The following is a 112,896-nucleotide window of genomic DNA, read 5'->3' on the forward strand; positions in this document are numbered from 1 at the left end:
GGGCGGATGTTCATGTACGACGCGTTGTAGACCGCCAGCCATGGACAACTCCACCAATTCCACCGCATGTACGTACTGTTCTCTGTCCTAGTCGGCGCCAAGTACGAGGAAAAGGCACCGCTGCCAGCACCAGAACTCTACGAAGCGCTCGCCGCGTTGGACCAAGAACCCCACTTCACGGAGTACGCCCGCTCCCGCCTGCCGCTCCCAGGCACAGGTCCTCCGCCTGCCTGAAGGTGTCCCACCTCCTGCACGTCATCCGCGTGACGCTCACAGAGGGAGACAAGCCGCTGGCCATGGAGGAACTCCACCTCCCCGGCGACGACCTGGAGTTGTCCGTCAGGCTGCAACCGAGCCTCGGTTGGCTCAGACTTTCTCTACGTTGCTGGGCAGGTGCGGCAAGGAGCCGACATCCGTTACTGACATCAACGTCAGCGGACGACTGCAGACAGTGACGCGCGAGTACGACTGTCGTCACTGGCGGTGACCTCGCTCACCTGCACCTTCGCCACCGTTATGAGAGTGGGCCGATGTCACACCCTGTGGGTCCGGGACGCGGCCGAAGCGAAGGGTGCGGGCTGGATTGTTGGCTCCAACCCTGATAAATCACTTTGTCATGGCCATGAGTGCGATCGAACTGCACAGCATAAACCGTTGGGAGGCGTCCTTCCTGCGCGAGGAGGTGGGCGGCTACTTCACCCACGGCATCGAGTGCACGCCGGGCGCGACGGTACTCGACGTGGGCGCCAACATCGGGGTGTTCTCGGCCGCCGTCTACGAACGGCTGGACGGGGACGTGCGGATCTACGCCTTCGAGCCGATGCCGCCACTCCACGCGACACTCGAACGCAATGCTCGCGAGTTCTTCAACGGACGTCTGACCGCGCTCCCTTACGGCCTGGCCTCCCGTGACGACGAGCTCGATTTCAGCTACGTTCCGGCCGCCACGATCTTCTCGTCCTCCTCGCGGGATCAGGGGAACATCGAGGATGAACGGCGCCGGGTCACCGCCAGCGTTGTCGAAATGATCCGCCAGGGCGGCCTGGGACCGGTCCTGCGCCGCGTACCCGCCCCCGTCCTCACTCTTCTCATCAGCCGCAAGCTGCGGGTGCTGCGGCGTCTTGAGACGCACCGGGTGAAGGTCAGGCCCCTCTCATCGGTGCTCGACGAGCAGGGCATCGACCACATCGACCTGCTCAAGGTCGATGTGGAGGGCGCCGAACTCGAGGTACTCAGAGGCATCGAGGAACGGCATTGGCCGCTGGTCCGCCAGGCCGTCGTCGAGGTGGAGGGCTGGCAGCAGAACCGCGACACGGTCTGCGAGGTCCTCCTCACACACGGCTTCACAGTCAGCGCCGAGCAGGACTCGGTGCAGCGGGCCGGCGACATCGGCATGGTGTTCGCGGTCAGGCCCTGACCACGCGCAACACCCGGCAGTGGTGCCGGCTCACAGCATGATGTGCGTTCCCGACTGACGCATGTCCTGCTCCGCACCACGGATGACGCGATCAAGGTGACCATCCACGAGTTCCCCGACATCGCCGTCAGCCTCGACCACCCGGACTCCGACGGCACCGTGATCTGGCAGTCGACCTCTCCACGTCCGGCGTTCGCTCACGCTGTTTGGAATGCCGCCGGCACTGTGCTCGGGCAGCATGGCGAGGCTGGCTATCGCGCCAAGTGGGCGATGCATCCGTACCCCTCCGGACTGGTCCAGGACCTCCGCAGGCTGCACATCCGGGACGACGTCTGCGACCTACCCCACGACCTGCCACGCCCGTAGGCACGACATGCGGAAGGCCCCTCCTCCCTGTGGAGGCCGCACGGCCGAGCCGTTTCCCGAGGAGATTCTCAGGCCGGCTGGAGGGTGCGGTGGCTGCCGTTGAGGATGGTCTGTTCGGCTGAGGTCGCCGAGCGGCGCCATTGCGGGGCCGTCGCGGCGTACGTGGTGACGTCGTGCCAGCGGCCCTGGGTGTGGAACAACTCGCGGAGCGTTGCCTCGGGTTGGAGGCCCGCGGCGAGCATGACGTCGTGCATGCGGGTGTGGTCGGCTCGGTGGCCGGCCCAGATGCGGTGCAGGCCGAGTGGGCCGAAGCCGTAGGCCATCAGCAGGCGTCCGGCCTCGGGGCCGTGGCCGCGCACGGGTGCGTCGGGCAGCAGGACCAGGCCGGTGAGCATGGCGTTGCTGCCGTAGTCCTCGACCAGGAGCCCCATGGTGCCGACCATGACGTCTTCGTCGGGCGCGCAGATGGCGAGGGTGTGCCGACGACGGGGGTGGCTGTGGGGCTGCGCGAGACACTGCGCGAAGGCGTCCTGTGCCTGGCGGGGGTCCATACGGTCGATACCGAGATAGCGGGTCAGAACGCGGTGGGTGTAGATGCGTTCGAAGGGCGCGAGGTCGGTGACGCGCAGTTCGCGCAGCCACAGGTGATCACCGTGCAGTTCGGGGATGTGTGTCATGACGAGGTTCCGACCGGAGTGGCGTGGTCGGCGGCGATGACGGCTTCGAGGTCCACGTAGTAGCGGCCCGAGGGCACCGGAGCGCCCAGCAGGACGCGTCGGGCGGTGTCGGTGACCAGGGCTCCGCCGAGCATGACGCCGCTGGCCAGTTGCGGCCAGCTCGACAAGGTCCGGCCGATCCGGCCGAGGGCGTCGGTCATCGCCGGGCTGAGACGGCTCGGGTCCACGATCCGCAGCAGGACGTCGAGTGCCCCGGCGCGGTCGAGACCGCGGACGTCGTGGGCGGTGAGCCCGTCGGCCCGGCCGTGGAAGAGGGGACGGTCGGGCTCCTCGTCGAAGCGTTCCACGTCCAGCAGGCCACGGTCGTTGGCGTCCATCAGGACCGGGATGCGCCGGGCGCGGGCGCACTCCCGGGCGGCGACCTTCGCCCACAGGGTGTCGCACTCCTCGATGAGCAGGTCCAGCCCGGAACCGGAACCGGAACCGGAGCCGGGGCCCGAGTCAGGGCCCGTGCCGAAGAAGTCCTCGATGGTCTCCTCCGTCACGCCCCGGCGGTGGATCTCGATGTCGAGATAGGGGTCGATCTCGTACATCTGGCGTGCGCACAGGACCGTCTTCTCCACGCCGAGGTCGTGGACACCGGCGCGCAACCGGTTCAGGTTCGACAGGCTCAGTCGGTCGAGGTCCGCCAGGCGGAACGATCCTCCTACGCCCTCCATGGCACAGGTGAGCGCCGCACTGTTGCCGACGGACAGACCGAGCACACCGATACGGCGGCCGAGCAGCGCCTGCTGTTGTGTACGCGTGATCTTGTCCCGGTTGCGGTCGGTGCGGACCAGGCGGAACTCCTCGGCCGGCAGTACGTGGACCAGCCGTCCCGACCACGGATACCAGACCCAGGTGCCAAAGCGCCGACGGGGAACTCCCGCGCACGCATCGGTGACGGCCGCTGCCAGGCCCCGCGCGTCCAGCACCGCTCCCGGCGACAGACAGCGGACCAGTTCCTCCAGCTGATCGTCGATGCGGTCATGGACTTCTCGTACGGCACCCGACTCCAGCAGCGCCGTCACCGCCGCCTCTCCCTCCGCGTCGGAGGAGTTGAACAGGACGGGCCGGAACGTGTCCTGCCCGCCCTGGACCTGCTCTGGGTACAACCGTGTGTGCTCGTATGCGGTGGTATCCGAAAGAATCACGAGGCGGGAAGCTACCAGCCGAACGATCTTGGAAAGCCCTTGTCACACGGGAGCGCGCATTCGAATTCATGCGCGACCTCTTCGCGCCCTCTCACCACTTCCGCACCCACGCACGCCCCGCCATCAGGACGATTGCCCCCGTCTCGGTTTCCGTCTCGGTTTCCGTCTCGTTCAGCCCCGTCCACGGGTGTACGGGCGAGACCTGACCCATCGACACAGTCGGAAGCGTGCGCCTGCCCGGACCCTCGCGAGAGGGTGCGCGGCCGGCGCTGGCAGGTCACTGCTTGGCCATCGACGAAGCCCGGCCGTCGGTTGGGTCCCGGACGAGTCTCCGGGCCGCCCCCGGACAGGCCAGGGATGCAACCATTCCCTGCGGAGCTGGAACCCCCGGAAGCCGGCCGCGCGTTGAAGACCATAGCCGCGGGCACTGACACGGGCTCCGGGTGGACCCACTCGACGCGGTCGCGATTGCCGTACAGGTCCCGTAGTGCTCGACACGGTCGTCGCGGGTTCATCCGGCCGTCTGGCCGGCTCTCGGGCGGGATCTCCACTCGCGGCGCAGGACGAAGGCCCTCAGGACCGCGACGGCGAGGAACGCGAGGCCGAACGCGGCCCTTGGCCACTCTCCGACCATGAAGAACCAGTAGAGGGCGAGGCCGGCGAAGAAGAGGCAGACGGAGATGACGAGAGGTTCGCGGGTCCAGAACGGCAGGACTCGGAGAATCAAGTTGATCAACATCGGGTCAGTCGAGCAGGAGCACGTGTGTTGGTGCAATGCCTGCGCCGATCGTGCTGCCAGATCGTTCGGCACTCGACACCTGGCACTCGGCCTTCAGCCCTCGGCACTCCACACCCCGCCCTCGGCCCTCAGCCTTCAGCTCTCGGCCGTCAACCCTCAAGCTCCCCCGCCAGCCCCGTGAGCGCGTCCCGCAACCCCGCCCTCGACGTGATGTTCAGCTTGGGGTAGGCGTTTCGCAGGTGGGCCGCGACCGTCCTCGGGGACAGGAAAAGCTGGGCCGCTATCTGTTTGTTCGTCAGGCCCGTCGCCGCCAGTTGGGCTGTGTGCCATTCCTGGGGGGTCAGGGGGGAAGGGCGGGTTTCCGTCGGGTCGGTCGGGCGGGTTTGCAGGCCCGTTGCTCGGAGTTCGTTCGCCGCTCGGGTGGTCCAGGGGGTCGCGCCCAGGCGTTCGAAGGTGGCCAGGGCGGCCGTGAGGTGGGGGCGGGCCGCGACGCTCGCTCGGGCCCGGCGGAGGCGTTCGCCGTAGGCGAGGTGGATGCGGGCGAGGTCGAAGGGCCAGCACTCGGCGTTGTGGGTGGCGAGGGCGCGTTCGAAGAGGTCTCGGTCGACGGAGTGTTGGTCGGCTATGGCCGCCGCGCCGTCCGTGATCATCGCCAGGCGTGGGGAGATCGCGGGGATGTCGAGGGCGCGGACCGCTTCCAAGTGGGCGGCGGCTTCCGCGTGGTGGCCGCTGTGCGCCGCGGCCTCGACGAAGTCCCAGAGGAGCCACAGGTCGTGGGGGGAGGTCAGGCGGCCGGCCTCGGTGACCGACGCCAAGTGGTGGTACGCGACGTCGAAGTCCGTGTTGCCCAGGGCCGACAGGGCCTTGATGTGGGCGGAGTAGGTGCGCAGGGTGCCCAGGCCGCGCGGGTTTCCCCACGAGACGAGGGTGTCGGCGACCGTGCGCGCGGTCTTGTCGTCGCCTCGGGCGGCGGCCAGCAGGCCCTGCATGAAGCGGCCCGGCCACGCCTGGAGGCGGTAGTTGTACGTCGTGCACCAGCCCAGGCCCTCGTTGGCGAGGTCGTGGACGTCGTCCCACTGGCCGGTGGCGTAGGCGTCGTTGGCCAGGAGGAAGAGGGCCTCGATCGCCAGGGTGACGGCTCCGCCGCCGCGGCCGTCGTCGACGACGCGCCGGAGTGAACTGCGGCTGCCCGGCAGGCGGTCGACGTAGGCGCCGGCGGCGGCCGTACGGACGATGCAGGTGGGGTCCGTTTCGCGGTGGAGGCCGGCGATCAGTTCGTCGAGGCGGGGCAGCACGGGCAGCGCAGTGTGGGCCGGGTCGCCGAAAGTGGCGCGCAGGATGGGGAGTTGGGGGTCCGGAGTGTTCGGGTGGAGGCGGGTCAGCGCGGTGTCGAGGGAGTGCCATACGTCCGGTCGGCCGCTGAAGAAGCAGACCCTGAGCAGGGTGTGCAGTGCCTCGCGGAGCATGGCGTCGTCGTCGCCCTGGGGCAGGACGGCGTGGTTGTCGATCGCGTTGACCAGGAGCCGCTGGGCGGTGTCCACGTCGCCTTCGCCGTTGAGGAGTTGGCTGGCCGCGGCGACGGCGGCCGGGAGGGACGTGGTGGCCCGGGAGTCCGCGCCGGTGGCGTTGTCGAGGAGGTCGCGCACGTTGCGCAGATCGCCGGTGACGTTGGCGCCCAGGCAGGCCGCTTCGGCCAGCCGTCGCCCCTTGCCCGCCCCGGTGGCGCTCAACTCCGAGGCGCGCAGCAGGGCGTTGATGGCTCCGACGGCGTCACCGCGGCGCAGGGTGCCGTAGGCGAGTTCGTGCAGGAGGACGGCCACCTGCTCGTCCGGACCGACCGCCGCGTCGGCCAGGTGCAGGGCCCGGCGTTCGGAACCGGCCGGGAACTCCTCGGCGAGCACCTGATGGGCCCATCGGCGCTCGGCGCTGGTCGACAGTTCCATGACGGCGGACCGGGTGAGCGGGTGACGGAAGACCAACTGGCCTGTCTGTACGTCGACTTGTACGAGGCCGGTCCGTTCGGCGGGGCACAGTCCGGGCTGGGCGTCGGGGGTCGCCATCGCGCGCCGCAGGGTGCGCAGGTCACCCGAGCCGTCCAGGACCGCCAGCAGGAGCAGTTTGCGGGTGCCGGCCGGGAGGGCGCTGACGCCTTCGCAGTAGATCCGCTTGAGCCGCTCCGTCAGGGGGAGGACGGCCGGCAGTGTGCGCCGCTCGGTCTGCTGCGGTCGGTTGCGTGCTGAGCAGTTCGAGCAGGGCCAGCGGGTTGCCGCAGGCCTCCGCGACCAGGCGCCGGCGGACTCGGGGGGCCAGGGCGGGGAATCGTTCCGCCACCAACGCGGTCGCCGCGCTGCCGTCCAGGGGCTGGATCTCGTGCGTGGCCATTCCGGTGCCGCTCAGGAGGGACTCGTCGCCGGACCGGGACGCGGCCAGCAGGGCGATGGATCCGGCGCGCACGTAACGGGAGACGATCCCCAGCACCATCGCGCTGGGCCGGTCCAGCCAGGCAGCGTCGTCGATGATCAGAGCCAACGGCCTTGCCCTGGTGGCGGTTTGGGAGAGTACGGCGTGTACGGCACTGGCGATGGCGATGAACTCGACCGGCTGCCCCTCGGACAGTCCGAGCACGGCCTGGAGGGTCGCCGCCTGCCGGGAGGGCAGGGCCGCGATCTCCTCGGACAGCGGCTGCAGCATCTGGTGCAGCCCCGCGAAGCTGACGGTCCGGTCGAACTGCGAGCCGGTGACCCGCAGCACCCGGAAGCCGGCCTCGGCCGCCCGCTGCGCCGCCACGTCGAGCAGCGCGGTCTTGCCCACCCCGGCCGCTCCGGTCAGCATCAGCGCGGCGCCCCGGTCGACGGCAGCGGTGAGCAGGGAGTGGACGATCCGCAGCTCCGTCGAGCGGCCCACGAGGCGGAAGGCACCCTGCGCGTCCGCCGGAGAGGGCGCGCCCGTCACCGTATCGCTGCCGGTCCGAAGGTCCGGCGGTGAGAGGAACAGCCACTTGTCCTGTCCGGCCAAGCGGGAAATCGTGCGGCTCATCCTGCACTCCCCCTGTGTTCTGGGTAGGGCGCCACCATGTGATGCGCTGCCGTGGGTGGACAGCCGAACGGGGCGGCTCGCCCCGGGCTTCACCTGCTGATCGTCAACGGGACGCCGCCGGGTTCCGGCTGTCCGCGACCGGTGCTCCGGTCTCCGTCGTCCGGCGTGTGGTCACACCGTCAGTCTGGGGTGGCGGTGTGCTCGGCGGCTTCTGTCAGACGACCTGACTTGCCCTCTCAGGCCGTCATCGGGCCGGAAGAACTGCCCGTTCAGGCGACGACGTCCCGCAGTTGGAAGCGTGAGGTGACGCCGAGCTTGGGGAACGCCCGGTTGAGGTGGAATCCCACAGTCCGCGGCGAGAGGAACAGCCGGGCCGCGATCTCCTTGTTCGACAGCCCCTGCGCGGCGAGTTGGACGATGGCCAGTTGCTGCGGGGTGAGTTCCATGGTCGCGTCGGGGCGCCGCCCCTCGGCGGTGTCGACGCCGGTGGCCCGCAACTCCGCCGCCGTGCGGGTGGTCCAGGGCACCGCACCGAGCCCCTGGAAGAGTTCCAGCGCCTCGCCCAACGGCGCCCGGGCGTCGGCCGGTCGCTGCCGGCGCCGTAGCCACTCCCCCAAGTCGGCCAGCGCTAGGGCGCGTTCGAAGGGCCACTGGTCGCCGTCGGGGTTGGCGGCCGCCTCGCGGAGCAGCTCTTCGGTGCGCGTGGCGTCGTCGGCGAGCAGACCCTGGGCTCGGCACAGGATGAGACGCAGCCGCAGCGAGATCTTGGCGGGCAGGTGCCGCATCGCCGTGTCGAGCGTGACCCGCGCCTCCTCGGACCGGCCGGTGCGTACGGCGCCGGCCGCGAGGTCGCCGAGGCCGTGGAAGGAGCTGTGGAAGTGCACGGGGCTGCCGTCGTGGTGGAAGTACCGGCTGAGGTGGAAGTACGCGGCCTCGTGATCGCCTTCCGCCAGTGCGGCCAGCGCGCTCGCCTGGCGGGCGCGCACGTCGAAGGTGCGGGTGCCGCGCAGGTCGTAGTCGCGGACGGCGTCGGCGAGCGTCTGCTTGGCCCGCTCGCTGTCCCCGCGCACGGCGGCGAGCGCGCTGGCGAGGATGTGGTTGCTGACGGTGGCGAGCTCCATCCCGCCGACGGCGGACGCCGCCCGGTCGGACTCGCTCAGGCTGGCGAGGGCGGCGGGCCAGCGGCCGACCTCGAAGAGGGCGAGCGCGTGCGCCGAGGCCACGGTGGCGTTCGCGCCGGCGGTGGAGGCCTGGCGGTAGATCTCCAGCATGGTGCCGAGCAGGTGTACGGCCATCTCGGTCTCGTCCAGCGCCCACGCGGCGGCGCCGAGCGCGGCCCAGGCCATGAGCGACTGATCCTCGCCGGCCAGGGTCTTGTGCCAGGGGTGCAGAAGTGCGTCGAGTCCGCTGAAGGCGAGCCCGGCCTCCTCGGGTCGGCCGAGCACCCAACGGGCCTGCCCGCCCTGGTCCTTGACCTTCTTGGCCCCGGCCTCCAGGAGCGAGGTCTTGCCGATGCCGGGCTCGCCCACGAGCAGCAGCGTGCGCTCGATCGCCCCGCCCTCGGGCCCCAGGCGTCGATCGAGGTCTCCCCGTGCAGCCGGTCGAAGAGGCCGTCGATGGCGTTCAGTGACTGCTCCCGGCCGAACAGCCCCGGCGGAATCGATGTCATCGGGCCCTCCCGCACCTCGCTGCTGGAGCGGCCAACCCTAGCCCGCTTCCTATAGGAAACGACTGTGTTCGGATGATCATCGACATGACGAAGGAGTGACATCGAGCGACATCTGCGCCGGGATCAACGGGCGGCGGCGGAGGCCCAGTTGGAAGAGGCGCGTCAGGCCGATCGCTTGCGGGGCGTCGCCTTCTTCGCAGCGCTCTTCGCCGCCGTCGTGCTCTTGACCGCCGTCGTGGTCTTGGCCGCTGTCGCCCTCTTCGCCGACGTGGTCTTCTTCGCCGCCGCCTTCTTCGTCCCCTGTGCCGACTTCGCCGTCGACTTCTTGGCGGACGCCGTCGTCTTCTTCGCGGCCGTCTTCTTCGTCGCCGTGGACGTCGACTTCTTGCCGGTCGTCCGCTTCGGCGCCGTACGCGCCGACTTGCGCTGCGGAAGCCGCCGGACCTCGGCCTCTTCCGGCGCCGCCTCCTCCCCGGCCGTCGCCCCCTCGCCCCGGGACTCCTGCGCCGCCCGCACGCTCTTCTCCAGGGCCGCCATCAGGTCCAACACCTTGCCGCCGGACGCCGGTTGTGGGGCGTCGGGGATCGACTCGCCCGCCGCCTTGGCCGCGATGACCTCCTCCAGCGCCTCGCGGTACTCGTCGTGGAGGTCGGAGAGCTCGACCTCGCCGAGCGTGTCCATCAGGGCGTCGGCCAGGTCGAGTTCCTTGGGGTTGACGGTGACGTCGACGTCCGGGGCGACTCCCGAAGGGGCGCGGACCTCGTCCGGCCAGAGCAGGCCGTGCATGGCGATCGCCTCGTCCACGACCCGCAGCATGCCCAGGCGTTCCCGGCCGCGCAGGGCGTACTTGGCGATCGCGACCTTGTTGCTGCGCTTCAGTGCCTCGCGCAGCAGGGTGTACGGCTTCGCCGCGGGGGCGCCGCCCGCCGCGAGGTAGTACGCCGCGTCCATCTGGAGCGGGTCGATCCGGTCGGCCGGGACGAAGGCCACGATCTCGATCGTCCTGGCCGTGGGCAGCGGGAGGTGGGACAGGTCGTCGTCCGTGATCGGGATGATCGAGCCGTCCGCGTCCTCGTACCCCTTGCCGATCTCGGCGGAGGTCACCTCGCGGTCCTCCAGATCGCAGAACTTGCGGTACCGGATGCGGCCGCCGTCCTCGGTGTGGATCTGGCGGAAGGAGATCGAGTGGCTCTCGGTGGCGTTCACCAGCTTGATCGGGATGCTGACCAGGCCGAACGAGATGGCGCCGTTCCATATGGATCTCACGTGCAGCACCCTTTCGGTCGGTTTTACTCCGGTACCAGGCTAATTGCATGAGATTCTCATCGTATGACGCCCATCACAGAGGTGGAGGGGAGACGGCTCGCGCTCAGCAATCTGGAGAAGGTGCTGTATCCGGCGACCGGCTTCACCAAGGGCGAGGTGCTGCACTACTACGCCACCACCGCCGCCGCGCTCCTCCCCCATCTGCGGGACCGGCCCGTCTCCTTCCTGCGGTATCCCGACGGGCCGGACGGGCAGGTGTTCTTCACCAAGAACGTTCCGCCGGGTACGCCCGAGTGGGTCACCACCGCCGAGGTGCCGCGGTCGGAGGGGCCGGCGCGGATGGTTCTCGTACAGGATCTGGCGAGCCTGATGTGGGCCGCCAATCTCGTCACCGAGTTCCACACGCCCCAGTGGGTGATCGGCGCCCCCGGGGAGGCCGACCGGATCGTCTTCGATCTCGATCCGGGGGCGCCCGCCACGATCGTCGACTGCTGCGAGGTCGCGCTGTGGCTGCGCGAGCGGCTCGCGGCGGACGGCATCGACGCCCACGCCAAGACCTCGGGCGCGAAGGGGCTGCACCTGCTGGCCGCGCTGCGTCCGGTCCCGTCCGAGCAGGTCAGCGAGTACGCCAAACAGCTCGCCGTCGAGGCCGAGCGGGCCCTGCCCCGGCTCGTCGTGCACCGGATGACGCGGAGCCTGCGGCCGGGAAAGGTGTTCGTCGACTGGAGCCAGAACGCGGCCCGCAAGACGACCGCCACCCCCTACACCCTGCGCGCCCGCCCCGAGCCCACCGTCTCCACGCCGGTGACGTGGGCCGAGGTCGAGGAGTGCGGGGCGCCGGACCGGCTGGCCTTCCGGGCCGCGGACATCGCCCCGCGCCTTGAGGAGTACGGCGACCTGCTCGCCCCGCTCACCGAACCGGGCAGCGCCGGTTCACTGCCGTGAGCCGAACGGGATCAGGGCGCCCCGACCTCGTACCCGTGCCCCTCGCGCCCGTAGCCCTTCACACCCGCGCCCACGTCCCCCGGTCCCGTGCCATCGCGTGCAGTGCCTCCACGTCCGCCGGTTTGAGTACTCCGCCGAGGCGGGAGAGGCCCGAGAGGTCGGTGTCCTGGAGGATGCGGACCTCTCGGAGCGGCGCGGTGACCGAGAGGTCGGCGGGGCCGGCGAGGGCCAGTACCGGATGGACCTCGGCCGTGAGCGCGTACGAGGCGCGGGCGGCGTCGGCCCGGACGCGGCGCAGCAGCGGCTGGGGTTCGCGGCGGCCCAGCGCGACCATCGGGTCGGCGACCGTCACCCGCTGCTTGCGCGCGTACAGCGTGTGCACGGCGAACAGGCCGCCCGGCCCGATCACCAGGTGGTGAACGCGGTCACCGCCCGGCAGCGGCACCGAGTGCAGGGCGTGCCAGCCCGCGCCGTCCAGCTGGTCCAGGGCCTCGCCGACCGCCTGTTCCGCGGTGAGGGCCCGGCGCCTCGGGTCCGCGCGGAGCCGGTGGGAGGACGCCGGTTCCCGGTCCAGGTCGACCAGCAGCGCCTCGCCTGGACGGTTGGGCGCCAGGTCGTCGTCCGGATGGAGGGAGAGCCGGGCCAGCTCGGCCGGGGTCGGGACGGGTGGCGGGCCCACCGTCACCGGGCCGGTGAGGAAGGGCCCCAGGGCTTCCAGGACGTCCTCTCTCTCGTCCTCGCTGAGCAGATTGACCCTGGCCGCCTCACGGTCGTACCAGGCGATGTTCCTGCCGTCCGTGAGACAGACGTAGAGCCGCTCCTGGCCATGCCGCCAGGCGGGTACGACGCGTAGTCCGGTCATGCACCATCACCCCTTGACCATGGGAACAGGCGGGGTGCTCCCCGGGCAAGAACCCGGTTACCTTTGAGACCAGTTGGGCGCGGAGTTGGGGAGGCGTTGTTGCGTACCCGCAGGAAGCAACCCGACGTACCGGCTCCGGACACTCCGTGGAGCGAGATCGTGCCTGGTCTGTGGATGGGCGGGCACGAATTCAGGGGTCACTCCGGACAACTCGAATTCGCTGTGGCGCGGGACGAGTTCGACCTCGTCCAGACTCTGCTCAGGCTGCCGGGACACGGTCCGGATCCCGGCGTCGAGCATCATGTGTGGCCGATACCGGACGGGCCGCTGGACGGGACGCAGCTCGCGGGCGTCATCCGGCTCGCGCGGGCCGCGAGCGACGCGATGGACGAGGGCCGAAAGGTCCTCGTCCGCTGTTACAGCGGCTACAACCGCTCGGGTCTTGTCGTCGCGCAGACGCTCGTCCAGCGGGGCGGCTCCGCCGACGAGGCGATACGGCTGATCAGGACCCGGCGTTCGCCCTGGGCCCTGCACAACGAGCTGTTCGTGGACTATCTGCGGACGGGGCTGTCGACGGCACGGTTGCTGGAGGAACTGACGGAGTAGCGGGGCGGGCAATCGTTTCGTGAGGGGTGCCGCCGGGGCTCGTCTCCGGGCGAATTCTCCGGATGAATAGGGTGTACTGGGTCATCGGTCACCCTCGCACCCAGGAGCACCGTGCCCCGCACCAGCCCCGCGCGCACCCGTCCCGCGCGCACCGCCCTCGCCGTCACCCTGTTGACGGCGACCGCGGTGGTCACGGCGGCCTGCGGTGACACGGGCGGGCTGCGCGGGGCCGGCGCGACGCCGACCGCGACCAGTCCGGCCAAGCTCTGGCCCCGTCTGTCCCCGGCCACCAGCCCCGCCTGGAACTACGACGACGGCGAGTCCGAGCTCGTCCGGGGCATCACCGCGCCGCGCGACGACATCCGCAAGGTCGACCCGATCGCCGTCGTACGCGAGGAGATCCGCCGGCACCCGGACGACTACACGAGCACGAAGGCGCCGTACGCCGGGACGAACCGCCGGCTGGCCGACTGCGCCGAGGGGGCCGGGCACGGGAGCTGTCCCGTTCTCAAGCCGTACTACCGCGACCTGACCGGTGACGGGCGGGACGACCTCACGCTGGGTTTCCGGCTGCTGCCCGGCAATCAGACGGCCGTGCGCGTCTACACCTTCGAGTCGGGCCGGCTGGTCCAGGTCATGTCCAACGACGACGCGGTGAGCGGGGTCGAACTGGCCGGGCGGTCCGTGATCATCCACTCGCCGTCCGACATCGCGGACTACGAGTACCGCTTCCAGTGGACCTGGGACCCGGACCAGCGCGTGATGCTGCTGACCCATGACGAGATGCTCCGCACGGGGGACGGGAAGCACGACCGGCACGTGTCGCCATCCCCCTCGGCATCACGCTCTCCCTCGGCATCACCCTCTCCCTCGACATCACGCTCGGCCTCGGCATCCGCTTCGGTGGGCGCCGGATGAGGTTCGCGCTTCCGCACTGGGCCGGCACCCTCGCGGTCAAGGCCGCCGTCTTCATCACCGTGATGTGCTGCGCGCTCGCCGCGCTGCTCGGCGTCCTCGTGCATGTCTCGGTGACCGACCAGATCGTCGGCCAGGCCCGGGACCTGGCGCTGTCCCGGCTGGGCGATGCCACGGAGTCGTTCGAGGCGGGGGACACGCTGATGCCGGGGGCCGGGGTCGATCCGCCGGGCCTGCCCGCCCGGTTGCGGACGCTGGCGGCGGACGGTGAGCGCGGCACGATGGTCGCCGACCACCGCGGGCGCCCCACGATGTGGGCGGCCGGGCCGGTCAACGGCGGGCGGGCGCTGGCCGTGCGGGTCGACTACGCGCAGGGCCGGCGCACCATCGTCGGGCTCGACCGGGCGATCGTGTGGTCGTCGGCGCTGGCGATCGGGGCGACGTTGCTGGTCGGCGCGTTCGCGGTGACCCGGGTGACGCGGCGGCTGCACGCGACGGCGCAGGTGGCGCGGCGGATCAGTGCGGGTGATCTGGACGCGCGCGTGGACGACTCACGGACCAAGGATCCGACGCGGCCGCAGGACGAGGTGGCCGCGGTGGCCGCTGCGCTCGACTCGATGGCGGCCTCGTTGCAGGGGAAGTTGTTGAGCGAGCAGCGGTTCACGGCGGATGTGGCGCATGAGTTGCGTACTCCGCTGACCGGGTTGCATGCGGCGGCCGAACTGTTGCCGCCGGGGCGGCCGACGGAGTTGGTGCTGGATCGGGTGGCCGCGTTGCGGACGCTGACCGAGGACCTGTTGGAGATCTCGCGGCTGGACACCGGGCGGGAGCTGCTGGAGGTGGACACCGAGGAGTTGGGGGCGTTGGCCGAGCGGGTGGTGCGGGCGTCGGGGACCGATACCGAGGTTGTCGTCGAGCGGGACGCGCGCGTGGAGACGGATCGGCGGCGGCTTGAGCGGGTGCTGGGGAATCTGGTCGCCAACGCGCATCGGCATGGGCGTGCGCCGGTGTCTCTGACGGTTGACGGGGGTGTGGTGGTCGTGCGGGATCACGGGGACGGGTTTCCGGAGTATCTGCTGGTGCACGGGCCACAGCGGTTCCGTACGGAAGGGGGTGCTCGGGGGCATGGGTTGGGGTTGACCATCGCTGTGGGGCAGGCGGAGGTGTTGGGGGCGCGGCTTGAGTTTGCGAACGCGGTCGATGGTGGGGCGGTTGCGACGTTGACGCTCCTCTAGGGGGCGCAGAAAGAGCTCGGGGCCTCAGGTTGTTCGTTGGCCGCGGCTCTGTGGGGCTTGTCGCGCAGTTCCCCGCGCCCCTGACGGGGCGTTGCGGTGGACGGCATTCCTGATTGGCCCAGCGTGGCGGGCGCCCTCGCCACCCTCCTCCTAATGTGGCGATTAGTCCGCTTCACCCCTCTCCACCCCCGTTCATGGAGGTCCCCCATGTCGCTGCGCTCCCTCTCCACCCGTCTCTCCATAGCCGCTGCCGCCGGTGCGCTTCTCGCGTCCGTCGCCGCCACTCCCGCGCTGGCCGACGACGACTGGGACGGCGGCGACGACCCGGGGGTCAGCCGTCATGACGACGGGTGGGACGACCACGGGGACTGGAACGACCACCAGAACAACCCCCGGCTGTACCGAGGTGTCGTGACGGCGAGTGAGCTGCTGCTGCGCAGCGCGCCGAACCGGGGCGGGCAGGTGATCCGGGTGGCCTACCGGGGGCAGCACGTCTCGATCTTCTGCAAGACCCAGGGCCAGAACATCCAGGGCAACCGGAACTGGTACCTCCTCACGGACGGCACCTGGGCCTGGGGCTCCGCGCGGTACATCAAGACGCTCGGACCCTCGCCACGCTGGTGCTGACGCCCTGAGATCACAAGACGCACTATTTGGGTAGGTTCCGGACATGACGAAGGCCGGAATCACCGTGGTGGAGGCGGATGCTCCCGCTCCCGCGGTACGCCTGCCCCGACGCCGTGGCATCGAACTCGCCCTCATCGTCCTGGCCGTACTGCTCTCGGTGTACGGCTACTGCGCTGTCGGCCTCGCCAAGCACGGCACCGTCCCGCCCGGCGCCGCCGGTTACGGCGCCGGGCTCGGCGCGCTCGCGCTGCTCGCCCATCTCGCGGTGCGGGTGCGCGCCCCGTACGCCGATCCGCTGCTGCTGCCGATCGGTGTGCTGCTCAACGGCGTCGGCCTGGTCCTGATCTACCGGCTCGACCTGGAAACTCCGGGCGATCGCGCGGCCCCCACCCAACTCGTCTGGTCCACCCTGGGCGTGACCCTGTTCACCGTCGTCGTGCTGGCCCTGCGCGACCACCGGGTGCTCCAGCGGTACGCGTACGTGTGCGTGGTCGGCGCGCTCGTCCTGCTGCTCCTGCCGATCTTCTTCCCGGCGGTCAACGGCGCCCGCATCTGGATCCGGATCGCCGGATTCTCCATCCAGCCGGGCGAGTTCGCGAAGGTGCTGCTGGCGATCTTCTTCGCCGCGTACCTGGCCGCCAACCGCAACGCCCTCGCCTACGCCGGCCGTCGCGTGGGGTGGCTCCAACTGCCCACGGGGCGCGTGCTCGGCCCGATCGTCGCCGTCTGGCTGCTGAGCGTCGGCGTCCTGGTCCTTGAGCGCGACCTCGGCACCTCGCTGCTGTTCTTCGGCCTGTTCGTCGTCCTCCTCTACGTCGCCACCGGCCGCACCGGCTGGATCGCGGTCGGCCTGCTGCTGGCCTCGCTCGGGGCGGTGGCCGTCGGCTGGCTGGAACCGCACGTGCACAGCAGGGTCGAGGACTGGCTGCACCCGTTCGCGTCGATCGAGGCGGGGCAGGGGCCGAACCAACTCGCGCAGTCGCTCTTCGCGTTCGCGGCCGGCGGGGTCCTCGGCACCGGCCTGGGCCTCGGCCACTCCACCCTCATCGGCTTCGCCGCCAAGTCGGACTTCATCCTGGCGACTGCGGGCGAGGAGCTGGGCCTGGCCGGACTGTCCGCGCTCTTCATCCTGTACGGCCTGCTGGTGGAGCGCGGCTACCGGGCGGGACTCGCCCTGCGCGACCCCTTCGGCCGACTCCTCGCCGTCGGCCTGGCCTCGATCGTCGCGCTCCAGGTGTTCGTGATCGCGGGCGGGGTGACCGGGCTGATCCCCCTCACCGGCATGGCGATGCCCTTCCTCGCCCAGGGCGGCTCCTCGGTGGTCACCAACTGGGCGATCGTGGCGCTGCTGATCCGCATCAGCGATTCGGCGCGCGGCCAGTACGACAGGGAGGTCCGCCCGTGACGCGGTACATCCGGCGCGCGGCGGTCTTCTGCGCCCTGCTGCTCGTGGCGCTCCTGGTCAACGCCACCCGCATCCAGGTCTTCCAGGCCCAGTCCTACGACGACAATCCGGCCAACCGCCGCTCCAGCGTCGCCCGTTGGGGCCAGCCGCGCGGGAACATCCTGGTCGGCGGCGGCAAGGTCACCGGCTCCCGGGACACCGGCGAGCAGCTCCGCTACGAACGGACGTACGCCGACGGGCCGTTGTACGCGCCCGTCACCGGCTTCGCCTCGCAGGTGTATGGGACCGCGTTCCTGGAGCACTCCGAGGACGGGGTGCTGTCCGGCACCGACCCGATGCTCACGCCGTTCCCGCTGTGGAACGACCTCACGCGCGCGCAGAGCCGGGGCGGGAACGTCGTCACGACCCTCGACAAGGCCGCGCAGCAGGCGGCGTACACCGGACTCGGCTCGCGCAAGGGGGCGGTGGCGGCCGTGGAACCGTCGACCGGGAGGATCCTGGCGCTGGTATCGACGCCCTCCTACGACCCGGCCGTGCTGTCGGGCAACGCCTCGGCGACGGAGCGGTCCTGGGCGCGGCTGAACGGCGATCCGGACAAGCCGATGCTCAACCGGGCGATCCGGCAGACGTATCCGCCGGGGTCGACCTTCAAGGTGGTGACCGCGGCGGCCGCGTTGGACGCCGGAGTGATCACGGATGTCGATGCGCCGACCGACTCCCCCGCCCCCTACACCCTCCCCGGCACCACCACCTCCCTCACCAACGAGTCCGAGGGGTGCGAGGACGTCTCGCTGCGGACCGCCTTCGAGTGGTCGTGCAACACGGTGTTCGCGAAGCTGGGCGCGGACGTGGGGGTGACGGACATGGCGGCCACGGCGAAGGGCTTCGGCTTCAACGACACGGGACTGCGCATCCCGTTCTCGGTCGCGCCGAGCACCTTCGACACCTCCGTCGACAAGGCGCAGCTCGCGCTGTCGTCGATCGGGCAGTACAACACGCGGGCCACGCCCTTGCAGATGGCGATGGTCGCGGGGGCGGTGGCCAACGGCGGGCAGGTGCGGACGCCGTATCTGGTGGAGCGGACGACGACGGACGACGGGGACACGGTGTCGTCGGCGGGTTCGCGCCCGGTGCGACAGGCCATGCACCCGGCGACCGCGGTCCGGATGAAGGAGCTGATGGAGGACGTCGTCACAGAGGGCACCGGCACGAACGCCGCCATCCCCGGCGCCACCGTCGGCGGCAAGACCGGCACGGCCCAGCACGGCCTCGGCAACTCCGGTACGCCGTACGCATGGTTCGTCTCCTGGGCGCAGGGCGAGCGGGACATCGAGCCGAAGGTCGCGGTGGCCGTGGTGGTGGAGGACGCGTCGGCGGTCCGCGGGGACATCACCGGGGGCGGGGTGGCGGCGCCGATCGCGCGGGCGGTGATGCAGTCGGTGCTCGCTCCGTGAGATATGGGGTACCGGGGCGGTCCGTCCCTACCTAACGTTCGGTACATGACGTCATCGACGGCAGCAGCCGCGTACCAACTCGCCCAGGTCAACATCGGCCGTCTCAAGGCCCCCTTGGATTCAGCCCAGTTGAAGGACTTCGTCGACAGTCTCGACCCCGTGAACGCCGACGCGGACAGCGCCGACGGCTTCGTCTGGCGCCTGAAGAGCGACTCGGGCAACGCGACCGACGTGCCCGCCTTCGGGGACGAGTGGCTGATCATCAACATGTCGGTGTGGCGGGACGTCGACTCCCTGACCGCGTACATGTACGAGGGCCGCCACCGCGCGATGCTGGCCCGCCGCCGGGAGTGGTTCGAGATGGTGCGGGAGGCCATGGTGACCCTGTGGTGGGTGCCGGCCGGGCGCCGTCCCACGGTCGCGGAGGCGGAGGAGCGCCTGCTGCACCTGCGCGCCAACGGGCCCACGCCGTACGCCTTCACGCTGCGCGCGCCGTTTCCCGCCACAAGTCATGCGCAGGGGATTGACGAGCTTGCTGACAAGCAGTCTCATAAGACACGGAGGATGTGACCCCGGGTAACAAGGTGGGAGAACCATGACGACCCAGACGGAAGCCGCCGCGCTCGACGGCCTGCGTGACGCGCTCGGGCTGCTCAAGGACCGGGAGCAGGTGGCCGAGCGGCTGCTCGACTCCTCCGCCAAGCACTCCTTCGACCCCGACAAGGAGCTCGACTGGGACGCGCCCTTCGAGGACGGCAAGTGGTTCTGGCCGCCGGAGCTGGTGTCGCTGTACGACACGCCCCTGTGGAAGCGGATGGGCGAGGAGCAGCGCATCCTGCTCTCGCAGCACGAGGCCGCCGCGCTCGCCTCGCTCGGCATCTGGTTCGAGCTGATCCTGATGCAGCTGCTGGTGCGGCACGTCTACGACAAGGCGGCCACGAGCGCGCACGTGCGGTACGCGCTGACCGAGATCGAGGACGAGTGCCGGCACTCCAAGATGTTCGCGCGGCTGATCTCGCGGGGCGGCACGCCCTGGTACCCGGTGTCCCGCGTGCACCAGAACATGGGGCGGCTGTTCAAGACCATCTCCACCACGCCGAGTTCCTTCACGGCCACGCTCCTCGGCGAGGAGGTCCTCGACTGGATGCAGCGGCTGACCTTCCCGGACGAGCGGGTGCAGACCCTGGTCCGGGGCGTCACCCGCATCCACGTCGTGGAGGAGGCACGGCACGTCCGGTACGCCCGTGAGGAACTGCGGCGCCAGATGGTGACGGCCCCGAGGTGGTCCCAGGAGTACACCCGGGTCACCTCCGGCGAGTTCGCGCGCATCTTCTCGGTGGCCTTCGTCAACCCCGAGGTCTACACGAACGTCGGCCTGGACAGGCGCGAGGCCCTGGCCCAGGTGAAGGCGAGCGGCCACCGCCGGGAGGTCATGCAGACGGGCGCGAAGCGGCTGACGGACTTCCTGGACGACATCGGGGTGCTGCGGGGTGCCGGCCGGCGGCTGTGGAAGGCGTCCGGATTGCTGGCGTAGGAGGGCGTAGGAGGTGGCCAGGGGTGCGGTTACGCTGCGAGTCATGACCCCCTCGGCCGCTACCCCCGCCTACCGTCGCCTCAGTGTCGAGGAGCGTCGCAGTCAGCTCCTCGACGCCGCGCTGACCCTCTTCGCGCACCGCGTCCCCGAGGACGTGTCCCTCGACGACGTGGCGGAAGCGGCCGGAGTCTCCCGTCCCCTGGTCTACCGGTACTTCCCTGGCGGCAAACAGCAGCTGTACGAGGCCGCCCTCAGGACCGCCGCCGACGAACTCCGGCAGTGCTTCGACGAGCCCCGCGACGGCGCCTTGCTGCCCCGCCTGGCCCGTGCCCTGGACCGCTATCTCGCCTTCGTCGACCAGCACGACGCCGGTTTCAGCGCGCTGCTCCAGGGCGGCAGCGTGGTCGAGACGTCCCGCACGACCGCCATCGTGGACGGCGTACGCCGGGCCGCCGCCGAGCACATCCTCAGCCATCTGGGCGTCGCGGATCCCGGCCTGCGGCTGCGGATGACCGTACGGATGTGGATCACCGCGGTCGAGGCGGCCTCCCTGATCTGGCTGGACGAGGGCAAGCAGCCGCCGGTGGAGGAGTTGCGGGACTGGCTGGTGGAACAGTTCGCGGCCGTCCTGTCGGTGACCGCGAACCGGGACCCGCAGACCGCGGCCCTGGTCGAGGCGCTGGCCGGGGATGTCTGACACTGGTGCCGTGAAGAGCGAACACACCCCCTTCGAAGGCGGCCCGATGGACGGCCGGGTGCTGCCGGTCCTGGTGGGCGCCACCGGGCACCCGCCGAAGACGTACCGCATCCCGGTCCCGGACGCGGCCGGCGGTCCGCCCACGGTGCACGTCTACCGCCGCGTGCCGCGCGGCTTCAGCAAGCGGCTCGGTCTGCAGAAGGGCTGGAAGTACGAGTACGACCCCGAGGGCAGGCCGACCGACAAGCTCAAGTGGCCCTGGTCCAAGCCGGACGTCAGGCCCGACGCCACGCCGGGCGGCAAGCCGGACGACACCGACGGGTGACGAGGTTGGGCCAAGCCGCCCACATCCGGCGCGCGCGGCCCGCGTCGACGTCTGAAGCTCACGGTGCGGGGCAGAGGGGCTGCCCGCACCGGAGGTGATGACGTGTCAGGAAGGCTTCTGCGTCTGGCGTGTACGGCGGCGGTGGCGGCCGGCACCGTCCTGGCGCCGCTGCCCGCGGCGGCCGTGCCCGAGCCGGACGCCGGCGAGCGGCCCGTCTCCCAGCTGCTGACGGACCTTCAGAAGCTGTACCGGGAGGCCGAACAGGCCACCGAGACGTACAACGCCACCGAGGAGAAGCTGCGGAAGCAGCACGCGGAGGCCGACCGCCTCGACCGCGAACTCGCCCGCACCCGCCTCTCGCTGCACGACAGCCGGCGCGCGGCCGGCCGCCTGGCCCGGCAGCAGTACCAGAACAGCACCGACATCTCCCCGTACGTCCGCCTGCTGCTGGCCCGCAACCCCCAACAGGCCCTCGACGAGGGCCATGTCATCGGGCAGGTCTCCCGGGAACGCGCCGAGACCCTCGGCCGCCTCACCGGCACCGAGAAGAAGGCCGACGGACTGGCCCGCAAGGCCCGCAAGGCCCTCGACGACCGGCTCTCCCTCGCCGTACGCCAGAAGAAGGACCGGGACGACGTACAGCGGCGCCTCAAGGACGTCCAGGAACTCCTCGTCTCCCTCTCCCCCGAACAGCTCGCCGAAATGGCCGAGTTGGAGGAGAAGGACGTCGACAAGGCGCAGCGGAAACTCATGACGTCCGGCGCGTTGAGCGACGAACGCGAGCCGTCACGCGAGGGCGACCGGGCCGTGCGGTACGCCGTGCAGCAGATCGGCAAGCCGTACGAGTGGGGCGCGGAGGGCCCCAAGACGTACGACTGCTCGGGCCTGACCTCCCAGGCCTGGGGCCACGCGGGCGCCCCGATCCCCCGGACGAGCCAGGAGCAGTGGGCGCAATTGCCGAGGATCCCCCTGACCGAACTCCGCCCGGGCGACCTGGTGATCTACTTCCCCGAGGCCACCCACGTGGCGATGTACCTGGGCGAGGGCCTGATGATCCAGGCCCCGAGAACGGGCGAGAAGATCAAGGTCTCCCCGGTGGCGTCTTTCCCGATCCTGGGAGCCGTACGTCCGGACGGGGTTCAGGCCGCGCCGGTGACGGAGGCGAGGTAGGCCCCCGTCTTCTCCGGCTCATAGAAGAAGTTCTCGAAGTCGGCCGGGTCGTTGAACCCGTTGGCGAACCGATCGGCGACCGGCTGCAACTGCCCAGCCGCTCCGATGAGGTTGAGGATGTGCTCGGGCGGCGGCGCCAGCATCGCGTTCGTCCACTTGGTGACGTGCTGCGCGGTCTCCCAGTAGCGCTCGAACGTGGCCCGCATCCACGCCTCGTCGAATTCCTTCTCACCCTGATCGAGGATCGACGCGAGATACGAAGCCGCGCACTTGGACGCGGAGTTGGAGCCCTGACCGGTGATCGGGTCGTTCGCCACGACGACGTCGGCGACGCCGAGCACCAGGCCGCCGCCGGGGAGCCGGCCCACGGGGTTGCGGACCGTCGGCGCGTAGCGACCCGCCAACGTGCCACCGGCATCCGTGAGTTCGACCTTCGTGGCCCGCGCGTACTCCCACGGCGTGAACTTCTCCATGAGTTCCAGGGTCAGGGAGAGGTGCTCGGCCGGGTCCTTGACGCCGTTGAAGACGTCGAGCGGGCCGCCGGGTATGCCCTCCCAGAAGAGGATGTCCGCGCGGCCGGAGGTGGTGAGCGTCGGCATGACGAACAACTCGCCGACGCCCGGGACCAGGTTGCAGCGGACCGCGTCGTGGTCGGGGTGCTCGGGACGCGGGCCGAGCCCGTGGACGTAGGAGACGGCCAGGGCCCGCTGCGGCTCGCTGTACGGCGAACGGGACGCGTCCCGGCCGAACATGGAGACCAGCTCGCCCTTGCCCGCCGACACCATCACCAGGTCGTACGTACGGGAGAAGTAGTCGAGGTCGGAGACCGCCGCACCGTGGATGACCAGTTGGCCGCCGCGCTGGGCGAACGTCTCCATCCAGCCGGCCATCTTCACGCGCTGGTCGACCGACTGCGCGTACCCGTCGAGCTTGCCCACCCAGTCGATGACCCGCTGGGTCGGACCGGGGTCGTGCGAGCCGGGGGCCGCGACCGAGACGCCGAGTCCTTCGATCTTCGGGGCCTGGGACTCCCAGAAGTTCAGCTGGAGATCGCGCTCGTGCTGCAGTGCCGTATGGAACATGCACTGCGTCGACATGACCCGGCCGGAGCGGATCTCGTCCGCCGTCCGGTTCGACATCAGGGTGACCTCGTACCCGTGCGACTGCAGTCCGAGGGCGAGTTGGAGGCCGGACTGGCCGGCTCCCACGACGAGTATCTTCCGCATGCGGGTGGTGTCTCCTAAAGGGCGGTCACTCGGGGGTGACGTCCAGTGCGTGGCCGACGAGGGACAGGAGGGTCTCGATCGCCGAGATCCGCCGGCGCGCATCCATGATCATTACAGGTATGTGCGCGGGGATCGTCAACGCCTCCCGCACGTCCTCGGGTTCGAACCGCTCGCTGCCGTCGAAGTGGTTGACCGCGACGACGTACGGCAGCCCGCAGCTCTCGAAGTAGTCCAGCGCGGGGAAGCAGTCCTTCAGGCGCCGGGTGTCGGCCAGCACGACCGCGCCGATCGCGCCGCGCACCAGGTCGTCCCACATGAACCAGAACCGCTGCTGGCCCGGCGTGCCGAACAGGTAGAGCACCAGGTCGTCGTCGAGCGTGAGGCGGCCGAAGTCCATGGCCACGGTGGTGGTCGACTTGCGGGGCGTGTCGGTGAGATCGTCGGTCTCCTCGCTCGCCTCGGTCATCAGCGCCTCGGTCTGCAGGGGCGTGATCTCCGAGACGGCGGTGACCAGCGTCGTCTTGCCGACGCCGAAGCCGCCCGCCACCACGATCTTCGTGGCCACGGGAGCACGGGTGCGGTCGGTCTGCCAGGACCGCGGGTGCTCCTCCTCATCGGGGAGCGGGGTGACGCCGAAGGAGGCGGCGGCGTCAGAGACGACGGAGTCCACTCAGCACCCTTTCCAGCAGAGCGCGGTCGGGACGGCCCGTACCGTGACCGGTACCGGTGCCGTACACACGGATCTTTCCCTGGTCCGCGAGATCGCTGAGCAGCACGCGGACCACACCGAGCGGCATCTTCAGCAGCGCGGCGATCTCGGCCACCGTGCGCATCCGGCGGCACAGTTCGACGATGGCCCGCATCTCCGGCATGACCCGGGTGTTGAGGGAGCCGTTCGTCAACTCCTTGCGCTCCTCGGACGCTTCGAGCGCCGCGACGAACGTCTCCACGAGGAGCACGTGACCGAAACGGGTACGGCCGCCGGTGAGCGAGTAGGGGCGAACGCGGGCGGGTTTGCGGTCGCCGCCGCGCACCGGAAGCCTGTTGGGCGTACTGCTCATCGGGCGCTCCCCGTCGACTCGGCTTCGAGGGATTTCCGTAGCTCGCTGCGGAGTTCGGGGGTCAGCGCGTGGCCGGCCCGGCCGACGAAGAGCGCCATGTGGTACGCCACGACGCTCATGTCGCAGTCCGCGGAACCGTGTACGCCGAGCAGCGAGCCGTCGCTGATCGACATCACGAAGAGACTGCCCTCGTCCATCGCGACCATCGTGTGCTTCACCGGGCCGGAGTCCATCAGCCGCGCGGCGCCGATGGTGAGGCTGCCGATGCCGGAGACGATGGTGGCGAGGTCGGCGGAGGAGCCGCGGGGGCCCTTGCGCTTGGTCTCTAGGGCCTCCCTGGCCTCCGCGTTCCTCCCCGGATCGGAGGAGAGGAGCAGCAGGCCGTCGGAGGAGACCACCGCGACCGACTGGATGCCGGGGACCTCTTCGACCAGGTTGGTCAGTAGCCAGTGCAGGTTGCGGGCTTCACTGCTCAGTCCGAAGGTACTGGGCGCGGTCAACTGCTTGCCTCCTCGACTGTGCCCCCCGTGGCTTCTTCGGATGTGGGTGATCCTGAGGCCGGTTGCTGGGTCTGGCCTGTCTGTTCGGCGATCTCCGCCTGTACGTCCCGGTGGCCGGCCTGGGCGCCCTGGCGGAAGCCGCCGAGTCTCCTGCGGAGGGCTTCCGCGTCGACGCCGGTGTTTCGCTGGCGCGGGGTCTGGGTGGGAACGGTGATTTTGGGGGTGCGCTTCGGTAGGCCCTTGGCTGTGACGGGGTCTTCGTCGTCCGGGCCGGGGCCGTCGGGTGTGCGGGTGTGGTCCGCCTCGGCTTCGCCTTCGGCGGGATTGTTCCCACCCGCACCACCCGTGCGGCTTTCGTTGTCGGGTGCGGGTGGCCCCTGTGGGGCGGATTCGCCGTCGGCGGCCGACGGGTAGGCGGGGGCCGCGCCGGACGAAGGGTGCGCGGGAGCCGCGGCGGACAATGAGTTCGCGGGGGCCCCGGCGGACGACGGACTCGCGAGAGCCGCGGCGGACGACGGACTCGCGGGGGCCGCGGCGGCCGACGGGCTCGCGGGGGCCGCGGCGGCCGACGGGTCCGTGGGGGCCGCGGCGGCCGACGGGTCCGTGGGGGCCGCGGCGGCCGACGGGTCCGTGGGGGCCGCGGCAGTCGACGGGCTCGCGGGGGCCGCGGGGGATTCCGGTGTCGGTGTCGGGACCAGGAGTTCCATCGTCATTTCCGAGGGGCTCTCGGCCCTCGGCCCCGGCTCCGTCGTCGGTTGCGGCTCCGTGTCCGTCTCCGCGTGCTCCATCGCCTTCTCCGCCAGTGCGACCAAGAGGTCGCCCGGCTTGGGGCGGGCGTGGAGGACGTTGGAGTTGGCCTCGGCGTCGGCGCCCGGGAGGGAGAAGGTGTGGGTGCCGCCCGGGACCGGGGACGAGGAGGAAGAGGCGGTCGCGGGGACCGCCGCCGTGGGCGCCGAGGCCAGGAGCGGGCTCGGAACCACCACCACCGCCGCCACACCGCCCTGCTTCTGCTCGCGCAGTTGGACTCGGGTGCCGTGGCGGTGGGCCAGGCGGGCCACTACGTAGAGGCCCAAGCCCAGGCCGTCCTCGCCCTCCTGGTCGTACGGGGAGCCCGGGTCGAACTCGGCCAGGCGGGTGTTGAGGCGGGTCATGCGGTCGGCGGCCATGCCGATGCCCTCGTCCTGGACGGAGAGCATGACCTCGCCGCTCTCCAGGAGCCAGCCGGAGACCTCGACGGGGCGGTCGGGCGGGGAGAACGAGGTGGCGTTCTCCATCAGTTCGGCCAGCAGGTGGGAGAGGTCGTCCGCGGCGAAGCCGGCCACGTGCGCGTGCGGCGGCAGGGCGGCGATGCGGACGCGCTCGTAGCGCTCGATCTCGCTGACCGCGGCGCGTACGACGTCCACGAGCGGGACCGGGACCGCGCTCTGCTGGACGTGTTCGGTGCCGGCGAGGACCAGGAGGTTCTCGCTGTGGCGGCGCATGACCGTGGCGAAGTGGTCCAGCTTGAAGAGGGTGGAGAGGCGGTCGGGATCCTGCTCGCGCTCCTCCAGGCTCTCGATCACGGTGAGTTGACGTTCCACCAGGCCGAGGGTGCGCAGCGCGAGGTTGACGAAGGTGCCGCCGATGCTGGCCCGCAGGCGCTCCAACTGGGCGGCGGAGTCGGCGACTTCGGTGCGCAGCTCCTCGCGGGCGTCGGCCATCCGCTGGCGCTGGCCGACCAGGTGCTTGCGGTCGGACTCCAGGGTGGTGACGCGCTCGTGGTGGGCGACGGCGTGCGCGTGCAGGGCGTTGACGGAGCGGACGACCTGGGCGAACTCGTCGTTGCGGCCGGTGAAGGTGACCGGTTCCTCGGCCGCCGGGTTCTCCGCCTGGGCGAGGCGGGCCGAGCCGCGGCGGAGCACCGAGAGCGGGCGGGTGAGGGTGCGGGCCATGGCGGTGGCGATGCCGATGGTGAGCAGGACCAGTGCGCCGAGGGCGGCGATCCGGATCTCCAGCGCGGTGACGTCGTCGTCGCGCAGCTGGGCGAGTTCCTTGCTGCGGCGCTCGTAGAGGGCGGACTCGGCGCCGCGCATCAGGTCGACGCGGGCGGAGAGCGCGGCGTCGGTCTTCTTCACGCTCGTGGAGAGTTCGGCGTCGGTGAGCGTGGGCTGGTCGGTGAGGGAGGCGAGGTACTTCTCGGCGGAGTTGACCTCGGCGCCGGTGACCGTGGAGTCGTAGGACTCGCGGGCGGTCTTGGGCGCGGTGTCGCGGAAGTCGGCGAGGGCCGAGTCGGAGCGCAGCCGGGCCTGTTGGGCGGCGGCGGACAGGGCGTCGCGCGTCTTGGCGTCGGCGGCCGAGGAGGTGGTGGTCGTGGTCGGCAGGCCGGTGACGGGGCTGATGACGCTCTGCGTGCTGCGCGGCACGTTCAGCGCGGCGAGCAGGAGTCCGCGGGCGGCGGCGGCCTGCTGGACGGCGGAGTCCAGCTCGGCGAGGGCGTACCCGCCGGAGCTCGCGCGGGTCGGCATCCGCTCGGCCAACTCCTCGGCCAGCCGGTGCAGTTCGGTGATCGCGGCGGAGTAGGCGTTGTGCGCCTCCAGGGCGCTGCTCTGCCCGGTGAGCGCGGCGCGGCGCAGGGTCGCGATGCCGTCGAGGTCGCTGCGGAGGTCGGCGGGCAGGTCGGTGTCGGCGCGCAGGTCCTCGACCTGGCGGTCGACGCGGCTGCCGCTGTCCTCGGAGGGGGCCTTGGACTTGGGCCGCCCGGCGGCGACGTACGAGGTCACCTCGTCGCGCTCGTCGGCGAGCGAGTGGGCCAGCGCGAGCGCGTCCTGGGTCTGCTCGGCGAACGTCACCAGGTCCTGGGAGTCGCTCAGTTGCCCGGAGGCGGCGACGACGGAGGGCGCTCCGGCCCCGGCGACGGCGGCGGCCACGACAGCCACGGCGACGATCAGCCGGTTGCGTACGTGGGTGGGGCGGCCGTTGCCGGTGACGGCCTGGGGCGCGTGTTCCGTGCTCCCTGTGGAGGCCGCCTGCTTGCCTGTGCGACGAGGCCGCGTCTTCTGCACCGGTGCTCGCATTCCTGACTCGTGATACCCAAGGGCCGGGTGACGTCCCGTCACTTCCCGCCGACTGTGCGTACACCCTCCCCCATGCTCCCGGCATAGCGAGCGCAGGGGGTGCCCCCACCGGTCCCCGACCCTCCCAGTGCCGGTGGGCGGTGGCCGCGCATCACCGGACCCGCCACCCGAAGGAGTGAACATCGGAGGGGAGTTGGCGGGCAAGTTCCTCCGGCACCTCGGACGGCCGCCTCCGGCGGGCCGGTTGGACGTCTGCGGCGGGCGGTGGCACTATGTGCCGCCACGCGTTCCGGGAGCCTCGGATTCCACCTCAAATCTGGCGCCTGACCTGCGCGGGTGTGTCAACTCGGCCCCCTGTGCCAGCCTTTGGTGAAGCCTGTGAAGACGTCGTGCAGACTGGCCGGATGCGTACGGAACTTGTATCGGAACCCGGCGATCAGGCCCGCCCCAACGAGGACTTCGCGAGCGTCACGCTGCCCGCTTCCGGCCAGGGCGGCGCACTCGTCGTCCTGGACGGGGTGACCCCGCCCAAGGACGGCACGGGGTGTCTGCATTCCGTCCCCTGGTTCACGGCCCGGCTGGGCGGCGCGCTGACCGAACTGACCGTTTCCCGCCCGGATGTTCCGCTCACCGAGGCCCTGTCCCGCGCGATCACCCGCACGGCGGCGGCCCACGCGGACACCTGTGACCTTTCTCACCCACGCACCCCACAGGCCACAGTGGTCGTCGCCCGCTGGTCGGCGGAGTCGGTCGAGTACCTGGTCCTGTCGGACTCGGCCCTCCTGGTCGAGTCCCCGACGGGCTCGGTCACCCCGCTCCTCGACGACCGCATCGCCCGTCTCCCCCGCTCCGCCCTGGCCACGGACGCCCTCGTGGACTCCGCGGTCCGCAACAAGGAGGGCGGCTTCTTCACCGCGGCCACGGATCCCTCGGTGGCGGAGCGCGCGGTGACGGGCGTACTGCCCCGCGCGGAGGTCCGCACCCTGTGCGCCCTGACCGACGGGGCGACCCGCTGGGTGGAGAAGTTCCACGAGGGCGACTGGGAGGACTGCTTCAGGTTCGTGCGCAAGGAGGGCTCGGCGGCGCTGGTCGCCCGGGTGCGGGAGCTGGAGGTCGCGGACACCGAGCGGGTGTTCCTGCGGCGGAGCAAACCGCATGACGACGCGACGGTGGTGTTCGCGGAGCTGTGAGGGCGGCGCGCGGGCCGGGGTGGTTCATGGGGGCGGCGGACCCCGAGCCACCGGACCGGCTCGCTCCGCCTGCCTACTTCCCCATGCCCCGGTTCAACTGCGCCAGCAGCCGCGCCAGTTCCGAGACCTCCCGGCGGTCCCAGTGGGCGAGCTGGCTGACGTACCGGGCGCGGCGGGCGTCGCGGACCTTGGCGACTCGGCCGCGGCCCTCCTCGGTGAGGTGGACCAGCCAGGCGCGGCCGTCGGCGGGGTCGGGTTCGCGGGCGATGAGGCCGAGTTCCTCCAGGGCGCGCAGCTGGCGGGACATGGTGGCCTTGCCGACGCCGATGTAGGCCGCCAGCTCGGTCGCCCGCTGCCGGCCGTGCTCGTCGAGGCGTACGAGGAGGCCGTACGCGGCGGTCTCCAGGTCGGGGTGGACCTCGCGGGCCATCTCGCCCTGGCTGGCGCGGGCGCGCCGGAGCAGGACCGTCAGTTCGCGCTCCAGGGACAGGTACTCCTGGTCCGCACCGCTCGGCGCGGGAAGGTGCCCCTGATCCGCGCCGGTCGACGCGGAAAGGGATCCCTTGTCCGCAACGCTCGGCGCCGCCTGCGCTTCCGCGCGGCGTTCGTCACCGTCTCCGCCTTCGTACACGTCAGCCCCTGCCTCGTTTTCCCTGTTCTCCGGTTCGACGGTTTCCCGGCCCTGAAAGTTTCCGCCGAACGCCGTCGTCGCCGCAGCTCGGCAAGTATTTCGCAGGGCTAGACCAACGGCAGCCTCTGGCCCCTCTTCCCACCCGCTCGTCCACCTGCGTAGCGTCTCTACCAGACCTTTACTGGCATGCCCACGCCAGCGAAGGCCGCTCCCCCCACCGAGCCTTCGGAGGCACGCCATGCCCGTGCACAGACCCGGATCGGTCCGCCCCCGGCACCTCTTCCTCGCCGGACTCCTGCTCGCCGCCCTCACTCTCGTCCTCGCCGTCCCGGCCTCCGCCGCCGACACGCCCGCCCGGGGCTCCGCCCGTATGGGCATCGGCGTCCTCGCCCACGACGGCAGCGCCGGTACGCCCGTCCCCGGCGACGCCACCCAGACCGAGGGCGTCGACGTCTCCGGCTACCAGGGCAACGTCGCCTGGTCGACCCTGTGGAGCAGCGGGGTCAGGTGGGCCTACAGCAAGGCGACGGAGGGCACGTACTACACCAACCCGTACTTCGCCCAGCAGTACAACGGCTCCTACAACGTCGGCATGATCCGCGGCGCGTACCACTTCGCCACCCCCGACACCACCAGCGGCGCCACCCAGGCCAACTACTTCGCCGACCACGGCGGCGCCTGGTCCCGGGACGGCAAGACCCTCCCCGGCGTCCTCGACATCGAGTGGAACCCCTACGGCGCGGCCTGCTACGGCAAGTCGACCAGCGCGATGGTCAGTTGGATCGCCGACTTCCTGAACACCTACAAGGCCCGCACGGGCCGCGACGCCGTCATCTACACGGCGACCAGCTGGTGGACCCAGTGCACCGGCAACTACGCCGGTTTCGCGACCGCCAACCCGCTGTGGATCGCGCGGTACGCCACGGACCCGGGGACGCTGCCGGCCGGGTGGAGCTTCTACACGATGTGGCAGTACACCTCGTCCGGACCGATCGTCGGCGACCACGACAAGTTCAACGGGGCGCTGGACCGGGTGGTGGCGCTCGCCAACGGCTGACGTACACAGGACACAGGACACAGGCCACAGGACACAGAACGCAGGGCACGAAGAAGGGCGTAGGAAAAAGGCCCAAGCCTCCCTCACGGGACTTGGGCCTTCCCCTATCCGATGGCGTCCGTCACGCCGCCACCGGAACCTCCGACTCCGTCTCCGCGCCGTTGGTGGCCGGCGACAGGGCCAGTTCCAGGACCTGGCGGACGTCGGTCACGGCGTGGACGTCGAGCTTGTCCAGGACCTCCGCGGGGACGTCGTCCAGGTCGGGTTCGTTGCGCTTGGGGATGATGACGGTGGTGACGCCCGCCCGGTGCGCGGCCAGCAGCTTCTGCTTGACACCGCCGATCGGGAGCACCCGGCCGGTCAGCGAGACCTCGCCCGTCATGGCCACGTCCGTGCGGACAAGGCGTCCGGACAGGAGCGACGCCAGTGCCGTCGTCATGGTGACGCCGGCGCTCGGGCCGTCCTTGGGGACCGCGCCCGCCGGGAAGTGGATGTGGACGCCGCGGTCCTTCAGGTCCGCGACCGGCAGTTCCAGTTCGGCTCCGTGCGAGCGCAGGAAGGACAGGGCGATCTGCGCCGACTCCTTCATCACGTCGCCCAGCTGACCGGTGAGGGTCAGACCCGCCGCGCCCGTCTCCGGGTCGGCGAGGGACGCCTCGACGAACAGGACGTCTCCGCCGGCTCCGGTGACCGCGAGACCGGTGGCGACACCCGGGACCGCCGTACGGCGCTCGGCCGGGTCCTGCGCCGACTCCGGGACGTGGTGCGGGCGGCCGATCAGGGCGCGCAGGTCCTCGTCCGTGACGGTGAACGGCAGCTTCCGCTCGCCGAGTTCGTGCTGCGCCGCGACCTTGCGGAGCAGCCGTGCGATGGAGCGCTCCAGGGTGCGGACGCCCGCCTCGCGCGTGTACTCGCCGGAGAGCTTGCGCAGGGCGCTCTCGTCGATGACCACCTCGTCGGTGTTCAGACCGGCCCGCTCCAGCTGGCGCGGGAGCAGGTGGTCGCGGGCGATGACGACCTTCTCGTCCTCGGTGTAGCCGTCCAGGCGGACCAGTTCCATCCGGTCCAGGAGGGCCTCCGGGATGGCTTCGAGCACGTTGGCCGTCGCCAGGAAGACCACGTCACTCAGGTCGAGCTCGACCTCCAGGTAGTGGTCGCGGAAGGTGTGGTTCTGCGCCGGGTCCAAGACCTCCAGGAGGGCCGCCGCCGGGTCGCCGCGGAAGTCCGAGCCGACCTTGTCGATCTCGTCCAGCAGGACGACCGGGTTCATCGAACCGGCCTCCTTGATCGCACGGACGATCCGGCCGGGCAGCGCGCCGACGTACGTACGCCGGTGACCGCGGACCTCCGCCTCGTCGCGGACGCCGCCGAGGGCGACGCGGACGAACTTGCGGCCCATGGCGTGCGCGACGGACTCACCGAGCGAGGTCTTGCCGACGCCGGGCGGGCCGACGAGGGCCAGGACGGCACCGCCGCGCCGGCCGCCGATGACGCCCAGGCCGCGGTCGGTACGGCGCTTGCGCACCGCCAGGTACTCGGTGATCCGCTCCTTCACGTCCTCCAGGCCGGAGTGCTCGGCGTCCAGGACGGCCTTGGCGCCCTTGATGTCGTACACGTCCTCGGTGCGGGAGTTCCACGGGAGTTCGAGGACCGTGTCCAGCCAGGTGCGGATCCAGGAGCCCTCGGGCGACTGGTCGCTGGACCGCTCCAGCTTCTCGACCTCCTTGAGCGCGGCCTCACGGACCTTCTCGGGCAGGTCGGCGGCCTCCACGCGGGTGCGGTAGTCGTCGGACTCCTCACCCTCCTGCTCACCGTTCAGATCGCGCAGCTCCTTGCGGACCGCCTCCAGCTGGCGGCGGAGCAGGAACTCGCGCTGCTGCTTGTCGACGCCCTCCTGGACGTCCTTCGCGATCGTCTCGGCCACGTCCTGCTCGGCGAGGTGGTCGCGCAGCTGCTGGGTGGCGAGCTTGAGACGGGCGATCGGGTCGCTGGTCTCCAGCAGCTCGATCTTCTGGTCGGTGGTGAGGAACGGCGAGTAACCGGAGTTGTCGGCGAGCTGGCCCACGTCGTCGATGGCCTGCACGCGGTCCACGACCTGCCAGGCGGCGCGCTTGCGCAGCCAGGCGGTGGCGAGGGCCTTGTACTCCTTGACAAGTTCGGTGATGTGGCCCGGCAGCGGCTCGGGCACGGTCTCCTCGATCCGGGTGCCCTCGACCCACAGGGCGGCACCCGGTCCGGTGGTGCCGGCGCCGATCCGTACCCGGTCGCGAGCGCGGATCAGGGCACCCGGGTCGCCGTCGGCCAGCCGGCCGACCTGCTCCACGGTGCCGAGCACGCCGGTGCTCGGGTAGGTGCCGTCGATACGCGGGACCAGCAGGACCCGCGGCTTGCCCGGCTCGTTCCGGGCGGCGGCCTGCGCGGCCTCCACGGCGGCGCGTACATCGGTGTCGTTCAGGTCCAGCGGAACCACCATGCCGGGCAGCACGACCTCGCCGTCGAGCGGCAGCACGGGCAGGGTGAGCGGTGTGGACGTCGAAGCCATGATCTCCCCTTCGGCATTCAAGTTGAGCTATGCCGACTCAATGCGTGGCGCTTCGCGGATGTTCCCGGGTCGGCGTTCGCTGTGAGCAAACGGGCGTTGAGCTGGGCGTTTCTGGGAGCTGCCGCCCCCAGGCCCCCGCTTCGGCCCTGAAGGGGTCTTGTCCTCAAACGCCGGACGGGCTGGATTTGTGCCGCCTGCATGGAAGGGGTGTCGCCGACGCCTGGGCTCGTAATAGTCTGTGCCTACTAGCAAGCCTTACCGGAGGGTGATCGTGAACGACCTCGTACGCGCCTGGGTGGACGGATGGGTTCTGTCTCGGGGGGCCGCGGTGCCCGTCGAGGAGCCGTGGGGATGGAGTGTCGACGTGGGGCAGGTCGAGCAGGTGTCGCGGAGGGTTCTGGGGGATACCGGCGACAACATCGAGGAGGCCGTCGTACGGAAGGTGGCGGACTCCGTGACGGGATACGGCGTCTGGCTGAAGGTGTTCGCGGATCCTGCGTTGGTACGGGGATGGCTGGGGCCGGGGTGGTGGATCGACCCGGAGGCCGGGTTCCTCATGTCGGTACCGCTGACCCGGGACGCACCGCCGGCCGCGCCGGACGGTTACCGGCTGCGCGCCTGGACCCGCGGGCCCGTCACCCAGGCACTGGTCACGGCACCGGACGGCGCCCTCGCGGCGCGCGGGCAGGTCGGTGTCAGCGGGGCGACGGCCGTCGTGGACCGGGTGGAGACCGCCCCGGCCCACCGCCGCAAGGGCCTGGGGGGCCTCGTAGTACGCACCCTTCAGGCGACGGCGGCCGAACAAGGCGCCCAGACCGGCGTCCTCGCGGGCACCCCCGACGGACGAGCACTGTACGAATCCCTCGGCTGGACCACCGCCGCACTCCTGACAAGCGCCAAGTTCACGGCTTAAGGGGCGCGGGGAACTGCGCGATCAGCCACGACGCGCCGGCAGCCGCCCGACCACAGATCGCGGCAGCCCGGTGGAGCGCTCAGTAACCCGCCACCCGCGAACGACCGGCCACATCGCCACCCCTATGGCGAGCGAGAACACGTGCCCCCAGTTCGTCAGCGGATCCGTGAACGCGATCAGGTCCTCGATCAGCATTCCGCCGAACAGCACCAGCAACGGCCACCGCACCCACGGCGTCACCAGGCCGGCCAACGCCCCGACACACGCGGCGACGCCGAAGCTGATGCCGTAGTCCATCCGATGCAGCGAACTGTCGGGAAGGTGCCCGACCAGCACCGCGACCCCCACGGGAACCTCCGTCGCGAGGGTCGCCAGGACGTGCCCGAGCAGGAAGACGACCGCCGTACGCGCCCCGCCTATCCGCCGCTCCAGCGCGGTCAGCACGAGCAGGAAGAGGACGGCGTACGGCGTGGTGATCCCGCCCGCGATCCACAGCGCGCTGGTGAGCAGCACCAGCATCGGCGTCCGCACGAGGTGCGCCACGTCGGTGCTGGTGCCCTGGTGGAGGGCGTGCACGAGGGAGGGCGCGGCGTCGGCGACGAGCAGCGAGGTGAGGGCGAGGACGGCCGCGTAGCCGAAGGTGAACGGTGTGCCGGTGGGGGTGGGGAGCAGGCGCCGGACGCGGGGGATGCGGAGGGCCTTCGGCCGGGGAACGGATTCCGGTGCCGTTTCGACCGTCGCCGCGCCACAGCGCCCGCGCTGACGGGGCATGCCGTCCAGCAGGCCGGAGGCATCCGGAAGGGGCGGGGCAGAGGGCTTCGCGTCGGCCGGTGCGGCGGGTTCCACGGTGAGGCGCTCCTTCCGTTTCACCCCAGCCTTCGACGCCCCGGGGGCCGCTGTCTATGACCGCCGCCACGCGAGAGGCGATTCACAGCAACCTCTCAAGCTTCCGGGGCGTCCGCCGGCCACGGGTCGGCAACCGGTAATTCCCGTGGTCGTAAGGGCGAGTTCGTGGAGGATGGGCCGATGACCGCCATCCGCGACAGCCCAGTGGTCCTCGATCGGCGCGAGGGACCGTACGGCGAGGTCGTGCTGCGTCGGCACGGTGGGCTGCTGCAGATCATCGCCAACGGGTGCTTCCTGATGGACACCTCGGACGGCCGTTCGGAGCGGCTGCTGGTCGACGCGGCGCTCGGCGCGCTGGACGGCCGGGAGCGGCCGGAGCTGCTGATCGGCGGGCTGGGCGTCGGCTTCTCGCTCGCACACGCGGCAGCGAACCCGCGCTGGGGCGCGATCACGGTCGTGGAGCGGGAGCGCGCGGTCGTGGACTGGCATCTCGACGGGCCGCTGTCCGGTATTTCGGACAGGGCGCTCGCCGATCCGCGGACCCGGATCGCCGAAACGGATCTGCTGGACCACGTCAATGAGACTTGCGCCACTTATGACGCGCTGTGCCTGGACATCGACAACGGACCCGGCTGGACCGTCACGGAGGGCAATGACGGGCTCTACTCGGAGGCCGGACTCGCAGGCTGCGCACGGGTGTTGAGGCCTGGAGGGGTGCTCGCGGTGTGGTCTGCGCGGCCCTCTCCGGAATTTGAAGGAACACTGCGGAATGCCGGGTTCCAACGGGTGCGTACCGAAGAGATCCCGGTTGCCCGGGGAGTTCCGGACGTCGTACACCTCGCCGTCCGACCTGGATAGCCGTGGCACCGTTACTCCCCGTACTCTGCTGCCTTGGCGCGGATCATTCAAGCGTCAATCGCAAGCATGCGCAGGCATGGGCAGTTAACGGATCACCCCACGGATTCCGGAAAGCAACTCAGGGGCGGGCGATGGAGCAGACACACACCGCGCACAACGGCACGGCGGCGACCCCGGGCGCACAGCGCCGGGTGCTGGTGGTCGAGGACGACCCGACGATCGTCGACGCCATCGCGGCCCGCCTGCGCGCCGAAGGATTCGTCGTGCAGACCGCGAGCGACGGTCCGTCGGCCGTCGACACGGCCGAGGCCTGGCAGCCCGACCTGCTGATCCTCGACATCATGCTGCCCGGCTTCGACGGCCTGGAGGTCTGCCGACGCGTGCAGGCCCAGCGCCCGGTGCCGGTGCTGATGCTCACCGCGCGCGACGACGAGACCGACATGCTGGTCGGGCTCGGGGTCGGCGCCGACGACTACATGACCAAGCCGTTCTCGATGCGCGAGCTGGCCGCGCGCGTGCACGTCCTGCTGCGCCGGGTGGAGCGGGCCGTGGTGGCCGCGTCCACCCCGCGCTCGGGCATCCTGCGCCTGGGCGAGCTGGAGATCGACCACGCGCAGCGCCGGGTGCGGGTGCGCAGTGAGGACGTTCACCTCACCCCCACCGAGTTCGACCTGCTGGTCTGCCTGGCCAACACCCCGCGCGCGGTGCTCTCCCGTGAGCAGCTGCTGGCCGAGGTGTGGGACTGGGCGGACGCCTCCGGCACCCGGACCGTCGACAGCCACATCAAGGCGCTGCGCCGGAAGATCGGCGCGGAGCGGATCCGCACGGTGCACGGTGTGGGCTACGCGCTGGAGACACCGACGCCATGAGCGACGGGCGGCCGACCGCACGGAGGAGCCCCGGGGAGGAGCCCTGGGGCGGCGTACGCCCGTTCTCGATCAAGACCAAGCTCGGCGGCCTCGTCGTCATCTCGGTGCTGATCACCACCGGTCTGTCGATGATCGCGGTGCACACCAAGACGGAGCTCCGCTTCATCACGGTCTTCTCGATGATCGCCACACTGCTGATAACGCAGTTCGTGGCGCACTCGCTCACCGCCCCGCTGGACGACATGAACACGGTCGCCCGGTCCATCTCGCACGGCGACTACACCCGCCGGGTGCGCGAGAACCGGCGCGACGAGCTCGGTGATCTGGCCCAGACGATCAACGTCATGGCCGACGAGCTGGAGGCCCAGGACCGGCAGCGCAAGGAGCTGGTGGCGAACGTCTCGCACGAGCTGCGCACGCCCATCGCCGGCCTGCGGGCGGTCCTGGAGAACATCGTCGACGGCGTCTCGCCCGCCGACCCCGAGACCATGCGCACGGCCCTGAAGCAGACGGAGCGGCTGGGGCGCCTGGTGGAGACGCTGCTGGACCTGTCCCGCCTGGACAACGGCGTCGTACCGCTGCGCAAGCGGCGCTTCGAGGTGTGGCCGTACCTCTCGGGCGTCCTCAAGGAGGCCAACATGGCCGTGCCCGCGCGCGCAGGCATCGCGTCGGGCTCCGGGAGTCACACCCGTACCGACGTCCATCTGCACCTCGACGTCTCGCCTCCGGAGCTGACCGCGCACGCGGACCCGGAGCGCATCCACCAGGTCGTGGCGAATCTCATCGACAACGCCGTCAAGCACAGCCCGGCGCACGGCCGGGTGGTCGTGAAGGCGCGGCGCGGGACGCTGCCGGAGTCGCTGGAGCTGGAGGTGCTGGACGAGGGTCCGGGCATCCCGCGCTCCGAGTGGCACCGGGTCTTCGAGCGCTTCAACCGGGGCGGCGCGGGCACCTCGAAGGGTCCGGGCAGCGACGGGGGTACGGGACTGGGCCTGGCGATCGCCAGTTGGGCCGTGGATCTGCACGGCGGCCGGATCGGAGTGGCCGAATCCGAGCGGGGTTGCCGGATCCTCGTCACCCTTCCGGGAGAGACTTCCGTACCAAGTTGACGTAAAGTCCAACTCGGAACTTCAAGATCCAGGTGCGTCCGCGCTGGCGGGCCCATGTGATCTGCGACAGGCCCGCCCGCTCGGTGCGCAGGGCCCGCGTCGGCGTGTTCCAGCCTCCCCGATCCAGAGCGGAACCACGCTTGTTTCCCGCCAATTCACGGCCCGAAACGCGATTTCCGGTGTGACTTACGCGACGATGAACCGGCCCGGCCTGACCTTGGCGGTCATGGGGGCGTAGCCTTTATTTCCGCTGTCCATCACCTTGTGAAGCGGAAGAGGGCGGTTGCCGCCGTGTCGTCACAGTCCCCCAGTAACTCGACCATCTCGACCGAGTCCGACCAAGCAACGGGCAAGAACCCCGCTGCGGCGTTCGGCCCCAACGAGTGGCTCGTCGATGAGATCTATCAGCAGTACCTCCAGGATCCGAACTCGGTAGACCGAGCCTGGTGGGACTTCTTCGCCGACTACAAGCCGGGCGCCGCTGCCGCCACGGCTCCGGCGGGTACTGCGGCCGCGGGGGCCGCAGCGACCACCCCGACGAATCAGGCTCCCGCTCCGGCGGCACCCGCCGCGCCCGCGCCTGCGGTTCCCGCGCCGGCCGCCGCGGCCCCGAAGCCCGCAGCCGCCGCTCCGGCGCCTGCCGCGGCCCCGGCTCCGGCGAAGCCCGCCGCCGCCAAGCCGGCCGCGCAGGCGGCCCCCGCGGCCGCGTCCGCGGACGCCCCTGAACTGGTGACGCTGCGCGGCCCCGCCGCCGCCGTCGCGAAGAACATGAACGCCTCGGTCGAGGTGCCCACGGCCACGTCCGTGCGCGCGGTCCCGGTGAAGCTGCTCTTCGACAACCGCATCGTCATCAACAACCACCTCAAGCGCGCCCGGGGCGGGAAGATCTCCTTCACCCACCTCATCGGGTACGCGATGGTGCAGGCCATCAAGGCCATGCCGTCGATGAACTGGCACTACGCGGAGAAGGACGGGAAGCCCACCCTCGTCAAGCCCGCGCACGTCAACTTCGGCCTGGCCATCGACCTGGTGAAGCCCAACGGCGACCGCCAGCTCGTCGTGGCCGGCATCAAGAAGGCCGAGACGCTGAACTTCTTCGAGTTCTGGCAGGCCTACGAGGACATCGTCCGCCGCGCCCGCGACGGCAAGCTGACGATGGACGACTTCACCGGCGTCACGGTCTCCCTGACCAACCCGGGCGGCCTCGGCACGGTCCACTCCGTGCCGCGTCTGATGCCCGGTCAGTCGGTCATCATGGGCGTCGGCTCCATGGACTACCCGGCGGAGTTCCAGGGCACCTCCCAGGACACCCTGAACAAGCTCGGCATCGCGAAGGTCATGACGCTCACGTCGACCTACGACCACCGGGTCATCCAGGGCGCCGCCTCCGGCGAGTTCCTGCGCGTCGTCGCCAACTACCTCCTCGGCGAGAACGGCTTCTACGACGAGATCTTCGAGGCGCTGCGCATCCCCTACGAGCCGGTCCGCTGGCTCAAGGACATCGATGCCTCGCACGACGACGACGTCACCAAGGCCGCGCGCGTCTTCGAGCTGATCCACTCCTACCGGGTCCGCGGCCACGTCATGGCCGACACCGACCCGCTGGAGTACCGCCAGCGCAAGCACCCCGACCTGGACATCACCGAGCACGGGCTCACCCTGTGGGACCTGGAGCGCGAGTTCGCGGTCGGCGGCTTCGCGGGCAAGTCCCTGATGAAGCTGCGCGACATCCTCGGCGTGCTGCGCGACTCGTACTGCCGCACCACCGGCATCGAGTTCATGCACATCCAGGACCCCAAGCAGCGCAAGTGGATCCAGGACCGCATCGAGCGCTCGCACACCAAGCCGGAGCGCGAGGAGCAGCTGCGCATCCTGCGCCGGCTGAACGCGGCGGAGGCCTTCGAGACCTTCCTGCAGACGAAGTACGTCGGCCAGAAGCGCTTCTCCCTGGAGGGCGGCGAGTCCGTCATCCCGCTGCTGGACGCGGTGCTGGACTCGGCCGCCGAGTCCCGCCTGGACGAGGTCGTCATCGGCATGGCCCACCGCGGCCGGCTGAACGTGCTCGCCAACATCGTCGGCAAGTCGTACGCGCAGATCTTCCGCGAGTTCGAGGGCAACCTCGACCCGAAGTCGATGCACGGCTCCGGCGACGTGAAGTACCACCTGGGCGCGGGCGGCACCTTCACGGGCCTGGACGGCGAGCAGATCAAGGTCTCGCTGGCCGCGAACCCCTCCCACCTGGAGACGGTCGACCCGATCATCGAGGGCATCGCCCGCGCCCAGCAGGACATCATCAACAAGGGCGGTACGGACTTCACGGTCCTGCCGGTCGCCCTGCACGGTGACGCGGCCTTCGCGGGCCAGGGCGTGGTGGCCGAGACCCTCAACATGTCGCAGCTGCGCGGCTACCGCACCGGCGGCACGGTCCACATCGTCATCAACAACCAGGTCGGCTTCACCGCCGCCCCGGAGTCCTCGCGTTCGTCCATGTACGCCACCGACGTGGCCCGCATGATCGAGGCCCCGATCTTCCACGTGAACGGCGACGACCCTGAGGCCGTCGTGCGTGTCGCGCGCCTGGCCTTCGAGTTCCGTCAGGCGTTCAACAAGGACGTGGTGATCGACCTCATCTGCTACCGCCGCCGCGGTCACAACGAGTCGGACAACCCGGCCTTCACCCAGCCCCTGATGTACGACCTGATCGACAAGAAGCGCTCGGTGCGCAAGCTCTACACCGAGTCCCTCATCGGTCGCGGCGACATCACCCTGGAAGAGGCCGAGCAGGCCCTCCAGGACTACCAGGGCCAGCTGGAGAAGGTCTTCACGGAGGTCCGCGAGGCCGTCACCGCCCAGCCGAGCGCGGGCCCGATCTCGGACCCGCAGGCGGAGTTCCCGGTCGCCGTGAACACCGCGATCTCCGCGGAGGTCGTCAAGCGGATCGCCGAGTCCCAGGTCAACATCCCGGACTACTTCCACGTACACCCGCGTCTGCTGCCGCAGCTGCAGCGCCGGGCGTCGATGGTCGAGGACGGCACGATCGACTGGGGCATGGGCGAGACGCTGGCCGTCGGCTCCCTCCTCCTGGAGGGCACCCCGGTCCGCCTCTCCGGCCAGGACTCGCAGCGCGGCACCTTCGGCCAGCGGCACGCGGTCCTCATCGACCGTGAGACGGGCGCGGAGTACACCCCGCTGCAGTACCTGGCGGAGGAGCAGGCCCGCTACAACGTCTACAACTCCCTGCTGTCCGAGTACGCGGTCATGGGCTTCGAGTACGGCTACTCGCTGGCCCGCCCCGACGCGCTCGTGATGTGGGAGGCGCAGTTCGGCGACTTCGTCAACGGCGCGCAGACGGTGGTCGACGAGTACATCTCGGCGGCGGAGCAGAAGTGGGGCCAGACGTCCGGCGTCACCCTGCTGCTCCCCCACGGCTACGAGGGCCAGGGCCCCGACCACTCCTCGGCGAGGGTCGAGCGCTTCCTCCAGCTGTGCGCGCAGAACAACATGACGGTCGCGATGCCGACCCTCCCGTCGAACTACTTCCACCTCCTGCGGTGGCAGGTGCACAACCCGCACCACAAGCCGCTGGTGGTCTTCACCCCGAAGTCGATGCTGCGCCTCAAGGCCGCCGCGTCGAAGACGGACGAGTTCACGTCGGGTCAGTTCCGCCCGGTCATCGGCGACTCGACGGTGGACCCGGCCGCGGTCCGCAAGGTCGTCTTCGTCGCGGGCAAGCTGTACTACGACCTGGAGGCCGAGCGCACCAAGCGCGGCATCACGGACGTGGCGATCATCCGCGTCGAGCGCCTGTACCCGCTGCCGGGTGCCGAGCTCCAGGCCGAGGTCAACAAGTACCCGAACGTCGAGAAGTACCTGTGGGCCCAGGAAGAGCCGGCGAACCAGGGCGCCTGGCCGTTCATCGCCCTCAACCTGATCGACCACCTGGACCTGGCGGTCGGCGCGGACGTGCCCCACGGCGAGCGACTGCGGCGGATCTCCCGCCCGCACGGGTCGTCGCCGGCGGTCGGGTCCGCGAAGCGGCACCAGTCGGAGCAGGAGCAGTTGGTGCGTGAGGTGTTCGAGGCGTAAGCCCCACCCACTGGTCACGCGCGGCCGGGCCGCACCCTCATTCCGGGGGTGCGGCCCGGCCGTTTCTGCGCACCTATCCTTGACCCATGTACTTCACGGACCGTGGCATCGAAGAACTGGAGAAGCGGCGCGGCGAGGAGGAAGTCACCTTCGAGTGGCTCGCCGAGCAGCTGCGGACGTTCGTCGATCTGAACCCGGACTTCGAGGTGCCGGTGGAGCGGCTGGCGACATGGCTGGCCCGGTTGGACGACGACGAGGACGACGAGTAGCGGTTCGTCCCGAGGGCGCCTCTTGAGGGCGCCTTCCGCGTTTCAGTCGCGCGGCCGCACCACGTCGTACGCCAGCCCCAGCGCCCCGTGCGCCAGCAGCAGCGCCCCCGCCGCGATCCAGCCGCCACTGCGCCGCCGCACGCCCCAGGCCGTCAGCGGGAGTCCTACGGCCACCTGAGCGAGGGCCAGGGCGCGGGACCGTGGGGTGCCTGAGTGAGGCAGCCAGGGGGCGAGGGGGGTGGTGTCGACCGCGTCGAGCTCCGTGCGGACGGCTGCTCGCCGGCCCTGCCATTCGACGGGGCGGGTGTCCGGGTGGATGCGGGCGGTCTCGTGGAGGCGGTCGGCCGGATCGCCGGGGGTGAGGCCGGCGGGGAGGGTGACTCCCGCGCGTGTGAGGACGGCCAGGAAACCGCGTAGGCGGGTGCGGGCGTCGGCGGACGGGTCGGGTTTCGTGAGTTCGTCGAGGGACTGGACGTCCAGGACCGGGTCCAGGCCCAGGCGGGCGGCGAAGGTGCGCATCGCCTCGTCCTCGCCTGCCGGGGTGCCGTTCGCGAGCCAGACGTAGCCGACCGGGCGGCGGAAGCCGGAGGCGAGTGTGTAGCCGGCGCGGTCGGCGTCCCACCACAGGGCGAGTACGGGCCAGGGGGCGCCGACGGCGAGGGCGGTGGCCCAGCCGGTGAGGACGCGGTCGACCGGTTCGCCGCCGTCCAGCCAGGGCGTGCCCTCGGGGACCAGGACGCTCCAGTCCTCGCCGGCGCCGGTGAGCAGCATCCGCTCGCGCAGCAGCAGGGCGACGGGGGCGACGGACTCGGGCTCCGCACGGCAGAGCAGCAGGGCTCCGGGGGCTGGGGCGGAGCCGGGAGCGTTTCGGGAGGCTTCCGTCGGCATGGTCACACGCTAGGGCGATTTGTCTTGTTTGGTCACTTCGGGGCCATTCCGAGGGGGCAGCAGGGGATCCAGGTCCCCCGAACGAGTGCCTTGACTTTCCCCGACCGCGATATATCGTGAATAGCGGAAGACGCGATATGGCGCGTCAGGACGGGGAGGTCTGGAACATGTCCGAGTGGTCCGTCGCAGAGCCGAGGAAGCTCACGTTCGACGAGCCCGTGCGGGAGCTGCACGTGCGCGTCGTCAACGGAACGGTGAACGTGGTGGGCACCGAAGAAGGTTCCGCCCGCCTTGAGGTCTCCCGGATCGAGGGACCTCCCCTGACAGTGACCCAGCGGGACGGCACCCTCACGGTCGCCTACGAGGACCTGCCCTGGAAGGGCTTCCTCAAGTGGCTCGACCGGAAGGGGTGGCGGCGCTCCGCCGTCGTCTCCCTCGCCGTTCCGGCGGACACGCGCGTCGAGGTGGGCGTGGTCGGCGCGGCGGCCGTGGTCTCCGGGCTCGACGGACGCGCGGAGGTGAAGGGGGTCACCGGCGACACCACGCTGGTACGCCTCACCGGCCCGGTCCGCGCGGACACCGTCTCGGGGAACGTGGAGGCGCAGGCCCTCAGCGGCGACCTCCGCTTCAACTCAGTCTCCGGCGACCTGACCGTGGTCGAGGGCGCGGGCTCCTCCGTCAAGGCCGACTCCGTGAGCGGCTCGATGATCGTCGACCTCGACCCGGCCGGCCGTCCGACCGACGTCAGCCTGACGAGCGTCTCGGGCGAGATCGCCATCCGGCTGCCGCATCCGGCGGACGCGGAGGTGGAGGCCAACACCGCGAGCGGCACGGTCTCCAACGCCTTCGAGGACCTGCGGGTGAGCGGCCAGTGGGGCGCCAAGCGGATCACCGGCCGACTCGGCTCGGGCAGCGGCCGCTTGAAGGCGACCACCGTCTCGGGTTCCATCGCCCTGCTGCGCCGGCCTGCGGTGGAGGACGGGCCAGAGGACGGGTCTGAGGACGGGCTCGGAGACGGGCTCGATGACGGGCCCTGGGACTCGACGCCGGAGGATGTCCGGCCGGAGTCTGGGGATGCGGTCTCGGACGCCGACCCGTCCACCAAGGACACCGCCACGGCCGCCGAGGATGCCGATCCGCCGGCCAAGGACGCGACACCGGCGGACGAGCATGACAGCGACTCGGGGGACAATTCCGTTTCCGGCCCGGGCGACGGCACGAGTGACGCCCCGACCGACGGTACGACCGACAAGAAGGTGCTCTGACATGCCCCCCGTCTTCGCCCACGGCCGCCTGCGCCTCTACCTGCTCAAGCTGTTGGACGAGGCCCCGCGCCACGGCTACGAGGTGATCCGTCTCCTCGAAGAACGGTTCCAGGGGCTGTACGCGCCGTCGGCCGGCACCGTCTACCCCCGTCTCTCCAAGCTGGAGGCGGAGGGCCTGGTCACGCACACCACCGAGGGCGGCCGCAAGGTGTACGCCATCACGGACGCCGGCCGCGCCGAACTCGCCGACCGCAGTGGTGAACTGGCCGACCTGGAGCTGGAGATCCGCGAGTCCGTCGCCGAGCTCGCCGCCGAGATCCGTGCCGATGTGCGCGGCGCGGCGGGCGACCTGCGGCGCGAGATGCGGGCCGCGGCGAGCGAGGCCCGCAGCGGTGCCGGCGCCAAGAGCCGGGGCGACGGCGAACACGCCGGTCCCGCGGGCGACTTCGGTGACTTCACCGACAAGGAGTCCTGGCGCGTCGCCAAGGAGGAGATGCGGCGGGTCAAGCAGGAGTGGAAGGAACAGGCCCGGCGGGCCAAGGACGAGAGCAGGCGGGCCCGCGAGGAGGCCCAGCGGGCCCGGCGCCAGGCCAAGGAGGCGCAGGAGCGGGCCCGGGCCCAGGCGCAGGAGGAGCTGCAGCGCATCGGCAAGCGGGTGCAGGAGCAGGTGCAGGACCACTTCTCGCGGGGCGACTGGCCGACTGGGGTGCGGGAGGGGCTGACCGAACTGGCCAAGGAGTTCGGCGAGTTCGGGAAGGACTTCGGCAAGGAGGTCGGGAAGGACTTCGGGTTCGGGCGGGGCGGCGCGGGAGCGGGCACCGGTACGGGTTCGGGTGCCGGTACGTCGGACACGCAGCCCGACTACTCGCAGACGCCGGAGGACTTCCCGGCCGAGTTCGAGCCGAGCTGGGCGCACGACGACACGACGACCGGTGACGCGGCCCGGGACCTCGACCGGTTGCTCGACCGCTTCCGGGACGCCATCCGCGACGCGGCCCGGGATCACGGGGTCACGGACGACCAACTGCGCGACGCCCGCCGCCATCTGTCGACGGCGGCGGCGCACATCGGAGTGATACTGCGTATGCCGAAGGCCTGAGCGGGACGGCGTCAGGCGCACCGCCCAGTGCGCCCAGCGCCGGACGGACGCTCACATGCACTGCCAGAGGAAGCGGCCCTCCTTGGCGTCCGGTGAGAGGAAGGCGTAACCGACGCCCGAGTCGCCGAAGTCGACGTCGAAGGGAAGCTTGCCGGAGTCCAGCTGGACGACCAGGGACCAGCCGTCGCCGGGAGGCTCCTCGCCCTGGAGCCAGTGCGGTTCGACCCCGGGCCCGCCGAGGTACTGCCAGGGCCGACGGCTCTCTCCGTCGCCCTCCCCTTCGCCCCCCTCCCCTTCGGCCCCCTCTCCTTCGGTCCTCTCTCCCCCGGTGCCGTCACCGCCGTCGCCCTCGGTATCGGCTGCGCCCGGCAGATGGTCGGCGCCCGCGCTCGGCCCCTCCGCCCGGTGCTCGACGGTCACGAAGTCGGGGACGCGGCCGTCGGGTTGGACCACGAGGGCGTTCTCCCCGCCCTCCGGGTCGAAGGTGCCGTCGACGGAGTCGTGGCCGTCCCCCGTCATGAAGAGATACGCGAGCCGACCTCCCGCCACGGCGAACTGCCCCAGGAACTCCATCGGTTGACCGGTCCCACGGGACAGCGGCCACTGCGGCTCCCCCAGCCAGACCGGTTGCCCACCCACCTTGGTGACCGCGTCCCGCACGGCCCCGTCCGCTGGGACGAAGACGAGCGGCGCGGGCTCGGGCACCGGGTCGGACACGGACATGGGCGCTCCTTCGACGGACCAGGTCATCCTCGGCAGGCCCCACCCTAGGACCCACCCCTGGCATCCCCACGGCCACATCTGAGCCCCCTGTCCCCCGAGCCCAAGCCGCCGCCGAACCCAGGCCGCCGCTGCCCGGCGCCGCGCAGGATCAGCCGGCCTTCGCCTCACCCTCCCCGTACAGCACCCGCGACAGCGACTCGTGGGTCACGCCGTGGTCGGCGAGGGCCTCGGCCGGTACGCCCGGCAGGAGGGTGAGGGCCAGTAGGAGGTGTTCGTCGCCGACGTGTCGGTCGCCGTGGGCCAAGGTGGTGCGCAGCGCTCGCACGAGGACCTCTTTGGCTCCTCGTTCGAAGGGGCGGCGCCCCAGTCCGCGGCTGCCGCCCTTGCGGTCGCCGGACATCGCGCCGACGCCGTGGACCTCCTCGACCCGGGCGATGATCTCCGAGACGTCGATGCCCAGTCCGGCGAGGGCCTCGGCCTCCGCCTGGGACAACCCGGCACGGCGTCGCGCCTCGGCCAGGGCCAAGCGCAGGGACTCCTTGCGCTCGGCGCTGGCCACCCCTAGCGCGGCCAGTGCGAAGGACGCGCGGCTGCCCTCGCGGTCCAGCAGCGCCAGCAGTATGTGCTCGGCGTCGACGGACCGCGCCCCCGACCGTTCCGCCTGCTCCACCGCGCCCTGGACCGCCGCGCGGGCGTTCTTGGTGAACCGCTCGAACATCAATGCCTCCCGTACTTCTTGTGCACGGCCTGCCTGCTCACTCCGAGTTCCGCGGCGATCTCCTGCCACGACCAGCCCTGGTTACGGGCGTTGCGCACCTGCACCGCCTCCAACTGCTCCAGCAGCCGGCGCAGGGCACTGACGGCCCGTAGGCCGACCCGTGGATCGCGATCGCCCGCACGCTCGGCGAGATCCGTTGCTTCGGTCATGGTGTCAACTTACGTTGACATCGCCCGCATGTCAACCACAGTTGACAAATGCCGACGGCCGACCCGTCGTGAACCACGGGTCGGCCGTCGGTACGGAAAGGAAGGGAGCGAAGAGAAGGACGCGCAGGATCAGCCGTTCGTGAGGACGATCTTTCCGAACTGGTCGCCCGACTCCAGGCGTTCGAAGCCCTCGCGGGCGCGGTCCATCGGGAGGATCTCGTCGATGACGGGACGTACGCCGGTGGTGGCGCAGAAGGAGAGCAGGTCCTCCAGTTCGTCCTTGGTGCCCATCGTGGAGCCGACGACCTTGAGTTCGAGGAAGAAGATGCGGGTGAGTTCGGCGTGCGAGGGGCGGTCGCCGCTCGTCGCGCCGGAGATGACGACCGTGCCGCCGGGCCGCAGGGACTTGATCGAGTGGGACCAGGTGGCCGCGCCGACCGTCTCGATGACGGCGTCCACGCGCTGCGGCAGCCGAGCCCCCGACTCCACCGCCTCGACGGCGCCGAGTTCCACCGCCCGCTTCCGCTTGGCCTCGTCCCGGCTGGTGGCGAAGACCCGCAGCCCCGCGGCCCTGCCGAGCACGATCGCGGCGGTCGCGACGCCACCGCCGGCGCCCTGGACGAGGACCGAGTCGCCGGGACGGACACCGGCGTTGGTGAAGAGCATGCGGTACGCCGTGAGCCAGGCCGTGGGCAGACAGGCGGCCTCCGCGAAGGAGAGTTCCTTGGGCTTGGGCAGGATGTTCCAGGTCGGGACGGCGACCTGCTCGGCGAAGGTGCCCTGGTAGCGCTCGGTGAGGATGGAGCGGGGTTCCTTCGGGCCGACGCCGTGCCCGCTCTGGCCGATCACGGAGTGCAGGACGACCTCGTTGCCGTCCTCGTCGACACCGGCGGCGTCGCACCCGAGGATCATCGGCAGCCGGTCCTCCGGGAGGCCGACGCCCCGAAGCGACCAGAGGTCGTGGTGGTTGAGGGAGGCGGCCCTGACATCGACGGTGCTCCAGCCGGGACGGGCCTCGGGGGCGGGTCGGTCCCCCAGCTCCAGTCCGGCGAACGGTTGGTCGCGGTCGATTCGGGATGCGTAGACGGCGAACATGGCGCTGACGATAGGCTCCGCCGGTTGCGCGGGGGAACAAGCGGGCGCTGTGACACACGCCCTCTTGCGTCTTTCAGCCCGTCCGGCGTTTGAGGACGAGGCCGCAGGCCGATGGGGGGTCTGGGGGCGCAGCCCCCAGGACGTGCACCCCCACCGGCCCGCACAATCGAACCGTCAGCGGCGGGCCACGCCCTCGGCCCGAGCAGCCGCAGCCACCGCCGACGTAACCGCCGGGGCAACCCGCTCGTCGAACGGCGACGGGATGACGTAGTCCGCGGCGAGGTCGTCCCCGACAACACCGGCCAACGCCTCCGCCGCCGCGATCTTCATGCCCTCCGTGATCCGAGACGCCCGCACCTGCAGCGCGCCGGCGAAGATGCCCGGGAACGCCAGCACGTTGTTGATCTGGTTCGGGAAGTCGGACCTACCCGTCGCCACGACCGCCGCGTACTTGTGCGCGACGTCGGGGTGCACCTCGGGGTCCGGGTTGGCCATGGCGAACACGAACGCGCCCTCGGCCATGGAGGCGACGGCCGCCTCCGGGACCGTACCGCCGCTGACGCCGATGAAGACGTCGGCGCCGGACAGGGCGTCCTCCAGGGAGCCCGTCAGGCCCGCCTTGTTGGTGAAGCCGGCCACGTCGCGCTTGACGGAGGTCAGGTCGTCGCGGTCGGCCGAGACGATGCCCTTGCGGTCCGCGACGGCGACCTCGCCGATGCCGGCCTCGACCAGCATCCTGGCGATGGCGACCCCGGCCGCGCCGGCGCCCGAGATGACGGCCCGCAGGTCCGCGATGGACCGCCCGCTCAGCCGCGCCGCGTTGCGCAGGGCGGCCAGCGTGACGACCGCCGTGCCGTGCTGGTCGTCGTGGAAGACCGGGATGTCGAGCCGTTCCTGGAGCTTGCGCTCGATCTCGAAGCACCGGGGCGCCGAGATGTCCTCCAGGTTCACGCCGCCGAAGGACGGGGCGAGGCGCACCACGGTCTCGACGATCTCGTCGACGCCGGTGCAGGCCAGCGCGATCGGCACCGCGTCCACGCCGCCGAACTGCTTGAACAGGATGGCCTTGCCCTCCATCACCGGGAGGGAGGCCTCCGGGCCGATGTCGCCGAGCCCGAGCACCGCCGTGCCGTCGGTGACCACGGCCACCACGGACGACTTCCACGTGTAGTCGTGGACCAGCTCCGGCTGCTCGGCGATCGCGGTGCACACGCGCGCGACGCCGGGCGTGTACGCCAGGGACAGGTCGTCCTTGTCACGGACCGGCACGGTGGCCTGCACGGCCATCTTGCCGCCACGGTGGAGCGCGAACGCCGGGTCGAAGGAATCGAGGGGCTCGGCCCCGCCGTCCTGGTCGGTATGTCCCGGCTTGTTGTCGCTGCGAGGATTGACGATCTCCGCTGCCACTTTGTTTTACCCCTTAAGTGTTCAATGGTTGAGGGTGGGCCACTTCTGGTGAGAAGTGGGCGGGACCGCGCATGCCCGCTCGATTGACTCGATTGATGCGTACGGGTCATACGCGACAGGCGCGTCGCACACGCGCCCGGAGCCCCGGATGAGGGGTGTAAAGCACCTTCTTACCGGACGTCCCGCGCCGAGGACGAGTCCATTCGGAGCAAGGTCACATCGCGAGCTGCGAAGGTCACGTCTTGGTGACAAGAATCGTCACGAAATAAGGGGACACGTCCTCGGCAAGCCCCTGACCGGCGCTAAAACAGTGATCAACGCCTCGGGACACCGGTCCGCATCCTGGGATGCGCCGAAGATCTTCCGGCCGGAACAGTGGATTCCCGCAGATGGTCCGGACATGTCGTACCGAACCGGTGCGGTTCGGGGGTCACCCGTTATCCGATTTTGACATGGCTGGCACCTTGAACGGCTCAGTCCGAATGGCAAGATGCCGTAATCACACAAGGTCGCGACACCCGAAGCTGTGTGTTCTCGTCGACCCAACGGCACTGTCGAGCTGTCGGCAAATCCACCCATCCGCCGGAGGAACCCAAGATGACCGCACGCTCCACCCTTCGTACCACCGCCGCGCACCACCGCCTGGCCGCAGTGGGTGCGATCGCGGTCGCAGGCACTCTGCTGCTCGCCGGTTGCGGCGACCAGACCAAGGACAAGGACTCCTCGGACAGCAGCGCGTCCGCCAGCTCGGCCCCGCTGGCCGACAAGCTCCCCCAGGCGATCCGCGACAAGGGGGTCGTCAAGGTCGGCTCCGACATCGCCTACGCCCCGGTCGAGTTCAAGGACGACTCCGGCAAGACGGTCGGCATCGACCCGGACCTCGCGGACGCCATGGGCAAGCAGCTCGGCGTGAAGTTCGAGTTCGAGAACGGCACCTTCGACACCCTGATCACGGGTCTGCGCTCCAAGCGCTACGACATCGCCATGTCCGCGATGACCGACACCAAGGACCGCCAGGACGGTGTCGACTCCGAGACCGGCAAGAAGGTCGGCGAGGGCGTCGACTTCGTCGACTACTTCACCGCCGGCGTCTCGATCTACACCAAGAAGGGCGACGACCAGGGCATCAAGACCTGGGCCGACCTGTGCGGCAAGAAGATCGCGGTGCAGCGCGGCACGGTCTCCGAGGACCTCGCCAAGGCCGAGGCCAAGAAGTGTCCGAGCGGCAAGAAGCTGGCGATCGAACCCTTCGACAACGACCAGCAGGCGCAGACCCGGGTCCGTTCGGGCGGCGCCCAGGCCGGCTCCTCCGACTTCCCGGTCACCGCGTACGCCGTGAAGACCTCCGGCGGCGGCAAGGACTTCGAGATCGTCGGCGAGCAGGTCGAGGCCGCCCCGTACGGCATCGCGGTCGCCAAGGACAGCACGCAGCTGCGGGACGCCCTGCAGGCCGCGCTCGACGCGATCATCAAGAACGGCGAGTACGACAAGATCATCAAGAAGTGGGGCGTCGCCGACGGCGCGGTCACGGCTGCCGCCGTCAACGGCGGCAAGTGACCGCGGCCCGCGGACACTGAGAGGCATCCCGAGTGACTGCTGACATCGACAAGACGACGGGGCCGCAGGACACTCCCCCGGCCGGACCGGAGGCCATCAAGGCCGTCCCGGTCCGGCACTACGGGCGGTACGTCTCCGCCGTCATCGCGATCGCCCTCCTGGTCGCGATCATCTACGCGTTCGGCCAGGGCAAGATCAACTGGAACGCCGTTCCGGACTACTTCTTCGACCACCGCATCATCAAGGGCGTCGGCCAGACGATGCTCCTGACGGTGCTGTCGATGGTGATCGGCATCGTCGGCGGCATCCTGCTCGCCGTCATGCGGCTGTCGAAGAACCCCGTGACCTCGTCCATCGCCTGGTTCTACATCTGGTTCTTCCGGGGCACCCCGGTCCTGGTCCAGCTGTTCGTCTGGTTCAACCTGGGTCTGGTCTTCGAGTACATCAACCTCGGCCCGATCTACAAGAACTACTGGTCGGACTTCATGACGCCGCTCCTGACGGCGCTGCTCGGCCTCGGCCTCAACGAGGCCGCGTACATGGCGGAGATCTGCCGGGCCGGTCTGCTCTCGGTCGACGAGGGCCAGACCGAGGCCTCGCACGCCCTGGGCATGAGCCACGGCAAGACCCTGCGCCGGATCGTCATCCCGCAGGCGATGCGCGTGATCGTGCCGCCCACGGGCAACGAGGTCATCAACATGCTGAAGACCACCTCGCTGGTCTCGGCGGTGCAGTTCTACGAACTCCTGCGCTATGCCCAGGACATCGGCCAGACCTCCGGCGCCCCGGTGGAGATGCTGTTCCTGGCCGCCGCCTGGTACCTGATCCTCACCTCGGTGCTGAGCGTGGGGCAGTACTACATCGAGCGGTACTACGCCCGCGGCTCCAGCCGCAGCCTGCCGGACACGCCGTTCCAGAAGATCAGGGCGAACATGCTCTCCCTCGCGAGCTGGAGGCGCTGACCGATGAGCGACAACAGGGCAATGGTCAAGGCCGAGGGCGTCCACAAGTCCTTCGGTCCCGTCGAGGTCCTCAAGGGCATCGACCTGGAGGTGAAGTCCGGCGAGGTCTTCTGCCTCATCGGCCCCTCCGGCTCCGGCAAGTCGACCTTCCTGCGGTGCATCAACCACCTGGAGAAGGTCAACGCCGGGCGGCTGTACGTCGACGGGGAGCTGGTCGGCTACCGCCAGAAGGGCGACAAGCTGTACGAGCTCAAGGACAGCGAGGTCGCGGTGAAGCGCCGGGACATCGGCATGGTCTTCCAGCGCTTCAACCTGTTCCCGCACATGACGGCGCTGGAGAACATCATCGAGGCGCCGATCCAGGTCAAGGGCGCGACCCGGGCCCAGGCCAGGGAACGCGCCCAGCAGCTCCTGGACCGGGTCGGCCTGGCCGACAAGGCCGGCACCTACCCCTCGCAGCTCTCCGGCGGCCAGCAGCAGCGCGTCGCCATCGCCCGGGCCCTGGCCATGGACCCGAAGCTGATGCTCTTCGACGAGCCCACCTCGGCCCTCGACCCGGAGCTGGTCGGTGACGTCCTCGACGTCATGCGCGACCTCGCCGAGTCCGGCATGACGATGATCGTCGTCACCCACGAGATGGGCTTCGCCCGCGAGGTCGGCGACAGCCTGGTCTTCATGGACGGCGGCGTGGTCGTCGAGTCCGGCAACCCGCGTGACGTCCTGACCAATCCGCAGCACGAGCGGACCCAGTCGTTCCTGTCCAAGGTGCTGTAGCGGGTGCCCTAGGCGGTACGACAGCGGAAAGGGGCGGTACGGAACCTCGTACCGCCCCTTTCCCGTGCGCTCAGGTCACTTCAGCGCGAGCAGCAGCGTGTCCGACGGTGAGCACCACACGGGACGCGCCTCCCCGAAGCCCTTCTCGCGCAGCACGCGTGCGTGCCACTGGGCGGAGGGCATGTCGCCGTCCGCGTGGGCGCCGTAGATCTCGAAGCGGCGGGCGGTGGGGGCGGCGAGGACGGGGTCCTCGGCGGCGCGCTGCCACCATTCGGCCCAGTCGAGGGCGCCGTCGCGCAGGGCCCGGTCCATCTGCCGGTGGCGCTGTCCGGATTCGGCCGCGTTGATCCGGGGCGTGGTCTCGTCGATCATGTGGTCGGCGTTCATGAAGACGCCGCCGTGGCGGACGAGTTCGGCGACCTGGCCGTAGAGGGCCGCGAGGGGGTCGGTGTGCAGCCAGTGCAGGGCAGTCGCCGTCAGGACTGCGTCGTAGGACTCGTAGGGCAGTCGCGAGGGCCAGTCCGGGTCCTTGAGATCGGCTTCTACGAAGGAGACCCGGTCGTCGCCCTCGAAGGTGCCGCGGGCGATGGCGAGCAGGGCCGGGTCTAGGTCGATGCCGGTGCTGACGGCCTTCGGGAAGCGGGCCAGCAGCCGGGCCGTGATGCTGCCGGTGCCGCAGGCGAGGTCGAGGACGCGGGGTTCGGGTCCCGCGAAGGCCTCGACCATGTCCAGCATGATCCGGAACCGCTCCTCGCGGTCCGGCATGTACCACTCCTGCTGCCGGTCCCAGCTCTCCTGCCAGGACTGCCAGTCGGTTCCGGTCGCAGTGGCCATGGAATCCCCTCTTCCCTTCAGCCGCGTAATACCCTGGATACACGACCGGCTGTTACCCGACCGCACCCACGACCATAGAGCGCCTCTGTAAGGACTACAAGTGGAACTGGCCTATTACTCGGATTACGCCGTACGTCTCGTCAACACCGAGGAGCCGGCCCGGGGGACGGACGGCCTGACCTCGGTCGAGGCCGTGCGGGAGCTGTTCGGCGCCAACCAGGAGTCGGCCCGCCGCACCACCGACGCCGACGTCACGCGCTTCCGTTCGGTCCGGGCCCGGCTGCGGGCGGTCTTCGAGGCGGCGGACGGCGGCGACGAGACGCTCGCGGTCAACCTGCTGAACTCGCTCCTGCTGGAGTTCCCGGTGAGCCCGCAGATCTCCGGACACAACTTCCGGGACGACGACGGGCGCCCGCTGTGGCACATGCACCTGGCGGACCACCCGTCCAACGCGACCGCCGGCTACGCGGCCATCGCGGCGATGGGCCTGGCCTTCCACCTCACCGAGTACGGCGTGGACCGGCTGGGCCTGTGCGAGGCGCCCCCCTGCCGCAACGCCTACCTGGACACCTCGACCAACCGCTCACGGCGCTACTGCTCGGACCGCTGCGCGACCCGTGCCAACGTGGCCGCCTACCGGGCCCGCAAGCGCCTGGAGGCCGACCGGCCGGACAGCACGGGCCGGGCCGCCGACAGCACCCAGCGGGCCACCGCGAGCGGCGAGCGCTGATCCGCCTTGGGCGGGCGGTAGCGGAACCGGACCTTGCCCAGCACCAGGTCCTCGGGGACGGCGCCGTAGTCGGTGCTGTCCCCGCCCGCGTACGAGTTGTCGCCGAGCACCCACCAGCCGCCGTCGCGGCGCTCCACCGCGCGCTTGACGACCAGCAGGTCCTGTTGGAACGGATGCCGCAGGACGACCACGTCACCGGGCCTGATCCTGGCCCCCCACCGCACCACGAGACGGTCCCCGTGCCGCAGTGTGGGCACCATCGACGGCCCGGTCACCTCGGCCACCCCGAAAGGCAGCAGCGCCCTTCCGCGCTCGATCTCCTGCGACAGCTCCGGCATCCCCGGCACCTCCCCGGTCGTTCATCCACCAGTCTCAGTCTGACCCTGGACTTTTGTCCTAAGCCCTAGGGGGCACCCGCGAAATCAAGCTTCCCAGGGAGTAATGTCCCACCTGAGAAGACGATCACGAGGAAGGAATGCTCCATGCTTTCCCGCCTGTTTGCCCCCAAGGTGAAGGTCAGCGCGCACTGCGACCTGCCCTGCGGTGTGTACGACCCGGCCCAGGCCCGCATCGAGGCGGAGTCGGTGAAGGCCGTGCAGGACAAGATGGCCGCCAACGACGACCCGCACTTCCAGGCGCGCGCCATCGTCATCAAGGAGCAGCGCGCCGAGCTCGCGAAGCACCACGTCTCGGTGCTCTGGAGCGACTACTTCAAGCCCCCGCACTTCGAGAAGTACCCGGAGCTGCACCAGCTGGTCAACGACACCCTGAAGGCCCTCTCGGCCGCCAAGGCGTCCACCGACCCGGCGACCGGCCAGAAGGCCCTCGACTACATCGCCCAGATCGACAAGATCTTCTGGGAGACCAAGAAGGCCTGACGGACTTCCCGTCCACAGACCGGCGATCGGTGCACCATCGCAGGTCAGCGGGCATCCCGAAGGGGCTCGACCGGATCCTCCGGTCGAGCCCCTTCGGCGTCCGGCACAGCTCTCGTCGACGGAGGAACACGCAAGGTGCGGATCTACATCACCGCGGACATGGAAGGCGTCACCGGCCTCGTGGACGCCGACGACGTCCAGCCCGGCGGCCGGGACTACGAGCGGGGCCGGCTGATGATGGCCGAGGACGTCAACGCCGCCGTGCGGGGTGCCGTCGCGGCCGGGGCCACCGAGGTCACCGTGAACGACGCGCACGGCCCCATGCGCAACCTCGTGCCCGAGGCGCTGCACCCGGCGGCCCGGCTCCTCCGCGGCAAGCCCAAGCAGATGCTGATGCTCGAAGGGCTCGGTCCCGAGCACGACGCGGTGATCTGCGTCGGGTACCACGCGCGGGCCGGCGAGCTCGGCGTACTGAGTCACAGCTTCATGGGGCACGAGATCGAGGACATGTGGCTGGACGGCCGCCCGGTGGGCGAGATCGGTCTGGCACAGGCCACCGCGGCGGCGCTCGGGGTGCCGGTGGTGGTGCTCACCGGTGACGACCGGGCCTGCGCGGAGATGACGGCGTGGGACGACTCCGTCACCACGGTGGCCGTGAAGTACGCGCGTGATCGCTTCGCCGCCGGTCTGCGTCCCTCGGACGAGGCACGGACGGCGATCGAGGAGGCCGTCGCCTCCCGGCTCGCCGCGCCTCTGCCGGCACCGTCGCCGACTCCGGAACCGGCCGCCCTCACCGTCCGCTGGCAGTCGGCCTCGGTGGCCTCGACCCTGCTGGGGATTCCCGGGGTCACCTCGACGGACGCCCGAACCGTACAGGCCCGGGGCGCGCTGCCCGGCCTGTACCGGCTCTTCGGCGTGTGGATGCGGGTGGCGGCCTCGCTCACCAACCAGCAGCCGTACTGCTGACCGGCTGACCGGCTGACCGGCCACAAGGTCCTCAGGCGGGTTCGACGGGTTCGTGGTCGTCCTCGCCCGCCTCCAGGAGTCCCGCCGCCTCGCCCACGATGCGTGGGTCCGGGCTGCCGACGACCTCCTCGTCCTTGCCGTGGTAGTCGAAGCGGGCCAGCACGCTGCGCATGGCCTCGACGCGGGCGCGCTTCTTGTCGTTGCTCTTCACCACCGTCCAGGGTGCGTGTTCCGTGTCGGTCTCGCGGAACATGGCGACCTTGGCGGCGGTGTAGTCCTCCCACAGGTCCAGGGACGCGAGGTCCATGGGGCTGAGCTTCCACTGCCGTACGGGGTCGACCTGGCGGATGGTGAAGCGGGTGCGCTGTTCGCCCTGCGAGACCGAGAACCAGAACTTGAGCAGGTCCACGCCGTCGTCCGCGAGCATCCGCTCGAACAGCGGGGCCTGGCGCATGAAGCGCCGGTACTCGTCGTCCGAGCAGAAGCCCATGACCCGCTCGACGCCGGCCCGGTTGTACCAGGAGCGGTCGAAGAGCACTATCTCGCCGGCGGTGGGGAGGTGCTGGACGTAGCGCTGGAAGTACCACTGGCCGCTCTCGCGTTCCGTGGGCTTCTCCAGGGCCACCACCCGCGCCCCGCGCGGGTTGAGGTGCTCCGTGAACCGCTTGATGGTGCCGCCCTTGCCGGCCGCGTCCCGTCCCTCGAAGACGATGACGAGCCTGCGCCCGGTCTCCTTGATCCAGCTCTGCAGCTTCAGCAGTTCGATCTGCTGGAGCCGCTTGTGCCAGTCGTACTCCTTGCGCTCCATGCGCTCCGGGTACGGGTAGTTCTCCCGCCAGGTGTCGACCGGGCTCCCGTCGGGCCGGATGAGCACGGGCTCGTCGGGGTCGCTGTAGTCGACCTTCAGGTCGGACAGCAGGGGTGTCGTCGTCATCCCGTCCTCCTCCTCGCGCTCAGTGGAACTGCGGAACGATCAGATAGATTCCGTACGCCACCACGGCCGCGCAGGCCAGGAAGCAGAGCCCGGCCTGGGCGGCGCCGACGGCCGACGTGCCCCCGCCATCCTCGCGCGCTCCCTCGGAACGGGCGAGACCCAGTACGCCGAGGGCGAAGACGACGACCACGGCCACCGTGACGCCGATGCTCACCGCGGCGACCTCGCCGAGTGCGTTCCAGTCCAGATGCATGTCGAGTCTCCCTGGCTCAGGCGGCGGTGCCGACGTGGGTCGGTGCCGGGGTGCGGACGGCGACCTCGTGGTGGTCGTTGACGTTGTCGGCGTGCACCGGGTTGCGGCGCGAGAGGACGACGATGCCGGCGGCGACCGCGGCGCCGACCAGCGCGACGACGACCGTGCCGAAGTTGCCCCCGTGCTTGACCGCGGCGGCCGAGATGCCGCCGACCAGGGCCGCGCACGGCAGCGTGATCAGCCAGGCGGCGGCCATCCGGCCCGCGACGCCCCAGCGGACCTCCGCCAGACGCCGGCCCAGGCCCGCGCCGAGGATGCTGCCGGAGGCGACCTGCGTGGTCGACAGGGCGAAGCCGAGGTGGGCCGAGGTGAGGATGACGGTCGTGGAGGCCGTCTCCGCGGCGAAGCCCTGCGGGGACTGGATCTCGGTGAGGCCCTTGCCCATGGTGCGGATGATGCGCCAGCCGCCGAGGTAGGTGCCGAGGCCGATGGCGAGACCGGCGCAGGCGATGACCCACACCGGCGGGCCGGCGTCGTGGCCGAGGGCGCCCGCGGAGATCAGGGTCAGGGTGATGACGCCCATGGTCTTCTGGGCGTCGTTGGTGCCGTGGGCCAGCGAGACCAGCGAGGCCGAGGCGATCTGGCCGAGCCGGAAGCCCTTGGTCACCGACTTCTTGCGGCCCCGGGCGGTGAGCTTGTAGGCGAGGAAGGTGGCGATCAGGGCCGCGACGCCCGCCACGATCGGCGAGGCGACCGCGGGGATCAGGATCTTCTCGACCACCTTGTCGAAGTGGACGCCGTTGGACCCCGCGCCCACCCACACCGCGCCGATCAGGCCACCGAAGAGCGCGTGCGAGGAACTGGACGGCAGCCCGACCAGCCAGGTCATCAGGTTCCACAGGATCGCGCCGATGAGCCCTGCGAAGATCATCCCCGGTGTGACCAGGGTGTCGTCCACGATGCCGCCGGAGATCGTCTTGGCGACCTCCGTGGACAGGAAGGCGCCGACGATGTTGAGCACACCGCTGATGAGCACGGCGGTTTTCGGCTTGAGGGCACCGGTGGCGATGGACGTGGCCATCGCGTTCGCGGTGTCGTGGAATCCGTTGGTGAAGTCGAAGGCCAGGGCCGTGACGATGACGACGGCCACGAGGAACGTGATGTGGTCCATTCCTTCATGGGAACAAGCGCTTCCGTACAGCAGGCGAACTCAAGGCAAAGGGCGCTTCAGGACCAAGCACCCGCGCGGTGAGGATCGTGCAATGCTGACGTGGTGAACCTCGACGATCTGGTGCGGCTGCGGCAGGCCCGCGACCGGATGGACCGCGAGTACGCCGAGCCCCTCGACGTCCCGGCCCTCGCACGCACCGCACTGATGTCACCGGGCCACTTCCAGCGCAGCTTCCGCGCGGCCTTCGGCGAGACGCCGTACAGCTACCTCATGACCCGCCGCATCGAGCGCGCCAAGGCCCTGCTGCGGCGGGGCGACCTGAGCGTGACGGAGGTCTGCGTCGCGGTCGGCTGTACGTCGCTGGGCTCCTTCAGCTCCCGCTTCACGGAGCTGGTCGGCGAGACGCCGAGCGCCTACCGGGCCCGCTCGCACGAGGACAGCGCACTGATCCCGCCGTGCGTCGCCCGGACCTACACCCGCCCGAAAAAGACGTACCGCCTCTGAATCGGCCCCATGGCTAGATTGGTCCCATGGATGCCATGGACCTGAAGCTGCACCAGTGTTTCATCGCCGTCGACGACCACGACAAGGCGATCGCCTTCTACCGTGACGTGCTGGGCCTGGAGGTCCGCAACGACGTCGGGTTCGAGGGGATGCGGTGGGTGACCGTCGGGTCGCCGCTGCAGCCGGACGTGTCGATCGTCCTGGAGCCGCCGGCCGCCAGCCCCGACTTCTCGCCCGCCGACCGCGAGGCGATGGCGCAGTTGCTGGCCAAGGGTGTGCTGCGCGGGGTCATCTTCACCACCGAGAGCTGCGACGCCCTGTACGCCAAGGTCGAGGAGTCCGGCGCCGACGTGCTCCAGGAGCCGATGGACCAGCCGTACGGGGTGCGGGACTGCGCGTTCCGGGACCCGGCGGGCAATGTGCTGCGGTTCATGGAGCGGGCCGCGTGAACCAACCGGTTCTGTGGACCCACGCCTTCATCGACCGCCCCCTCACGCACTTCAGCCGCGCCTGCGAGTTCTGGACGGCGGTCACGGACACCCGGTTGTCCGAACTGCGGGGTGAGCGGCAGGAGTTCGTGACCCTGATCTCGGAGGACGCCGATGCCGTGCTGAAGGTCCAAGGGGTCGTCTCGGGCGAGGGTGGTGCGCATCTCGACTTCGCCGTCGAGGACGTACCGGCGCTCGTGGACGCGGCGCTGAAACTGGGGGCGGAGCTGGTCACCGACCACGCGCGGTGGGCAGTCCTTCGCTCGCCCGCCGGCCAACTGTTCTGTGCCGGCCCCTGGGAGCACGGCGAGTCCGTACGGCCGCCCGTCGTGCGCGGCAGCCGGTTGGACCAGGTGTGCCTGGACCTTCCGCCGTCCGTCTACGAGGCCGAAATCGCCTTCTGGAGCGCCCTGTTGACGGACTGGCAGTCACTGCCCGGCTCGCGGCCCGAGTTCCACGTCCTCAAGCCGCCGCCCGGCCTGCCGATCCGCATCCTCCTCCAACGCCTCGACGAGGAACGGCCGGCCTCCGCCCATCTGGACCTGGCCTGCGCCGACATCGACGCCACCCAGGCCGAACACGAGCACCTCGGCGCCGAGTTGGTGGCCCGCGCCCCTCATTGGACGGTGCTGCGCGACCCGACGGGCGGCCTGTACTGCCTGACCGGCCGGGACCCGGAGACGGGCGGACTGCCGAGCGGGGTCGCTACGGCCGGGTCCTGATGAAGCACAGGACGTCCTCCCCGTCCGCGGCTGCCGTGGCCTGCGGGCACAGGCTCTCCCAGCCCTCCGGAAGCGATGGACTGGGGCTGCTCTCCTCCGGCCCGACCTGCGAAGCCGACTGCGCCGCGTCCCGCAGCAACAGCGTCAGCCCGCCCCCGAGGACCACGGCGACCGCCCACACCAGCAGCACCCGCCGCCACACCCGACGGCGCGGTAAGCCGATCACACCCACGGCTCCACATCGACGACCGCGGCCACCGGGATCGGCCCGTACACGTGCGGGAACTCCTCGCCGCCGGGCTGCGCCGACTCGTACTTCACCGCTACGCCGAGCAGATCGGGGTCGATGACCAGGACCACCAGGTCGTCCAGGCCCGCGAAGAACGCGGCGGCGGTGCGCGGGAGTTGGGCGCGGGTCGAGCAGTGCACGAAGCCCTCCTCCTGGAGGGTCCGGCCACGCGTCGAGATCTCGTACGTGCCCTTCGCGCGGGCGGCGTCCCAGAGGGCGCGTTCGGTCAGGTGCAGGATGGGCTCGGGCATGGGATCACGGTACGGGTCGGCCTCGGCCGCGACACGTCAGGGTCACGGCCCGAGCCGCGCCGCCCGCGCCCGCAGATAGCGCTGCTCGGGCAGGCTCAGGGTCTGCCCGGCCGCCGACTCATAGGCGGCGCGGGCCTTCTCGTACGCGCCCGCCCGCTCCAGGAGATGTCCGCGCACCGCGTCCGGACGGTGGCCCAACTCCCCTTCCAGGACGTCGATTTCGGCGAGCCCGGCGTGCGGGCCGTCGACCATGGCGACCGCGACGGCACGGTTGAGGCGCTCGACGGGTCCGGGGACCAGGCGGACCAGCACCTCGTACAGGCCGAGGATCTGGTGCCAGTCGGTGGCCGCCGCGTCCGGCGCCTCGTCGTGCAGGGCCGCGACGGCCGCGCGCACCTGGTAGGGCCCGGCCTGCCCCCGGGCCAGCGCGCGCGTCACCAGGGCGACGCCCTCCTCGATGGCGGCCTTGTCCCAGCGGTCGCGGTCCTGTTCGTCGAGCGGCACGAGTTCGCCGTGCGGGCCGGTGCGGGCCTCGCGGCGGGCGTCGGTGAGCAGCATCAGGGCGAGCAGCCCGGCCACCTCGCCGTCCTCGGGCAGCAGCCGCTGCACGGTACGGGTCAGCCGGATCGCCTCGCCGGACAGCTCCCGGCGCTGCAGGCTCGTACCGGAAGTCGCCGTATACCCCTCGTTGAAGATCAGGTAGAGGGTGTGCAGGACGGCGGGCAGCCGGTGCTGCCAGCTGTCCGGGCGGCCGAAGCGCACGCCCCGCACCTTCGCCTTGGCCCGGCTGATGCGCTGGGCCATCGTCGGCTCGGGGACCAGGTAGGCACGGGCGATCTCCGCGGTGGTCAGGCCGCCGACCGCGCGCAGGGTGAGCGCGATCTGGGCGGGCGGGGGCAGGTCGGGGTGGCAGCACAGGAAGAGCAGCGAGAGGGTGTCGTCCTCGCGCGGGGCCCGGTCCTCGGCGGTGATCGGCGCGCGCGCTTCGAGGGCCACCGCCCGCTCCTCGCGCGCCCGGCGGGCCTCGTCGGCGCGCAGCACGTCCGTCAGCCGCCGCGAGGCGACCTTGATCAGCCAGCCGCGCGGGTTGTCCGGAACGCCCGCCGACGGCCACTGCCCGGCCGCCGCGAGCAAAGCCTCCTGTACGGCGTCCTCGGCCGCGTCGAAATGGCCGTACCGGCGCACGAGCGCGCCGAGGACCTGCGGCGCGTGTGGGCGCAGCAGGTCCTCGATGCCGGTGGTGTCCCGCATACGGCTCAGACGTCCCCGGATCCGTCCTGGATGGGCCGGATGACCACCGCGCGCGTGGCGGCGTCCGCGGGCTGCGGGCAACGGGTGACGCGCTCGGCGATCTCCGTGACGCGCTCCAGGCTCGCGCAGTCCAGGACCCAGTAGCCGGCCATCAGCTCCTTGGTCTCGCTGTACGGCCCGTCGGTGATCACGGCCTTGCCGTCCTCGCCCTGCGCGACCAGCCGGGTCTTCGCCGGCTCGGTCAGCCCCTGTGCGTCGATGAGCTCGCCCGACTCGGACAGGTCGTCGTTGATGGCGCCCATGTAGGCGAACATCGCCTGCATCTCCGCCTCGCTCCAGGCCGGGGACCCCGGGGTGGGCTTGCCCTGCATGCCGTCGTAGTCCGCCTGCGTGCCCTGCACCATGACCAGGTACTTCATGAGTCCGCTCCTTCGGCTGGTGCCGCCCGGGGTGGGCAGCTTCTCACTGGGGACGTCGGAGCCGGATCCGGGTTCTCGACAGGGGCGGGGGATTTTTTTCGCGGAGTTTTTTCCGCGGGGTTCAGGAACGTCCCGCGCGCGGGTCAGGGACTGCCCGCGGGGGACTTCCCGGGCTCCCCGCCCGGTGCGGCATCCCCTCCGACGTACGTCTCGCACTTCGGGTTCTTGCACGGTCCCGCCACCCATCGCGGGACCCATGCGCCCAGCGTCTTGTGGCGCCGGACGACCGTCTCCACAGGCTGTCCGCAAGCCGGACAGACGTGCTCTGAGCTGTCCATGCCCTCAGCGTAGGACGGTCAGCGCTTGCGTGCGTACGTGCGGACGAGGACGCCGTTGGTGAAGACGCGTACGGACTCCAGGGCGAAGTCGGTCACGGAGAAGCCGGCGCCGAACATCGGCATGCCGGAGCCGTACACCTGCGGGTAGGTCTTGATGACCAACTCGTCGATCTCGCCGAGCAGTTCGCCGGCCAGCCGGGAGCCGCCGCACAGGTAGACGCCGAGCTCGCCGTCCTCCGCCTTGAGCGCGCGGACCCGGTCGACCAGGTCCTCCGCGATGATCTCGACGTCCGGGTCGGGCGACTCCGTCAGAGTGCGCGAGGCCACGTACTGGCGCAGGTGGGCGTACGGGCTGGTGACGCCCTCCTTCAGCGCGATGTCGTAGCTGGCCCGGCCCTGGACGATCGTGTCGAACCGCTTGTTCGGCAGGTCGTCGAGGCCGAGCGGCCGGCGGCCGTGGGTGGGGAGGGTCTCGGGGTACTCCGCCTTGAGGAAGCCGAAGAACTCCTCGTCGACGAAGGCGAGCATGGACGAGGCGTCGCCCTCCGGGTCGCCGATGAAGCCGTCGATGGAGCAGGCGATGAAGTAGGTGAGCTTTCGCAAGCTGTGCTCTTTCCGTAGGCTGCGGGGGCCGTGTGAACCACTCCAGTTGTAGTACTTCACCTGTAGTGGTCGCAAGGGCGTTTCCGGGTGAACCCCGGAACCGGGTCAAGCAGGAGAGGGGATTCCGCATGGCGGGCAACCCACAGCGCAGGGCGGCTCTCGTCGACGCCGGGGTCGAGGTGCTGGCGCGCGAGGGGGCGCGGGGGCTGACGTTCCGCGCGGTGGACGCCGAGGCGGGGGTGCCGGCGGGCACGGCCTCCAACTACTTCACCGGCCGCGACGAACTGCTCCGCCAGATCGACGCCCGGCTGCACCTGCGGCTGGCCCCCGACCCCGAGGTGCTCGGCGAGCTGATGAAGGCGCCGAAGGACCGCGCCCTGGTCGCCGCCCTCATGCGGGACATCATGGCGCGGGCGACCGGCGACCGCACGGGCTACCTCGCCCTCCTGGAGATGCGCCTCGAAGCCACCCGGCGCCCCGAACTGCGCGCCTCCTACACCGAGTCGGTCCGCGCCGACCTGGAGGAGGGCATGACCTTCCACCGCGAGGCGGGCCTGCCGGGCGGCGACGAGACGGTCGCCGTGCTCTATCTCGCCATGCTCGGCCTGATCGTGGAGCACCTGACCCTGCCGGGCGTCCTGGACGGCGTACTGCCCGGGGTGGGTGTGCCGGAGGGGCTGGTGGAGCGGATCGTGGCGACGGTGGTGCCGGAGTAGAGCCCGAGCCCAGCCGGAGTGGCGGCTACTCGGCCGCGGGTTCGCGCCACATCGGCCACATCTGCGGGCCGTCGGGCAGGTCGAGGGGGCGGTCGACGAGCGCGAAGCCGAGTCGCTCGTACAGGGCGCGGCTGCGGGCGCTGCTCGCCTCCAGATACGCGTGCAGGCCCTCGCGGTCGCAGCGGTCGAGTACGTGACCGATGAGCGCGGCGCCGAGGCCCTCGCCCTGGCGCCCCGGCGCGACGCCGATCATCCAGAGGTACTCGTGGGCGCGGTCGGCGGGGTGGATGTCCTGCGTGAGCCGGCCGATCAGCTCGACGCGCTCGTTCTCCGGGTCGACGGCGGCACGGAGTTGGACGGGACCGTCGTCGTCGCCTTCGGCGTCGGTGTGCTCCCCCGCGGGCACCGACAGCCACAGCGCGCACGCGGCGCCGTCCTCGGCGATGTCGATCCGGCCCTCGGCGAACACGATGTCGGTGAAGGCCGCCATCAACCGGTGATGGGTCGTACGGCGGTACTCCTCGCCGGGGAAGACCCAGTTGCTGACCGGATCCTCCTGGAAGGCCTCGTCCAGCAGCCGCACCACCAGCTCCCGGTCGCCCTCGCCCGCCGTCCGGATCGCCACGCCCATGGATCGCCCACCCCTCGTCTCAGCGGACCCGGCCGGTCCAACCGGCCTTGGTCATACGGGGGTTGACCCTATCGAGTGCGTGTGCGAGAGCGGGAGGGTGTGGGCGGGGTGTGCGTACAAGGGCGGGCCCCGCACACCGTGGGGATGTGCGGGACCCGCCCGAACCGGAGCCGACGCCGACCGGGCGGGGTCAGGAGCCGCACGGTCGGTCGGTCTGGCTCCGGGGTCCTGATACCTGCCCAATACCTGGCCCTGTTACGTGCCTCGCGGCTGCTCCTGCTCGCGCCTTTCGGCTCAGGTGCTGCGCCGCGTCACGAACTCCGCCAGGGCCAGCAGGCCGCCCGCCGCCTCCGGGTCGGCGACCGCGCGGGTCAGTTCGTCCATCGCGCGGGCCATCCGGTCGGCCGCCTGGACCTGCGCCCAGTCACGTCCGCCGGCCCGCTCCACGGCCAGCACCGTCCGCTCCAGATCCTCCTTGGCGTAAGGGAGTTCGTACAGTTCGGCCAACTCGGTCGCCGCCGGGGTGCCCGAGGTGAGCGCCGCGACGACGGGCAGGGACTTCTTGCGGACGGCCAGATCCGCCCCGGCCGGCTTGCCGGTGCGCTTCGGGTCGCCCCATATGCCGATGACGTCGTCGATCAGCTGGAAGGCGAGCCCGGCCTGCCGGCCGAACGCGTCCAGCGCCTCGACGTCCTCGTCCGACGCCCCCGCGTACAGCGCGCCCAAGGCGCACGCGCACCCCAGCAGGGCGCCCGTCTTGGCCTCGGCCATGGTCAGCACCTCGTCGAGGGTGACCTCGCCGGGGTGCCGCCGCTCCAACGCCGTGTCCGCGTGCTGTCCCGCGCACAACTCGACGACACAGGACGCGAGTCGGGCGGCGGCCGCCGAGGACGCCGGGTGCGGGTCCTCGGCGAGCAGCCCCAGGGCCAGCGCCTGCAGAGCGTCCCCGGCGAGGATCGCGTCGGCGTCGCCGAACACCGTCCACGCGGTGGGCCGGTGCCGGCGCGTGGTGTCGCGGTCCATCACGTCGTCGTGCAGCAGCGTGAAGTTGTGCACCAACTCCACTGCCGCGGCTGCCCGTAGAGCCGTTGCCCGCGCCCTCGGTCCGCCGAGTGCGGCGGCCGCGGTGAGGACGAGCGCGGGGCGTATCGCCTTGCCCGCGCTGCCCGCCGCCGGTGTGCCGTCCGCGTGTTCCCAGCCGAAGTGGTAGAGCGCGATCCGACGCATGGAGCCGGGCAACGAGTCGATGGCGGCGCGCAGTTCGGGGTCGACGGACGCCCGGGTGCGCTCCAGGATCACCGCCGCCTCGTGCCCGTCGAGCGGCGGCGCCCCGGCGGACGGCTGCTCCGCCGCCGCCTGGTCCGCCGTCGTGAACTCGGCCATGGGATCTCCCTCGGTCAGTCCGCGGACGGTGGCGCTTCCGCTGCCGCTGGGCGCGTACGACCGAGATCTACCCTCTCCGACCGGCGGAGACACGGCTCGGAGGTGCAGAAACGTCACCTCCACCGGCCGATCTCGACGTTCTCCAGAACGCCGAGCGCGTCCGGCACCAGGACCGCGGCCGAGTAGTACGCCGTCACCAGGTAGTTGATGATCGCCTGCTCGTTGATGCCCATGAAGCGCACGGACAGGCTCGGCTCGATCTCGTCCGGGATGCCCGCCTGCTGCAGACCGATCACGCCCTGTTCGGCCTCGCCGGTGCGCATCGCGATGATCGAGGTCGTACGGGCCTCGCTGACCGGGATCTTGTTGCACGGGTAGATCGGCACACCGCGCCAGGTCGGGATGCGGTTTCCGGCCACCTCGATGGTCTCCGGGACCAGTCCGCGCTTGTTCAGCTCGCGGCCGAACGCGGAGATCGCGCGCGGGTGGGCGAGCAGCAGCTTGGTGCCGCGGCGCCGGGTGAGCAGCTCGTCCAGGTCGTCGGGGCCGGGCACGCCGTCGTGCGGCTGGAGCCGCTGGTCGTACTCGCAGTTGTTGAGCAGCCCGAACTCGCGGTTGTTGACCAGCTCGTGCTCCTGGCGCTCCTTCAGGGCCTCGACCGTCAGCCGCAACTGCTGCTCGGTCTGGTTCATCGGCTGGTTGTAGAGGTCGGCCACGCGCGAGTGGATGCGCAGGACGGTCTGCGCGATGCTCAGTTCGTACTCGCGCGGCCGGGCGTCGTAGTCGACGAAGGTGTGCGGGATGTCCGGCTCGCCGGAGTGGCCGGCCGCGAGGTCGACCTCCTTCTCGCCGAACTTGTTGGTGCGCTGCTCCGGGATCGCGCGCGCGTGCTGGAGGTGCTCACGCAGGGAGTCCGAGCGCTCGGCGACCATCTCGACGTCCGAGCGGGTCAGGGTCAGCACCGTGCAGGCGGTGACCGCGCGGGCCGTGCACTCCCAGATGGCGTCCGGACCCAGCAGCGCCGCCTCACCGAAGTAGGCGCCGTCGGCGAGCACACCGAGGACCGCGTCGTCGCCGTAAGGGCCCTGGCCGATCTTCTCGACCCTGCCGTGTGCCAACAGGTAGACCTCGTCGGTCGGGCTGCCGAACTCGGCGATCACCTCGCCCGCCGCGACCTCCCGCTGCCGGCAGCGCTGGGCGAGTTCGGCGAGCACCTCCTCGTCCTCGTAGGAGCGCAGTACCGGCAGTTCGCCCAACTCCGCGGGAATGACCTCGACCCGGTCACCGGTCTTCACGAATGTGACACGCCCGTCCCCCACGGCGTAACTCAGTCGCCGGTTCACCCGGTACGTACCGCCTTGGACGTTCACCCACGGCAGCGTGCGCAGCAGCCAGCGCGAGCTGATCTCCTGCATCTGCGGCGCGGACTTGGTCGTGGTGGCCAGGTTCCGCGCGGCAGCCGTGCCGAGACTCTGCTGCGGCTTGCCCTGCTCCGTACGGACCTCTTCGCCTACCGACATATGAGAATTGCCCTCCCGGTCTGCACCGGCGCCGATCAGCACCGGAGCATCGATGTGCACGGGCAACCCTTCCATCACAGAGCGTGCCGGTGCTATTACACGAAAGAGCGGGAATGGATCACCAGGGGCTGGGCAGAGGCGGACGCTTTGTCGAGCCGCCTCGAACACCGGACGAGCGGAGATCGCGTCGTGCCCCGGACAATGGTCCGGTGACCGGCCCCGACCTCACCGCTCTGCACCCCCGGCTGCCCTCCCCCTTGCAGGAGCCGGCCGACGAGCGGTTCGCGCGTCACGGTGTCCGTCTCCTCCTCAAACGGGACGACCTGATCCACCCGGAGCTGATCGGCAACAAGTGGCGCAAACTCGCCCCGAATCTCACCGCCGCGGCCGGCCGCACCGTCGTCACCTTCGGCGGCGCGTACTCCAACCACCTCCGAGCGACGGCCGCCGCGGGCCGCCTGCTGGGCCTGCGGACGATCGGCGTGGTCCGCGGCCAGGAACTGTCCGACCGCCCCCTCAACCCCTCGCTCGCCCGCTGCACGGCCGACGGCATGCGACTGCACTTCGTCGACAGATCGACGTACCGCCACAAGACCGAACCCGACACCCTCGCGCGCGTGCTGCACGAGGCCGGCGCGTCGAACGCCTACGTCATCCCGGAGGGCGGCAGCAACGCCGAGGCAGTACGCGGCTGCCGGGCCCTGGGCGAGGAGCTACGGGGCCACGCGGACGTCATCGCCCTCCCCTGCGGCACCGGCGGCACCCTGGCGGGCCTGGCGGCCGGCCTCGCCCCCGGCCAACGCGCCCTGGGCATCCCGGTCCTCAAAGGCGGCTTCCTGGGCGCCGACATACGGTCCCTGCAACACGCGGCCTTCGGCGGCCCCCGCGGCGACTGGACCCTCGACGACCGCTTCCACTTCGGCGGCTACGCCCGCACTTCCCCCGAACTCGATGCCTTCGCGCGGGACTTCGAGGAGCGGCACGGGGTGGCTGTCGAGCGGGTGTATGTCGCCAAGTTGCTGTACGGACTTGTCACCCTCGCCGGGGAAGGCGCGTTCCCGCGCGGGGCGACGGTGGCGGCGGTCGTCACCGGGCGGCCCTTTCCCTCGGCCGTGCCCGCCTAGGCCGCCTCCCGATAAGCCGCCGCCTCCTCAAGGTCCAGCCGCCGCAGCAACGTCCGCAGCATCTCGTCGTCGATGTAGCGGCCGTCGCGCAGTCTCACGAACATCGCGCGTTCGGCGCTGATCATCTCGCGGGACAGGCGGCGGTAGGTGTCGTCGACGGATTCGCCGGTGGTGGGGTTGACCTGGCCGAGGCGTTCCCAGACCGCGTTGCGGCGGCGCTCCAGGACGTCGCGGAGGCGGTCCGCGAGGGGCGGCGGGAGGGCGTTGCTCCCGTCGGCGAGGAGTTCGTTCAGGCGCTGTTCGGCGACGCGCGAGGCCTGCGCCTGGGCGTTGGCCTCGGCGAGGGTCTGGGCCTGGACGTCGCGGCCGGGGAGCTTCAGGAGGCGGATCAGCGGAGGCAGGGTGACGCCCTGGAAGACGAGGGTGCCGATGACCGTCGTGAAGGTCAGGAAGAGGATCAGGTTGCGGCCGGGGAAGGGCTCGCCGTTGTGCATGTGCTCCGGGATCGAGAAGGCGATCGCGAGTGAGACCACGCCCCGCATGCCGGCCCAGCCGATGACGAACGGCGCCTTCCAGGTGGGGTTCTCCTCGCGTCCGCGGATTCTGGCCGAGAAGATCCGGGGCAGGAAGGTCGCCGGGTAGACCCAGATGAAGCGGGAGGCGACGACCACGAGGAAGACGGCGATCGCGTACCAGGCGGCCCGGCCACCCTCGTAGGCGCCAAGGCCCTTGAGGACGACGGGCAGTTGCAGTCCGATCAGGGCGAACACCGCTGATTCCAGGACGAATGCCACCATCTTCCAGACGGCCTCCTCCTGGAGGCGGGTCGCGAAGTCGACCTCCCAGGAGCGGTGTCCGAGATAGAGGGCCACGACGACGACCGCCAGGACACCGGAGGCGTGCACCTGCTCGGCGGCGGCGTAGGCGACGAACGGGATCAGCAGGGAGAGCGTGTTCTGGAGCAGCGCCTCCTTGAGGTGGGTGCGCAGCCAGTGGATCGGCACCATGAGGATCAGGCCGATTCCGACACCGCCGACCGCGGCCAGCAGGAACTCGCCGATCCCGCCGGCCCAGGTCGCGCCCTCGCCGACCGCGGCGGCGACCGCGACCCGGTAGGCGGTGATCGCGGTGGCGTCGTTCACCAGGGACTCGCCCTGCAGGATCGTGGTGACCCGGGAGGGCAGTCCGACCCGGCGCGCGACCGCCGTGGCCGCGACCGCGTCCGGCGGGGCCACCACCGCGCCCAGCACCAGCGCCGCGGTCAGCGGCAGCCCCGGCACGATCTGGTAGGCGGCCCAGCCGACCACCACGGTCGCGAAGAGCACGTACCCGACCGACAGCAGCGCGACCGGCCGCAGTTGGGCGCGCAGGTCGAGGTAGGAGCTGTCGGTGGCCGAGGTGTAGAGCAGCGGCGGGAGTACGAGCGGCAGTACTACGTCAGGATCGAGGGTGTACCCCGGCACTCCCGGGACGTAGGAGACCACCAGCCCGGCCGCGACCAGCAGCAGCGGCGCCGGCACCGGTGTGCGCCGCGCCGCAGCGGCCACCGCGGCGCTGCCCGCCACCAGCAACAGCAGTGGCATCACGTCCATCGTCCTCGCCCGCCCTCTGGTTTTCCGCGCGGTCATCCGCACAGCCGTCGTAATCTGGCAATCATGAAACAGTGCACGCATGCCGACGCGCTGCCGCACCCGCAACCCGGACCGCTCAATGAGACCTGCCCCGAGTGCCTACGGGACGGTACGCACCCGGTCCAGCTTCGGCTGTGCCTCACCTGCGGCCATGTCGGCTGCTGCGACTCGTCTCCGGGACGGCACGCGACAGAGCACCACAAGGATTCCGGTCATCCGATCATGCGGACCTTCGAACCCGGTGAGAACTGGCGTTGGTGCTTCGTGGACCATGTCCTCGTGTGACTCGGCACGACTCCGCTTCACCGACGGTTCGACGGTCTGACGTCTGGGTACGTCAACCCGGCGCGCGCTCTTCCCAATTGGGCCCGCCGACCCCCTAGCCACGGAGCGTATCCGAAGGTTTACTATGAGTGACAGCAAGGGGTTGGGGTCCTGGGGACAGGAAAGTTCAGAGCGCGATAGCGTCACCGCTGAAGCACACGTCGCGTTACCCCGGGGGGCGACCCTCGGCCCTGAAATGCTTGTACCACCTTGGAGGTGAGGGTGTCCCAGATCGCAGGCGAGCCCGCGACCCAGGACTTCGTGGAAGTCCGGCTGCCGGCTGCGGGTGCCTACCTGTCGGTGCTGCGTACGGCCACGGCCGGCCTCGCGGCCCGTTTGGACTTCACCCTCGACGAGATCGAGGACCTGCGCATCGCCGTGGACGAGGCCTGCGCGATCCTGCTCCAGCAGGCCGTGCCCGGCTCGGTGCTCAGTTGTGTCTTCCGGCTTGTCGACGACTCGTTGGAGGTGACCGTCTCGGCGCCGACCACGGACGGTCACGCCCCGGCGCGGGACACCTTCGCCTGGACCGTCCTGTCCGCCCTGGCAGGCAAGGTCTCCTCCGCCGTGGACGACGACAAAACCGTTTCGATCAGCCTCTACAAACAGCGCGGCGCGGGACCCGGGCCGGCGTGAGGACAGGGGACGGGCCGGTGCGTGACGAAGAGCGCGGCACACGGGAGCTGCCGGCCGAGGGCACAGGCGGGTCCCGACGCATTGGTGACGGCATCGACGGTATGGCCGGCATCCCCGAGCAGGCCCGGCCGCATCCGGAGGAGGACTCCTCGGAGACCGTCCTCCCGGACGACGGGCTGCGGGATCGGGAAGTTGCCGCGCAGAGCGCGCCCGTGGACGGACGGATCGGGATCCCCCCGCTCCGTCCGGCGGCCGGCGCTCGGAGAAGGACAACGGGCGGGACGATGAGCGAGCACGAGCGAAACTCCGAGGCCGACGGGCAGGGCGCACCGAGCGTCCCGCAGGCCACGCCGAGCGTCCAACAGGGCGCTCCCAGCGTCCAGCAGGCCACGCGGCACGACCCACAGGACCGCAGCGGGGCGCGCCTGCTCTTCATCGAGCTGCGCACGCTGAAGGACGGCAGCGTCGAGTACGCGGAGCTGCGCAACCGGCTGGTCCGCATGCACCTGCCGCTCGTCGAGCACCTCGCCCGCCGCTTCCGCAACCGCGGCGAGCCGCTGGACGACCTCACCCAGGTCGCCACCATCGGCCTGATCAAGTCGGTCGACCGCTTCGACCCGGAGCGCGGCGTCGAGTTCTCGACGTACGCGACCCCTACGGTCGTCGGCGAGATCAAGCGGCACTTCCGCGACAAGGGCTGGGCGGTCCGCGTCCCGCGCAGGCTCCAGGAGCTGCGCCTCTCGCTGACCACGGCGACCGCGGAGCTCTCGCAGCTGCACGGCCGCTCCCCCACGGTTCACGAGCTGGCCGAGAAGCTGGGCATCTCGGAGGAAGAGGTCCTGGAGGGCCTGGAGTCCGCCAACGCGTACTCCACGCTGTCCCTGGACGTCCCCGACACCGACGACGAGTCCCCGGCCGTCGCGGACACCCTGGGCTCGGAGGACGAGGCCCTGGAGGGCGTCGAGTACCGCGAGTCCCTCAAGCCGTTGCTGGAGGACCTGCCGCCGCGCGAGAAGCGGATCCTGCTGCTGCGGTTCTTCGGGAACATGACGCAGTCGCAGATCGCCCAGGAGGTCGGCATCTCGCAGATGCACGTCTCCCGGCTGCTGGCGCGCACGCTGGCGCAGCTGCGGGAGAAGCTCCTCGTCGAGGAGTAGGGGCGAGCCGGAGCAGGGGCGACTTCCGGTCGTCCCGCTCAGGGGCTACTTCTGGTCGCCCTGCACGCCGCCGGGCCCCCGGATCCCGAGGGCCCGGGTGGTCTCCGGATTGATCAGCAGGACCAGCGCCGCTACGGCCACGACGGCGAGCGCGATCCCGGCCGGGATGGCCACGCTGTCGGCCTGGAGCAGGGTGTAGGCGACCGGCAGCGCCATGATCTGGGTGATGACGGCGGGGCCCCGGCTCCAGCCCCGGCGGAGCAGCAGCCCGCGTGCGGCGAGCAGCGGCAGCAGCGCGAGGACGACCAGGGTGATGCCGCCGGTGACCGCGGAACCCCGGTCGTCGGGGTCGCCGGTCAGACCTTCCACCAGCATCCACAGGCCCCCGGCGGCCAACGCGATTCCCTCCAGCCCGGCGAGCGCGGCGGCGTACGTCAGGCGGCGCGGGCGCGGGTCGGTGCTGTCCGAAGTGGTGGGAGTCTGCTCACTGGTCACCCCTGAAGGGTAGTCCCGGGGTCGACGCCGGCCGGAGCGGGCCGTGGTGAGGCTCACGTCCTCCGCTCTTACCCGATCCCTACTCGACCTGTGCCGAGTACCACCCAGTAGGTACGCTGCAACTCATGCGTGCACTTCTCGTGGTCAATCCGGCGGCAACCACCACAAGCGCACGTACGCGCGATGTCCTGATCCATGCACTCGCGAGCGAGATGAAGCTGGAAGCGGTCACCACCGAGTACCGCGGCCACGCGCGCGATCTCGGCCGGCAGGCGGCGGACAGCGAGGACATCGACCTGGTGGTCGCCCTCGGCGGCGACGGCACGGTCAACGAGGTGGTCAACGGCCTGCTGCACGCCGGGCCCAATCCCAACGGTCTTCCCCGTCTCGCCGTGGTCCCGGGCGGCTCCACCAATGTCTTCGCCCGCGCCCTGGGTCTGCCCAACGACGCCGTCGAGGCGACGGGCGCGCTGCTGGACGCCCTGCGCGAGGGCAGTGAGCGGACGGTCGGCATGGGCCTCGCCGCCGGCACCCCGGGCACCGAGGACGAAGCGGTGCCCTCCCGCTGGTTCACCTTCTGCGCGGGGCTCGGTTTCGATGCGGGCGTGGTCGGCCGGGTCGAGCAACAGCGCGAGCGGGGAAAGAAATCCACGCACGCCCTTTACCTGCGCCAGGTCGCACGCCAGTTCCTTCAGGAACCCAACCGCCGGCACGGCACGATCACGCTGGAGCGGCCCGACGCCGAACCGGTGACCGATCTGGTGGCGTCCATAATCTGCAATACCTCACCCTGGACGTATCTGGGTAATCGTCCGGTGTACGCAACGCCTAAGGCCTCGTTCGATACCGGGCTCGACGTACTCGGTCTCAGCCGCATGTCCACGGTCTCCGCCGCCCGGTACGCCACACAATTGCTCACTTCGTCCCCCGAACGCGGAGCCCACGGTAAGCACGCCGTGACCCTGCACGACCTGGACCAGTTCACCTTGCATTCGAAGGTCCCGCTGCCCCTTCAGATGGACGGCGACCACCTCGGACTGCGCACGAGCGTGACGTTCACAGGCGTACGCCGTGCACTGCGTGTGATTGTGTGAGCAGAAGGGGCGAAAGTCCTTTCACTCGAACGTTTAGGCCAGGGTCCACCCCATGGAAGTACGGCTGTGACCTAGTCGACACCGAGGAATCAAAAAAAACTTTCCAGAAGGGGTTGTATCCGCCGCTGAGGTTTGCGAGTCTCTACGTGGCGATCGAGACGGCCCGCAACACCGGCCTCCACGGATCACCGGAACCCCTCTTCAATCCACAGGACCCCGCCAGCGAACCTGGCGTTCGGCCCTTCACTTGTTGAGGGATTCGTGAAAGCGTTCACATTCACAAGCAACCCGCACGTAATACCAAGGAGAGGTAGCAGCCATGGACTGGCGTCACAACGCCGTTTGCCGCGAGGAAGACCCCGAGCTCTTCTTCCCCATCGGCAACACCGGTCCTGCGCTGCTGCAGATCGAGGAAGCCAAGGCCGTCTGCCGTCGCTGCCCCGTTATGGATCAGTGTCTGCAGTGGGCGCTCGAGTCCGGTCAGGACTCCGGCGTCTGGGGTGGTCTCAGCGAGGACGAGCGTCGCGCCATGAAGCGCCGCGCCGCCCGCAACCGGGCCCGTCAGGCCTCCGCCTGACAACACCCGCCCCACAAGCCTGAGCTTGGCGGCGCGTACAGCGAGTACGCATCTCCCGCCCCCGAGCCGCAGCGCGCAGTACCCCCGATGCGCTTACGCTTTGCGAACGAGCAGCAACGAGCACTGGCCCCGGACCACTCAAGGTCCGGGGCCCTTTGCTGTCCCGGGAGTTGACTACTTGTCCGCTTCCACCGGCACGTCCAGGATCACCCGGGTCCCCCGCTCCGGGGCCGGGACCATGTCGAACGTGCCGCCCAACTCGCCCTCCACCAGGGTCCGTACGATCTGCAGGCCCAGGTTGCCGTCGGTGTGCGGGTCGAAGCCCTCGGGCAGGCCGACTCCGTCGTCCTGGACCGTGACCAGGAGGCGGGCCTCCTTGCTGGTGCCGCCGCGGACGGCCGACACCTCGACCGTGCCCGTGTCGCCCTCGCGGAAGCCGTGTTCGAGGGCGTTCTGCAGGATCTCGGTCAGGACCATCGACAGCGGGGTGGCGACCTCGGCGTCCAGGATGCCGAAGCGGCCACTGCGCCGGCCGGCGACCTTGCCCGGCGAGATCTCGGCGACCATCGCCAGGACGCGGTCGGCGATCTCGTCGAACTCCACGCGCTCGTCCAGGTTCTGGGAGAGCGTCTCGTGCACGATCGCGATCGAACCGACCCGCCGTACCGCCTCTTCGAGGGCTTCCCGGCCGCGGTCCGACTCGATGCGCCGGGCCTGCAGGCGCAGCAGGGCGGCGACCGTCTGGAGGTTGTTCTTCACCCGGTGGTGGATCTCCCGGATGGTCGCGTCTTTGGTGATCAACTCCCGCTCACGGCGGCGCAGTTCGGTGACGTCACGGAGCAGGACCAGCGAACCGATGCGGGTGCCCTTGGGTTTGAGCGGGATGGCGCGGAACTGGATGACCCCGTCGCGGGCCTCGATCTCGAACTCGCGCGGCGCCCAGCCGCTGGCCACCTTGGCGAGCGCCTCGTCCACCGGCCCCCGGGTCGGGGCGAGTTCGGCGGTGGTCCGGCCCAGGTGCTGGCCGACCAGGTCGGAGGCGAGGCCCATGCGGTGGTACGCCGACAGCGCGTTCGGTGAGGCGTACTGGACGATGCCGTCGCCGTCGAGGCGGATCAGACCGTCGCCGACGCGGGGCGCGGCGTCCATGTCCATCTGCTGGTTCGCGAACGGGAAGGAGCCGGCCGCGATCATCTGCGCGAGGTCCGAGGCGCTCTGGAGATACGTCAGCTCCAGGCGGCTCGGGGTGCGCACGGTCAGCAGGTTGGTGTTGCGGGCGATGACACCGAGGACGCGTCCCTCCCGTCGTACCGGAATCGACTCGACCCGGACCGGGACCTCCTCGCGCCACTCGGGGTCGCCCTCGCGCACGATCCGGCCCTCGTCCAGGGCCGCGTCCAGCATGGGGCGGCGGCCGCGCGGGACGAGGTGGCCGACCATGTCGTCGTGGTAGGAGGTGGGGCCGGTGTTGGGGCGCATCTGGGCGACGGAGACATAGCGCGTGCCGTCGCGGGTGGGCACCCACAGGACCAGGTCGGCGAAGGAGAGGTCGGAGAGCAGCTGCCACTCCGAGACCAGCAGATGGAGCCACTCGAGGTCGGAGTCGTCGAGGGCGGTGTGCTGGCGGACCAGTTCGTTCATGGAGGGCACGGGTGCGAGCGTACCTGGCGGTACGGACAGGGCCCGGAACCGGTCACCGCGGCCCGAAAACACCCGCGGGCCGCGGCGCCTGGGAGGGACCCTCAGCCCTCCCGGCACCGCAGCCCGGAGCAACAACGGCCGTGGGGTGTGCGACCCCGGTCGGCCGAAGGATGAGGACCCGGGGCAGTCAGGGCAGAGAGCTCCGGTTCCTCGGTCCGCCTTCCTGTGCGGGGAAGGCGGAAGTCTCTTGGTACTGCTGGCACTGGTACTGCTCGCAACGCTTCAATTGTGGACTAGACCACTATGCGTGTCCATGCGTTGAAGGCTGTTGATTGTTGTTATTTCTCCGACAGGCAGCCTAACCCGTGGGGGTTCCTGTGCGGGGGTGGTTGGTGAGAGCGATCTCAGCGGGTCTCCGTCACCTTCGCCAGGGCGCGGGGCGCGTCCGGGTCCTGGCCACGGGCGATGGTGACCTCGTAGGCCAGGAGCTGGAGCGGGAGGATCTCCAGGATGGGCTGGACCTCCTCGGCCACGCCCTCGGTGGGCAGCACGAAGCCGGCCGAGGCCTGCTCGACCTGGCTCTTGGGTCCGATGACGACGAGGTCGGCGCCGCGTCCGCGCAGCCGGTCCAGGACGGGCTGGAGGGCCTCGCCGCCCTTGCCGTCGGTGACGACGGCGATGACCGGGGAGACGTTGTCGACCATGGCGAGGGGGCCGTGCAGGAGGTCGGCGCCGGAGTAGGAGAGGGCGGGGATGTAGCTGGTCTCCATCAGCTTGAGGGCCGCCTCCTTGGCCGTGGGGTAGCCGTAGCCGCGCGAGGTGATGACCATGCGCTCGGCGAAGCGGTAACGGCCGGCGAGGGCACGGATCTCGTCCTGCCGGGCGAGGAGTTGCCCGGCGAGGTCGGGGAGCACCTGTGCGGGGGCGCCGTCGCCGTCGCGCAGGCCCTCGACGAAGAGGTAGAGCGCCAGGAGGGAGGCCGTGTACGTCTTGGTGGCGGGGAGGGCCTTCTCCGGTCCGGCCAGGATGTCGATGTGGTACTCGGACACTCCGGCCAGCGGTGAGTCGGGGTTGTTGGTGACGGCGAGCGTGATCGCGCCGGCCTCGCGGGCTGCGCGGGTCGAGGCCACCAGGTCCGGGGAGCCGCCGGACTGGCTGACGGTGACGACCAGGACGTCGGTGAGGTCGGGCCGGGCGCCGTAGGCCGTGGTCGTGGACATCGAGGTGAGTCCGCAGGGCAGGCCGAGGCGGATCTCCAGGAGGTACTTGGCGTAGAGGGCGGCGTTGTCGGAGGTGCCGCGGGCGGTGAGGAGTACGAAGCGGGGGTTGCGGGCGGCGATCTCCCGGGCCACCTGCCGGATGCCGGGGGCGCCCTCGGCGACGATGCGGCGCAGCACGGCGGGCTGCTCGGCCATCTCGCGGGCCATGATCCGGCCCGGGAGGTCGCGATGGGGGTCCGGTGGGGTGGCGGTCATGGGGTCCTCCGGGCGGGGCGGTGTGCGGCGGGGCCGTGTGCGAGTGGGGTTCATTTCACTCCCCCACGGCGAATGATGCCTGTCCTCCGGGTGGAATGCGGGTGCCGTCGGTTCACCTGGGCCGGGGTGGTCCTCCTCTGTTAGATTGGTCTAAACCACACAGCCCTTCCAGGTACCGGTTGAGTCCCCTCTCTTTCAGATCGGCAGGCCCCGCGTGGAAGTTGTCATCGTTCCGGACGCCAAGTCGGGCGGCGAGCTCATCGCCGAGGCCATGGCACAGCTGCTGCGGCGCAAGCCGGACGCCCTGCTCGGCGTGGCCACCGGCTCGACGCCGTTGCCCATCTACGAGGCGCTGGCGGCCCGGGTGCGTTCCGGTGCCGTGGATGCCTCTCGGGCGCGGGTCGCTCAGCTCGACGAGTACGTGGGGCTGCCGGCCGAGCATCCGGAGTCGTACCGCTCTGTGCTGCGGCGCGAGGTGCTGGAGCCGCTCGGGATCGGGATGGACGCGTTCATGGGGCCGGACGGTACGGCTGCCGATGTGCAGGGGGCTTGCGAGGCGTACGACCGGGCGCTGTCCGAGGCCGGCGGGGTTGATCTGCAGGTGCTCGGGATCGGGACCGATGGGCATATCGGGTTCAACGAGCCTTGTTCCTCGCTTGCTTCGCGTACGCGGATCAAGACGCTGACCGAGCAGACTCGGGTGGACAACGCGCGGTTCTTTGACGGCGACATCGATCAGGTGCCGCATCACGTCATCACTCAGGGGATCGGCACGATTCTTGAGGCGCGGCATTTGGTGCTGCTCGCGACCGGTGAGGGTAAGGCCGATGCGGTTGCCGCGACTGTGGAGGGGCCGGTTGCTGCCGTTTGCCCCGCGTCGGCGTTGCAGTTCCACCGGCATGCCACGGTTGTCGTCGACGAAGGGGCCGCTTCCAAGTTGAAGTTGGCGGATTACTTTCGGCATACGTTCGTCAACAAGCCTGCGTGGCAGGGGATTTAAGGCGCGGATTCGTCTGCCTGGTTCTGTTGAGTGCGGAGTGCGGGTTGTCTGTGGCTGGTCGCGCAGTTCCTCGCGCCTCTAAATGAAAACGACGAGACGGGCGTCGACTCCTTCCGAAGGAGCCGGCGCCCGTCTGCCGTAGGAGCTACGCCCCGGCGATGATCTCCGCCGCCGCCGCACCGCAGACCCTCGCCGCGCCGTGCGTGGCGATGTGGAGGGCGCCTCGGGGCGGGGACATGGGCACGCCCATTTCGACGACGATCGTGTCGGGGCGGGCGGCGATGAGGGTGTCGAGGGTTGATGACATCCAGGCGTGGCGGTGTTCGTCTCGGACCACGGCGACGATGCGGCGGGGGCCTGCCGCGGTCAGGATCGCCGCGCCCGCGTTCTCGCCGGAGTAGCTGTCTGTTTCTGTGCCGGGGAGCAGGCGGGACAGTTCCGCGGCTACGCCCCAGGGTGTGTGGTCGCCGACCGCGATGTTCGGGACCGGGGTGAGGAGGGCCACGTAGGGCGCCTCGGTGAGGGGGACGAACGCGGTGTCCGCAGCGGCGGTGACCCGTACCGCTCGTCGGGCGGCTCGTAGGCCCACCTCTTCGGTGTCGGAGGCGTACGGCTCTGTGGTGGCCGTCGTCGCCGTCCAGTGGGCCAGCTCGCGGACCCGTTCCGCCGCGTCCGCCAGGCGTTCCTCGGGGAGTTCGCCGGCGCGTACGGCCGCGACCAGGGCGTCGCACAGGCGGCTCACCGTCTCCTCGTCGCTGAGGCCGCCGCCCACGCAGATCGCGTCGGCGCCTGCGGCGATGGCCAGGACGCTGCCGCGTTCGATGCCGTACGTGGCGGCGATGGCCTGCATCTCCATGCCGTCGGTGACGATCAGGCCGGTGTAGCCGAGTTCGGTGCGCAGCAGATCGGTCAGGATGCGGCGCGAGAGGGTGGCCGGGCGGTCCGGGTCCAGGGCCGGGACCAGGATGTGGGCGCTCATCACCGCTCGCGAACCCGCGGCGATCGCGGCGCGGAACGGGGAGAGGTCGCGGTCCGCCAGTACCTCCGCCGACACGTCCACCAGCGGCATCGCGTGGTGGGAGTCGACGGCCGTGTCGCCGTGGCCCGGGAAGTGCTTGGTGCAGGCGGCGACGCCCGCGGCCTGGAGGCCGGTGACGTAGGCGGCGGTGTGCCTTGCGACCAGGGCGGTGTCGGCGCCGAAGGAGCGTACGCCGATCACCGGGTTGGACGGATTGGAGTTGACGTCGGCCGAGGGGGCCCAGTCGAGGTTGACCCCGCAGGCCGCGAGGCGGCGGCCCATGTCGTGGGCCACCTCCCGGGTCAGCGTGACGTCGTCCACCGCGCCGAGCGCGAGGTTGCCGGGGTAGGAGGAGCCGGTGCGCACTTCGAGGCGGGTGACGTCGCCGCCCTCCTCGTCGATCGCCACGAGCACGTCGTCGCGTTCGGCGCGCAACTGGGCGGTCAGCGCGGTGACCTGCTCGGGGGTGGCGATGTTGCGGCCGAACAGGCCGACGGAGGCGAGCCCTTCGCCGAGCCGGCGCAGCACCCAGTCGGGCGCGGTGGTGCCGGTGAAGCCGGGCTGCAGGACGGTCAGGGCGTCGCGCGTCAGGATGTCCGCGCCGCGGGCGAGAGTCGTCATCGGGTGGCGTTATCCCTTCACGGCGCCAGCGGTCAGACCCGCGGCCATCTTGCGCTGAACGAGGAGGAAGAGGACCACGATCGGCACGGCCATCATGGTGGCGCCGGCCATCATCGGCGCGTATTCGGTGCCGTGCTTCGTGGTGAAGTTGCCGAGCCAGACGGTCGCCGTCTGCTTCTCCTGGCTGAGCAGCATCAGGGCGTAGAGGTACTCGTTCCATGCCTGGATGAAGCCGTAGACCGAGGTGGCGACCAGGCCGGGGGCGAGGAGGGGGAAGACGACGCGGACGAAGGCGCCGGTGCGGGAGCAGCCGTCGACCATCGCGGCCTCCTCCAGCTCCTTGGGGATGTTGACGATGAAGCCGCGCAGCGTCCACACCGTGAAGGGGAGGATGAAGGTCAGGTAGGTGAGGATCAGGCCGGAGAGCTTGTCGTACTGACCCAGGTCGTTCAGCAGCAGGAAGACCGGGATGATCATGGCGACGAGCGGGACCATCTGCACCGCGAGGATGCCCACGATCACGATCTTGCGGCCGCGGAAGGCGAACCGGGAGATGGCGAGCGCGGCGAGCAGGCCGACGACGATGCCGATCACGACGACCGTCAGGGAGACGATGAGGCTGCGGCCGACCGGGCCCCAGAAGTCGGCGATCTCCAGCGCGCGGTCGAAGTTGGACAGGGTCACGCCGGTGGGCAGCAGGCTCGGGTCCGGGTCGATGGCGTCCTTGGCCGGCTTGAACGCCGTGTTGATCATCCAGTAGACGGGGAAGCCCGCGACGAGGAAGACCAGGAGGCCGAGGATGTTCCAGCCTGCCTTCGACCGGCCCTGCCGGTTGCGGCGGCGGCCCATGGAAGCGATGGCGCTCATTCGACCTCTCCGATCTTGAGCATCTGACGCATGTAGACGGCGACCACGCCCAGCAGCAGCATCACGGTGATCAGGGCGATCGCCGAGCCCTGCCCGTAGTCGTTGACGACGAAGGCACGGTCGTAGGAGTAGGTGGTCAGGATCTGGAACTCCTGCTCGGGGTGGCCGTTGCGCATCACGAAGACCTGCGGGAAGACACCCATGTCCCAGATGACCGACAGGGTCGTGAGCATCACGATGATCGGCTTGAGGATCGGCAGCGTGACGTAGCGGAAGACGCTGAACGCGCCCGAGCCGTCGAGCCGGGCGGCCTCCTCCAGCTCCTTGGGGACCTGGGTCAGACCCGCGCTGAGCGTGATGACCACGAACGGCACCGCGCCCCACACCACGAGGAGCATGATCACGGCCAGGCCCTGCGGTCCGCTGGCGAACCAGTTGTGGCCGATCAGGTCGACCCCGGGCAGCTTGCTGAGCACCGCGTTCAGGACGCCGTAGTCGGCGTCGAACAGCCACTTGAAGACCGTGGTGGCGACGATGATCGGCATGCCCCAGCTGGCCACCAGGGCGATGTTGACGAGGGTCTTCACCCAGCCGGAGACCTTCTGCAGCAGCAGCGCGATCAGCATGCCGGCGACCATCGTGAAGATCACGCAGCCGGCCGCGAAGACCACCGTGCGGATGACGACCTGCCAGAACTCGCTGTCGCCCAGCACGTTGGTGAAGTTGTCGAACCCGACCGACTCGGCCGGCTGGAAGCCCCACAGCTGGGACTGCCCGAACTTCTGGAACGACAGCGTGACCAGGCGGACCAGCGGATAGCCCATGACCAGCACGAGGATCAGCAGGCAGGGCGCGAGCAGCAGCCACGGGGTCCCGGCTCCGCCGCCCGTCCGCTCTCTCCTCGGCCGGTCCGGAACGTCCGGTGGCGGTGCCTGGCGCGGGGTCGGCACCTTGGCGGGGGTGGTCGTGTCTGCGGCACTCATCGCGCGCTCCTCAGCGGTCCCTCAGGTCGTACGAGGAGCAGGGCCTCGCCCCCAGGCAAGGCCCTGCTCTCAGGTCACTTGGTGTTGATGACCTTGTCGATCGCGGCGTCCGCTTCCTTCGCGGCGTCCTCGACCGACTTCTTGCCGGTACCGATGCTCTGCAGCATGGTCTGCAGGACCTGGGCCTTCTCGACCTGGCCCCAGCCGGGCGCCATGGGCACGAACCAGCTGGACTCGGCCGCGGTGGCCGGGACCTCGGTGGCGGGGTCGGACTTCAGGGGGGCGAGATCGGTCTTGTTGTTGGGCAGGTTGCCCTTGGCGATCAGGCCCTTCTGGCCGGTGGTGCCGGTGAACGCGTTGATCCACTCGGCGGCGACGCCCTGGGCCTTCGACTTCACCGGGACGGCGAGGTCGGAGCCGCCCAGGAAGACCGGCATGTTCTTGCCGGACGGACCGGGCATCACGAAGTTCTCGAGGTTGTCCTTGAGCTTGCCGGTCTTGTCGTTCTTCGGGTCGGCGGCGGTCGCGCCCTCCCAGGCGGCGCCGAAGATCATGCCGGACTTGCCCTGGCCGTAGACGATGTAACGGTCGGACTCGTCCTTGGTCTTGTCACCGTGCATGTACTTGTCGATGACGTTCTTGAACTCGGTCAGGCCCTTGACGGACTCCGGCGAGGAGAGGTTGGCCTTCCACTGGCCGCCGTCCTCCGTGGCGATGGAGCCGCCGGCGTCGTAGACGTAGGACATGGCCGCGTACCAGTCACGCGTGGGCTGGTACCAGGCGGAGAACTTGTCGCCCTCCTCCTTCTGCACCTTGTCCAGCGCGGAGGTGAGTTCGGCGTACGTCTTCGGCGCGGCCTTGACGCCCACCGAGGCGAACAGGTCCTTGCGCCAGTTGCCGACGCGTCCACCCGCGTAGTACGGCACGCCGTAGGTCTTGCCGTCGTACGTCACCGAGGCCTTGAGGCCGTCCAGCCACGCGGAGGAGTTGTCGAACTTCGCCGCGTCCACGGGCGCGAAGGCGCCCTTGACCATGTAGGACAGCATCTCGGTGTTGCCCATCTCGACCACGTCCGGCACCTTGTCGGTGGCCAGGACGGCGTCGAGCTTGGTGTTCTTGTCCGGCCAGCCGTAGTACTCGTGCTTGATCTTGATGCCGGGGTGCTTCTTCACGATGGCGGCGTCGGCGGCCTTCACCAACTCGGGCCAGTTGTTCTGCGCGTCGACCGTGAGCCAGACCGTCAGCGCCTTGACGTCCGCGCTGCCCGAGCCCTTGCTGTTGTCGTCGCTGTCCCCGCATGCCGCGATGGAGACCATCATTCCCGCGATACCGATCGCGGCTATCAGCTTGCGCTTCACGCCACCCTCCTCAGGGATGCCACAAACCCCCCTGGCCTCCCCGCATCGCGTTAGGCCGGGACCTGGACCAGTGGTGTAGACCAGTACCGGGAGCTTGGACCAGACCAGATGCCCTGTCAAGGGTGCTCGAAACCGCCCTGACCAGCCGTTATGGGACCTACATATGCAGGAACCTTTAAGTAAGAAGGCAGCGAAAACACTGAGGCCGGAGTATGTTCCTCCGCTAGACCACTTGGCTCTGTGGACTAGACCAAAACAGGTGGCGACGGTATACAGAGGGGATCACGAAATGAGCCGCATCCTGAGCCGGGAAGGCAGAGCATGAGCACCGACGTCAGCAGTGCGGAGAACGAGGGTGGGGCGACCGTCCGTACCGCGCGCGTGCCCAAGTACTACCGCCTGAAGAAACACCTGCTCGACATGACGGAGACGCAGACGCCCGGTACGCCGGTGCCGCCCGAGCGGACCCTCGCGGCCGAGTTCGACACCTCGCGCACCACCGTCCGCCAGGCGCTGCAGGAACTGGTGGTCGAGGGGCGCCTGGAGCGGATCCAGGGCAAGGGCACGTTCGTCGCCAAGCCCAAGGTCTCGCAGGCGCTCCAACTCACCTCGTACACCGAGGACATGCGCGCCCAGGGCCTCGAACCCACCTCGCAGCTCCTGGACATCGGCTACATCACCGCCGACGACCGGCTCGCCGACCTGCTCGACATCACCACCGGCGGCCGGGTGCTGCGCATCGAGCGGCTGCGCATGGCCAACGCCGAGCCGATGGCCATCGAGACCACCCACCTCAGCGCCAAGCGCTTCCCCGCCCTGCGCAGGTCACTGGTCAAGTACACGTCCCTCTATACGGCGTTGGCCGAGGTCTACGACGTCCACCTGGCCGAGGCCGAGGAGACCATCGAGACCTCGCTGGCCACCCCGCGCGAGGCCGGCCTGCTCGGCACCGACGTCGGCCTGCCGATGCTGATGCTCTCCCGCCACTCCCTGGACCGGGACGAACAGCCGGTGGAGTGGGTGCGGTCGGTGTACCGCGGCGACCGCTACAAGTTCGTGGCCCGCCTCAAGCGCCCGCAGGACTGAACCGGACGCCGGGCGATTCGCGGCACTGAGCCGGTCGCGACTTGGGATAGCGCACACCGCGTGGTGCACGCGGTGTAGCGCAACTCCCTTTCCTGCTCTACGTTCCTCCCGTCGCCGCATGGACGGGAGGACATCCCAGTGCGTACCGCGAACGTCCGCAGCATCGTCGTCTGGACCCTTGTCGCGCTGATCGGTGCGACGGGCTGGTCCGTGCTCGCGCTCTCCCGGGGCGAGGACGTCTCGGCCGCCTGGATGGTCGCCGCCGCCCTCGGCACCTACGCCATCGCCTACCGCTTCTACGCGAAGTTCATCGCGCGGAAGGTGCTCAGGGTCGACGGGACCCGGGCCACCCCGGCCGAACGCCTCGACAACGGCATCGACTTCCACCCCACCGACCGCCGCGTCCTGCTCGGCCACCACTTCGCCGCGATCGCCGGCGCGGGACCGCTGGTCGGGCCGGTCCTGGCCGCGCAGATGGGCTATCTGCCGGGCACGATCTGGATCATCGCGGGGGTGGTCTTCGCCGGAGCCGTCCAGGACATGGTGGTGCTGTTCTTCTCCACCCGCCGCGACGGCAGGTCGCTGGGGCAGATGGCCCGCGAGGAGATCGGCCCCTTCGGCGGCGCGGCGGCCCTGATCGCCGCCTTCGCCATCATGATCATCCTGCTCGGCGTGCTGGCCCTGGTCATCGTCAACGCGCTCGCCGCCTCCCCGTGGGGCACCTTCTCCATCGGGATGACCATCCCCATCGCCCTGCTCATGGGCTTCTACCTGCGGGTCCTGCGCCCCGGCCGGATCGCCGAGGTCTCGCTGATCGGCGTGGCCCTGCTGCTGCTCGCCCTGGTCGCGGGCCGCTGGGTCGCCGAGTCCTCGTGGGCCGCCGCCTTCACCCTCGCGCCCTCCACGCTGGTGGTCTGGCTGGTGGCGTACGGCTTCGTCGCCTCGATCCTGCCGGTCTGGATGCTGCTCGCGCCCCGCGACTACCTCTCCACCTTCATGAAGATCGGCACCATCGCGCTGCTCGCCCTCGGGGTCGTCATCGCCCTGCCGACGCTGAAGATGGACGCGGTCACCGACTTCGCCAAGCACGGCAACGGCCCGGTCTTCGCCGGCTCGCTCTTCCCCTTCGTCTTCATCACCATCGCCTGCGGGGCGCTGTCCGGCTTCCACGCGCTGATTTCGAGCGGTACGACGCCGAAGATGATCCAGAAGGAGACGCAGGTCCGGATGATCGGCTACGGCTCCATGCTGATGGAGTCCTCGGTCGCGATCATGGCGCTGCTCGCGGCGAGCATCATCGACCCCGGTCTGTACTTCGCGATGAACGCGCCGGCCGGTGTCATCGGCACCACCGTGCAGAACGCCTCGCAGGTGGTGGGCAGTTGGGGCTACCAGATCTCGCCGGGCGCCCTTGCCCAGGCGGCGCAGCGGGTCGAGGAGTCGAGCCTGCTCTCCCGCACCGGCGGCGCGCCCACCCTGGCCGTCGGCGTCTCGGAGATCTTCTCCAAGGTCACCGGCGGGAGCCTGCGGGCCTTCTGGTACCACTTCGCGATCATGTTCGAGGCGCTGTTCATCCTGACCGCGCTCGACGCCGGCACCCGGGTCGGCCGGTTCATGCTCCAGGACATGCTCGGCAACGTCTTCAGGCCGTTCAAGAACGTGAGTTGGAAGCCGGGCCTGGCCATCACCAGCGCGATCGTGTGCGCGCTGTGGGGCTACTTCCTGTGGGTCGGCGTCCACGAACCCCTCGGCGGGATCAACCAGCTCTTCCCGATCTTCGGCATCTCCAACCAGCTCCTCGCCGCGGTCGCCCTCGCCGTCTGCACGACCCTGCTGGTGAAGTCCGGCCGCCTCAAGTGGGCCTGGATCACCGGGATCCCGCTCGCCTGGGACGCCACGGTCACCCTCACGGCGAGCTGGCAGAAAGTCTTCTCCAGCGATCCGCGGGTCGGCTTCTTCAAGCAGCGCCAGGTCTTCCAGAACGCCATCGACTCCGGCAAGGTGCTGCCGCCCGCCAAGACCATGGACGACATGCACACCGTGGTCACCAACTCCACGGTGGACGGCGTGCTCACCGCCGTCCTCGCGGTCCTGATCGTCGTCGTGATCGCCGACGCGGCCCGCGTCTGCATCCGCCACGTCCGCCGCCCGGCCCTGTCCACGCTGAGCGAGTCGCCGTACGTCGAGTCCAAGCTCACCGCACCGGCCGGCCTGTTCCCGACCCGGACCGAGAAGGAGGAGGAACGCCGTGCGGCCGTCGGTACTGCTGCGCCGGGCGATTAAAGGGGTGCGCTGGTACGTGCGTGAGCTGACCGACGAGTCGGCCTACGACCGGTACGTCACGCACGTACGCAAGGACCATCCGGACGCGGCGGTGCCGTCCCGACGCGAGTTCGAGCGGATGCGTACGGACCGTCAGGAGGCGGATCCGCGGCAGGGCTTCCGCTGCTGCTGAGGGGCCTCTCGTGGACCTCCCGCGGACCCTCCGTTGGGCCATCTGTCGGGCTTTCACAGAATCGACATACCGATATGCGGACGAGGTCTTCCGCATCCGTGACACCGTGACCTAGATTGCCTGCGCGTTACCCAGGTGATCACAGGCGATCCCTGGTGACAGGTGAGGGGACGGAGCCGCGGAATGTCAGATGTACCCGAAGTGAAACCGCCGGTGGTGACACCGGTCCGCGTGGTGATCGCCCTCTGTCTGATCGCCCCCTTCGTGGCGATGCTCTGGGTCGGCTCCTACGCCAAGACCGACCCGGACTTCATCGGCATCCCGTTCTTCTACTGGTACCAGATGCTGTGGGTGCTGATCTCCACCGTGCTGACGATGACCGCGTACAAGCTGTGGCAGCGTGACCAGCGCGCCCGCACGGGGGGTGCCGCGAAGTGAACGACGGCGTGAACGGCGTAGCGCTCGCCGTCTTCATCTTCTTCTTCCTGGCCGTCACGGTCGTCGGCTTCCTGGCGGCCCGCTGGCGCCGGGCCGAGAACGAGGCCAGCCTCGATGAATGGGGCCTGGGCGGACGGTCGTTCGGCACCTGGATCACCTGGTTCCTGCTCGGCGGCGACCTCTACACGGCGTATACCTTCGTGGCGGTCCCGGCGGCGATCTACGCGGCCGGCGCGGCGGGCTTCTTCGCGGTGCCCTACACAATCCTCGTCTATCCGCTGATCTTCACCTTCCTGCCCCGCCTCTGGTCGGTCTCCCACAAGCACGGCTATGTGACGACGTCCGACTTCGTGCGCGGCCGGTTCGGCTCGAAGGGGCTGTCGCTGGCGGTGGCGGTCACCGGCATCCTGGCGACGATGCCGTACATCGCGCTCCAACTCGTCGGCATCCAGGCGGTCCTGGACGTGATGGGCGTCGGCGGCGGCGAGGACACCAACTGGTTCGTGAAGGACCTCCCGCTGCTCATCGCCTTCGGCGTGCTGGCGGCGTACACCTACTCCTCGGGGCTGCGCGCGCCCGCGCTGATCGCGTTCGTGAAGGACACGCTGATCTACATCGTCATCGCGGTGGCGATCATCTACATCCCGATCAAGCTGGGCGGCTTCGACGACATCTTCGCCAAGGCCGGCGAGGCGTTCGCGCAGACCAACCCGGCGACCGGCGCCCCACGCGGCGCCCTCGTACCGGCCGAGGCGGGTCAATGGACGTACGCCACACTCGCGTTGGGCTCCGCGCTGGCGCTCTTCATGTACCCGCACTCGATCACCGCGACGCTCTCCTCCAAGAGCCGTGAGGTGATCCGCCGCAACACCACGATCCTGCCGCTGTATTCACTGATGCTCGGCCTGCTGGCGCTGCTCGGCTTCATGGCGATCGCGGCCGGAGTGAAGGTCAGCAACGGGCAGTTGGCGATCCCGCAGCTGTTCGAGGACATGTTCCCGGACTGGTTCGCGGGCGTGGCCTTCGCGGCGATCGGCATCGGCGCGCTGGTGCCCGCGGCCATCATGTCCATCGCGGCCGCGAACCTCTTCACCCGCAACATCTACAAGGACTTCATCAAGCCGGACGCCACACCGGCACAGGAGACCAAGGTCTCCAAGCTGGTGTCCCTCCTGGTGAAGGTCGGCGCGCTGGTCTTCGTCCTGACGATGGACAAGACGGTGGCGATCAACTTCCAGCTGCTCGGCGGCATTTGGATCCTGCAGACCTTCCCGGCCCTGGTCGGCGGCCTGTTCACCCGCTGGTTCCACCGCTGGGCCCTGCTCGCCGGCTGGGCGGTCGGCATGATCTACGGCACCGCCGCCGCGTACGGCGTCGCCTCCCCGACCCAGAAGCACTTCGGCGGCTCGTCCAAGGAGATCCCCGGCATCGGTGAGATCGGCTACATCGGCCTGACGGCGTTCGTACTGAACGTGGTGGTGACCGTCGTCCTGACCTTCGTCCTCAAGGCCCTCAAGGCCCCGGACGGCGTGGACGAGACGCGGCCGGAGGACTACACGGCGGACGCGGGCGACCCGGGCGTCGAGGTGGAGCTTCCGCCGGCCACGGCGGGGACCTCTCACTAGGCGCGTGTGCCACGGGCCGTCGGAGAAATCCGGCGGCCCGTGGCCGTGCCCGTCGGGCACACTCACCCGCATGGACATCGCGATCCGAGCGGCACGACGCGCCGAATACGAGCCCCTGGGCGAGATCACCGCACAGGCCTACCTCCAGGACGACCTCCTGACCTTCGGCGAGAGCGACTGGTACCTCGGCGAACTCAGAGACGTGGCCAAGCGGGCTGCCGTCGCCGACGTCCTGGTCGCCGTCGACGGGGACCGGCTGCTCGGCGGGGTCACCTTCGTCACCTCCGGTGTCCACATGGCCGAGCGGGCCACCGCCGCCGAGGCCGAGATCCGGATGCTCGCCGTCGACCGGGCGGCCCGCGGCCGAGGTGCCGGAGAGGCGCTCGTCCGCGCCTGTGTCGACCGGGCGAGGGCCACCGACGGCTGCACCGGCATCGTCCTGTCGACCCAGCCGATCATGCGCGCCGCCCACCGCATCTACGAACGCCTGGGCTTCGTACGCGCCCCGGAGCGCGACTGGAACCCGATCCCGGACGCCGGCGACTTCGTCCTGCTCACCTATCAGTTGACGTTCTGACACGCTCCGAAGCCGGCGCGCGACACAACATCTAGGGGTGCTACTACAACCCAGCACAAGATGTATGCTCATGCTCGCTGTCGTCGCAGGGGAATCCGGTGCGAATCCGGAACTGTCCCGCAACGGTGTACTCATGCGTGTTCGCACACGTATGGGCGTCAGTCCGAGGACCTGCCGACAGTGCGCCCGGCCGCCGTGGTCCGGGTGCATGACGTCCGGGCCTCGTGGAATGGGCCGGGGACGCGACGCCGTCGTGCGCTCGTGGCTGCCCCCTGCCCTCCGCCAGGCCCCCCGTGCCCAGCGAGGGAGAGCCCCACGTGACCATCGCGCCAGCCGACCCGGCTTCAGTCACCGCGCCGGAGACCGACGGCCCCGGTACCGCGTTGCTGCGGATCCTGACCGAGCTGACCGCCGACCTCCCCGACGCCGATCCCGGCCGGGTCGCCGCCGCCGCGCTGCGCGGCCGCTCCGCGCGGGCCGACGAGGCCGAACTGCGCGAGCTGGCCACGGAGGCGGCCGCCGGTCTCATCTCGGAGGACCCCGCCTACTCGCAGGTGGCCGCCCGGCTGTTGACCGTCTCCATCCGCGCCGAGGCCGCCTCGCAGGGCGTCACGTCGTTCACCGAGTCGGTCGTCGTCGGCCACCGCGAAGGCCTCATCGCCGACCGCACCGCCGAGTTTGTCCGCCTCCACGCGGCCCGCCTCGACGAGCTGATCGACCAGCACGCCGACGACCGCTTCGGCTACTTCGGCCTGCGCACCCTGCACAGCCGCTACCTGCTGCGGCACCCCATCACCCGCAAGGTCGTCGAGACCCCCCAGCACTTCATGCTGCGCGTCGCGGCAGGCCTCGCCGAGGACGACACCGCCCGCTCGGTGGACGAAGTCGCCGCGCTCTACCGCCTGATGAGCCACCTCGACTACCTCCCCTCCTCCCCCACGCTCTTCAACTCCGGCACCCGGCACCCCCAGATGTCGTCCTGCTACCTCCTCGACTCCCCGCTGGACGAGCTGGACTCCATCTACGACCGCTACCACCAGGTCGCCCGCCTCTCCAAGCACGCCGGCGGCATCGGCATCGCCTACTCCCGCATCCGCTCCCGGGGTTCACTGATCCGCGGCACCAACGGGCACTCCAACGGCATCGTCCCGTTCCTGAAGACCCTCGACGCCTCCGTCGCCGCGGTGAACCAGGGCGGCCGGCGCAAGGGCGCCGCCGCGGTCTACCTGGAGACCTGGCACTCCGACATCGAGGAGTTCCTGGAGCTGCGGGACAACACCGGTGAGGACGCCCGCCGTACGCACAACCTGAACCTCGCGCACTGGATCCCGGACGAGTTCATGCGCCGGGTGAACGAGGACGGCGTCTGGTCGCTCTTCTCCCCCGCCGACGTGCCCGAACTGGTCGACCTGTGGGGTGCGGAGTTCGACGCCGCCTACCGCAGGGCGGAGGCCGCCGGGCTCGCCCGCAAGACCATCCCGGCGCGCGACCTCTACGGCCGCATGATGCGCACCCTCGCGCAGACCGGCAACGGCTGGCTGACCTTCAAGGACGCCGCCAACCGCACCGCCAACCAGACCGCCGAGCCGGGCCACACGGTCCACTCCTCCAACCTCTGCACGGAGATCCTGGAGGTCACGGACGACGGCGAGACCGCGGTCTGCAACCTGGGCTCGGTCAACCTCGGCGCCTTCGTGGTCGGCCGGGACATCGACTGGGACCGGCTGGACGAGACCGTCCGCACGGCCGTCACCTTCCTCGACCGGGTCGTCGACATCAACTTCTACCCGACCGAGCAGGCGGGCCGCTCCAACGCCAAGTGGCGCCCGGTCGGCCTCGGCGCGATGGGCCTGCAGGACGTCTTCTTCAAACTGCGCCTGCCCTTCGACTCCCCCGAGGCCAAGGCCCTCTCCACCCGCATCGCCGAGCGCATCATGCTCGCCGCGTACGAGGCGTCGGCAGACCTGGCCGAGCGCAACGGACCGCTTCCCGCGTGGGAGAAGACCCGTACGGCCCGGGGCGTCCTGCACCCCGACCACTACGACGTCGAGCTGACCTGGCCGGAGCGCTGGGCGGCACTGCGGGAACGTATCGCCCAGGTCGGCATGCGCAACAGCCTCCTCCTCGCGATCGCCCCCACGGCCACCATCGCCTCGATCGCGGGCGTCTACGAGTGCATCGAGCCGCAGGTCTCCAACCTGTTCAAGCGCGAGACGCTGTCCGGCGAGTTCCTCCAGGTCAACTCCTACCTGGTCGACGAGTTGAAGCGCCTCGGCGTCTGGGACGCCCGCACCCGCGAGGCCCTGCGCGACGCCAACGGCTCGGTCCAGGCCTTCGCCTGGATCCCGGCGGACGTCCGCGCCCTGTACCGCACGGCCTGGGAGATCCCGCAGCGCGGCCTGATCGACATGGCCGCCGCGCGCACTCCGTACCTCGACCAGTCCCAGTCCCTGAACCTGTTCCTGGAGACGCCGACCATCGGCAAGCTCTCGTCGATGTACGCGTACGCCTGGAAGCAGGGCCTGAAGACGACGTACTACCTGCGCTCGCGCCCGGCGACGAGGATCGCCCGCGCGGCCCAGGCCCAAGCCCCCATCCCTGTCCAGCAGCCGACCCCGGACGAAGACGTGGTCGCCTGCTCCCTTGAGAACCCCGAGTCCTGCGAGGCGTGCCAATAATGTCCACCGAAGCCAAGAACCTGCTCGACCCGGGCTTCGAGCTGACCCTCCGCCCCATGCGCTACCCCGACTTCTACGAGCGCTACCGGGACGCCATCAAGAACACCTGGACCGTCGAGGAGGTCGACCTCCACTCGGACGTCACCGATCTCGCGAAGCTGACGCCGGGTGAGCAGCACATGATCGGGCGGCTGGTCGCGTTCTTCGCGACGGGCGACTCGATCGTGGCGAACAACCTCGTGCTGACGCTGTACAAGCACATCAACTCCCCCGAGGCACGGCTGTACTTGAGCCGCCAGCTCTTCGAGGAGGCCGTGCACGTCCAGTTCTATCTGACCCTGCTGGACACCTACCTCCCCGACCCGGAGGACAGGGCCGCCGCCTTCGACGCGGTGGAGAACATCCCCTCCATCCGCGAGAAGGCCGAGTTCTGCTTCAAGTGGATCAACGAGGTCGAGAAGCTCGACCGGTTGGAGACCAAGGCCGACCGCCGGCGTTTCCTGCTCAACCTGATCTGCTTCGCCGCGTGCATCGAGGGGCTGTTCTTCTACGGGGCCTTCGCGTACGTGTACTGGTTCCGGAGCCGGGGGTTGCTGCACGGTCTGGCGACCGGCACGAACTGGGTTTTCCGCGACGAGACCATGCACATGTCCTTCGCCTTCGAGGTCGTCGACACCGTCCGCAAGGAGGAGCCTGAGCTCTTCGACGACGAGCTGAGGCAGCAGGTCACGGACATGCTGAAGGAGGCCGTCGAGGCGGAGCTGCAGTTCGGGCGTGACCTGTGCGGTGACGGACTGCCGGGCATGAACACGGAGTCGATGCGGCAGTACCTGGAGTGCGTGGCCGACCAGCGCCTTCAGCGGCTCGGGTTCGCGCCGGTCTACGGCTCCGAAAACCCCTTCTCCTTCATGGAGTTGCAGGGCGTCCAGGAGCTGACCAACTTCTTCGAGCGCCGCCCGTCCGCGTACCAGGTGGCGGTGGAGGGTTCGGTCGACCTCGACGAGGACTTCTAGACCCCGTCCGCTCAACCTCCCCCGGTCCGCCAAAGATTGGGACGGCCCATGGAGCTTCCATGGGCCGTCCATGGACCTTCTATGGCGCGGCAAAGTTCTTCCGGCGCATCTGGTTCCGCCTCCACACCCCCGGTTACGTTCTGGCCGTCCTGTTCATGCCATGCACAGCGGCAGCCCAGGGTGTTCAAAATGTCATGCTCATGACTGCGCACTCCGCCGCCGCTACGCGCGTCACGGGCCTGCCTGAAACCCCACCGATGGAGGCAGTACCCCATGCGTGAGTCACGCCCGAGCAAGCGCGGCCGGAGTCTGCGAAGACTTCTGGCCCTGGCCGTTCCCGCCTTCGCCCTCACCGCCGCGGGCCTGATGGCGGCACCGGCCGCCGGGGCACAGACCGCACCGGCCACCCCCCACACCACCCGCGTCACCCAGAATTCCCAGGCCCTCACCTCCCCCTCCCGCCAGACCTTCCACTCCACCGGCAAGGCCGGTCAGAAGGTGCCGACCACACACCTGTGCGCCACCGCGGCCCCGGGTCAGGCGTCCTGCTTCGCGCAGCGGCGCACCGACATCGAGCAGAGCCTGGCCGCCGCGCTCGCCACCGCGCCCTCGGGACTCAGCCCGGCCAATCTGCACAGCGCCTACAACCTGCCCTCGACCGGCGGTTCCGGTCTGACCGTCGCGGTCGTGGACGCGTACAACGACCCCAACGCCGCGTCGGACCTGGCCACTTACCGCTCGCAGTACGGCCTGTCGGCGTGCACGAAGGCCAACGGCTGCTTCAAGCAGGTCAGTCAGACCGGTTCCACCACCTCGCTGCCCTCGAACGACACGGGTTGGGCGGGTGAGGAGGCGCTGGACATCGACATGGTCAGCGCGGTCTGCCCCAACTGCAACATCACGCTCGTGGAAGCGAATTCGGCCAACGACTCCGACCTCGGCGCCGCCGAGAACGAGGCCGTCGCGCTCGGCGCCAAGTTCGTCTCCAACAGCTGGGGCGGCGACGAGGCCTCCTCCCAGACCGGCGAGGACACCTCGTACTTCAAGCACCCGGGCGTCGCCATCACGGTGAGTTCGGGCGACGAGGCGTACGGCGCGGAGTACCCGGCGACGTCCCAGTACGTGACGGCCGTCGGCGGCACCGCCCTGTCGACGTCCTCCAACTCCCGCGGCTGGACCGAGTCCGTGTGGAAGACCAGCAGCAGTGAGGGGACGGGGTCCGGCTGCTCCGCGTACGACGCGAAGCCCAGCTGGCAGACCGACACCGGCTGTACCAAGCGCATGGAGTCCGACGTCTCCGCGGTCGCCGACCCGGCCACCGGCGTCGCGGTGTACGACACCTACGGCGGCTCCGGCTGGGCGGTGTACGGCGGTACGAGCGCCTCGGCGCCGATCATCGCGGGTGTGTACGCGCTGGCCGGTACCCCGGGGTCGAGTGACTACCCGGCGAAGTATCCGTACAGCCACACGAGCAACCTGTACGACGTCACCAGCGGCAACAACGGCTCCTGCTCGCCGAGTTACTTCTGCACCGCGGCCACCGGCTACGACGGTCCGACCGGCTGGGGCACCCCCAACGGCACCACCGCCTTCACCTCGGGCACCAGCACCGGCAACACCGTGACGGTCACCAACCCGGGCGGCCAGTCGACGACGACCGGCGGCTCGGCCAGCCTGCAGATCAGCGCGAGCGACAGCGCCGGTGCGACGCTGACGTACAGCGCCTCGGGGCTGCCGTCCGGGCTGTCCATCGGCAGTTCGTCCGGCCTGATCTCGGGTACGGCGTCGACCGCGGGCACGTATCAGGTCACCGTGACCGCGAAGGACTCCACCGGCGCGACCGGCTCGACGTCCTTCACCTGGACCGTCGGTTCCAGCGGCGGTACCTGCACCTCGGTCCAGCTGCTCGGCAACGCCGGCTTCGAGTCGGGCAGCACCACGTGGACCTCGTCCAGCGGGGTCATCACCAATGACAGTGGTGAGAGCGCCCACGCCGGTTCGTACTACGCGTGGCTCGACGGGTACGGCTCCACGCACACCGACACGCTGTCCCAGTCGGTGGCGGTGCCGTCCGGCTGCAAGGCCACCTTCACCTTCTACCTGCACGTCGACACCGCGGAGACCTCCACCAGCGCCGCGTACGACAAGCTGACGGTCACCGCCGGTTCGACGACCCTGGCCACCTACTCCAACCTCAACAAGGCGTCCGGGTACGCCCAGAAGTCCTTCGACCTGTCCTCGTACGCCGGCTCGACCGTCACCCTGAAGTTCAGCGGTGTCGAGGACTCCTCGCTCCAGACCAGCTTCGTCCTCGACGACACCGCCGTCACGACCGGCTGACCTCCGCGACACTCCGGGCCCCGGTCGCCGCCTTCGCGGCCGGGGCTCCGGCGTGCGGACGGACGGGCACGGGGCGTGAATGCGACGGCGTGGATCCAGGCGTACGGGTCATACGTCCAATGGCAGAGGAGGCCCCATGCGTATCCGTCGCACGACCCCCGCTCTCGCCCTGACCGCCCTGACGCTCGTGATCGCCGGCTGCGGCAGCCAGTCCGGCCGCGACGAAGGCTCCGCGCGCAGTGTGTCGCCGTCCACGACGGCCAGGCCCTCGACGGCCAGGCCTTCGGCGACCGAGTCCCCGACCGCCGAGCCCCCGACGACCCGGTCCCCGACGGCCGACCCTTCGCGGTGTGCGACGGTCTCCGGTTCGCTCGGCGCCGACGACCGCGGCCGTACCGTGTGCCTCGCGACCGGAGAGGTGGTCCGGGTCGAGCTGGACGGCACCTCTGATCGGCCGTGGAAGGCGGTGTCCGCCGAGGGCGCCGGTCTTGAGGCCGCCAACAGCGGCATCGTGATGCAGCCCGGTGACGCGAACGCCGCCTACAAGGCCGTCTCGACAGGAAAGATCCGGCTGAGCTCGACGCGTCCGTTGTGCGGCGCCGAGTCCGGCCGGATCTCCTGCAAGGGGATTCAGGAGTGGTGGGTCACCGTGGTGGTGAGGTAGCCGTGCCGCCGTGCGGGGCGGGCCGGCTCGGGGTGCTCCCGGCGGGCCTGCTCGGCCTCGCGGATCTGCCGGTCGATCCGGCGGTCGTGCGCGATGCCGATGACGGACGGGAGCACCAGCAGGACGAGGAGGGCGAGAACAGCAAGCATTCCGATCAGTCCTTCTATCTGTGCGGTATCCATAGACACCACTGTCGCGCTGTTAGCTCCTTACCGTCAGTGGCAGGACTGCCGTAGACCCTCGACTTCCTGCCAACGTCGAGGCACAGTGGAGACATGCTGAAAAACGTGGCCGCCATCGTCCTGGACGGTGTGAACCCCTTCGAACTGGGCGTCGTCTGCGAGGTGTTCGGCACCGACCGCAGTGACGACGGACTGCCGGTGTACGACTTCGCGGTCGCCTCGGCCGAGGGCGCACGGCTGAACTCCCACGCGGGCTTCACCATGAACGTCGAGCACGGCCTGGAGCGCCTGGAGTCGGCGGACCTGATCGCCGTGCCGGCGGGGTCCTGCTACGAGACCCGGGAGTTCCCGCCCGAGCTGCTGGAGGCGCTGCGCCGCGGGGTGGACCGCGGGGCGCGGGTGCTCAGCGTCTGCTCCGGCGTCTTCGTGCTCGCCGCGGCCGGGCTGCTGGACGGCCGGCGCTGCACGGTGCACTGGCGGCACGCGGACGAGCTGGCGATCGCGTATCCGAACCTGCGCGTCGAGCCCGACGTCCTGTACGTCGACGAGGGCTCGGTGATCACCTCCGCGGGGACCGCCGCCGGCATCGACGCCTGTCTGCACATCGTGCGCAAGGAGCAGGGCCCCGAGGTCGCCAACAAGATCGCCCGGCGGATGGTGGTCCCGCCGCACCGGGACGGCGGTCAGGCGCAGTACATCGAGCGGCCGCTGCCCCGCTCCCAGGTCGACACGGTCGCCGAGGTACTGGTGTGGATGGAGCGGCACCTCGACGAGGAGGTCACCGTGGAGCAGCTCGCCGAGCGCGCCCACATGTCGCCGCGCACCTTCGCCCGCCGCTTCCAGCAGGAGACCGGGACGACTCCCTACCGCTGGATCCTGCGCCAACGCGTGCTGCTGGCCCAGCGGTTGCTGGAGGGGACGGACGAGACGATGGACGCGATCGCGGGCCGAACGGGGTTCGGCACCGCGGCCGCGCTGCGCCATCACTTCGTACGGGCGCTGGGGACGACCCCCAACACCTACCGGCGCACCTTCCGGGGACCGGGCTCGGAGGAGGCCGCCTGACCCCCACCCCTCACCTCGGCACGGGTTTCAGCAGCAGGCTGTGCGGGCGCAGGGTGATGCCCACCCGGGTCGTGTCGTTGGAGCCGGCCACCTGCTCGAAGCGGTACGCGGTCGCCACCGCCGCCGTGATCAGGCTCAGTTGGGCCATCGAGAAGTGGTCGCTGGGGCACTTGCGGTTGCCGACGCTGAACGGGCTCATGGCGTACCTGGGCACGTCCTTGGCCCGCTCCGGCAGCCAGCGGTCGGGGTCGAACTCCAGGTTGTCGGCGTACGACTTCCCGTCGCGTTGGATCGCGTACGGGCTGTAGATGATGTCGGCCCCGGCCGGAATGCGATAGCCACCGAGTTCGGTGTCGGTGACCGCCCGCCGCGTCAATATCCATACGGCGGGGCGCAAACGCATGGCCTCGACGACGACATTGTTGGTGTGCGTGAGCTTGCGGACGTCGTCGAATGCGACCGGCCGGCCGCCGGTGACGGATTCGACTTCGGCGCGCACCCGGTCCCCGTGTTCCGGGTGTTCGGCGAGGACCTGGAGCAGCCACATGATCGTGGAAGCGACGGTTTCGCTGCCGGGTGTGAGTATCGCGACGACCTGGTCGTGGATCTCCTGTTCCCCGATGGGGTCGCCATTCTCGTCCTTCGCCGCCAGCAATGCTGTCAGCAAATCGTCCGGCTTTTGACCAGATGCCCGGCGTTCGGCGACGATCTCGTCGACGAGCAGGTGTAAATCGGCCAGCGCCCGGTTGAATTCCCGGTTGGCCGGCAGGGGCAGCCGGTACAGCGGTCCGAGCGGGACGACCATCCGCCGGTACATACCGCGGAAGACGGTGGCGAGCGCGACGCACAGCCGCTCCGCCCGCTCGTCCATGAAGTCGCCGCGCAGCAGACAGCGGGCCGCGATGCGCACGGCGACCCGGAAGGACTCGGAGGTGCAGTCGACGGTCTCGCCGCCGCGCCAGCGCTCGGTGAGCGCGTGGGCCTCCTCCTCCATGATCGGCCCGTAGGCGGGGATGGCGTCCAGCCGGAACGCGGGCTGGATGGTGCGGCGTTGACGGCGGTGGCGCGGACCGTTGGCGGTCGCCACGCCCTCCTTGCCGAGCAGGCCCTCCAGTGACTCCCAGAGCGGGCCGTCGATCTTGTAGTCGGTGCTCAGCGCCATGGCGCCGGTGAGCGCCGGGGTGGTGACCGCGTACACGGTCTTGGGGCCCAGCTTCAGCCGGACGACGTCGCCGTGCTCGCGCAGCCGGGACATGAAGGCCAGCGGGTCGCGGACCAGTTTCAGGCCGTGCCCGAGGACCGGGACGCCGCCGCCCGCGAGGGGCGGTTCGCGCAGCTCCGGGGCGTCCACGGCCGCGGGCTTCACAGACTCGACGGTCATTTCTCACCTGCCGCTTCGTTGGTGACGTACGGGGGTGTGGACCGGTCGTCCCAGCTGTCGACCATGTAACGGCCGGACTCGTGGTGGAACCAGTAGACGGAACTGAACCAGTTCCGCATATTGGCGACGCAGGCCCTGACGGCGGCACCGAGTTCTTTTCCCCGGACCGTGCCGTCGGCGAGATCGTCGGCGAACCGTAATGCTTCGCGTTCCGCGGCGACGAATTCGGATATGCATTCCTCGACGCGTCGCCTGACTTCGGCGACCGCCTCTTCGAGTGTCAGCCCCTCGTGTTTTACGAGGCTGATTCCCAGGTTGTGCACCTCGGCGCCCGCGATTTCCTTGGGGAGCGAGCAGAGGTCGTTGTACCACGCGGCGAATTCCTGGCTGAGCAGCGCGGCCCGCCGGAATGCCGGGTGTTTCCGTACCGAGTCCGGGAGTTCCACGCCCGCGCTCGGCTCCAGGAGGTCGGTCCAGATCCAGTGCGCGAAGGTGAGCCGGCGCAGTGCGAGGTATTCCTCGACCGTCGGGATGATCCCCTCGATACGGTTCTGGAACTCCCGGTCGTATGCCTCGATCACTTCGTGGAAGTGGCGCGCGAAACGGGCGTTCCACGTTCCGGGAAGGAACGAGTAGAGCCGCGCCACGCTGTCCGCGAGCCCCGCGACCAGGGAGTCCTTGTGGTGCAGATGCTTCTCGGGAGCATCCAGCGCCGCATGCAAACGGAACCTCAGCCGCCGCCACTCGGCGGGACGCCGGTGGACGATGTCCCGGTCATGTCGATCGTCCCAGACGAAGAACCACGCGCTGTAGTCCGCTATCGCCTGGAGTACCTCGTCGGGGGCACCTAGGTAGTACCCGGCCATCAAGTCCGTATAGCACAGACCATCGGCATATTCCTCGACCTTGTCCGCCGGCATCAGCCGCTTTTCCAGCAGCCAGGTCCTGGTCTTCTCCTGGAGCCGAGGCCAATACGGGTGCAGTTCCCGGGGAAACGCAGCCTCGATCACCGGAAGAGCAAGTGAGGGTGGAACCGCGATCGCTGTCGATGTGGTGCTGTGTGGGAAAGCAGGCACGAACAAACCCCTCTCAGCCGCCAAGTCGGCGTACGCCCCTCCCGCTGTGCCGGGCGCACGCCGTTGCGCATCCCCGCACTTCCTATTCAGCACCACAACTGACCGTTCTGGGAACGGATTTGCTCCCTTCACTACCCCACGATGCCTAGAATCTCCCCTTGCGTGACCGAATCTGGATCACTAGATGCGCACATGGGATCGAATGTGCGACGCACACGCGAACGGCACCTGTCCCGGCAGGGTTGCCGGAACAGGCGCCGTTCGGACGGGACCTGTGGGGTGTCAGTCGTTCGCGACCACCGGGTAGCGCGGCTCGTTCTCGGCCATCTGCCGCAGCGCGTCCTTGCGTTCGCGCTTGGAGAGCCGGTCGATGTAGAGGTAGCCGTACAGGTGGTCGGTCTCGTGCTGCAAACACCGGGCGAAGTAACCGGTGCCGCGGACCTTGATCGGGTTGCCCTGCTCGTCCTGCCCGGTCACCTCGGCGTAGTCGGGCCGGGCCAGCGGCGCGTACGCGGTGGGCACCGAGAGACAGCCCTCGTTGCTCTCGTCCAGGTGCCGCTTGTCGGCGGGCAGGTCGACCGGCTTGGGATTGCAGACCACACCCACGTGCCGCTTGCCCTCGTCGTCCTGGCAGTCGTACACGAAGACCTTCTGGTCGACGCCGATCTGGTTGGCGGCCAGGCCGACACCCTCGGCGGTGCGCTGCGAGGCGAACATGTCCGCGATCAGCTGCGCCAGCTCCGCGCCGAACTCGGTGACGTCCCTGCACTCCTTGTGCAGCACCGGGTTCCCGACGACGGTGATGGCCCGCGAGGTACCCCGCTCCCGCCAGGCGTTCTCCCGCTCCTCCGCCTCCTCGACGTCGATGACGAAGCCCTCGTCGTCCACGGGAAGCACGCCCACGTGCTGCTGATCGGTGTCCTGCTGCGCCATGACCGACGTACGCCTTCCTGCGACCTGAGAAATTCTGCGGGGTACAGCCTAAACGGAGCTGCCGTTCGGAAGCTGTTCAGCAGACCTCTTCGAGATCCCGCCAGTCCCGGGAGTCAGGGCTGTCGGCGACCCACCCGTCCAACAACCCCCGTACGAGCGAGGCAGGCGCCGCAACGCCACACTCCCGCTCCGGCACCCACATCTGCCCATCGGTCCGATGCCCGAGCGGCCCAGGATGCCCAGGCTCACTGTGGTCATGCGGATCCAGGTGCTCCCCATCGCCCTCATCGGACGGCATCCGCGACTCGGAACAGGTCCGACAGAGCAACCGCACGGACGACGACCAGTCCTCCGCAGCGAACCCGGCGTCGGCGGCAAGCTGCTCCAGCGCATCCCGGTCCGCCTCGCTCGCCGCCTCCAGCAGCACCACCCACGTGGGCACAGGAGACGGCGCCCAGAGCTCGATCTCGTCGAAGACCGGGTAGGCGTGCCCGGCGGTCGTGGTCCGCTCGCCGTGCGGCACGCCGTCGTGCAGGACGACCTCGCCCCAGCGCCGCCCGGAGGACGGCAGCGGAATCGACAGCACCTCGATCCGCGCGGGATCCAGCCGCCGGCCCCAGACGACCTCGGCCTCCCCCTCCGGGGACAGCCGTACGGCCGCGCTGCCGAGGTCCATCCCGACCGGCTCGCCGGAGTTCGTCGCACCGCCCGGCACCCGCAGCCCGTACGCCTGCCAGGCCCGCCGGGCGAGCGGCCAGTCCTGGAGGGCGGTGGCCGCGATGCCCACGTTCCACCAGTCAGGTGCACCCGTCTCGCGGTCCAGGAGGGCGACGGCCCTGAGGCCCGCGGCCCGGGCCTGCTCCCAGTCGTGCCGGAACTTGTGCAGCAGGGCGAGGTTGAACCAGGACTCGGACAGCCAGGGTTCCAGATCGGCGGCACGTGTCAGCAGCGCGCCCGCGTCCTCGTAGCGGCCGTCGCCGATCAGCGTGAAGGCGCGATCGGTGGCCTGCCGCCAGGAGGCGGAGGGCCGGTGCCGTCCCTTGCCGAAGATCCTCACGATTCCCGCCTGCCAGTTCCGTTCTGTGGGCTGGCCAGTGCTGCCCCCGGACACCTTCTCATTCTCTTTCGCATCCAACCACGTAGGTCTGGGAGGCCGCTCATTACCCATGGGTTACCCCGCCATGGGCAGGGTCAGACAGTCCCGTGCCAGGACGCGGGCCAGCGACTCCACGACCTCGGGCGCGTAGTCCCCGGCGGTGGCGAGGCGCAGCTCCTCCAGCGCGGTGAGAGGCCCGCCGGGACCGGCGCCCTGCACCTTCTCCTCGTACGCGTTCACCGCCCGCACGATCCGGGCGGCGACCGGTTGCTCCCGGTAGGGGTCGGCCTGCCGCTCCACGACCACCGCGACCGCCGCGTCCACCCCGGTCTGGCGTACGACGGCCCCGCCGAGCAACGCGATCCGCAGCTGTTCGGCGGCGGGCAGGACGGCGGTGGCGCCGGCCGGCACCGGGTCGACGAGGCTGAGCTGGCCGATGTCGTGCATGAGCGCCGCGTACTCCAGGACGGTGAGCTCGGGCCGGGTCAGGCCGAGGTCGCGGCCGACGGCCCGGCTGAGCTCGGCGACCCGGCGGGCGTGCCCCGCGGGGGTGTATCCGGCTATCTCGGTGGCGCGGGCGAGGGAGACGATGGTCTGCCGGTAGGTGGTGCGCACGGCCGCGTACCGCTTGAAGGAGAGCTGGGTCAGCAGCAGCGGCAGCGAGAACACGGGCAGCGCCCACAGACCTACGACGGCCACCGCGAGCGCCATCACCGCGCCCGTCGCGCACACGGCCGAGCCGATCCCGAGCAGCGCCCGCAGTTCGTCGCGGAGCAGCGGGCCGAAGGGCCAGCCGGTGCGGGAGCGGGCGAGCGCGGCGGCCAGCACGCAGTCGCACAGGGCGGTGAGGGCCAGGAGGGCGAGCAGGAGGAGTGCGTAGGCGGGGCCGACCCACTCGCCGAACACGCCCCGGTTGTACAGGGGTTGGAAGCAGATCGCGGCGAAGGCGACGGTCAGCACCCGGCGGGCCAGATGGTCGAGGAACGGTCCCTGGCCGCGGGCGATGTGCGGCACGCTGCCGAGGAGCGAGGCGGCGAACACGACGGTGACGATCTGCGCGACACCGTGCTCGGTGGGCCGTCCGGCGTCGGCGCCGAGCAGCGCGTACGACAGCGCCCCGGCGGCCCCGAGCGGCGCGGCCTCGCGCACCCGCGCACCGGTCCACCTGGTCAGCTCGCCGACGGTGATGAGTACCCCGAAGGCGAGAGCGGCCGGCCGCTCGTCGAGGCCGCTCCAGAGGGTGACGCCGAGGGATCCGGCGGCCAGGAGGGCGGCGGCGGCGTGGATGAGGAGCTCGGGCGAGGGCCGCGCGGTCATCACCCCACCTCCGAGCGACCGGAGACCGGCGAGACGGGGACGACCCGCACGCCCCGTTCCTCGTCGGCCGTCACCGCCGGGTGCCAGCCGTCCCTGGCCAGCGCACGCGTCAGCGCGGTGACCATCCGGGGGTCGAACTGGGCGCCCGCGCACCGCTGGAGCTCCTCCAGCGCGGCGGCGACCGGGCGGGCCCGGCGGTAGGAGCGGGTGGACGTCATCGCGTCGAAGGCGTCGGCGACGGCCACCACCCGTGCCGGTTCAGGGATCTGACCGCCCATCAGCCCGTAGGGATAGCCGCTGCCGTCGAGCCGTTCGTGGTGGTGGAGCACCGCGGCCCGGGCCTCGCCGAGGAAGCCGATGCCGCGCACCATCTCGTGTCCGTACTCGGGATGCAGCTCGATCACCCGCCGCTCCTCGGGGGTGAGCGGGCCGTCCTTGCGCAACAGCCTTGTGGGGACGCCGAGTTTGCCGACGTCGTGCAGGATGCCGGCGAAGCGGAGTACTTCAACTCGCGCGTCGTCCATGCCCAGTTCGCGGGCGATCATCATCGAGGCCTGGCCGACCCGCTCGCTGTGTCCGCGGGTGTACCCGTCCTTGATGTCGACGGCCTGCACCAGCGCCCGGATGGTCGCCTGGTGGGCCGCCCGCTCGCGGTGGTACTGCGCGAACACCCACCAGGACACGCACATCGGCAGCAGCACGAGCAGCGCGGCGACGGGTCCGTACCGGCTGCGCCACAGCACGGCCATCATCAGCCCGGCCAGCCCGTGCACGGCGATCGGCGCCAGGGAACGTAGAAAGAGCCCCCGCCAGGCCCGGCGCACCGGCACCCGCTCGGCGAGCGCGCGGATCCCGCCGTCGAGCACGGTCAGCGCCAGGCAGAAGGCGAGGACCGCTGCTCCGGCGGGGACCAGTGCGTACGGGAAGTCGGAGGCGACGACCGCGTCCCGGCCGCCCAGCGCCCAGTGGACGCGGGCCGCCGCCCATACGGCGAGGGCCAGTTGGGCGGCCCGCCAGATCCGGCGCAGCCAGGGCTGGCGCCGGTCGACGCGCGAGAGCAGCGCCCCGGGCAGCGGGACCAGGACCGCGGCGGGCGGCGGCAGCAGGAACGCGCCGGCGAGCAGGACGGGGTAGAAGGTGCCGGCGAACCGCCACCGTGCGGCGGCCTGCTCGCAACCGGCGTACACCAGGGCGAGCAACCCGACGGCCCACCACGGCGTCTCCACCGTGGGGAGCGGCAGCGGACAGGCCAGCGCACCGAGGACCGCACAGGCGACGTACGCACGAGCCCGTGCCGGAACCGCCTCCATCACGCCCCTCCCCGGCCGAGCCTGCCCAGACCTCAGGAGCCTAGGGCGGCACAGGGGGAGTCCGCGGGCCGATGACCCGCCGATTAGCACGTTCGAGTGACGACAGCCCGTTCAACCCGGGGTCCGGGGAGCTATGACTCCTGCGGAGCCGCGGCTACGTCGTGGTCCGGCACCGCCTGCCCGGAGCGGATCAGATCGAGCCGCCCCAGGACCTTGGCGCGCAGGTCGGTGGGCACGTCGTCATGACCGCAGCACCGCTTGACCAGCTTCTTCACGGCCTCTTCGAGCCCGTACTTCTCCAGACACGGCGAGCACTCGGTGAAGTGCTGCTTGAACTTGGCGCGGTCCACGTCCGGCATCTCGCTGTCGAGGAACTCGTAGAGATGGTCGAGGACCTCACTGCAGTCCGTTTCGTGCGGCTCTCCGCAGCTCATGAGCCCGAGCCTTTCGCTTCGTTCGACTCTCCGGCACCGGCCGGGACGAGCCCGCGCTCACGGGCGTAGTCCTCCAGCATGCCGCGCAGTTGACGGCGGCCCCGGTGCAGCCGGGACATCACCGTTCCGATGGGTGTCCCCATGATGTCCGCGATCTCCTTGTACGCAAAGCCCTCTACATCGGCGAGATAGACGGCGATGCGGAACTCCTCGGGGATCGCCTGGAGCGCTTCCTTCACGTCCGAGTCCGGCAGATGGTCGAGTGCCTGCGACTCCGCGGAGCGCAGACCTGTCGACATGTGCGACTCGGCACGGGCGAGCTGCCAGTCCTCGATCTCCTCGGCCGCGGAGCGCTGGGGTTCGCGCTGCTTCTTGCGGTACGAGTTGATGAACGTGTTCGTGAGGATCCGGTACAGCCACGCTTTGAGGTTGGTGCCTTCGCGGAACTGGTGGAAGGACGCGTACGCCTTCGCGTACGTCTCCTGCACCAAGTCCTCAGCATCGGCCGGGTTGCGCGTCATGCGCAGCGCCGCCGAGTACATCTGGTCGAGGAATTCGAGCGCGTCCCGCTCGAAGCGCGCACGGCGCTCCGTGGTCGATTCAGCGCTGACGCCCTGGCCCTCGGGCAGCTCCGCCTGGCCGTTGTCGGTCCCTGCGTCGATCCCAGTGACCGGACCCACCTCCTCATGATTGCGGGTGGCACCGAGACCGGTCCCACCAGCTTCGGAGGATAGACGACGACCCGTCCCCGCCGCCCCTCGAATCGGGGTGGTCTTGGCCGCAGTCAGCACCGACCAGTCCAGGTCAGTGCGGCTGTCGCGGCTCGGGCAGATGGTCGAACCCATACGGCGGACTTCCTCTCCCACGGCTTGCGTGCTGCTTGTTCAGCACTTCTGTCCCGCACAACAGTGGGCCGCCGCCGCACATTCCCGCTCTTTACCCGAGTGACGCGATCCACCGGACGACACCGTCCGTGATGATCGCCACCGCCTCGTCCTGGCCGATGTCTGCCTTTTTGGGCACCGCGAACCCGTGATCGCCGAACGGCACCTCGACCAGCCGGTAGTCCCCGCCCGGAAACTCCTCGGGCCGGCCGAAGGGGTCGTTCCCGCCCTGTACGACGAGGGTGGGCACCCCGGAACCGAGCAGTTCCCCGGCGCGGGACTTCTCCGGCCGGCCCGGCGGATGCAGCGGGAAGCTGAGTGCCAGCACGGCGTGCGCGCCGAGCTCGGTCGCCGTACGGCAGGCGACGCGGGCGCCCGCACTGCGTCCGCCGGAGACCACCGGGAGCCCGGGCTCGCTCAGCGTGGGCCACAGGCCCCGCCAGCCGACGTCGAGGGTCTTCGGGGCCGGCGCGACCTTCTTCCCGGCCACCCGCCAGGGCTGCTCGACGAGCGCGACGCTCACGCCGTGTCCGGGCAGGACGGCGGCGAGGGCCTGGAGGTCCCGGGCCTCGATGCCACCGCCGGCGCCGTGGCTCACCGCGAGCACCAGCCGGGGCTTCTTCGCCGGGTGCCAGGTGACGCGGGCGTCCCCCGCGTCCGTGGTCACGGTCTCGGTCACGCTCTCGGTCTTGATGATCTTCGTCGTCACATCAGAAGAGTGTGCCCTCTTCGGGCCCCTCCAGCTCCTTCAGCAGCTCCGGGCCGTTGTTGCGGACGTTGCTGACCGCCGTGGAGACCGGGTAGGCGCGCATGAGGCCGGTGGGCGGGGGCACGAGCAGGGAGCGGAGGTCCTCGACGTCCGTGCGGGAAGGGTCGAGCCAGGTGTCCCAGCGGTCGGGGGTGAGCATGAGCGGCATCCGGGGGTGGATGTCGGCGAGTGCGTGCGGGCCCTCGTCGGGGGCGACGGCGAGCGGGGTGGTCTCCGCCTCGGTCGTGATCACCGAGCAGGTCGTCCACCAGGCCAGCGGATGGTCGTCGGGGAGGGTCCGGTCGCGCCAGAACTCGTAGAGCCCCGCCATCGCGAAGACCGAGCCGTCGGCGGGCAGCACGAAGTACGGCTGCTTGCGCGGGCGCTTCTTCTTGCCCTCGACCTCCAGGTCCCGCTCCTGCGTGCCGGTGACCCACTCGTAGTAGCCGTCCGCCGGGATGACGCAGCGGCGGGTGGCGAAGGCCCGCTTGTACGACGGCTTCTCGTGGACCGTCTCGGCGCGGGCGTTGATCATCCGGGCGCCGCCCTCGGGCGTCTTCGACCAGGACGGGACCAGGCCCCACTTCAGCTTGCGCAGCTGGCGAACCGGTCGCGGATCGGGCACGTCCTTAAGAGGACGGTCAAGGACGGCGTAGACCTCCTTGGTCGGGGCCACGTTGTAGTCGGGAGGCAGCGTCTCCTCGGGCTCCCACTTCTCGATCTCAAAGATTCCTGCGAGATCCTCGGGTCCACGACTCGCTGCATACCGTCCGCACATACGTGCAACACTGCCAGATTCCGCGTCGCCAGAGGGAGCCACCGCCGAACATGGACAGCCTCGCCATCACCTCGCTGCCCGATCTCTGGGACCGGGTCTTCGGCACCCAGCCCGACCCGGATCTGTGGGTGGTGATCGCGACCCTGGTCGCCGCGCTCGCGGTGATCGTCCCGCACGGCCTGTGGCGCCTGTCGCGCAACGCGATCACCATCGCCCACGAGGGCGGCCACGGCCTGGTCGCGCTGCTGACCGGCCGGCAGCTCAACGGCATACGGCTGCACTCGGACACCAGCGGCCTGACCGTCAGCCGCGGCAAGCCGCACGGCATCGGCATGATCCTCACCGCGGCGGCCGGCTACACCGCTCCCCCGCTGCTCGGCCTCGGCGGCGCCGCGCTGCTGGCCGCCGGGCACATCACGCTGCTGCTGTGGCTGGCGACGGTGCTGCTGGTGGCGATGCTGGTGATGATCCGCAACGCGTACGGCGCGCTGACGGTCGTCGTGACCGGCGGCACGTTCCTGCTGGTGTCGTGGCTGGCGGGACCGCAGGTGCAGGCGGCGTTCGCGTACGCGGGGGTGTGGTTCCTGCTGGTGGGCGGGGTGCGCCCGGCGTTCGAGCTGCAGGCCAAGCGGATGCGCGGCGGCGCGGGCGACTCGGACGCCGACCAGCTCTCGCGGCTGACGCACGTACCGGCGGGGCTGTGGTTCTTCCTGTTCCACGCGGTGTCACTGTGTGCACTGATCGGCGGCGGGCGCTGGCTGCTGGAGGTCTGAGCCACGGGCGGCCGCCACGGCGTCCACGGACCACGCGAGGACCGTATACGCGCATATATGCACGGCACTTCCCATGCCGTTGTTTCGCCGTGGTTTCGCCGCATTTGATCAAGATCTCCGGTCACCGACAGCCACTAAGGTGGAGCGCATGACCGTAAACCCCGCACACACCTCACTCTGGCCCGCCCCGCACGCGAGCGGAGCCGTCCGCGCGACGGTCCACGTGCCGGGGTCCAAGTCGGTCACCAACCGGGCCCTGGTGCTCGCCGCGCTGGCCTCGGAGCCGGGCTGGCTGCGCCGCCCGCTGCGCTCGCGGGACACGCTGCTGATGGCGGCCGCCCTGCGCGAGATGGGTGTGGACATCGAGGAGGGGGTCGGCCCGGACGGCACCGGCGAGACCTGGCGGGTGCTCCCGACCGGCCTGCACGGCCCGGCCACGGTGGATGTCGGGAACGCGGGCACGGTCATGCGTTTCCTGCCCCCGGTCGCCGCCCTCGCCGACGGTCCGGTCCGCTTCGACGGCGACCCGAGGGCGTACGAGCGTCCGCTGCACGGGGTGATCGACGCGCTGCGGGTGCTCGGGGCGCGGATCGACGACGACGGGCGCGGCACGCTGCCGCTGACGGTGCACGGGGGCGGGGCGCTGGACGGCGGTCCGGTCGAGATCGACGCTTCTTCCTCGTCGCAGTTCGTGTCGGCGCTGCTGCTGTCCGGGCCGCGGTTCAACCAGGGCGTCGAGGTGCGGCACATCGGTTCGTCGCTGCCCTCGCTGCCGCACATCCGGATGACGGTCGACATGCTGCGCGCGGTCGGTGCACAGGTGGACACCCCGGAGTCGGGCGGCGAGCCGAACGTGTGGCGGGTGACGCCGGGCGCGCTCCTTGGCCGGGACCTGACGGTGGAGCCGGACCTGTCGAACGCGCAGCCGTTCCTGGCCGCGGCCCTGGTGACCGGCGGCAAGGTGGTGATCCCGGACTGGCCGGCCCGCACCACCCAGCCCGGCGACAGGCTGCGCGAGATCTTCACCGAGATGGGCGGTTCCTGCGAACTCACCGAGTACGGGCTGGAGTTCACCGGATCCGGCGCGATCCACGGCATCGACGTGGACCTGAGCGAGGTCGGCGAGCTGACCCCGGGCATCGCGGCGGTCGCCGCCCTCGCGGACTCCCCCTCCACCCTGCGCGGCGTCTCCCATCTGCGCCTGCACGAGACGGACCGGCTGGCCGCGCTCACCAAGGAGATCAACGAACTCGGCGGTGACGTGAGCGAGACCGCCGACGGCCTGCACATCCGCCCGCGCCGGCTGCACGGCGGGATCTTCCACACCTACGAGGACCACCGCATGGCGACGGCCGGCGCGATCATCGGCCTCGCGGTCGAGGGCGTGCAGATCGAGAACGTGGCGACGACGGCGAAGACCCTGCCGGACTTCCCCGACCTGTGGACCGGGATGCTCGGGGCGTAGGGGCACGGGAACCAGTCATGCGCCGCTACGGCAAGAACACCGACGAGGACGACATCCGCCAGCGCCCGAACCGCAAGGGCAACCGGCCGCGTACGAACATCCGCCCCAAGCACGAGGAAGCGGTCGAGGGCATGGTCCTCACCGTCGACCGGGGCCGGCTGACCTGCCTGGTCGAGGACCGGGTCGTGATGGCGATCAAGGCCCGCGAGCTGGGCCGGAAGGCCGCGGTGGTCGGTGACCGGGTGGCCATCATCGGCGACCTGTCCGGCGACAAGGACACCCTCGCCCGGATCGTCCGCATCGAGCCGCGCACCTCCGTGCTGCGCCGCACGGCCGACGACGACGATCCCTACGAGCGCGTGGTCGTCGCCAACGCCGACCAGCTGGCCATCGTCACGGCCCTGGCGGACCCCGAACCCCGCCCGCGCCTCATCGACCGCTGCCTGGTCGCGGCCTACGACGGCGGCCTCGACCCGCTGCTCGTCCTGACCAAGTCGGACCTGGCCCCGCCCGACGAACTCCTGGAGATGTACGGCGATTTGGGCGTCCCCTACGTCGTCACGAGCCGCGAGGAGCTGGAGAACGGCACCGCGGTGGAGCGGGTGCGCAAGCAACTGGACGGCAAGATCACGGCGTTCGTCGGCCACTCCGGTGTCGGCAAGACGACCCTCGTCAACGCGCTGGTCTCGCTGGAGCGGCGGCGCAGCACCGGAATCGTCAACGCCGTCACCGGACGCGGCCGGCACACCACGACCTCGGCGCGCGCGATCCCGCTGCCGGACGACTCGGGCTGGGTCGTCGACACACCGGGCGTCCGTTCCTTCGGCCTGCACCACGTGGACCCGTCCCGGGTCATCAAGGCGTTCCCCGACCTGGAGCCCGGCACCGCGAACTGCCCGCGCGCGTGCAGTCACGACGAGCCGGACTGCGCGCTGGACGCGTGGGTGGCCGAGGGGCACGCGGATCCGGCCCGGCTCTACTCGCTGCGCCGCCTGCTCTCCACCCGGGAGCGGAAGGAAGGCGACTGACCTCCGCGTTGTTTGGCAGTACTCGGGTGCGGCAAGTGCATAATCGCACCGAGCCGCATACGGGAGGACAAGCACATGGCGTGGCTGCTGGTGGTGGTGGCCGGGTTGCTGGAGACAGGTTTCGCCGTGTGCCTCAAGCTCTCGCACGGTTTCACGCGACTGTGGCCCACGATCGCGTTCTGCGCCTTCGCACTCGGCAGTTTCGGCCTGCTCACCCTGTCCCTGAAGAAACTCGACGTCGGACCCGCCTATGCCGTCTGGACCGGCATCGGCGCGGCCGGCACCGCGATCTACGGAATGATCTTCCTCGGCGACCTGGTCTCCACCCTGAAGCTCATCTCGATCGGCTTCGTCATCGTGGGCGTGATCGGCCTCCAGCTGTCGGGCTCGGCCCACTAGGGGCGGTCAGGCAGGCTGGCGGGACAGGGCCGTGCGGATCAGGTCGGCCACTCCGCCCTCCCCCGGCGGCGCCGAGACGCAGGACAGGGCGAGGCGGGTGACGAGCTCGCAGGAGCGGGTCAGGTCGGCGGTCTCCGACTTGGGGGTGCCGGGGACGGCGAGCTGCACCACGGCCCGGTCGCGGACGATCGCCACGAAGTCGCCGGGCGAGGGCAGCGGACCGTCGGCCCTCCGCTGCGCCGGCACGGCCGAGGACGACGGAACCGCGGACAGCGTCGGCGAGGGCAGCCGCTCGCTCCAGCAGCCGGTCAGCATGGCCCGTACGAGCGCGTTCTCGCGGGCCATGGACACCGTCCACTCGGCGGTCGCGGTCAGCCGGTCGCGGGCGTCGGCGTGCGTGGCCAGCGCCCGTTCGACGCCGGCGAGATAGCCGTCGGCCTCTCGTCTGACCAGTGCCCGGGCGAGCCCCTCCTTGCTGCCGAACTCGTTGTAGAGCGTCTGCCGGGACACACCGGCCGCCGCGGCGACATCGACCATCCGCACCGTGGACCACGGCCGACGGGCCAGCGCCGTGTACGCGGCGTCCAGTAGGGATTCCCGCGCTGCAGGCATCATCGCCTCCCTGGGGCGGAGCACTCTGCGCCCAGATTTGACGCGCACGGGGGCACTGTCAAGGGTTCGCGAGCGCACTGGGGGGCGCCCGTCGGACACTACGTGCCGTCACACCCCGTGCACGGCCCGGCCGCGACTCGTCAATGTGCCGCCAAACCGTGAGGTAGGAGCGCTGGCACCGGCCCGACGCCGACGGATAGCGTGCGTTCCATGCCGGACTACCAGGATGACCTCCGTTTCGCCCACGTCCTCGCGGACGCCGCCGACTCGGCCACCATGGGCCGATTCAAGGCGCTCGACCTCAAGGTCGAGACGAAACCGGACATGACTCCGGTGAGCGAGGCGGACAAGGCGGCGGAGGAGATCATCCGCGGCCAGCTGCGGCGCGGCCGCCCGCGCGACGCGATCCTCGGCGAGGAGTTCGGCATCCAGGGCACGGGCCCCCGGCGCTGGGTGATCGACCCGATCGACGGCACCAAGAACTACGTACGCGGCGTGCCCGTGTGGGCCACGCTGATCGCCCTCATGGAGGCGGCGGAGGGCGGCTACCGGCCCGTCGTCGGCGTCGTCTCCGCGCCCGCGCTGGGCCGCCGCTGGTGGGCCGCCAAGGGC

112 protein-coding genes and 1 riboswitch (1 of these 113 cut by a window edge) are annotated in these 112,896 nt (G+C 70.3%); of the genes, 57 read left to right on the forward strand and 55 right to left on the reverse strand.

Annotation, left to right across the window (positions count from 1 at the left end):
* Nucleotides 1–622: 622 nt before the first annotated feature.
* Entirely contained in the window at nt 623–1,417 is a 795-nt protein-coding gene (locus M2283_RS36040; RefSeq protein WP_280880692.1) for an FkbM family methyltransferase, read from the forward strand.
* A 42-nt stretch (nt 1,418–1,459) separates the two neighbouring features.
* Complete coding sequence (locus tag M2283_RS36045; protein WP_280880693.1) at nt 1,460–1,783, forward strand: hypothetical protein; 324 nt, start codon at nt 1,460–1,462, stop codon at nt 1,781–1,783.
* Between the two features lie 68 nt (nt 1,784–1,851).
* Here the strand turns inward: M2283_RS36045 and M2283_RS36050 are convergent, their stop codons facing one another.
* The 7 genes from M2283_RS36050 to M2283_RS36080 all read right to left on the reverse strand — a co-directional run bounded on the left by M2283_RS36050 (nt 1,852) and on the right by M2283_RS36080 (nt 10,363).
* Entirely contained in the window at nt 1,852–2,460 is a 609-nt protein-coding gene (locus tag M2283_RS36050) for a GNAT family N-acetyltransferase (protein ID WP_280880694.1), read from the reverse strand.
* A complete protein-coding gene (locus M2283_RS36055) occupies nt 2,457–3,653 on the reverse strand; it encodes a ThiF family adenylyltransferase (protein ID WP_280880695.1) in 1,197 nt (398 codons plus the stop codon). The genes M2283_RS36050 and M2283_RS36055 overlap by 4 nt, the downstream gene beginning before the upstream one ends.
* 511 nt (nt 3,654–4,164) lie before the next feature.
* The gene (locus M2283_RS36060) at nt 4,165–4,380 is read right to left on the reverse strand and encodes a hypothetical protein (protein ID WP_280880696.1); all 216 of its coding nucleotides are present in this window, start codon (nt 4,378–4,380) and stop codon (nt 4,165–4,167) included.
* A gap of 161 nt (nt 4,381–4,541) precedes the next feature.
* Entirely contained in the window at nt 4,542–6,452 is a 1,911-nt protein-coding gene (locus tag M2283_RS36065) for a LuxR family transcriptional regulator (RefSeq protein ID WP_280880697.1), read from the reverse strand.
* A gap of 22 nt (nt 6,453–6,474) precedes the next feature.
* Nucleotides 6,475–7,428, reverse strand: coding sequence for an ATP-binding protein (locus M2283_RS36070; RefSeq protein WP_280880698.1), 954 nt, complete (start codon nt 7,426–7,428; stop codon nt 6,475–6,477).
* 269 nt (nt 7,429–7,697) lie between these two features.
* Nucleotides 7,698–8,957, reverse strand: coding sequence for a LuxR family transcriptional regulator (locus M2283_RS36075; protein ID WP_280880699.1), 1,260 nt, complete (start codon nt 8,955–8,957; stop codon nt 7,698–7,700).
* A 302-nt stretch (nt 8,958–9,259) separates the two neighbouring features.
* Nucleotides 9,260–10,363: a Ku protein gene (locus M2283_RS36080; protein WP_280880700.1), complete on the reverse strand. Its 1,104-nt coding sequence runs from the start codon at nt 10,361–10,363 to the stop codon at nt 9,260–9,262.
* 63 nt (nt 10,364–10,426) lie between these two features.
* Here M2283_RS36080 and ligD point away from each other — a divergent pair, with 63 nt between their 5' ends.
* Nucleotides 10,427–11,308, forward strand: a complete 882-nt coding sequence (gene ligD, locus M2283_RS36085) for a non-homologous end-joining DNA ligase (RefSeq protein ID WP_280880701.1) — start codon at nt 10,427–10,429, stop codon at nt 11,306–11,308.
* Between the two features lie 58 nt (nt 11,309–11,366).
* On the opposite strand, the gene M2283_RS36090 is transcribed toward ligD, so the two are convergent.
* Nucleotides 11,367–12,170, reverse strand: coding sequence for a nuclease-related domain-containing protein (locus M2283_RS36090; RefSeq protein ID WP_280880702.1), 804 nt, complete (start codon nt 12,168–12,170; stop codon nt 11,367–11,369).
* Between the two features lie 99 nt (nt 12,171–12,269).
* Here M2283_RS36090 and M2283_RS36095 point away from each other — a divergent pair, with 99 nt between their 5' ends.
* From M2283_RS36095 to M2283_RS36145, 11 genes are all read left to right on the forward strand, one after another.
* A complete protein-coding gene (locus tag M2283_RS36095; RefSeq protein ID WP_280880703.1) occupies nt 12,270–12,776 on the forward strand; it encodes a protein-tyrosine phosphatase family protein in 507 nt (168 codons plus the stop codon).
* A gap of 111 nt (nt 12,777–12,887) precedes the next feature.
* On the forward strand, nt 12,888–13,694 hold the full coding sequence (locus tag M2283_RS36100) for a hypothetical protein (RefSeq protein WP_280880704.1): 807 nt from the start codon (nt 12,888–12,890) through the stop codon (nt 13,692–13,694).
* Entirely contained in the window at nt 13,691–14,926 is a 1,236-nt protein-coding gene (locus M2283_RS36105; RefSeq protein WP_280880705.1) for an ATP-binding protein, read from the forward strand. The genes M2283_RS36100 and M2283_RS36105 overlap by 4 nt, the downstream gene beginning before the upstream one ends.
* A gap of 207 nt (nt 14,927–15,133) precedes the next feature.
* Complete coding sequence (locus M2283_RS36110) at nt 15,134–15,553, forward strand: SH3 domain-containing protein (protein WP_280880706.1); 420 nt, start codon at nt 15,134–15,136, stop codon at nt 15,551–15,553.
* A 43-nt stretch (nt 15,554–15,596) separates the two neighbouring features.
* On the forward strand, nt 15,597–16,958 hold the full coding sequence (locus M2283_RS36115) for an FtsW/RodA/SpoVE family cell cycle protein (protein ID WP_280880707.1): 1,362 nt from the start codon (nt 15,597–15,599) through the stop codon (nt 16,956–16,958).
* Nucleotides 16,955–18,412 (forward strand): peptidoglycan D,D-transpeptidase FtsI family protein, encoded by a 1,458-nt coding sequence (locus tag M2283_RS36120; protein WP_280880708.1) that lies wholly within the window; start codon nt 16,955–16,957, stop codon nt 18,410–18,412. The genes M2283_RS36115 and M2283_RS36120 overlap by 4 nt, the downstream gene beginning before the upstream one ends.
* 45 nt (nt 18,413–18,457) lie before the next feature.
* The gene (locus M2283_RS36125; RefSeq protein WP_280880709.1) at nt 18,458–18,982 is read left to right on the forward strand and encodes a DUF3291 domain-containing protein; all 525 of its coding nucleotides are present in this window, start codon (nt 18,458–18,460) and stop codon (nt 18,980–18,982) included.
* Between the two features lie 25 nt (nt 18,983–19,007).
* Entirely contained in the window at nt 19,008–19,946 is a 939-nt protein-coding gene (locus M2283_RS36130) for an AurF N-oxygenase family protein (RefSeq protein WP_280880710.1), read from the forward strand.
* Nucleotides 19,947–19,989: 43 nt separating this feature from the next.
* Entirely contained in the window at nt 19,990–20,643 is a 654-nt protein-coding gene (locus M2283_RS36135; protein WP_280880711.1) for a TetR/AcrR family transcriptional regulator, read from the forward strand.
* Nucleotides 20,636–20,968 carry a hypothetical protein gene (locus M2283_RS36140; protein WP_280880712.1) on the forward strand — a complete coding sequence of 111 codons (333 nt, stop codon included), beginning with the start codon at nt 20,636–20,638 and terminating at the stop codon, nt 20,966–20,968. Before M2283_RS36135 ends, M2283_RS36140 begins: the two co-directional genes overlap by 8 nt.
* 102 nt (nt 20,969–21,070) lie before the next feature.
* Complete coding sequence (locus M2283_RS36145) at nt 21,071–22,138, forward strand: C40 family peptidase (RefSeq protein ID WP_280880713.1); 1,068 nt, start codon at nt 21,071–21,073, stop codon at nt 22,136–22,138.
* On the opposite strand, the gene M2283_RS36150 is transcribed toward M2283_RS36145, so the two are convergent.
* From M2283_RS36150 to M2283_RS36170, 5 genes are read right to left on the reverse strand one after another with little or no spacing between them, the layout of a single operon-like run.
* Nucleotides 22,108–23,364, reverse strand: coding sequence for a styrene monooxygenase/indole monooxygenase family protein (locus M2283_RS36150; protein ID WP_280880714.1), 1,257 nt, complete (start codon nt 23,362–23,364; stop codon nt 22,108–22,110). The two genes, M2283_RS36145 and M2283_RS36150, sit on opposite strands and share 31 nt — an antisense overlap.
* Nucleotides 23,365–23,389: 25 nt before the next feature.
* On the reverse strand, nt 23,390–24,034 hold the full coding sequence (locus M2283_RS36155) for a GTP-binding protein (protein WP_280880715.1): 645 nt from the start codon (nt 24,032–24,034) through the stop codon (nt 23,390–23,392).
* Nucleotides 24,015–24,425: a DUF742 domain-containing protein gene (locus M2283_RS36160; protein ID WP_280880716.1), complete on the reverse strand. Its 411-nt coding sequence runs from the start codon at nt 24,423–24,425 to the stop codon at nt 24,015–24,017. The genes M2283_RS36155 and M2283_RS36160 overlap by 20 nt, the downstream gene beginning before the upstream one ends.
* Nucleotides 24,422–24,925: a roadblock/LC7 domain-containing protein gene (locus M2283_RS36165; protein ID WP_280880717.1), complete on the reverse strand. Its 504-nt coding sequence runs from the start codon at nt 24,923–24,925 to the stop codon at nt 24,422–24,424. The genes M2283_RS36160 and M2283_RS36165 overlap by 4 nt, the downstream gene beginning before the upstream one ends.
* Entirely contained in the window at nt 24,922–27,966 is a 3,045-nt protein-coding gene (locus M2283_RS36170) for a sensor histidine kinase (RefSeq protein ID WP_280880718.1), read from the reverse strand. The genes M2283_RS36165 and M2283_RS36170 overlap by 4 nt, the downstream gene beginning before the upstream one ends.
* Before the next feature lie 416 nt (nt 27,967–28,382).
* Here M2283_RS36170 and M2283_RS36175 point away from each other — a divergent pair, with 416 nt between their 5' ends.
* Nucleotides 28,383–29,168 carry a protein phosphatase 2C domain-containing protein gene (locus tag M2283_RS36175; protein WP_280880719.1) on the forward strand — a complete coding sequence of 262 codons (786 nt, stop codon included), beginning with the start codon at nt 28,383–28,385 and terminating at the stop codon, nt 29,166–29,168.
* Nucleotides 29,169–29,241: 73 nt separating this feature from the next.
* Here M2283_RS36175 and M2283_RS36180 read toward each other — a convergent pair whose 3' ends face one another.
* Nucleotides 29,242–29,658 (reverse strand): MarR family winged helix-turn-helix transcriptional regulator, encoded by a 417-nt coding sequence (locus M2283_RS36180; protein ID WP_280880833.1) that lies wholly within the window; start codon nt 29,656–29,658, stop codon nt 29,242–29,244.
* A gap of 379 nt (nt 29,659–30,037) precedes the next feature.
* Between M2283_RS36180 and M2283_RS36185 the strand changes: the two genes are divergently transcribed.
* Nucleotides 30,038–30,856, forward strand: coding sequence for a lysozyme (locus M2283_RS36185; RefSeq protein WP_280880720.1), 819 nt, complete (start codon nt 30,038–30,040; stop codon nt 30,854–30,856).
* A 121-nt stretch (nt 30,857–30,977) separates the two neighbouring features.
* On the opposite strand, the gene lon is transcribed toward M2283_RS36185, so the two are convergent.
* Nucleotides 30,978–33,398: an endopeptidase La gene (gene lon / locus M2283_RS36190; RefSeq protein WP_280880721.1), complete on the reverse strand. Its 2,421-nt coding sequence runs from the start codon at nt 33,396–33,398 to the stop codon at nt 30,978–30,980.
* A 271-nt stretch (nt 33,399–33,669) separates the two neighbouring features.
* Between lon and M2283_RS36195 the strand changes: the two genes are divergently transcribed.
* Entirely contained in the window at nt 33,670–34,311 is a 642-nt protein-coding gene (locus M2283_RS36195) for a GNAT family N-acetyltransferase (RefSeq protein ID WP_280880722.1), read from the forward strand.
* A 21-nt stretch (nt 34,312–34,332) separates the two neighbouring features.
* Here the strand turns inward: M2283_RS36195 and M2283_RS36200 are convergent, their stop codons facing one another.
* A complete protein-coding gene (locus tag M2283_RS36200; protein ID WP_280880723.1) occupies nt 34,333–35,157 on the reverse strand; it encodes a rhomboid-like protein in 825 nt (274 codons plus the stop codon).
* Between the two features lie 180 nt (nt 35,158–35,337).
* Here M2283_RS36200 and M2283_RS36205 point away from each other — a divergent pair, with 180 nt between their 5' ends.
* From M2283_RS36205 to M2283_RS36225, 5 genes are all read left to right on the forward strand, one after another.
* Nucleotides 35,338–36,015 (forward strand): spermidine synthase, encoded by a 678-nt coding sequence (locus M2283_RS36205; protein ID WP_280880724.1) that lies wholly within the window; start codon nt 35,338–35,340, stop codon nt 36,013–36,015.
* Between the two features lie 131 nt (nt 36,016–36,146).
* Nucleotides 36,147–36,884 (forward strand): response regulator transcription factor, encoded by a 738-nt coding sequence (locus tag M2283_RS36210; protein WP_280880725.1) that lies wholly within the window; start codon nt 36,147–36,149, stop codon nt 36,882–36,884.
* A complete protein-coding gene (locus M2283_RS36215) occupies nt 36,881–37,993 on the forward strand; it encodes a HAMP domain-containing sensor histidine kinase (RefSeq protein WP_123997790.1) in 1,113 nt (370 codons plus the stop codon). Before M2283_RS36210 ends, M2283_RS36215 begins: the two co-directional genes overlap by 4 nt.
* Before the next feature lie 291 nt (nt 37,994–38,284).
* On the forward strand, nt 38,285–42,079 hold the full coding sequence (locus tag M2283_RS36220; RefSeq protein ID WP_280880726.1) for a multifunctional oxoglutarate decarboxylase/oxoglutarate dehydrogenase thiamine pyrophosphate-binding subunit/dihydrolipoyllysine-residue succinyltransferase subunit: 3,795 nt from the start codon (nt 38,285–38,287) through the stop codon (nt 42,077–42,079).
* An 86-nt stretch (nt 42,080–42,165) separates the two neighbouring features.
* Nucleotides 42,166–42,348, forward strand: a complete 183-nt coding sequence (locus M2283_RS36225; protein ID WP_019058231.1) for a DUF6104 family protein — start codon at nt 42,166–42,168, stop codon at nt 42,346–42,348.
* A gap of 42 nt (nt 42,349–42,390) precedes the next feature.
* Here the strand turns inward: M2283_RS36225 and M2283_RS36230 are convergent, their stop codons facing one another.
* Nucleotides 42,391–43,236 carry a hypothetical protein gene (locus M2283_RS36230; RefSeq protein ID WP_280880727.1) on the reverse strand — a complete coding sequence of 282 codons (846 nt, stop codon included), beginning with the start codon at nt 43,234–43,236 and terminating at the stop codon, nt 42,391–42,393.
* A gap of 167 nt (nt 43,237–43,403) precedes the next feature.
* Between M2283_RS36230 and M2283_RS36235 the strand changes: the two genes are divergently transcribed.
* The gene (locus M2283_RS36235; protein WP_280880728.1) at nt 43,404–44,501 is read left to right on the forward strand and encodes a DUF4097 family beta strand repeat-containing protein; all 1,098 of its coding nucleotides are present in this window, start codon (nt 43,404–43,406) and stop codon (nt 44,499–44,501) included.
* A 1-nt stretch (nt 44,502) separates the two neighbouring features.
* Nucleotides 44,503–45,600, forward strand: coding sequence for a PadR family transcriptional regulator (locus tag M2283_RS36240; protein WP_280880729.1), 1,098 nt, complete (start codon nt 44,503–44,505; stop codon nt 45,598–45,600).
* 51 nt (nt 45,601–45,651) lie between these two features.
* Here M2283_RS36240 and M2283_RS36245 read toward each other — a convergent pair whose 3' ends face one another.
* The 5 genes from M2283_RS36245 to M2283_RS36265 all read right to left on the reverse strand — a co-directional run bounded on the left by M2283_RS36245 (nt 45,652) and on the right by M2283_RS36265 (nt 49,752).
* Entirely contained in the window at nt 45,652–46,323 is a 672-nt protein-coding gene (locus tag M2283_RS36245) for a hypothetical protein (protein ID WP_280880730.1), read from the reverse strand.
* Nucleotides 46,324–46,471: 148 nt separating this feature from the next.
* Nucleotides 46,472–47,041 (reverse strand): Clp protease N-terminal domain-containing protein, encoded by a 570-nt coding sequence (locus tag M2283_RS36250; RefSeq protein WP_280880731.1) that lies wholly within the window; start codon nt 47,039–47,041, stop codon nt 46,472–46,474.
* A complete protein-coding gene (locus M2283_RS36255; RefSeq protein ID WP_123997798.1) occupies nt 47,041–47,250 on the reverse strand; it encodes a helix-turn-helix domain-containing protein in 210 nt (69 codons plus the stop codon). The genes M2283_RS36250 and M2283_RS36255 overlap by 1 nt, the downstream gene beginning before the upstream one ends.
* Nucleotides 47,251–47,379: 129 nt before the next feature.
* Complete coding sequence (locus M2283_RS36260; protein WP_280880732.1) at nt 47,380–48,345, reverse strand: zinc-binding dehydrogenase; 966 nt, start codon at nt 48,343–48,345, stop codon at nt 47,380–47,382.
* Nucleotides 48,346–48,519: 174 nt separating this feature from the next.
* Nucleotides 48,520–49,752, reverse strand: coding sequence for an NAD(P)-dependent malic enzyme (locus M2283_RS36265; protein WP_280880733.1), 1,233 nt, complete (start codon nt 49,750–49,752; stop codon nt 48,520–48,522).
* A 597-nt stretch (nt 49,753–50,349) separates the two neighbouring features.
* Here M2283_RS36265 and M2283_RS36270 point away from each other — a divergent pair.
* The 3 genes from M2283_RS36270 to M2283_RS36280 are packed head-to-tail and all read left to right on the forward strand — an operon-like array spanning nt 50,350 to nt 53,045.
* The gene (locus tag M2283_RS36270) at nt 50,350–51,309 is read left to right on the forward strand and encodes an ABC transporter substrate-binding protein (RefSeq protein ID WP_280880734.1); all 960 of its coding nucleotides are present in this window, start codon (nt 50,350–50,352) and stop codon (nt 51,307–51,309) included.
* Nucleotides 51,310–51,341: 32 nt separating this feature from the next.
* Nucleotides 51,342–52,271, forward strand: a complete 930-nt coding sequence (locus M2283_RS36275; RefSeq protein ID WP_280880735.1) for an amino acid ABC transporter permease — start codon at nt 51,342–51,344, stop codon at nt 52,269–52,271.
* Nucleotides 52,272–52,292: 21 nt separating this feature from the next.
* Nucleotides 52,293–53,045, forward strand: a complete 753-nt coding sequence (locus tag M2283_RS36280; protein ID WP_280880834.1) for an amino acid ABC transporter ATP-binding protein — start codon at nt 52,293–52,295, stop codon at nt 53,043–53,045.
* A gap of 75 nt (nt 53,046–53,120) precedes the next feature.
* On the opposite strand, the gene M2283_RS36285 is transcribed toward M2283_RS36280, so the two are convergent.
* Entirely contained in the window at nt 53,121–53,879 is a 759-nt protein-coding gene (locus tag M2283_RS36285; RefSeq protein WP_280880736.1) for a class I SAM-dependent methyltransferase, read from the reverse strand.
* Between the two features lie 100 nt (nt 53,880–53,979).
* On the opposite strand from M2283_RS36285, the gene M2283_RS36290 reads away from it, so the two are divergent.
* A complete protein-coding gene (locus tag M2283_RS36290; RefSeq protein ID WP_280880737.1) occupies nt 53,980–54,609 on the forward strand; it encodes a CGNR zinc finger domain-containing protein in 630 nt (209 codons plus the stop codon).
* Here the strand turns inward: M2283_RS36290 and sodX are convergent.
* Nucleotides 54,513–54,947: a nickel-type superoxide dismutase maturation protease gene (gene sodX / locus M2283_RS36295; RefSeq protein ID WP_280880738.1), complete on the reverse strand. Its 435-nt coding sequence runs from the start codon at nt 54,945–54,947 to the stop codon at nt 54,513–54,515. The genes M2283_RS36290 and sodX overlap by 97 nt on opposite strands.
* Nucleotides 54,948–55,091: 144 nt before the next feature.
* Here sodX and sodN point away from each other — a divergent pair, with 144 nt between their 5' ends.
* Together sodN and M2283_RS36305 are read left to right on the forward strand one after the other, a co-directional pair.
* The gene (gene sodN, locus M2283_RS36300) at nt 55,092–55,487 is read left to right on the forward strand and encodes a superoxide dismutase, Ni (RefSeq protein WP_019058247.1); all 396 of its coding nucleotides are present in this window, start codon (nt 55,092–55,094) and stop codon (nt 55,485–55,487) included.
* A 135-nt stretch (nt 55,488–55,622) separates the two neighbouring features.
* A complete protein-coding gene (locus M2283_RS36305) occupies nt 55,623–56,453 on the forward strand; it encodes a M55 family metallopeptidase (protein ID WP_280880739.1) in 831 nt (276 codons plus the stop codon).
* Nucleotides 56,454–56,484: 31 nt separating this feature from the next.
* Here the strand turns inward: M2283_RS36305 and ppk2 are convergent, their stop codons facing one another.
* The 3 genes from ppk2 to M2283_RS36320 are packed head-to-tail and all read right to left on the reverse strand — an operon-like array spanning nt 56,485 to nt 58,811.
* Complete coding sequence (gene ppk2 / locus M2283_RS36310; RefSeq protein WP_280880740.1) at nt 56,485–57,387, reverse strand: polyphosphate kinase 2; 903 nt, start codon at nt 57,385–57,387, stop codon at nt 56,485–56,487.
* A gap of 19 nt (nt 57,388–57,406) precedes the next feature.
* Nucleotides 57,407–57,640, reverse strand: coding sequence for a hypothetical protein (locus tag M2283_RS36315; protein WP_280880741.1), 234 nt, complete (start codon nt 57,638–57,640; stop codon nt 57,407–57,409).
* 16 nt (nt 57,641–57,656) lie between these two features.
* Nucleotides 57,657–58,811 (reverse strand): inorganic phosphate transporter, encoded by a 1,155-nt coding sequence (locus tag M2283_RS36320; RefSeq protein WP_280880742.1) that lies wholly within the window; start codon nt 58,809–58,811, stop codon nt 57,657–57,659.
* Nucleotides 58,812–58,913: 102 nt separating this feature from the next.
* Between M2283_RS36320 and M2283_RS36325 the strand changes: the two genes are divergently transcribed.
* Genes M2283_RS36325 through M2283_RS36335 form a run of 3 tightly spaced genes read left to right on the forward strand, consistent with a single transcriptional unit; the run spans nt 58,914 to nt 60,525 of the window.
* Entirely contained in the window at nt 58,914–59,315 is a 402-nt protein-coding gene (locus tag M2283_RS36325) for a helix-turn-helix transcriptional regulator (protein ID WP_280880743.1), read from the forward strand.
* 35 nt (nt 59,316–59,350) lie between these two features.
* Nucleotides 59,351–59,764, forward strand: coding sequence for a VOC family protein (locus M2283_RS36330; protein WP_280880835.1), 414 nt, complete (start codon nt 59,351–59,353; stop codon nt 59,762–59,764).
* Nucleotides 59,761–60,525 carry a VOC family protein gene (locus M2283_RS36335; protein WP_280880744.1) on the forward strand — a complete coding sequence of 255 codons (765 nt, stop codon included), beginning with the start codon at nt 59,761–59,763 and terminating at the stop codon, nt 60,523–60,525. Before M2283_RS36330 ends, M2283_RS36335 begins: the two co-directional genes overlap by 4 nt.
* On the opposite strand, the gene M2283_RS36340 is transcribed toward M2283_RS36335, so the two are convergent.
* The 5 genes from M2283_RS36340 to M2283_RS36365 form a co-directional block, all read right to left on the reverse strand.
* Entirely contained in the window at nt 60,509–60,751 is a 243-nt protein-coding gene (locus M2283_RS36340) for a hypothetical protein (RefSeq protein ID WP_280880745.1), read from the reverse strand. The genes M2283_RS36335 and M2283_RS36340 overlap by 17 nt on opposite strands.
* Nucleotides 60,748–61,065, reverse strand: a complete 318-nt coding sequence (locus M2283_RS36345; RefSeq protein WP_280880746.1) for a DUF952 domain-containing protein — start codon at nt 61,063–61,065, stop codon at nt 60,748–60,750. Before M2283_RS36345 ends, M2283_RS36340 begins: the two co-directional genes overlap by 4 nt.
* A gap of 42 nt (nt 61,066–61,107) precedes the next feature.
* Nucleotides 61,108–62,316, reverse strand: coding sequence for an RNA polymerase sigma factor (locus tag M2283_RS36350; RefSeq protein WP_280880747.1), 1,209 nt, complete (start codon nt 62,314–62,316; stop codon nt 61,108–61,110).
* Nucleotides 62,317–62,321: 5 nt separating this feature from the next.
* Entirely contained in the window at nt 62,322–62,735 is a 414-nt protein-coding gene (locus M2283_RS36355; protein WP_280880748.1) for a YciI family protein, read from the reverse strand.
* 356 nt (nt 62,736–63,091) lie between these two features.
* Nucleotides 63,092–63,676 carry a dihydrofolate reductase family protein gene (locus M2283_RS36365; RefSeq protein ID WP_280880750.1) on the reverse strand — a complete coding sequence of 195 codons (585 nt, stop codon included), beginning with the start codon at nt 63,674–63,676 and terminating at the stop codon, nt 63,092–63,094.
* Nucleotides 63,677–63,804: 128 nt separating this feature from the next.
* Between M2283_RS36365 and M2283_RS36370 the strand changes: the two genes are divergently transcribed.
* A complete protein-coding gene (locus M2283_RS36370) occupies nt 63,805–64,392 on the forward strand; it encodes a TetR/AcrR family transcriptional regulator (RefSeq protein WP_280880751.1) in 588 nt (195 codons plus the stop codon).
* Nucleotides 64,393–64,417: 25 nt separating this feature from the next.
* Here the strand turns inward: M2283_RS36370 and M2283_RS36375 are convergent, their stop codons facing one another.
* The 3 genes from M2283_RS36375 to M2283_RS36385 all read right to left on the reverse strand — a co-directional run bounded on the left by M2283_RS36375 (nt 64,418) and on the right by M2283_RS36385 (nt 67,926).
* The gene (locus M2283_RS36375) at nt 64,418–65,023 is read right to left on the reverse strand and encodes a GNAT family N-acetyltransferase (RefSeq protein ID WP_280880752.1); all 606 of its coding nucleotides are present in this window, start codon (nt 65,021–65,023) and stop codon (nt 64,418–64,420) included.
* A gap of 294 nt (nt 65,024–65,317) precedes the next feature.
* Nucleotides 65,318–66,406: a family 2 encapsulin nanocompartment cargo protein polyprenyl transferase gene (locus M2283_RS36380; protein WP_280880753.1), complete on the reverse strand. Its 1,089-nt coding sequence runs from the start codon at nt 66,404–66,406 to the stop codon at nt 65,318–65,320.
* Between the two features lie 113 nt (nt 66,407–66,519).
* The gene (locus M2283_RS36385; RefSeq protein WP_280880836.1) at nt 66,520–67,926 is read right to left on the reverse strand and encodes a family 2B encapsulin nanocompartment shell protein; all 1,407 of its coding nucleotides are present in this window, start codon (nt 67,924–67,926) and stop codon (nt 66,520–66,522) included.
* A gap of 209 nt (nt 67,927–68,135) precedes the next feature.
* Between M2283_RS36385 and M2283_RS36390 the strand changes: the two genes are divergently transcribed.
* Entirely contained in the window at nt 68,136–69,050 is a 915-nt protein-coding gene (locus tag M2283_RS36390) for a 1-aminocyclopropane-1-carboxylate deaminase/D-cysteine desulfhydrase (protein ID WP_280880754.1), read from the forward strand.
* Here M2283_RS36390 and M2283_RS36395 read toward each other — a convergent pair.
* Complete coding sequence (locus tag M2283_RS36395) at nt 69,047–70,642, reverse strand: Na+/H+ antiporter (protein WP_280880755.1); 1,596 nt, start codon at nt 70,640–70,642, stop codon at nt 69,047–69,049. The genes M2283_RS36390 and M2283_RS36395 overlap by 4 nt on opposite strands.
* A gap of 63 nt (nt 70,643–70,705) precedes the next feature.
* Here M2283_RS36395 and M2283_RS36400 point away from each other — a divergent pair, with 63 nt between their 5' ends.
* From M2283_RS36400 to M2283_RS36410, 3 genes are all read left to right on the forward strand, one after another.
* A complete protein-coding gene (locus M2283_RS36400; protein WP_280880756.1) occupies nt 70,706–70,966 on the forward strand; it encodes a UBP-type zinc finger domain-containing protein in 261 nt (86 codons plus the stop codon).
* A 261-nt stretch (nt 70,967–71,227) separates the two neighbouring features.
* Nucleotides 71,228–71,641: an anti-sigma regulatory factor gene (locus tag M2283_RS36405; protein ID WP_030784224.1), complete on the forward strand. Its 414-nt coding sequence runs from the start codon at nt 71,228–71,230 to the stop codon at nt 71,639–71,641.
* On the forward strand, nt 71,638–72,798 hold the full coding sequence (locus M2283_RS36410; protein WP_280880757.1) for an RNA polymerase sigma factor SigF: 1,161 nt from the start codon (nt 71,638–71,640) through the stop codon (nt 72,796–72,798). Before M2283_RS36405 ends, M2283_RS36410 begins: the two co-directional genes overlap by 4 nt.
* 45 nt (nt 72,799–72,843) lie before the next feature.
* Here M2283_RS36410 and M2283_RS36415 read toward each other — a convergent pair whose 3' ends face one another.
* Nucleotides 72,844–73,293 carry a hypothetical protein gene (locus M2283_RS36415; protein ID WP_280880758.1) on the reverse strand — a complete coding sequence of 150 codons (450 nt, stop codon included), beginning with the start codon at nt 73,291–73,293 and terminating at the stop codon, nt 72,844–72,846.
* A 125-nt stretch (nt 73,294–73,418) separates the two neighbouring features.
* Here M2283_RS36415 and M2283_RS36420 point away from each other — a divergent pair, with 125 nt between their 5' ends.
* Nucleotides 73,419–74,387 (forward strand): diacylglycerol/lipid kinase family protein, encoded by a 969-nt coding sequence (locus M2283_RS36420; protein ID WP_280880759.1) that lies wholly within the window; start codon nt 73,419–73,421, stop codon nt 74,385–74,387.
* 319 nt (nt 74,388–74,706) lie between these two features.
* Nucleotides 74,707–74,964 carry a WhiB family transcriptional regulator gene (locus tag M2283_RS36425; protein ID WP_006142322.1) on the forward strand — a complete coding sequence of 86 codons (258 nt, stop codon included), beginning with the start codon at nt 74,707–74,709 and terminating at the stop codon, nt 74,962–74,964.
* 174 nt (nt 74,965–75,138) lie between these two features.
* On the opposite strand, the gene M2283_RS36430 is transcribed toward M2283_RS36425, so the two are convergent.
* Nucleotides 75,139–76,614, reverse strand: a complete 1,476-nt coding sequence (locus tag M2283_RS36430) for a sensor histidine kinase (RefSeq protein ID WP_280880760.1) — start codon at nt 76,612–76,614, stop codon at nt 75,139–75,141.
* 395 nt (nt 76,615–77,009) lie between these two features.
* Nucleotides 77,010–78,080: an SIS domain-containing protein gene (locus M2283_RS36435; protein WP_280880761.1), complete on the reverse strand. Its 1,071-nt coding sequence runs from the start codon at nt 78,078–78,080 to the stop codon at nt 77,010–77,012.
* A 214-nt stretch (nt 78,081–78,294) separates the two neighbouring features.
* Between M2283_RS36435 and nagB the strand changes: the two genes are divergently transcribed.
* Nucleotides 78,295–79,080, forward strand: a complete 786-nt coding sequence (nagB, locus tag M2283_RS36440; RefSeq protein ID WP_280880762.1) for a glucosamine-6-phosphate deaminase — start codon at nt 78,295–78,297, stop codon at nt 79,078–79,080.
* A gap of 145 nt (nt 79,081–79,225) precedes the next feature.
* Here the strand turns inward: nagB and M2283_RS36445 are convergent, their stop codons facing one another.
* The 4 genes from M2283_RS36445 to M2283_RS36460 form a co-directional block, all read right to left on the reverse strand.
* Entirely contained in the window at nt 79,226–80,719 is a 1,494-nt protein-coding gene (locus M2283_RS36445) for a glycoside hydrolase family 3 protein (RefSeq protein WP_280880763.1), read from the reverse strand.
* A gap of 9 nt (nt 80,720–80,728) precedes the next feature.
* Complete coding sequence (locus M2283_RS36450) at nt 80,729–81,586, reverse strand: carbohydrate ABC transporter permease (protein WP_280880764.1); 858 nt, start codon at nt 81,584–81,586, stop codon at nt 80,729–80,731.
* A complete protein-coding gene (locus tag M2283_RS36455; protein WP_280880765.1) occupies nt 81,583–82,569 on the reverse strand; it encodes a carbohydrate ABC transporter permease in 987 nt (328 codons plus the stop codon). The genes M2283_RS36450 and M2283_RS36455 overlap by 4 nt, the downstream gene beginning before the upstream one ends.
* 74 nt (nt 82,570–82,643) lie before the next feature.
* On the reverse strand, nt 82,644–83,927 hold the full coding sequence (locus M2283_RS36460) for an extracellular solute-binding protein (protein ID WP_280880766.1): 1,284 nt from the start codon (nt 83,925–83,927) through the stop codon (nt 82,644–82,646).
* A gap of 321 nt (nt 83,928–84,248) precedes the next feature.
* Between M2283_RS36460 and M2283_RS36465 the strand changes: the two genes are divergently transcribed.
* The 10 genes from M2283_RS36465 to M2283_RS36510 all read left to right on the forward strand — a co-directional run bounded on the left by M2283_RS36465 (nt 84,249) and on the right by M2283_RS36510 (nt 96,803).
* Nucleotides 84,249–85,013 carry a GntR family transcriptional regulator gene (locus tag M2283_RS36465; RefSeq protein WP_280880767.1) on the forward strand — a complete coding sequence of 255 codons (765 nt, stop codon included), beginning with the start codon at nt 84,249–84,251 and terminating at the stop codon, nt 85,011–85,013.
* 138 nt (nt 85,014–85,151) lie between these two features.
* Complete coding sequence (locus tag M2283_RS36470; protein WP_280880768.1) at nt 85,152–87,296, forward strand: carbon starvation CstA family protein; 2,145 nt, start codon at nt 85,152–85,154, stop codon at nt 87,294–87,296.
* Nucleotides 87,262–87,468, forward strand: a complete 207-nt coding sequence (locus M2283_RS36475) for a YbdD/YjiX family protein (RefSeq protein ID WP_280880769.1) — start codon at nt 87,262–87,264, stop codon at nt 87,466–87,468. The genes M2283_RS36470 and M2283_RS36475 overlap by 35 nt, the downstream gene beginning before the upstream one ends.
* 183 nt (nt 87,469–87,651) lie before the next feature.
* Nucleotides 87,652–87,906, forward strand: a complete 255-nt coding sequence (locus M2283_RS36480) for a DUF3311 domain-containing protein (RefSeq protein WP_280880770.1) — start codon at nt 87,652–87,654, stop codon at nt 87,904–87,906.
* The gene (gene mctP / locus M2283_RS36485) at nt 87,903–89,531 is read left to right on the forward strand and encodes a monocarboxylate uptake permease MctP (protein ID WP_280880771.1); all 1,629 of its coding nucleotides are present in this window, start codon (nt 87,903–87,905) and stop codon (nt 89,529–89,531) included. The genes M2283_RS36480 and mctP overlap by 4 nt, the downstream gene beginning before the upstream one ends.
* A gap of 70 nt (nt 89,532–89,601) precedes the next feature.
* Entirely contained in the window at nt 89,602–90,108 is a 507-nt protein-coding gene (locus M2283_RS36490) for a GNAT family N-acetyltransferase (RefSeq protein WP_280880772.1), read from the forward strand.
* A 64-nt stretch (nt 90,109–90,172) separates the two neighbouring features.
* A riboswitch (cobalamin riboswitch) is annotated at nt 90,173–90,301 on the forward strand.
* Between the two features lie 124 nt (nt 90,302–90,425).
* Entirely contained in the window at nt 90,426–92,786 is a 2,361-nt protein-coding gene (locus tag M2283_RS36495) for a ribonucleoside-diphosphate reductase subunit alpha (protein WP_280880773.1), read from the forward strand.
* The gene (locus M2283_RS36500) at nt 92,786–93,799 is read left to right on the forward strand and encodes a ribonucleotide-diphosphate reductase subunit beta (protein WP_280880774.1); all 1,014 of its coding nucleotides are present in this window, start codon (nt 92,786–92,788) and stop codon (nt 93,797–93,799) included. Before M2283_RS36495 ends, M2283_RS36500 begins: the two co-directional genes overlap by 1 nt.
* Before the next feature lie 273 nt (nt 93,800–94,072).
* Complete coding sequence (locus M2283_RS36505) at nt 94,073–96,139, forward strand: S53 family peptidase (protein ID WP_280880775.1); 2,067 nt, start codon at nt 94,073–94,075, stop codon at nt 96,137–96,139.
* A 136-nt stretch (nt 96,140–96,275) separates the two neighbouring features.
* Complete coding sequence (locus M2283_RS36510) at nt 96,276–96,803, forward strand: hypothetical protein (RefSeq protein ID WP_280880776.1); 528 nt, start codon at nt 96,276–96,278, stop codon at nt 96,801–96,803.
* On the opposite strand, the gene M2283_RS36515 is transcribed toward M2283_RS36510, so the two are convergent.
* Nucleotides 96,770–96,985 carry a hypothetical protein gene (locus M2283_RS36515; RefSeq protein ID WP_280880777.1) on the reverse strand — a complete coding sequence of 72 codons (216 nt, stop codon included), beginning with the start codon at nt 96,983–96,985 and terminating at the stop codon, nt 96,770–96,772. The genes M2283_RS36510 and M2283_RS36515 overlap by 34 nt on opposite strands.
* Before the next feature lie 93 nt (nt 96,986–97,078).
* Between M2283_RS36515 and M2283_RS36520 the strand changes: the two genes are divergently transcribed.
* Nucleotides 97,079–98,050 carry a helix-turn-helix domain-containing protein gene (locus tag M2283_RS36520; RefSeq protein WP_280880778.1) on the forward strand — a complete coding sequence of 324 codons (972 nt, stop codon included), beginning with the start codon at nt 97,079–97,081 and terminating at the stop codon, nt 98,048–98,050.
* A 10-nt stretch (nt 98,051–98,060) separates the two neighbouring features.
* Here the strand turns inward: M2283_RS36520 and M2283_RS36525 are convergent, their stop codons facing one another.
* The 10 genes from M2283_RS36525 to M2283_RS36570 all read right to left on the reverse strand — a co-directional run bounded on the left by M2283_RS36525 (nt 98,061) and on the right by M2283_RS36570 (nt 108,007).
* A complete protein-coding gene (locus M2283_RS36525) occupies nt 98,061–99,431 on the reverse strand; it encodes a cytochrome P450 (protein WP_280880779.1) in 1,371 nt (456 codons plus the stop codon).
* Nucleotides 99,428–100,507 (reverse strand): epi-isozizaene synthase, encoded by a 1,080-nt coding sequence (gene cyc1, locus M2283_RS36530; RefSeq protein ID WP_280880837.1) that lies wholly within the window; start codon nt 100,505–100,507, stop codon nt 99,428–99,430. Before cyc1 ends, M2283_RS36525 begins: the two co-directional genes overlap by 4 nt.
* 282 nt (nt 100,508–100,789) lie before the next feature.
* Entirely contained in the window at nt 100,790–101,440 is a 651-nt protein-coding gene (gene def, locus M2283_RS36535; protein ID WP_280880780.1) for a peptide deformylase, read from the reverse strand.
* A 76-nt stretch (nt 101,441–101,516) separates the two neighbouring features.
* Nucleotides 101,517–102,497: a tetratricopeptide repeat protein gene (locus M2283_RS36540; RefSeq protein ID WP_123997846.1), complete on the reverse strand. Its 981-nt coding sequence runs from the start codon at nt 102,495–102,497 to the stop codon at nt 101,517–101,519.
* A gap of 114 nt (nt 102,498–102,611) precedes the next feature.
* Nucleotides 102,612–103,853, reverse strand: a complete 1,242-nt coding sequence (locus M2283_RS36545; protein WP_280880781.1) for an HD-GYP domain-containing protein — start codon at nt 103,851–103,853, stop codon at nt 102,612–102,614.
* The gene (locus tag M2283_RS36550; RefSeq protein WP_280880782.1) at nt 103,853–105,163 is read right to left on the reverse strand and encodes an HD-GYP domain-containing protein; all 1,311 of its coding nucleotides are present in this window, start codon (nt 105,161–105,163) and stop codon (nt 103,853–103,855) included. The genes M2283_RS36545 and M2283_RS36550 overlap by 1 nt, the downstream gene beginning before the upstream one ends.
* A 131-nt stretch (nt 105,164–105,294) precedes the next feature.
* Nucleotides 105,295–105,597 (reverse strand): mycothiol system anti-sigma-R factor, encoded by a 303-nt coding sequence (rsrA, locus tag M2283_RS36555; RefSeq protein WP_123997849.1) that lies wholly within the window; start codon nt 105,595–105,597, stop codon nt 105,295–105,297.
* Nucleotides 105,594–106,277, reverse strand: a complete 684-nt coding sequence (sigR, locus tag M2283_RS36560; RefSeq protein WP_221297653.1) for an RNA polymerase sigma factor SigR — start codon at nt 106,275–106,277, stop codon at nt 105,594–105,596. Before sigR ends, rsrA begins: the two co-directional genes overlap by 4 nt.
* A gap of 256 nt (nt 106,278–106,533) precedes the next feature.
* Complete coding sequence (locus M2283_RS36565; protein ID WP_280880783.1) at nt 106,534–107,190, reverse strand: alpha/beta hydrolase family protein; 657 nt, start codon at nt 107,188–107,190, stop codon at nt 106,534–106,536.
* A gap of 1 nt (nt 107,191) precedes the next feature.
* Complete coding sequence (locus M2283_RS36570) at nt 107,192–108,007, reverse strand: SOS response-associated peptidase (protein ID WP_280880784.1); 816 nt, start codon at nt 108,005–108,007, stop codon at nt 107,192–107,194.
* 50 nt (nt 108,008–108,057) lie between these two features.
* On the opposite strand from M2283_RS36570, the gene M2283_RS36575 reads away from it, so the two are divergent.
* The 4 genes from M2283_RS36575 (at nt 108,058) to M2283_RS36590 (ending at nt 111,672) form a co-directional block, all read left to right on the forward strand.
* Entirely contained in the window at nt 108,058–108,780 is a 723-nt protein-coding gene (locus M2283_RS36575; protein WP_280880785.1) for a M50 family metallopeptidase, read from the forward strand.
* A gap of 148 nt (nt 108,781–108,928) precedes the next feature.
* A complete protein-coding gene (gene aroA, locus M2283_RS36580) occupies nt 108,929–110,245 on the forward strand; it encodes a 3-phosphoshikimate 1-carboxyvinyltransferase (RefSeq protein ID WP_280880786.1) in 1,317 nt (438 codons plus the stop codon).
* A gap of 17 nt (nt 110,246–110,262) precedes the next feature.
* The gene (rsgA, locus tag M2283_RS36585) at nt 110,263–111,273 is read left to right on the forward strand and encodes a ribosome small subunit-dependent GTPase A (RefSeq protein ID WP_280880787.1); all 1,011 of its coding nucleotides are present in this window, start codon (nt 110,263–110,265) and stop codon (nt 111,271–111,273) included.
* A gap of 75 nt (nt 111,274–111,348) precedes the next feature.
* Complete coding sequence (locus M2283_RS36590; RefSeq protein WP_280880788.1) at nt 111,349–111,672, forward strand: DMT family transporter; 324 nt, start codon at nt 111,349–111,351, stop codon at nt 111,670–111,672.
* A gap of 6 nt (nt 111,673–111,678) precedes the next feature.
* On the opposite strand, the gene M2283_RS36595 is transcribed toward M2283_RS36590, so the two are convergent.
* The gene (locus tag M2283_RS36595) at nt 111,679–112,287 is read right to left on the reverse strand and encodes a TetR/AcrR family transcriptional regulator (protein WP_280880789.1); all 609 of its coding nucleotides are present in this window, start codon (nt 112,285–112,287) and stop codon (nt 111,679–111,681) included.
* Between the two features lie 207 nt (nt 112,288–112,494).
* Between M2283_RS36595 and hisN the strand changes: the two genes are divergently transcribed.
* Nucleotides 112,495–112,896, forward strand: the 5' portion of a protein-coding gene (hisN, locus tag M2283_RS36600) for a histidinol-phosphatase (RefSeq protein WP_280880790.1). The gene runs 399 nt beyond the window's last position; 402 of the gene's 801 nt are visible here — the first part of the coding sequence; it begins with the start codon at nt 112,495–112,497; its stop codon lies beyond the right edge, outside the window.

Source organism: Streptomyces pseudovenezuelae (genome assembly GCF_029892565.1).
GTDB lineage: Bacteria > Actinomycetota > Actinomycetes > Streptomycetales > Streptomycetaceae > Streptomyces > Streptomyces pseudovenezuelae_A.

Excerpts from the sequence above, each read along its gene's own strand:
- M2283_RS36395 (WP_280880755.1), bottom strand. The coding sequence starts at position 70,642 with ATGGACGTGATGCCACTGCTGTTGCTGGTGGCGGGCAGCGCCGCGGTG.
- ligD (WP_280880701.1), top strand. The coding sequence starts at position 10,427 with ATGACGCCCATCACAGAGGTGGAGGGGAGACGGCTCGCGCTCAGCAAT.
- M2283_RS36505 (WP_280880775.1), top strand. The coding sequence starts at position 94,073 with ATGCGTGAGTCACGCCCGAGCAAGCGCGGCCGGAGTCTGCGAAGACTT.
- def (WP_280880780.1), bottom strand. The coding sequence starts at position 101,440 with ATGGCGCAGCAGGACACCGATCAGCAGCACGTGGGCGTGCTTCCCGTG.
- M2283_RS36450 (WP_280880764.1), bottom strand. The coding sequence starts at position 81,586 with ATGAGCGCCATCGCTTCCATGGGCCGCCGCCGCAACCGGCAGGGCCGG.
- M2283_RS36420 (WP_280880759.1), top strand. The coding sequence starts at position 73,419 with ATGCGTGCACTTCTCGTGGTCAATCCGGCGGCAACCACCACAAGCGCA.
- M2283_RS36425 (WP_006142322.1), top strand. The coding sequence starts at position 74,707 with ATGGACTGGCGTCACAACGCCGTTTGCCGCGAGGAAGACCCCGAGCTC.
- M2283_RS36350 (WP_280880747.1), bottom strand. The coding sequence starts at position 62,316 with ATGCGGGACACCACCGGCATCGAGGACCTGCTGCGCCCACACGCGCCG.
- M2283_RS36500 (WP_280880774.1), top strand. The coding sequence starts at position 92,786 with ATGTCCACCGAAGCCAAGAACCTGCTCGACCCGGGCTTCGAGCTGACC.
- M2283_RS36185 (WP_280880720.1), top strand. The coding sequence starts at position 30,038 with ATGCCCGTGCACAGACCCGGATCGGTCCGCCCCCGGCACCTCTTCCTC.
- M2283_RS36050 (WP_280880694.1), bottom strand. The coding sequence starts at position 2,460 with ATGACACACATCCCCGAACTGCACGGTGATCACCTGTGGCTGCGCGAA.
- M2283_RS36230 (WP_280880727.1), bottom strand. The coding sequence starts at position 43,236 with ATGCCGACGGAAGCCTCCCGAAACGCTCCCGGCTCCGCCCCAGCCCCC.
- M2283_RS36205 (WP_280880724.1), top strand. The coding sequence starts at position 35,338 with ATGACCGCCATCCGCGACAGCCCAGTGGTCCTCGATCGGCGCGAGGGA.
- M2283_RS36595 (WP_280880789.1), bottom strand. The coding sequence starts at position 112,287 with ATGATGCCTGCAGCGCGGGAATCCCTACTGGACGCCGCGTACACGGCG.
- M2283_RS36250 (WP_280880731.1), bottom strand. The coding sequence starts at position 47,041 with ATGTTCGAGCGGTTCACCAAGAACGCCCGCGCGGCGGTCCAGGGCGCG.
- M2283_RS36225 (WP_019058231.1), top strand. The coding sequence starts at position 42,166 with ATGTACTTCACGGACCGTGGCATCGAAGAACTGGAGAAGCGGCGCGGC.
- M2283_RS36490 (WP_280880772.1), top strand. The coding sequence starts at position 89,602 with ATGGACATCGCGATCCGAGCGGCACGACGCGCCGAATACGAGCCCCTG.
- M2283_RS36525 (WP_280880779.1), bottom strand. The coding sequence starts at position 99,431 with ATGACCGTCGAGTCTGTGAAGCCCGCGGCCGTGGACGCCCCGGAGCTG.
- rsgA (WP_280880787.1), top strand. The coding sequence starts at position 110,263 with ATGCGCCGCTACGGCAAGAACACCGACGAGGACGACATCCGCCAGCGC.
- M2283_RS36445 (WP_280880763.1), bottom strand. The coding sequence starts at position 80,719 with ATGACGACTCTCGCCCGCGGCGCGGACATCCTGACGCGCGACGCCCTG.
- M2283_RS36210 (WP_280880725.1), top strand. The coding sequence starts at position 36,147 with ATGGAGCAGACACACACCGCGCACAACGGCACGGCGGCGACCCCGGGC.
- M2283_RS36255 (WP_123997798.1), bottom strand. The coding sequence starts at position 47,250 with ATGACCGAAGCAACGGATCTCGCCGAGCGTGCGGGCGATCGCGATCCA.
- M2283_RS36270 (WP_280880734.1), top strand. The coding sequence starts at position 50,350 with ATGACCGCACGCTCCACCCTTCGTACCACCGCCGCGCACCACCGCCTG.
- M2283_RS36175 (WP_280880719.1), top strand. The coding sequence starts at position 28,383 with ATGCGTACGGAACTTGTATCGGAACCCGGCGATCAGGCCCGCCCCAAC.
- sodX (WP_280880738.1), bottom strand. The coding sequence starts at position 54,947 with ATGCCGGAGCTGTCGCAGGAGATCGAGCGCGGAAGGGCGCTGCTGCCT.
- M2283_RS36090 (WP_280880702.1), bottom strand. The coding sequence starts at position 12,170 with ATGACCGGACTACGCGTCGTACCCGCCTGGCGGCATGGCCAGGAGCGG.
- M2283_RS36260 (WP_280880732.1), bottom strand. The coding sequence starts at position 48,345 with ATGTTCGCCGTCTACGCATCCCGAATCGACCGCGACCAACCGTTCGCC.
- lon (WP_280880721.1), bottom strand. The coding sequence starts at position 33,398 with ATGGCTTCGACGTCCACACCGCTCACCCTGCCCGTGCTGCCGCTCGAC.
- ppk2 (WP_280880740.1), bottom strand. The coding sequence starts at position 57,387 with ATGACGACGACACCCCTGCTGTCCGACCTGAAGGTCGACTACAGCGAC.
- M2283_RS36150 (WP_280880714.1), bottom strand. The coding sequence starts at position 23,364 with ATGCGGAAGATACTCGTCGTGGGAGCCGGCCAGTCCGGCCTCCAACTC.
- M2283_RS36280 (WP_280880834.1), top strand. The coding sequence starts at position 52,293 with ATGGTCAAGGCCGAGGGCGTCCACAAGTCCTTCGGTCCCGTCGAGGTC.
- M2283_RS36465 (WP_280880767.1), top strand. The coding sequence starts at position 84,249 with ATGAGCACCGACGTCAGCAGTGCGGAGAACGAGGGTGGGGCGACCGTC.
- M2283_RS36520 (WP_280880778.1), top strand. The coding sequence starts at position 97,079 with ATGCTGAAAAACGTGGCCGCCATCGTCCTGGACGGTGTGAACCCCTTC.
- M2283_RS36435 (WP_280880761.1), bottom strand. The coding sequence starts at position 78,080 with ATGACCGCCACCCCACCGGACCCCCATCGCGACCTCCCGGGCCGGATC.
- M2283_RS36570 (WP_280880784.1), bottom strand. The coding sequence starts at position 108,007 with ATGTGCGGACGGTATGCAGCGAGTCGTGGACCCGAGGATCTCGCAGGA.
- M2283_RS36320 (WP_280880742.1), bottom strand. The coding sequence starts at position 58,811 with ATGGACCACATCACGTTCCTCGTGGCCGTCGTCATCGTCACGGCCCTG.
- M2283_RS36515 (WP_280880777.1), bottom strand. The coding sequence starts at position 96,985 with ATGGATACCGCACAGATAGAAGGACTGATCGGAATGCTTGCTGTTCTC.
- M2283_RS36245 (WP_280880730.1), bottom strand. The coding sequence starts at position 46,323 with ATGTCCGTGTCCGACCCGGTGCCCGAGCCCGCGCCGCTCGTCTTCGTC.
- M2283_RS36285 (WP_280880736.1), bottom strand. The coding sequence starts at position 53,879 with ATGGCCACTGCGACCGGAACCGACTGGCAGTCCTGGCAGGAGAGCTGG.
- M2283_RS36105 (WP_280880705.1), top strand. The coding sequence starts at position 13,691 with ATGAGGTTCGCGCTTCCGCACTGGGCCGGCACCCTCGCGGTCAAGGCC.
- M2283_RS36115 (WP_280880707.1), top strand. The coding sequence starts at position 15,597 with ATGACGAAGGCCGGAATCACCGTGGTGGAGGCGGATGCTCCCGCTCCC.
- M2283_RS36575 (WP_280880785.1), top strand. The coding sequence starts at position 108,058 with ATGGACAGCCTCGCCATCACCTCGCTGCCCGATCTCTGGGACCGGGTC.
- M2283_RS36400 (WP_280880756.1), top strand. The coding sequence starts at position 70,706 with ATGAAACAGTGCACGCATGCCGACGCGCTGCCGCACCCGCAACCCGGA.
- M2283_RS36110 (WP_280880706.1), top strand. The coding sequence starts at position 15,134 with ATGTCGCTGCGCTCCCTCTCCACCCGTCTCTCCATAGCCGCTGCCGCC.
- aroA (WP_280880786.1), top strand. The coding sequence starts at position 108,929 with ATGACCGTAAACCCCGCACACACCTCACTCTGGCCCGCCCCGCACGCG.
- M2283_RS36590 (WP_280880788.1), top strand. The coding sequence starts at position 111,349 with ATGGCGTGGCTGCTGGTGGTGGTGGCCGGGTTGCTGGAGACAGGTTTC.
- M2283_RS36375 (WP_280880752.1), bottom strand. The coding sequence starts at position 65,023 with ATGGGCGTGGCGATCCGGACGGCGGGCGAGGGCGACCGGGAGCTGGTG.
- M2283_RS36065 (WP_280880697.1), bottom strand. The coding sequence starts at position 6,452 with ATGGCGACCCCCGACGCCCAGCCCGGACTGTGCCCCGCCGAACGGACC.
- M2283_RS36345 (WP_280880746.1), bottom strand. The coding sequence starts at position 61,065 with ATGCCCGAGCCCATCCTGCACCTGACCGAACGCGCCCTCTGGGACGCC.
- M2283_RS36135 (WP_280880711.1), top strand. The coding sequence starts at position 19,990 with ATGACCCCCTCGGCCGCTACCCCCGCCTACCGTCGCCTCAGTGTCGAG.
- M2283_RS36370 (WP_280880751.1), top strand. The coding sequence starts at position 63,805 with ATGGCGGGCAACCCACAGCGCAGGGCGGCTCTCGTCGACGCCGGGGTC.
- M2283_RS36040 (WP_280880692.1), top strand. The coding sequence starts at position 623 with ATGAGTGCGATCGAACTGCACAGCATAAACCGTTGGGAGGCGTCCTTC.
- M2283_RS36380 (WP_280880753.1), bottom strand. The coding sequence starts at position 66,406 with ATGGCCGAGTTCACGACGGCGGACCAGGCGGCGGCGGAGCAGCCGTCC.
- rsrA (WP_123997849.1), bottom strand. The coding sequence starts at position 105,597 with ATGAGCTGCGGAGAGCCGCACGAAACGGACTGCAGTGAGGTCCTCGAC.
- M2283_RS36355 (WP_280880748.1), bottom strand. The coding sequence starts at position 62,735 with ATGAAGTACCTGGTCATGGTGCAGGGCACGCAGGCGGACTACGACGGC.
- M2283_RS36215 (WP_123997790.1), top strand. The coding sequence starts at position 36,881 with ATGAGCGACGGGCGGCCGACCGCACGGAGGAGCCCCGGGGAGGAGCCC.
- M2283_RS36235 (WP_280880728.1), top strand. The coding sequence starts at position 43,404 with ATGTCCGAGTGGTCCGTCGCAGAGCCGAGGAAGCTCACGTTCGACGAG.
- M2283_RS36510 (WP_280880776.1), top strand. The coding sequence starts at position 96,276 with ATGCGTATCCGTCGCACGACCCCCGCTCTCGCCCTGACCGCCCTGACG.
- sodN (WP_019058247.1), top strand. The coding sequence starts at position 55,092 with ATGCTTTCCCGCCTGTTTGCCCCCAAGGTGAAGGTCAGCGCGCACTGC.
- M2283_RS36070 (WP_280880698.1), bottom strand. The coding sequence starts at position 7,428 with ATGAGCCGCACGATTTCCCGCTTGGCCGGACAGGACAAGTGGCTGTTC.
- M2283_RS36140 (WP_280880712.1), top strand. The coding sequence starts at position 20,636 with ATGTCTGACACTGGTGCCGTGAAGAGCGAACACACCCCCTTCGAAGGC.
- M2283_RS36125 (WP_280880709.1), top strand. The coding sequence starts at position 18,458 with ATGACGTCATCGACGGCAGCAGCCGCGTACCAACTCGCCCAGGTCAAC.
- M2283_RS36455 (WP_280880765.1), bottom strand. The coding sequence starts at position 82,569 with ATGAGTGCCGCAGACACGACCACCCCCGCCAAGGTGCCGACCCCGCGC.
- M2283_RS36385 (WP_280880836.1), bottom strand. The coding sequence starts at position 67,926 with ATGTCGGTAGGCGAAGAGGTCCGTACGGAGCAGGGCAAGCCGCAGCAG.
- M2283_RS36480 (WP_280880770.1), top strand. The coding sequence starts at position 87,652 with ATGTCAGATGTACCCGAAGTGAAACCGCCGGTGGTGACACCGGTCCGC.
- M2283_RS36160 (WP_280880716.1), bottom strand. The coding sequence starts at position 24,425 with ATGAGCAGTACGCCCAACAGGCTTCCGGTGCGCGGCGGCGACCGCAAA.
- M2283_RS36240 (WP_280880729.1), top strand. The coding sequence starts at position 44,503 with ATGCCCCCCGTCTTCGCCCACGGCCGCCTGCGCCTCTACCTGCTCAAG.
- M2283_RS36130 (WP_280880710.1), top strand. The coding sequence starts at position 19,008 with ATGACGACCCAGACGGAAGCCGCCGCGCTCGACGGCCTGCGTGACGCG.
- M2283_RS36330 (WP_280880835.1), top strand. The coding sequence starts at position 59,351 with ATGGACCTGAAGCTGCACCAGTGTTTCATCGCCGTCGACGACCACGAC.
- M2283_RS36545 (WP_280880781.1), bottom strand. The coding sequence starts at position 103,853 with ATGACCGCGCGGCCCTCGCCCGAGCTCCTCATCCACGCCGCCGCCGCC.
- M2283_RS36550 (WP_280880782.1), bottom strand. The coding sequence starts at position 105,163 with ATGGAGGCGGTTCCGGCACGGGCTCGTGCGTACGTCGCCTGTGCGGTC.
- M2283_RS36315 (WP_280880741.1), bottom strand. The coding sequence starts at position 57,640 with ATGCATCTGGACTGGAACGCACTCGGCGAGGTCGCCGCGGTGAGCATC.